The 85,350-nt window shown below is 70.1% G+C and carries 76 protein-coding genes, 2 tRNA genes and 1 riboswitch (1 of these 79 cut by a window edge); of the genes, 47 read left to right on the top strand and 31 right to left on the bottom strand.

The features are described 5' to 3' along the window. Positions 1–416 precede the first annotated feature (416 nt). From ACFSKW_RS14150 to ACFSKW_RS14120, 7 genes are all read right to left on the bottom strand, one after another. Complete coding sequence (locus ACFSKW_RS14150; RefSeq protein WP_379572677.1) at positions 417–2,981, bottom strand: valine--tRNA ligase; 2,565 nt, start codon at positions 2,979–2,981, stop codon at positions 417–419. A gap of 111 nt (positions 2,982–3,092) precedes the next feature. After that, positions 3,093–4,376, bottom strand: a complete 1,284-nt coding sequence (clpX, locus tag ACFSKW_RS14145) for an ATP-dependent Clp protease ATP-binding subunit ClpX (RefSeq protein WP_379572676.1) — start codon at positions 4,374–4,376, stop codon at positions 3,093–3,095. A 175-nt stretch (positions 4,377–4,551) separates the two neighbouring features. Further along, the gene (locus ACFSKW_RS14140) at positions 4,552–5,175 is read right to left on the bottom strand and encodes an ATP-dependent Clp protease proteolytic subunit (RefSeq protein WP_379572675.1); all 624 of its coding nucleotides are present in this window, start codon (positions 5,173–5,175) and stop codon (positions 4,552–4,554) included. Between the two features lie 13 nt (positions 5,176–5,188). Further along, positions 5,189–5,821: a ClpP family protease gene (locus ACFSKW_RS14135; RefSeq protein WP_379572681.1), complete on the bottom strand. Its 633-nt coding sequence runs from the start codon at positions 5,819–5,821 to the stop codon at positions 5,189–5,191. 112 nt (positions 5,822–5,933) lie between these two features. After that, entirely contained in the window at positions 5,934–7,472 is a 1,539-nt protein-coding gene (locus ACFSKW_RS14130; protein WP_379572674.1) for a Na+/H+ antiporter, read from the bottom strand. A 99-nt stretch (positions 7,473–7,571) separates the two neighbouring features. Beyond that, positions 7,572–8,936, bottom strand: coding sequence for a trigger factor (tig, locus tag ACFSKW_RS14125; protein WP_379572673.1), 1,365 nt, complete (start codon positions 8,934–8,936; stop codon positions 7,572–7,574). 167 nt (positions 8,937–9,103) lie between these two features. Next, positions 9,104–9,970, bottom strand: coding sequence for a helix-turn-helix domain-containing protein (locus tag ACFSKW_RS14120; protein WP_379572672.1), 867 nt, complete (start codon positions 9,968–9,970; stop codon positions 9,104–9,106). Between the two features lie 227 nt (positions 9,971–10,197). Here ACFSKW_RS14120 and ACFSKW_RS14115 point away from each other — a divergent pair, with 227 nt between their 5' ends. Next, a complete protein-coding gene (locus ACFSKW_RS14115; protein ID WP_379572671.1) occupies positions 10,198–10,665 on the top strand; it encodes an ATP-binding protein in 468 nt (155 codons plus the stop codon). 132 nt (positions 10,666–10,797) lie between these two features. Beyond that, a complete protein-coding gene (locus ACFSKW_RS14110) occupies positions 10,798–11,640 on the top strand; it encodes a M48 family metalloprotease (RefSeq protein WP_379572670.1) in 843 nt (280 codons plus the stop codon). 235 nt (positions 11,641–11,875) lie between these two features. On the opposite strand, the gene ACFSKW_RS14105 is transcribed toward ACFSKW_RS14110, so the two are convergent. Beyond that, positions 11,876–11,949, bottom strand: a tRNA-Pro gene (locus ACFSKW_RS14105). 89 nt (positions 11,950–12,038) lie between these two features. Between ACFSKW_RS14105 and ACFSKW_RS14100 the strand changes: the two genes are divergently transcribed. From ACFSKW_RS14100 to ACFSKW_RS14090, 3 genes are all read left to right on the top strand, one after another. Beyond that, positions 12,039–12,109: transfer RNA gene (locus ACFSKW_RS14100), tRNA-Gly, on the top strand. 226 nt (positions 12,110–12,335) lie between these two features. Then, complete coding sequence (locus tag ACFSKW_RS14095) at positions 12,336–12,944, top strand: NADPH-dependent F420 reductase (protein ID WP_379572669.1); 609 nt, start codon at positions 12,336–12,338, stop codon at positions 12,942–12,944. After that, entirely contained in the window at positions 12,945–13,580 is a 636-nt protein-coding gene (locus tag ACFSKW_RS14090; protein WP_379572668.1) for a nucleoside/nucleotide kinase family protein, read from the top strand. Here the strand turns inward: ACFSKW_RS14090 and ACFSKW_RS14085 are convergent. After that, positions 13,564–14,004 carry a MarR family winged helix-turn-helix transcriptional regulator gene (locus ACFSKW_RS14085; protein WP_379572667.1) on the bottom strand — a complete coding sequence of 147 codons (441 nt, stop codon included), beginning with the start codon at positions 14,002–14,004 and terminating at the stop codon, positions 13,564–13,566. The genes ACFSKW_RS14090 and ACFSKW_RS14085 overlap by 17 nt on opposite strands. A gap of 274 nt (positions 14,005–14,278) precedes the next feature. Here ACFSKW_RS14085 and ACFSKW_RS14080 point away from each other — a divergent pair, with 274 nt between their 5' ends. Both ACFSKW_RS14080 and ACFSKW_RS14075 read left to right on the top strand, forming a co-directional pair. Next, the gene (locus ACFSKW_RS14080; RefSeq protein ID WP_379572680.1) at positions 14,279–14,695 is read left to right on the top strand and encodes a RidA family protein; all 417 of its coding nucleotides are present in this window, start codon (positions 14,279–14,281) and stop codon (positions 14,693–14,695) included. Between the two features lie 42 nt (positions 14,696–14,737). Continuing rightward, the gene (locus tag ACFSKW_RS14075) at positions 14,738–14,890 is read left to right on the top strand and encodes a hypothetical protein (RefSeq protein ID WP_379572666.1); all 153 of its coding nucleotides are present in this window, start codon (positions 14,738–14,740) and stop codon (positions 14,888–14,890) included. Positions 14,891–14,910: 20 nt separating this feature from the next. Here ACFSKW_RS14075 and ACFSKW_RS14070 read toward each other — a convergent pair whose 3' ends face one another. Beyond that, positions 14,911–16,962 (bottom strand): WD40 repeat domain-containing serine/threonine protein kinase, encoded by a 2,052-nt coding sequence (locus tag ACFSKW_RS14070; protein WP_379572665.1) that lies wholly within the window; start codon positions 16,960–16,962, stop codon positions 14,911–14,913. An 11-nt stretch (positions 16,963–16,973) separates the two neighbouring features. Next, the gene (locus tag ACFSKW_RS14065) at positions 16,974–18,701 is read right to left on the bottom strand and encodes a trypsin-like serine peptidase (RefSeq protein WP_379572664.1); all 1,728 of its coding nucleotides are present in this window, start codon (positions 18,699–18,701) and stop codon (positions 16,974–16,976) included. Positions 18,702–18,758: 57 nt separating this feature from the next. Here ACFSKW_RS14065 and ACFSKW_RS14060 point away from each other — a divergent pair, with 57 nt between their 5' ends. From ACFSKW_RS14060 to ACFSKW_RS14050, 3 genes are all read left to right on the top strand, one after another. Beyond that, a complete protein-coding gene (locus ACFSKW_RS14060; RefSeq protein ID WP_379572663.1) occupies positions 18,759–20,768 on the top strand; it encodes a S9 family peptidase in 2,010 nt (669 codons plus the stop codon). A gap of 124 nt (positions 20,769–20,892) precedes the next feature. Continuing rightward, positions 20,893–22,221 (top strand): TrpB-like pyridoxal phosphate-dependent enzyme, encoded by a 1,329-nt coding sequence (locus ACFSKW_RS14055; protein WP_379572662.1) that lies wholly within the window; start codon positions 20,893–20,895, stop codon positions 22,219–22,221. 249 nt (positions 22,222–22,470) lie between these two features. Continuing rightward, positions 22,471–23,769, top strand: coding sequence for a dihydrolipoyl dehydrogenase family protein (locus ACFSKW_RS14050; protein WP_379572661.1), 1,299 nt, complete (start codon positions 22,471–22,473; stop codon positions 23,767–23,769). Here the strand turns inward: ACFSKW_RS14050 and ACFSKW_RS14045 are convergent. After that, positions 23,696–24,772, bottom strand: coding sequence for an AI-2E family transporter (locus ACFSKW_RS14045; protein ID WP_379572660.1), 1,077 nt, complete (start codon positions 24,770–24,772; stop codon positions 23,696–23,698). The genes ACFSKW_RS14050 and ACFSKW_RS14045 overlap by 74 nt on opposite strands. Positions 24,773–24,934: 162 nt before the next feature. Then, entirely contained in the window at positions 24,935–25,012 is a 78-nt protein-coding gene (locus tag ACFSKW_RS14040; protein ID WP_376773285.1) for a 50S ribosomal protein bL37, read from the bottom strand. 135 nt (positions 25,013–25,147) lie between these two features. Here ACFSKW_RS14040 and ACFSKW_RS14035 point away from each other — a divergent pair, with 135 nt between their 5' ends. The 5 genes from ACFSKW_RS14035 to ACFSKW_RS14015 all read left to right on the top strand — a co-directional run bounded on the left by ACFSKW_RS14035 (position 25,148) and on the right by ACFSKW_RS14015 (position 30,104). Continuing rightward, positions 25,148–25,927 carry a DeoR/GlpR family DNA-binding transcription regulator gene (locus tag ACFSKW_RS14035; protein WP_379572659.1) on the top strand — a complete coding sequence of 260 codons (780 nt, stop codon included), beginning with the start codon at positions 25,148–25,150 and terminating at the stop codon, positions 25,925–25,927. Next, positions 25,924–26,985: a galactose-1-phosphate uridylyltransferase gene (gene galT, locus ACFSKW_RS14030; protein ID WP_379572658.1), complete on the top strand. Its 1,062-nt coding sequence runs from the start codon at positions 25,924–25,926 to the stop codon at positions 26,983–26,985. The genes ACFSKW_RS14035 and galT overlap by 4 nt, the downstream gene beginning before the upstream one ends. A 67-nt stretch (positions 26,986–27,052) precedes the next feature. Further along, a riboswitch (cyclic di-AMP (ydaO/yuaA leader) is annotated at positions 27,053–27,193 on the top strand. A gap of 3 nt (positions 27,194–27,196) precedes the next feature. After that, positions 27,197–28,150: a coiled-coil domain-containing protein gene (locus ACFSKW_RS14025; RefSeq protein ID WP_379572657.1), complete on the top strand. Its 954-nt coding sequence runs from the start codon at positions 27,197–27,199 to the stop codon at positions 28,148–28,150. A 76-nt stretch (positions 28,151–28,226) separates the two neighbouring features. Beyond that, the gene (locus tag ACFSKW_RS14020) at positions 28,227–29,462 is read left to right on the top strand and encodes a cytochrome P450 family protein (protein ID WP_379572656.1); all 1,236 of its coding nucleotides are present in this window, start codon (positions 28,227–28,229) and stop codon (positions 29,460–29,462) included. A 135-nt stretch (positions 29,463–29,597) separates the two neighbouring features. After that, complete coding sequence (locus ACFSKW_RS14015) at positions 29,598–30,104, top strand: DinB family protein (protein WP_379572655.1); 507 nt, start codon at positions 29,598–29,600, stop codon at positions 30,102–30,104. Positions 30,105–30,106: 2 nt separating this feature from the next. Here ACFSKW_RS14015 and ACFSKW_RS14010 read toward each other — a convergent pair whose 3' ends face one another. Then, positions 30,107–31,405, bottom strand: a complete 1,299-nt coding sequence (locus ACFSKW_RS14010; RefSeq protein ID WP_379572654.1) for a M50 family metallopeptidase — start codon at positions 31,403–31,405, stop codon at positions 30,107–30,109. Between the two features lie 140 nt (positions 31,406–31,545). Here ACFSKW_RS14010 and ACFSKW_RS14005 point away from each other — a divergent pair, with 140 nt between their 5' ends. Continuing rightward, the gene (locus tag ACFSKW_RS14005) at positions 31,546–32,154 is read left to right on the top strand and encodes a response regulator transcription factor (protein ID WP_379572653.1); all 609 of its coding nucleotides are present in this window, start codon (positions 31,546–31,548) and stop codon (positions 32,152–32,154) included. Positions 32,155–32,545: 391 nt separating this feature from the next. Here ACFSKW_RS14005 and ACFSKW_RS14000 read toward each other — a convergent pair whose 3' ends face one another. After that, a complete protein-coding gene (locus tag ACFSKW_RS14000; protein WP_379572652.1) occupies positions 32,546–33,661 on the bottom strand; it encodes a PP2C family protein-serine/threonine phosphatase in 1,116 nt (371 codons plus the stop codon). Between the two features lie 118 nt (positions 33,662–33,779). Here ACFSKW_RS14000 and ACFSKW_RS13995 point away from each other — a divergent pair, with 118 nt between their 5' ends. Beyond that, on the top strand, positions 33,780–35,006 hold the full coding sequence (locus ACFSKW_RS13995; protein WP_379572651.1) for a GNAT family N-acetyltransferase: 1,227 nt from the start codon (positions 33,780–33,782) through the stop codon (positions 35,004–35,006). 50 nt (positions 35,007–35,056) lie between these two features. Next, complete coding sequence (locus tag ACFSKW_RS13990; protein ID WP_379572650.1) at positions 35,057–35,203, top strand: hypothetical protein; 147 nt, start codon at positions 35,057–35,059, stop codon at positions 35,201–35,203. A 26-nt stretch (positions 35,204–35,229) separates the two neighbouring features. On the opposite strand, the gene ACFSKW_RS13985 is transcribed toward ACFSKW_RS13990, so the two are convergent. After that, on the bottom strand, positions 35,230–35,697 hold the full coding sequence (locus tag ACFSKW_RS13985; protein ID WP_379572649.1) for a ribose-5-phosphate isomerase: 468 nt from the start codon (positions 35,695–35,697) through the stop codon (positions 35,230–35,232). A gap of 99 nt (positions 35,698–35,796) precedes the next feature. Between ACFSKW_RS13985 and def the strand changes: the two genes are divergently transcribed. Next, positions 35,797–36,285, top strand: a complete 489-nt coding sequence (gene def / locus ACFSKW_RS13980) for a peptide deformylase (protein WP_379572648.1) — start codon at positions 35,797–35,799, stop codon at positions 36,283–36,285. Positions 36,286–36,295: 10 nt separating this feature from the next. Here the strand turns inward: def and ACFSKW_RS13975 are convergent, their stop codons facing one another. Further along, complete coding sequence (locus tag ACFSKW_RS13975; RefSeq protein WP_379572647.1) at positions 36,296–37,699, bottom strand: aldehyde dehydrogenase family protein; 1,404 nt, start codon at positions 37,697–37,699, stop codon at positions 36,296–36,298. A gap of 105 nt (positions 37,700–37,804) precedes the next feature. Beyond that, entirely contained in the window at positions 37,805–38,425 is a 621-nt protein-coding gene (locus tag ACFSKW_RS13970; RefSeq protein ID WP_379572646.1) for a mycothiol-dependent nitroreductase Rv2466c family protein, read from the bottom strand. Positions 38,426–38,547: 122 nt separating this feature from the next. Between ACFSKW_RS13970 and pepN the strand changes: the two genes are divergently transcribed. From pepN to ACFSKW_RS13905, 13 genes are all read left to right on the top strand, one after another. After that, positions 38,548–41,109, top strand: a complete 2,562-nt coding sequence (pepN, locus tag ACFSKW_RS13965) for an aminopeptidase N (protein ID WP_379572645.1) — start codon at positions 38,548–38,550, stop codon at positions 41,107–41,109. 142 nt (positions 41,110–41,251) lie between these two features. Further along, a complete protein-coding gene (locus ACFSKW_RS13960; RefSeq protein ID WP_379572644.1) occupies positions 41,252–42,478 on the top strand; it encodes an ROK family protein in 1,227 nt (408 codons plus the stop codon). Then, entirely contained in the window at positions 42,475–43,407 is a 933-nt protein-coding gene (locus ACFSKW_RS13955) for a carbohydrate ABC transporter permease (RefSeq protein WP_379572643.1), read from the top strand. Before ACFSKW_RS13960 ends, ACFSKW_RS13955 begins: the two co-directional genes overlap by 4 nt. Further along, positions 43,400–44,206, top strand: coding sequence for a carbohydrate ABC transporter permease (locus tag ACFSKW_RS13950; RefSeq protein WP_379572642.1), 807 nt, complete (start codon positions 43,400–43,402; stop codon positions 44,204–44,206). The genes ACFSKW_RS13955 and ACFSKW_RS13950 overlap by 8 nt, the downstream gene beginning before the upstream one ends. 13 nt (positions 44,207–44,219) lie before the next feature. Then, on the top strand, positions 44,220–45,485 hold the full coding sequence (locus tag ACFSKW_RS13945) for an ABC transporter substrate-binding protein (RefSeq protein WP_379572641.1): 1,266 nt from the start codon (positions 44,220–44,222) through the stop codon (positions 45,483–45,485). A gap of 51 nt (positions 45,486–45,536) precedes the next feature. Beyond that, on the top strand, positions 45,537–46,649 hold the full coding sequence (locus ACFSKW_RS13940; RefSeq protein ID WP_379572640.1) for a glycoside hydrolase family 15 protein: 1,113 nt from the start codon (positions 45,537–45,539) through the stop codon (positions 46,647–46,649). Beyond that, positions 46,646–48,829 (top strand): glycoside hydrolase family 31 protein, encoded by a 2,184-nt coding sequence (locus ACFSKW_RS13935; RefSeq protein WP_379572639.1) that lies wholly within the window; start codon positions 46,646–46,648, stop codon positions 48,827–48,829. The genes ACFSKW_RS13940 and ACFSKW_RS13935 overlap by 4 nt, the downstream gene beginning before the upstream one ends. A gap of 11 nt (positions 48,830–48,840) precedes the next feature. Continuing rightward, entirely contained in the window at positions 48,841–52,122 is a 3,282-nt protein-coding gene (locus tag ACFSKW_RS13930) for a TIM-barrel domain-containing protein (protein WP_379572638.1), read from the top strand. Further along, a complete protein-coding gene (locus ACFSKW_RS13925; RefSeq protein WP_379572637.1) occupies positions 52,119–54,947 on the top strand; it encodes a TIM-barrel domain-containing protein in 2,829 nt (942 codons plus the stop codon). The genes ACFSKW_RS13930 and ACFSKW_RS13925 overlap by 4 nt, the downstream gene beginning before the upstream one ends. Before the next feature lie 419 nt (positions 54,948–55,366). Next, positions 55,367–56,809: a serine/threonine-protein kinase gene (locus ACFSKW_RS13920; protein ID WP_379572636.1), complete on the top strand. Its 1,443-nt coding sequence runs from the start codon at positions 55,367–55,369 to the stop codon at positions 56,807–56,809. A 672-nt stretch (positions 56,810–57,481) separates the two neighbouring features. Next, a complete protein-coding gene (locus ACFSKW_RS13915; RefSeq protein ID WP_379572635.1) occupies positions 57,482–58,444 on the top strand; it encodes a hypothetical protein in 963 nt (320 codons plus the stop codon). 9 nt (positions 58,445–58,453) lie between these two features. After that, entirely contained in the window at positions 58,454–59,275 is an 822-nt protein-coding gene (locus ACFSKW_RS13910; RefSeq protein ID WP_379572634.1) for a GNAT family N-acetyltransferase, read from the top strand. Between the two features lie 4 nt (positions 59,276–59,279). After that, positions 59,280–59,486 (top strand): FmdB family zinc ribbon protein, encoded by a 207-nt coding sequence (locus ACFSKW_RS13905; RefSeq protein WP_379572633.1) that lies wholly within the window; start codon positions 59,280–59,282, stop codon positions 59,484–59,486. Positions 59,487–59,562: 76 nt separating this feature from the next. Here ACFSKW_RS13905 and ACFSKW_RS13900 read toward each other — a convergent pair whose 3' ends face one another. Further along, positions 59,563–60,507 (bottom strand): serine hydrolase, encoded by a 945-nt coding sequence (locus ACFSKW_RS13900; protein WP_379572632.1) that lies wholly within the window; start codon positions 60,505–60,507, stop codon positions 59,563–59,565. Between the two features lie 454 nt (positions 60,508–60,961). Between ACFSKW_RS13900 and ACFSKW_RS13895 the strand changes: the two genes are divergently transcribed. Continuing rightward, entirely contained in the window at positions 60,962–61,414 is a 453-nt protein-coding gene (locus ACFSKW_RS13895) for a DUF418 domain-containing protein (protein WP_379572631.1), read from the top strand. Positions 61,415–61,433: 19 nt separating this feature from the next. Next, positions 61,434–61,850, top strand: a complete 417-nt coding sequence (locus ACFSKW_RS13890; protein WP_379572679.1) for a DUF418 domain-containing protein — start codon at positions 61,434–61,436, stop codon at positions 61,848–61,850. Here ACFSKW_RS13890 and ACFSKW_RS13885 read toward each other — a convergent pair. The 3 genes from ACFSKW_RS13885 to ACFSKW_RS13875 all read right to left on the bottom strand — a co-directional run bounded on the left by ACFSKW_RS13885 (position 61,765) and on the right by ACFSKW_RS13875 (position 65,287). Beyond that, positions 61,765–62,250, bottom strand: a complete 486-nt coding sequence (locus ACFSKW_RS13885) for a helix-turn-helix transcriptional regulator (protein WP_379572630.1) — start codon at positions 62,248–62,250, stop codon at positions 61,765–61,767. The genes ACFSKW_RS13890 and ACFSKW_RS13885 overlap by 86 nt on opposite strands. Positions 62,251–62,519: 269 nt before the next feature. Continuing rightward, positions 62,520–64,358, bottom strand: a complete 1,839-nt coding sequence (gene ilvD, locus ACFSKW_RS13880) for a dihydroxy-acid dehydratase (protein WP_379572629.1) — start codon at positions 64,356–64,358, stop codon at positions 62,520–62,522. Positions 64,359–64,510: 152 nt separating this feature from the next. Then, positions 64,511–65,287 carry a nuclease-related domain-containing protein gene (locus tag ACFSKW_RS13875; protein WP_379572628.1) on the bottom strand — a complete coding sequence of 259 codons (777 nt, stop codon included), beginning with the start codon at positions 65,285–65,287 and terminating at the stop codon, positions 64,511–64,513. Between the two features lie 194 nt (positions 65,288–65,481). On the opposite strand from ACFSKW_RS13875, the gene ACFSKW_RS13870 reads away from it, so the two are divergent. The 3 genes from ACFSKW_RS13870 to ACFSKW_RS13860 are packed head-to-tail and all read left to right on the top strand — an operon-like array spanning position 65,482 to position 67,579. Continuing rightward, positions 65,482–66,882, top strand: a complete 1,401-nt coding sequence (locus ACFSKW_RS13870) for an amidase (protein ID WP_379572627.1) — start codon at positions 65,482–65,484, stop codon at positions 66,880–66,882. Positions 66,883–66,923: 41 nt separating this feature from the next. Beyond that, positions 66,924–67,214: a hypothetical protein gene (locus tag ACFSKW_RS13865; RefSeq protein WP_379572626.1), complete on the top strand. Its 291-nt coding sequence runs from the start codon at positions 66,924–66,926 to the stop codon at positions 67,212–67,214. Between the two features lie 5 nt (positions 67,215–67,219). Then, positions 67,220–67,579, top strand: a complete 360-nt coding sequence (locus ACFSKW_RS13860) for a TPM domain-containing protein (protein WP_379572625.1) — start codon at positions 67,220–67,222, stop codon at positions 67,577–67,579. 9 nt (positions 67,580–67,588) lie between these two features. Here ACFSKW_RS13860 and ACFSKW_RS13855 read toward each other — a convergent pair whose 3' ends face one another. Continuing rightward, positions 67,589–68,098 carry an HNH endonuclease gene (locus ACFSKW_RS13855; RefSeq protein WP_358135577.1) on the bottom strand — a complete coding sequence of 170 codons (510 nt, stop codon included), beginning with the start codon at positions 68,096–68,098 and terminating at the stop codon, positions 67,589–67,591. A gap of 254 nt (positions 68,099–68,352) precedes the next feature. Between ACFSKW_RS13855 and ACFSKW_RS13850 the strand changes: the two genes are divergently transcribed. The 3 genes from ACFSKW_RS13850 (at position 68,353) to ACFSKW_RS13840 (ending at position 71,737) form a co-directional block, all read left to right on the top strand. Beyond that, positions 68,353–70,389 carry a prolyl oligopeptidase family serine peptidase gene (locus tag ACFSKW_RS13850; RefSeq protein WP_379572624.1) on the top strand — a complete coding sequence of 679 codons (2,037 nt, stop codon included), beginning with the start codon at positions 68,353–68,355 and terminating at the stop codon, positions 70,387–70,389. 191 nt (positions 70,390–70,580) lie between these two features. Next, a complete protein-coding gene (locus ACFSKW_RS13845) occupies positions 70,581–71,408 on the top strand; it encodes a helix-turn-helix domain-containing protein (RefSeq protein WP_379572623.1) in 828 nt (275 codons plus the stop codon). After that, positions 71,405–71,737: a VOC family protein gene (locus ACFSKW_RS13840; protein ID WP_379572622.1), complete on the top strand. Its 333-nt coding sequence runs from the start codon at positions 71,405–71,407 to the stop codon at positions 71,735–71,737. The genes ACFSKW_RS13845 and ACFSKW_RS13840 overlap by 4 nt, the downstream gene beginning before the upstream one ends. Positions 71,738–71,848: 111 nt before the next feature. On the opposite strand, the gene purU is transcribed toward ACFSKW_RS13840, so the two are convergent. From purU to ACFSKW_RS13820, 4 genes are read right to left on the bottom strand one after another with little or no spacing between them, the layout of a single operon-like run. Next, complete coding sequence (gene purU / locus ACFSKW_RS13835; RefSeq protein WP_379572621.1) at positions 71,849–72,697, bottom strand: formyltetrahydrofolate deformylase; 849 nt, start codon at positions 72,695–72,697, stop codon at positions 71,849–71,851. Then, positions 72,694–75,033 carry a GcvT family protein gene (locus ACFSKW_RS13830; RefSeq protein ID WP_379572620.1) on the bottom strand — a complete coding sequence of 780 codons (2,340 nt, stop codon included), beginning with the start codon at positions 75,031–75,033 and terminating at the stop codon, positions 72,694–72,696. The genes purU and ACFSKW_RS13830 overlap by 4 nt, the downstream gene beginning before the upstream one ends. Then, entirely contained in the window at positions 75,030–75,938 is a 909-nt protein-coding gene (locus ACFSKW_RS13825; protein ID WP_379572619.1) for a LysR family transcriptional regulator, read from the bottom strand. Before ACFSKW_RS13825 ends, ACFSKW_RS13830 begins: the two co-directional genes overlap by 4 nt. Before the next feature lie 6 nt (positions 75,939–75,944). Next, positions 75,945–77,033, bottom strand: coding sequence for a pyridoxal-phosphate-dependent aminotransferase family protein (locus tag ACFSKW_RS13820; RefSeq protein ID WP_379572618.1), 1,089 nt, complete (start codon positions 77,031–77,033; stop codon positions 75,945–75,947). Between the two features lie 608 nt (positions 77,034–77,641). Here ACFSKW_RS13820 and ACFSKW_RS13815 point away from each other — a divergent pair. Next, positions 77,642–78,565 carry an inorganic phosphate transporter gene (locus ACFSKW_RS13815; RefSeq protein WP_379572617.1) on the top strand — a complete coding sequence of 308 codons (924 nt, stop codon included), beginning with the start codon at positions 77,642–77,644 and terminating at the stop codon, positions 78,563–78,565. 205 nt (positions 78,566–78,770) lie between these two features. Beyond that, a complete protein-coding gene (locus ACFSKW_RS13810) occupies positions 78,771–79,403 on the top strand; it encodes a DUF47 domain-containing protein (RefSeq protein ID WP_379572616.1) in 633 nt (210 codons plus the stop codon). Positions 79,404–79,965: 562 nt separating this feature from the next. On the opposite strand, the gene ACFSKW_RS13805 is transcribed toward ACFSKW_RS13810, so the two are convergent. Further along, positions 79,966–80,853 (bottom strand): TIGR03620 family F420-dependent LLM class oxidoreductase, encoded by an 888-nt coding sequence (locus tag ACFSKW_RS13805; protein ID WP_379572615.1) that lies wholly within the window; start codon positions 80,851–80,853, stop codon positions 79,966–79,968. A gap of 100 nt (positions 80,854–80,953) precedes the next feature. Here ACFSKW_RS13805 and ACFSKW_RS13800 point away from each other — a divergent pair, with 100 nt between their 5' ends. From ACFSKW_RS13800 to ACFSKW_RS13790, 3 genes are all read left to right on the top strand, one after another. After that, on the top strand, positions 80,954–81,235 hold the full coding sequence (locus tag ACFSKW_RS13800; protein ID WP_379572614.1) for an ArsR/SmtB family transcription factor: 282 nt from the start codon (positions 80,954–80,956) through the stop codon (positions 81,233–81,235). A gap of 377 nt (positions 81,236–81,612) precedes the next feature. Further along, a complete protein-coding gene (locus tag ACFSKW_RS13795; RefSeq protein WP_379572613.1) occupies positions 81,613–81,801 on the top strand; it encodes a hypothetical protein in 189 nt (62 codons plus the stop codon). A 415-nt stretch (positions 81,802–82,216) separates the two neighbouring features. Further along, positions 82,217–82,657, top strand: coding sequence for an NUDIX hydrolase (locus ACFSKW_RS13790; RefSeq protein ID WP_379572612.1), 441 nt, complete (start codon positions 82,217–82,219; stop codon positions 82,655–82,657). Here ACFSKW_RS13790 and ACFSKW_RS13785 read toward each other — a convergent pair. Next, on the bottom strand, positions 82,641–82,907 hold the full coding sequence (locus ACFSKW_RS13785) for a hypothetical protein (RefSeq protein ID WP_379572611.1): 267 nt from the start codon (positions 82,905–82,907) through the stop codon (positions 82,641–82,643). The genes ACFSKW_RS13790 and ACFSKW_RS13785 overlap by 17 nt on opposite strands. 175 nt (positions 82,908–83,082) lie before the next feature. Between ACFSKW_RS13785 and ACFSKW_RS13780 the strand changes: the two genes are divergently transcribed. Both ACFSKW_RS13780 and ACFSKW_RS13775 read left to right on the top strand, forming a co-directional pair. Further along, positions 83,083–83,901 carry a helix-turn-helix domain-containing protein gene (locus ACFSKW_RS13780; protein WP_379572610.1) on the top strand — a complete coding sequence of 273 codons (819 nt, stop codon included), beginning with the start codon at positions 83,083–83,085 and terminating at the stop codon, positions 83,899–83,901. Next, complete coding sequence (locus ACFSKW_RS13775; RefSeq protein WP_379572609.1) at positions 83,898–84,134, top strand: DUF397 domain-containing protein; 237 nt, start codon at positions 83,898–83,900, stop codon at positions 84,132–84,134. Before ACFSKW_RS13780 ends, ACFSKW_RS13775 begins: the two co-directional genes overlap by 4 nt. 75 nt (positions 84,135–84,209) lie before the next feature. On the opposite strand, the gene ACFSKW_RS13770 is transcribed toward ACFSKW_RS13775, so the two are convergent. Both ACFSKW_RS13770 and ACFSKW_RS13765 read right to left on the bottom strand, forming a co-directional pair. Continuing rightward, positions 84,210–84,935 carry an MBL fold metallo-hydrolase gene (locus ACFSKW_RS13770; protein WP_379572608.1) on the bottom strand — a complete coding sequence of 242 codons (726 nt, stop codon included), beginning with the start codon at positions 84,933–84,935 and terminating at the stop codon, positions 84,210–84,212. A 256-nt stretch (positions 84,936–85,191) separates the two neighbouring features. Further along, positions 85,192–85,350, bottom strand: partial view of a hypothetical protein gene (locus ACFSKW_RS13765; protein WP_379572607.1) — the final stretch only. It continues 630 nt past the right edge of the window; the window shows 159 of its 789 coding nt (coding positions 631–789); its start codon lies off the right edge, out of view — the gene reads right to left on this strand; its stop codon occupies positions 85,192–85,194.

The following is an 85,350-nucleotide window of genomic DNA, read 5'->3' as shown; positions in this document are numbered from 1 at the left end:
AAGAAACGGACGCCTGACCGTCAACCACCCGGCCGCACTCGCTTCGTTATGTCTTAACTTTACCATTTCGTCCGATTTGATGTCAAACCGGTGAACCTGGCTACAATCTCGACCACCCCGTCTCCGGGGCAACCCTCTCAACTTACTCTAGCTTCCGGGCCTTGTCCAATCGCATGGACGCCGTCCGAAGATCAAGTGAGTTTTCAGAGAGGGTGGTGGGAGCCTAGCAGTCCCTGCGAGAGCTTCACATCCGAAGCGCCGCAGGCTACGTCGCCCCGCCTTGAAAAGAGTAGCAGCCACCCACGCGTGCGGCGTCCATCTTCGGTAACGAATAGGTCTTCCCCCGGTCCTTGTTGGCCAAACATGGCGAAGGGCCCGGAGTCGGAAACGACTCCGGGCCCTTCGCACACGGTCGGTCAGCCGGTCGGCAGCGCCGCCAGCTGGGCCTCCAGCCTGACGATGTCGGCCGCGGACGACTCCGCCCTCGCCCGCACCTTGGTCACCACGTCCTCCGGCGCCTTGGCCATGAACTGCTCGTTGCCCAGCTTCGCCGCCACCTGGGCGGCGTCCTTCCTGGCCACGGCCAGGTCCTTCTCCAGCCTCTTGCGCTCGGCCGCCACGTCGATGGCGCCGGCCGTGTCGATCTCCACGGTCACCCCGCCCACCACGAACGACGCCGTCGGCGAGAACGACTCTCCCGGCTCCTGCAGCTTGAGCAGCGATCTGATCGCCGTCTCGTGCGCGGCGACAGCCGTACCCGACAGGGAGAGCCTGGCCGCGACCTTCTGGCCCGGCTTGAGCCCCTGGTCGGAGCGGAAGCGGCGGACCTCGGTCACCAGCTCCTGCAGCGCGAGGATCTCGACCTCGGCGGACGGGTCGGCGTAGCGGGCATCTGCCACGGGCCACGAGGAGACCACCACGGACTCGCTCCCGGTGACCGCGCGCCAGAGTTCCTCCGTCACGAACGGCACCAGCGGGTGGAGCAGCCTGAGCAGCGCGTCGAGCACGTGCCCGAGCACGATCCGGGTCTGGTCGAGCCCCTGGGACAGCTGCACCTTGGCGAGCTCCAGGTACCAGTCGCACACCTCGTCCCACGCGAAGTGGTAGAGCAGGTCGGAGACCTTGGCGAACTCGAACTCCTCGAACGCCTCGTCGACCTGCTTGATCACGGTCTGCAGCCTGGACAGGATCCAGCGGTCGGCCGCCGTCAGCGAGGTGGGAAGCTCGCCGGTGGTCGCGCCGTTCATGAGCGCGAAGCGGGTGGCGTTCCAGATCTTGTTGCAGAAGTTGCGCGAGCCGGCCGCCCACTCCTCGCTGACGGCCACGTCGGAGCCGGGATTGGCGCCACGCAACAGCGTGAAGCGGGTGGCGTCGGCGCCGTAGCGGTCGATCCAGTCGAGCGGGTCGACCACGTTGCCGAACGACTTCGACATCTTCTTGCCGAACTGGTCGCGGACCATGCCGTGAAGGGCCACGGTCCTGAAGGGCGGCTGGCCGTCCATGGCGTACAGGCCCAGCATCATCATCCTGGCGACCCAGAAGAACAGGATGTCGTATCCCGTCACCAACACGGTCGTCGGGTAGAAGCGGGCCAGCTCGGGCGTCGGCGACGGCCAGCCCAGCGTCGAGAACGGCCACAGTCCCGAGGAGAACCACGTGTCGAGCACGTCGGGGTCCTGGAAGTAGCCGGCGGGCGGGTCCTCGTCGGGACCGACGCAGACGACCTCTCCGGCCGGGCCGTACCAGACGGGGATCCGGTGGCCCCACCACAGCTGCCGCGAGATGCACCAGTCGTGCATGTCGTCGACCCAGTCGAAGTAGCGCTTGGCCAGCTCCGGCGGGTGGATGCGGGTGCGCCCGTCGCGGACGGCGTCGCCCGCAGCCTTGGCCAGCGGCGAGACGTTGACGAACCACTGCAGCGACAGCCGCGGCTCGACCACGGTCTTGCACCGCGAACAGTGGCCGACGGCGTGCAGGTAGGGCCGCTTCTCGGCGACGATCAGGCCCTGCTGGCGCAGCGCCGCGACCACGGCGGGGCGGGCCTCGAACCTGTCGAGCCCGAGGAACGGGCCGTGCGCGGTGATCACGCCGCGCTCGTCCATGACGGTCAGCGACGGCAGGGAGTGCCGGCGGCCGATCTCGAAGTCGTTGGGGTCGTGGGCGGGCGTCACCTTGACGCAGCCGGTGCCGAAGGCCGGATCGACGTGCTCGTCGGCGACGACCGGGATCCTGCGCCCGGTCAGCGGCAGCTCCACCTCGGTACCGATGAGGTGGGCGTAGCGCTCGTCGGACGGGTGGACGGCCACGGCCGTGTCGCCGAGCATCGTCTCGGGCCGGGTGGTGGCGACCACGATCTCGTCGGAGTAGCGGATCGAGACGAGCTCGCCCTCGTCGTCGCTGTGCTCCACCTCGATGTCGGACAGCGCGGTCAGGCAGCGCGGGCACCAGTTGGTGATGCGCTCGGCGCGGTAGATCAGTCCGTCGTCGAAGAGGCGCTTGAAGATGGTCTGGACGGCCCGCGAGAGCCCCTCGTCCATGGTGAAGCGCTCGCGCGACCAGTCGACGCCGTCGCCGAGCCGCTTCATCTGGCCGAGGATCTTGCCGCCGGACTCTTCCTTCCACTGCCAGACGCGTTCGATGAACGCCTCGCGGCCCAGGTCGTGCCGGGACAGCCCCTCCTTGCCCAGCTCACGCTCGACGACGTTCTGCGTCGCGATGCCCGCGTGGTCCATGCCGGGCAGCCACAGCGTCTCCATGCCGCGCATGCGGGCGCGGCGGGTGAGCGCGTCCTGGATGGAGTGGTCGAGCGCGTGGCCGATGTGGAGCACACCCGTCACGTTGGGCGGCGGCAGCACGATCGAGTACGGCTCGCGCCCGCTGCCCGGGTCCGCGCCGAAGTAACCGCCTGCTACCCAGCGCTCGTAGCTCTGGGTCTCGACGTCGGCGGGCGTGTACTGGGTAGGCAGCTCTGGCGTTGTCACGCGGTCAAGTTTAGGGACCTCGGGCGACTTCCGGGGAATCGTCGCTCCCACCGGACACGGCGAGGCCCCCGGAGCGGACTCCGGGGGCCTCGCCGTGAGGGCCTTTTCGGGTCAGGCCGACTTCTCGCGCGGGGTGCGCTGCTGCTTGGCGGCCAGCTGGTCGCGCGGGACGAGCGTGGGGATCGCGTGCTCCAGCACGGACTCGCGGGTGATGACCACCCGGGCGACGTCCTGCCTGGACGGCACTTCGTACATGACCGACAGGAGCACCTCCTCCAGGATGGCGCGCAGGCCTCGGGCTCCCGTACCGCGCAGGATCGCCTGGTCGGCGATCGCCTCGAGCGCGTCGTCGGTGAACTCGAGCTCGACCCCGTCGATCTCGAACAGCTTGCGGTACTGCTTGACCAGGGCGTTGCGCGGCTCGGTGAGGATCTGGATGAGCGCCTCACGGTCGAGGTTGTGCACCGAGGTGATGACGGGCAGCCGGCCGACGAACTCGGGGATCATGCCGAACTTCAGCAGGTCCTCCGGCATCACGTCGCCGAAGATGTCGGCGGAGTCGATCTCTTCCTTCGACCGGATGATCGCGTTGAAGCCGATGCCCTTCTTGCCGACCCTCGACTCGATGATCTTCTCGAGCCCGGCGAACGCGCCGCCGCAGATGAACAGCACGTTGGTGGTGTCGATCTGGATGAACTCCTGGTGCGGGTGCTTGCGCCCGCCCTGCGGCGGCACCGAGGCCGTCGTGCCTTCCAGGATCTTCAGCAGCGCCTGCTGCACGCCCTCGCCCGAGACGTCGCGGGTGATCGAGGGGTTCTCGCTCTTGCGGGCTATCTTGTCGACCTCGTCGATGTAGATGATGCCCGTCTCGGCCTTCTTGACGTCGTAGTCGGCCGCCTGGATGAGCTTGAGCAGGATGTTCTCGACGTCCTCGCCGACGTAGCCGGCTTCGGTGAGCGCCGTGGCGTCCGCGATGGCGAACGGCACGTTGAGCATTTTGGCCAGCGTCTGCGCCAGCAGCGTCTTACCGGATCCCGTGGGACCGAGAAGCAGGATGTTGGACTTGGACAGCTCCAGGCCGTCGTCCCTGCCGCGGTCGCCCGACTGCACCCGCTTGTAGTGGTTGTACACCGCCACCGAGAGCGCCTTCTTGGCCTTGTCCTGGCCGATGACGTAGGCGTCGAGGAACTCGTAGATCTCTCTCGGCTTGGGAAGATTGTCCCACTTGAGCTCGGAGGACTCGGAGAGCTCCTCCTCGATGATCTCGTTGCAGAGATCGATGCACTCATCGCAGATGTAGACGCCGGGACCGGCGATGAGCTTCTTGACTTGCTTCTGGCTCTTCCCGCAGAAAGAGCACTTCAGCAGGTCTCCCCCGTCGCCGATGCGTGCCACCCCAGATACTCCTTTGCGTGGGACCGCCCTGCTCCCGCGATCCGTATCCTCCGGACCCGGTCCGAACCGCTCAGGTTTCGACGTTACCGTCTTCTGGGCCCTCAGTGAGCCCCCTGGCGGCGAGTCGCACCGGAACGTGCCCAATTGGGCACCGCTCCGGTGCGTCGCGTCTCGATCAGGAAGCGACGGCCTGAGCTCGCTTCTTCCTGGCCGGGATGATGTCGTCGATCAGACCATACGCCTTGGCCTCATCGGCGTTGAGAATTTTGTCGCGTTCGATGTCCTTACGAACTTCGGCCGCTGGCTTGCCCGAGTGCTTGGCAATGATCTCCTCAAGGAGGGATCGCATGCGCAGGATCTCCCGGGCCTGGATCTCGATGTCGCTTCCCTGGCCGCCGCCCTCGGTGGAGGGCTGGTGGATCAGGACCCTGGCGTTGGGCAGCGCGAACCGCTTGCCGGGCGTGCCGCCGGACAGCAGCACGGCCGCCGCGGAGGCGGCCTGGCCGAGGCAGACGGTCTGGATCTCCGGCCTGACGAACTGCATCGTGTCGTAGATCGCCGTCATGGCCGTGAAGGACCCGCCGGGCGAGTTGATGTAGATGCTGATGTCACGGTCGGGATCGAGCGACTCCAGCGTCAGCAACTGCGCCATGACGTCGTTGGCGGACGCGTCGTCGATCTGCACTCCGAGGAAGATGATGCGGTCCTCGAAGAGCTTGTTGTACGGGTTCATCTCCTTCACGCCGTAGGACGTGCGCTCGACGAAGGAGGGGAGAACGTAGCGGCTCTCGATGTTCACTTCTCAGCTCCCCCTAGGAAACGGTGCCCTGCGAGGACACCTGGCGCGCGCTGCGGACCACGTGGTCGATGAACCCGTAGTCCTTGGCCTCGTCGGCGGTGAACCAGCGGTCGCGGTCGGAGTCGGCCTCGATCTGGTCCAGCGGCTGGCCGGTGTGGAAGGCGATCCGCTCGGCCAGCGTCTTCTTCACGTAGAGCATCTGCTCGGCCTGGATGGCGATGTCGGCGGCGGTGCCGCCGATGCCGCCCGAAGGCTGGTGCATCATGATGCGGGCGTGCGGCAACGCGTAACGCTTGCCAGAGGCGCCGGCGCAGAGCAGGAACTGCCCCATGGAAGCCGCCAGGCCCATCGCAACCGTGGCCACGTCGTTCGGCACGTATTCCATCATGTCGTAAATCGCCATGCCTGCGGTCACGGACCCGCCAGGCGAGTTGATGTACAGGTAAATGTCGCGGTCGGGATCGTCGGCCGCGAGCAGCAGCAACTCGGCGCAGATGCGGTTGGCGATCTCGTCGTTGACGTCCGTGCCGAGCACGATGATGCGCTCGCGCAGCAGGCGCTGGTAGAGCTGGTCCTCAAGCCGGAAGGACGAGCCGTTCTCACGGCCTCGCGACTCGGGCTGATAGAAGGTCGGCGGGCTGGTCACAGCGTCACCTTCCGATGCGTCGTAATCGATGGGCTTTGCTTGTGACCTTAACGCGCACGGCCCACAGGTCATGCCCGGTCCACGGACTGTTCGCTGACGGCGCAGGTCGGCGTCAGTGGCCTCCGGAGGCGCGCCTGCGGTCCTCCAAGTCCAGTTCGTGCAGGAGTTTGCGCTGCGTGCGCGCGCCGATCCGGCCCTTGCGGTAGAGCTGGCCGAGTTTGTCCCTCTGCGCCTTGACCAGCTCCTTCCTGAGCTTGCCCATCTCGGGGCGCTCGTCCTCCTCGTCGAGGATCGAGCGGACCCTGTCCAGGCGCAGTTCGAACAGCTGGCGGTAGACGTCGGCCGTGCGGTCGTCGACACGGTCGTCGGCGGCCATCTCGTCGATGCGAGCCAGCGCGGCCTCCAGCATCGCGGCCCTGCCGGCCGCCTCCTCCTTGACCTCCGCCTCGCTCTCCCCGAGGCCCAGCCTGCGCAGCAGCGGCGCGAGCGTCGTGGCCTGTCCCACGAGCGTCGCCAGCACGACGCAGGTGGCCAGGAACAGCAGCAGGGGCCTGTTCTCCACACCGAGCGGGATGGACAGGGCGATCGCCAGCGTGATGGCGCCGCGCATGCCCGCCCAGCCCATCACGACGCGCTGCCGTACGTCGATGGTCTCGAAGCGCCTGAAGCGCAGCAGCGGCACGACCACGATGGTCCAGAGCATCCGCAGGAGCACTGTGACCGCGATGACCAGCAGGACGGTACCGGCCACATGCGGCCACGACTGCCCGCGCATGGCGGCGAACACGTCGGTGATCTCCAGGCCCAGCAGCACGAACAGCGTCGACTCCAGCAGGAAGACCAGAACCTCCCAGAAGACCTGTCCCGCCAGCCTGGAGGCGGGCTGCAGGACGCCCTGGCCCTTGATGCCCAGCCGGAAGCCGACCACGATCGTGGCGAGTACGCCGGAGAGGCCGAGCTGCACGGCGGGGATGTAGGCGACGAACGGCGTGACCAGGGACAGCACGATCTGCGCGCCCGGCTCCCTGACCAGCGGCCTGAGCCTGCCGATCACCCAGGCGACCGCCATGCCGTACAGGATGCCGCCGGCGACGACCTTGGCCAGTTCGACCGCCGTGTCGGCGGCGGTGACCTCGTGGGCCAGCGCCGCCAGCGCGAGCCCGAACATGGTCAGCGCGACGCCGTCGTTGACCAGGCTCTCGCCTTCCAGGATCGTGACCAGCCTGCGTGGCGCGCCGACCCGCTTCATGACGGTGGTCGCGGCGACGGGGTCGGTGGGCGCGACCGCCGCGCCGAGCGCCAGCGCCGCCGCCCACGTGAGATCGGGTACGGCCCAGCCCACCGCGAACGCGACGCCGAGCGCGGTCGCGCAGGTCAACGTGAAGGCCATGATGGCGATGGGACCCGCGTCCGCGCGTGTCTCGCGCGGCGCCGTGAGGAAGGCGGCGTGGTAGACCAGCGGCGGCAGGAACAGGTTGAGCACGATCTCCGGGTCGACGCGCACGTTCTCCACGCCCGGCAGCAGGCTCATCAACAGCCCGAGCGCGACCAGCAGGATCGGCTCGGGCACCGGGACCCTGCCGGCCATGACCCGGCCCACGACGAGGGCCACGGCGACCGCCAGCCCGAGGAAGAACAGCTCGCCACCCATGACCCTCCCGTCGACCGTCTCGCGAGTGCCTGCCCCGAAAACGGCGAAACCCCCGTCCCGCGCGAGCGGAAACGGGGGTTTCGTGAGACGAGAGAGAGCTTACTCCTCGTTCTCGGAAGCCTCTTCGGTGGCCTCTTCGCCGTTGATCTCGGTGTAGATGGCCTTGAGGTCGACCTCGTTGCCGGCCTCGTCGACGACCTTGGCGGCGTCGCCGACGACCGTCTTGGCCTTGTCCCGGACGATCTCGACCATGGCCAGCGTGAGCTGGTCGTTGTCGGCGAGGTGCTGGGCCAGCGTGTTCGGAGCGACGCCCATCTGCATGGCGCGGCGGACCACGAAGTTGGTCAGCTCCTGCTCGTTGACGCCCAGCTCCTCGGCCTTGACGATCTTGTCGAGGACGAAGCCGGTCTTGATGGCCTTGACGGAGCTGGTCTCGAACTCGGCGAGGCGCTCGTCTTCCGTCGTCTGGTAGAGGCGGAAGTAGGCGTCGCGGCTCAGGCCGCTCTCGGCGATCTGGTGGTCGAGGTTGTGCTTGCGGGCGTCGACCTCGGCCTTGAGGGCGCTGTCGGGGATCGGGATGTCGATCTGCTCCAGCAGGGCGTCGAGGGCCAGCTCGCGGGACTGGACGACCTGGTCGACCAGCTTGTTGCGGCGGGCCTGCTCGCGGACGCTGTCCTTGAGCTCCTCGAGCGTGTCGAACTCGCTGGCCAGCTGGGCGAACTCGTCGTCGAGCTCGGGAAGGACCTTCTCCTTGACCGACTTGACGTTGATGATCACGTCGGCCTCCTCGCCGGCGTTCTCACCACCGACGAGCTCGGTGCGGAAGGTCTTCTCCTCGCCGGCGGACATGCCCTCGAGGGCGTCGTCCAGGCCCTGCAGGACCGAGCCCGCGCCGACCTCGTAGGAGACCTCGTTGGCCTGCTGCTCCTCGAGGTTGACGCCGTCGATCTCGGCGCGCAGGTCCATGACGACGAAGTCGTTCTTGGCGGCCGGGCGCTCGACGCCGGTCAGCGTGGCGAAGCGCTGGCGCAGCGCGTCGAGCTGGGCGTTGACGTCCTCGTCGCTGACCTCGGCGGTCGGGACGGTCACCTCGATGCCGGCGTAGTCGGGCACCTCGAAGTTGGGCCTGACGTCGACCTCGGCGGTGAACTCGATCTGCTCACCGTCTTCGATCTTGGTGACCTCGATGTCGGGCTGGCTGACCGGGAACAGGTCGACCTCGTCGACGGCCTGGCCGTACAGCTTCGGCACCGCGTCGTTGAGGGTCTCCTCGAGCACCACCGCGCGGCCGAAGCGCTGCTCGATGATGCGGGCCGGAACCTTGCCGGGGCGGAAGCCGGGGACGCGCACCTGCTCCGCGACCTTCTTGTACGCCGCCTGCATGCTCGGGCCAAGCTCGTCGAACGGCACTTCGACGGTGAGCTTCACCCGAGTCGGGCTGAGCTCCTCGACAGCGGTCTTCACGGGGTGGTCTCCTTGATCAAGCTTTGAGTGTTCGCGGGCGCGTACAGATCTCTGCGGCTCACGCGCCGCGCCCACATGATCGGTGTTGGGCATGCTCGCACCGGCGAATGTCCAACGCCGCACGCCAGTCTAGGGCAGAAGCGCACCCAAGCACGACGAACAGACGGTCAGATCTCGTCCTTGATCTTGTTCAGGAGGTCCACGGTCTCGTCAGGAGTGGTGCTGACCGCGCACAGGCGCTCCATGACCTCGGTGTAGCGGTCGACGTCCTCGCGCTTGTCGAGATAGAGGGCGCTGGCGAGTTGCTCGACGTAGACGACGTCGGGCAGGTCGTGGTCGGGAAAGCGCAGGATGCTGAACGCGCCGCCCTCCGCGCTGTGTCCGCCGAAGTCGAACGGCATGACCTGGATGGTGATGGTGGGCTGGCGCATCAGGTCGATCAGGTGCTCCAGCTGGGCCTTCATCACCTCGGCGCCGCCGATGGGGCGGCGCAGCGCGGCCTCGTCGATCACCGCCCAGAGGATTGGGCCGCCGGGGCGCTCGAGCACGCGCTGGCGTTCGAGGCGCAGGTCGACCCTGCGAGCGATCTCGTCGCCGCTGACGCCCGCGGAACCGGCGGTGATGACCGCCTTGGCGTACTCCTTGGTCTGCAGCAGACCGGGGACGAACTGGACCTCGTAGGTCCTGATGCGGGCCGCGGCCTCCTCGAGGCCGACATAGGCCTGGAACCACGAGGGCAGCAGGTCGTTGAAGCGGTGCCACCAGCCCGGCTCGTTGGCCGTGGTCACCAGGTCGAGGACGGCCTTGCGGGCGCCTTCTTCCGCCACGCCGTACAAGGTGAGTAGATCCGCGACGTCGCGCTCCTTGAACCCGACGCGGCCCAGCTCCATACGGCTGATCTTGGATTCGGAGCCCCTGATGAGGTGTCCCGCCTCTTCCCGCGTCACGCCGCGCGACTCCCGCAGCCGGCGAAGCTGGGAGCCCAGGAGGATGCGCAGAGCCGTTGGCCCCGAGCCCGGCGGGTTCTGCGTCACAATGCCTCCTCTTCGGTCCGCACACAGTGTCACTAGTTACAGGCCCCATGACAAGGTCTCAGCCTTGTGTCCGCAATGCCAGTAACCACGCGGCGATTGCACATTGCAGCTGCACGTGCATTTGGGTCTTGCAGCGCCGCTTGTAGTGACCCATGATGGTCGAGTGCATATAGGTGGCAATCACCGACATATGCACTAATTTCAGGATTAGTGGAGGTATTGGCGGGATGGTGGAGGACCCTCTGGCCACTGCCACCTGCCTGCAGATCACCCGCGAGGTCGGCTTTGACCGCCTTCTGCGTGCCGAGCAGCCGGGCACCACCGCATGCCCCCTCCCCTTCAGGGCCGACTCGGTCCGCACGGCCAGGGACGTGACGCGCTCGACCCTCGACGACTGGGGCCTTTCCGAACTCGGCGACGACGCCGCGCTCGTGGTCTCCGAGCTGGTCACCAACGCCGTCAGGTACGCCAGAGGCAACCGCCACATCACGCTCCTGCTGATGCGCGCCGCCCCCCACGTGCTGCTGGCCGTCGCCGATCCCAGCGACGAGGTGCCCACGCCGAAAGAGCCCGACTTCATCTCCGAGAACGGGCGCGGCCTCTACATCGTCGAGACCTACAGCGAATGCTGGGGCTGGGACTGCCTCGACGGCGGCGGCAAAGCGGTGTGGGCGCTCTTCCACACCGGTTCCTGATTTCGTATCCTTTTCGCAACGAAGGGGAGTACCTCTCAACAGCCTGGTCGTCATCACGGCGATCCGCCCGGCCAGGCGGCCCTTGAGGCGAGGAAGACCTTCCGGTCCTGAATGGAGACTGGAGGTCGCCCCATGCGCATGCTCGTGCCGATGGCCCTGCTCGCCACCGTCTACGGCGCCGTTCTCGCGGGCCTCGTGCTCGCCGGCGTCCCCCTCTACGCCGTGGCCGGCATCGCGGGCGCCGTCCTGCTGGTGCAGTGGCTGTCGACCGAACGCGTGGCCAGGCGGATCACCGGGGCCCGGTTCGTCAGTGCCGAGCAGGAGCCCGAACTGCACGCCGTCCTCGATCGGCTGTGCGCGCTGACGGGGCAGGACAAGCCGCGGCTGGCGCTCAGCCCCTCACCCGCTCCCAACGCGTACACGGTCGGCAGGTCGCGGCGCGGCGCGACCATCATCGTCACCCGCGGGCTCCGCGAGCGGCTGACGCCCGACGAGCTCGCCGCCGTGCTCGCGCACGAGATGGCCCACATCCAGCACCGCGACGTGGCCGTCATGACGCTGGCGAGCTCGTTCGCCATCTTCATGGCGTGGATCGCCAAGACCACAGGACGGACGGCGCTGGAGGCCCCCGGGCTGTTCTTCGAGGAGTTCCCCTTCGGCCTGCTGATCGGGCTGAGCGTGCTGCTGGGCGCGGGCGCGTTGGGGCTGGCGAGCTTCGTGGCGCACCTGCCGCTGCGGGCGCTCAGCAGGGCGCGCGAGCTGGCCGCCGACCGAGCCGCCGCCGACCTGCTCGGACAGCCGGGGCTGCTGGCCTCGGCGCTGCTCAAGATCCACGAGGCGGACGGGATCCCGCTGACGGATCTGCGGCGAGGGGTGCCCGCGCTGGGGCTGGTCGCCTGCCGTACGCGCAAGGGCTCACTGATGGCGACCCACCCGCACGTGCACGTCAGGGTCGAGCGGCTGCTGGCCCGGTGACGCAGGGGCGCGCCGCAGCTCGAACACCCAGATCTACCCGACAGTGGAGCAGGTGACAGGGACACCGCCCCGCACCTTCCGCCAGTGGGCTCTCGCCCATCGCGCGGCTTTCGCCGGAGACGGCGGCACGGCCTGGTTCCGATCACTGAGTTGGATGACGGCTTCAGTCATGATGCGAAGACACCCAGAAGGCCACTCCCGATCGTGTGGAGTGGCCTTCTCGCAGGTACAGAAGTCGGGGCGACAGGATTTGAACCTGCGACTTCCTGCTCCCAAAGCAGGCGCGCTACCAAGCTGCGCCACGCCCCGCGACGTCGGTTACGCATGCGCTCCGGGACTCCGGTACGCTTACGCCCTGACGACCGGATGAAGTCTAGACCAGACTTCGACCGGCTCGCGCGGACGTAGCTCAATGGTAGAGCCCTAGTCTTCCAAACTAGCTACGCGGGTTCGATTCCCGTCGTCCGCTCAGAGAGGCGAAAGGCCAGGTCACCCGCATGGGAGACCTGGCCTTTCGCGATCTTCAGGAATTCTTTTCGATCTCCCGTGCCCGACGCGTCCCCGACGCGCTTTTCATTCCCTTTGCGAGTGCGAGGCGGACATCACCCTGGGGATCCGGTGTGGGCCGCGCTGCGTGCCGAGCGGGGAGGATCCAGGCCGGAATAGCGTGGCGGCGCGGGGGCGTTGCCGCGTCCATGGTTATCGGACTGATCGGCAGCGGTTTCATCGGCGGCACGCTGGCCAGGCTGGCTGTGGACGCGGGCCACGAGGTGGTCCTCAGCAACTCACGCGGCCCCGAGACCCTCGCCGGTCTCGTCGAGGAGCTGGGGCCGAGGGCGAGAGCGGGTACGGCGGAGGAGGCGGCGCGGGCGGGCGACGTGGTCGTGGTGACGATCCCGTTCGGGCGCTACCGCGAGGTGCCGCAGGTCGACTCGATCGTGATCGACACCAACAACTACTACGCCGCCAGAGACGGCCATGTCGCCGAGCTGGACTCCGGCGAGACGACGAGCAGCGAACTGCTGGCCGCGCATCTGAAGGGCGCCAGGGTGGTGAAGGCGTTCAACACCATCTACTACCGCGACCTGGCCACGCAGGGCCTGCCGAAGGGCGCGCAGGGCAGGCGGGCGCTGCCGATCGCGGGCGACGACGAGGAGGCCAAGCGGGTGGTGGCCGAGCTGACGGACGCGTTCGGGTTCGATGTGGTGGACGCGGGGCCGCTGGCCGAGGGCCGCAGGTTCGAGCCGGACACGGCGCCCTACAACAGGCGCCACACCGAGGCCGAGCTGCGGCGGGCCCTGTAGGTGCGGCCGATCTCGCCCGCGCTGCTCGTCGAGGAGCTGGCCGAGCTGGTCGCGGCGCGTCCGCGGGACGCGTGGGTGCGGGTGCTGGTCGACGGCGCGCCGGCCGCGCGGCCTGATCTGCTGGCCGACGAGCTGGTCGAGCCGCTGCGGGTGCGTGGCAGGGCGGCGCGCCGGGTGTCGGCCGGCGACTTCCTCAGGGCGGCTTCGCTGCGCCTGGAGTACGGCAGGACCGACCCTGACGCCTTCTACGACGACTGGCTGGACGAGGAGGGGCTGCGCAGGGAGGTGCTGGAGCCGCTGTCGCCGGGCGGTTCCGGCAGGTTCGTGCCTTCCCTGTGGAACAGCGAGACCGACAGGGCGACGCGCGCGCCGTACGAGACGCTCCCTGAGGGCGGGGTGCTGCTGCTGGACGGCACGTTGCTGCTGGGGCGCGGCCTGCCGGCCGAGCTGAGCGTTCACCTGTGGCTGTCGAAGGCGGCCCTGGTACGGCGCTGCGACCCGGCGCAGGCCTGGCGGCTGCCCGCCTACGAGCGCTACGAGCGCGAGGTGGCGCCCGCACGGTCGGCCGACGTGGTGGTCAAGGCCGACGACCCGCGCCACCCGGCGCTGGCCGGACCTCTCACCGGTCTCCGATGATCTCTTCGCGAGACAGCTCCGACAGCATCCGCACGGCGCGCAGGAAGGCATCGCGATCAGCCGAGGGCAACCCTGCCAGCAGGCGGTCTTCGTTGGAGTGGATGTCGGCCTGCACCGCCCGGCGGACTCTCCTGCCTTCCTCGGTGATCTCGAGCAGTCTCGCGCGACGATCGCCGGGGTCCGGCACGCGGGAGATCAGTCCCGCCTCCTGGAGCCGGTCCAGCGTGGTGATGATGCGCGTCTTGTCGGCCCCGATCGACTCCGCCAGGGCGGCCTGGGTGCGCACCGCGCTGCCGTCCAGCGCGCTGAGCACGGAGTAGCCCCACATGGAGATCCCGTGCTCGGCCAGCACGGGCAGTTCCGCGGCGATGAGCGAGCGCACCAAGGGCTGCAGCATCGCAGCGAGGTCGTGACGGTCTGACACGTGCTCCAAGATACCCATTGACAGACGATAAGCGTATGTAGATTATATGTCGACGCCTACGAACGACGAAGGCTCCGACCTCTTCGGCTATGTGGCGCGTTCCTGGGATGCGGCGAAGGCGGACGTGGCCTGGGCCCTGGACATCGGGGCCGGCCGGAGTGGCCTTCGTGCCGCGGGTCAGGTGATCGGGCGGATCGCGTCCGGACGAGATCGCCGCGATCCTCGGCCGCTCTCCGAGCCGGCCGGAACAGCATTTCTCTGTGAGAGGCATTCAATGACGGCAAGTGTTCGATTGATCCGTGTCGACCGGCTCGGGCCGACCGTCGACTACGCCTACGCCGCGGTGGTCGACGCACCTGTGCGGTCCGTCTGGGTCGCGGGGGCCTGTCCTCTTGATCTCGACGGTGAGACCGTCGCGATCGGGGACTACGCGGGCCAGACCCATCAGGTGATGCGCAATCTCGTGACCGCGCTGGAAGGGGCGGGCGCCTCGCTGACCGATGTCGTCAAGACGACGGTGTACGTGGCCTCGTCCCGGCAGGACGACCTGGTCCAGGCGTGGGAGGTGTACCGGGAGTACATGGGTGAGCACGACGTGCCCAGCACCCTGCTCGGGGTGAGCGTGCTCGGCTACAACCATCAGCTGGTCGAGGTCGAAGCCGTTGCCGTGATCGCCGGTGCGGCCGGCTGATGGCGGTCGCCCAGAGGATGCGGCATCGCGAAGATCTCGGGCATGGGGCCGTCCCCGCCATGCGCACCCGGATCCTGGCGCTGGCCGCCGGCCTCGCGCCGCGAGTTCTGGGGGCTGTTCGCCCTCCCCGACGCGGCCAGGACGCTCAAGGTCAAGATCGCCGACTTCCGCGATCTCCAGGTTCCCGTCCAGTAGCCGTCAGGTGGGCCCGCCGCTCAGGTGAGCCGCCACACGCGCAGGGTGTCGTCGCCTCCCGCGCTCACGACGACCGTCCTGCCGCCGAGCACGGCGGTCGCCAGGCCGAACACGTTGTGGTCGTGGTCCTTGAAAGGCCTGCCCACGTCCTTGCCCGTGGCCAGGTCGTGGACCCTGGCGGTGCCGTCGTTGCCGCCCGAGACCACGAGGGTCCTGCCCGCCACCTCGGCCACGGCGATCGAGTAGACCCAGCCCGAGTGCCCCAGGTACGGCAGGCGCCGCTCGCCGCCCGTCGGCTCGTCCACCCACACCTCCTGGTCTCCGCCGCCGGACAGCACGACGGTTCCGCCGTCGAGGGTGGCGGTCTCGACGACGGAGGCCTGCCCCGTGTGGGTCGTGACGCTCTCGCCTTCCCCGCTGTGGAGGCTCCAGCGCTTCACCTCGCCGTCGGCGCCCGCCGTGAAGAACTCGGCGCCTGCGGCGGCGACGGAGAAGACGGCGCCCGAGTGGCCCTTTCTCCTCTTGCCGATCTCCTTGCGCGTGGACAGGTCCCAGACGCGCACGGAGCCGTCGCGGCCTCCGGTGATCGCCACGGGTCGCCCGTCGTCCTGCGCGACCGCCAGGGAGAACACGGGTTCGCCCTGGTCGATGGGCCGGCCGAGAGGTTTGCGCCGTGCCAGGTCCCACAGCCTGACGGTGCCGTCGTCGCTCCCGGAGACGGCGATCCTGTCGCCGTCCAGGTCGGTGACGGCGACCTTGCGCACCCAGTTGGTGTGGCCCGACAGTCTGGCCAGGGGTCGGCGGGTGGCCAGATCCCACAGGCGGACCGTGCGGTCGCGGGAGCCGGATACCACGACCTGCCTGCCGCCCACGGAGGTCGTCGCGACGGTCTCGACGTCGTCGGTGTGGCCGCGCAGCGTGCCGAGCGCCTTGCCGACCGCGTCGGCGGAGAACCTCGGGGGTGAGGGGGCCGCGGTGGGGGTGGGCCCGGGTCCGGCGGTGGAGGTCGGCGCCGTGGTCACGCCTGCGGGCGAAGGGCTGACGGTCGTGGCCGAGGTGACGGTGGGGACGGGCGGGTCCGCGCTCAGCCACGACGGCACCGCGATCGCGGCTCCCGTCACGACGGCCGCGCAGGCGACGGCGGCCACGCCGTAGGCGACCTTCCTCCTGGCCCTGCTCGGGACCGTGTCGAGACCCTGGCCGAGCGGGTCGGTCCGGTGGGGAGAGTGGGCGGCCCCCGGGGGCGCGGAGCGGTGGGAGATGAGGGCCAGCATCGCCTGGGAGGCGGAGGGGCGCGCCGCGGGGTCCTTGGTCAGGCAGTGGGCCAGGAGCTGCCGCAGTTCGTCCGGGATGGCCGACAGGTCGGGCTCGGCCGTCAGGATGCGGTGCAGGACGGCGGGGATGCTGTCGTGGCCGAAGGGGGGCCGTCCCGTCGCGGCGAACACCATCGTTGCCGCCCAGCTGAAGACGTCGGAGGCGGCGCCGACCCGCTGCCCGCCGATCTGTTCGGGCGACATGTAGGTGGGTGTGCCGACGACGCCGCTGGTCGTGGTGCCCATGGTGTCGAGCGCCCGCGAGATGCCGAAGTCGATGACCCTGGGCCCGTCGGGTCCGAGCAGCACGTTGGCCGGTTTGAAGTCGCGGTGGACGATGCCCGCCTGGTGGATGGCGGCGAGCGCGGTGGCGGTGCCGACCGCGATCCTGTGCAGCGCCGCGCCCGAGCGCGGGCCTTCCCGCTCGACGCTCTTCTGCAGGGAGACACCGTCGATGTACTCGCTGACCACGTACGGCGCGCCGTCGCTCTCGCCCGCGTCGAGGACCCGCGCGGTGCAGAACTCCGCCACCTGCCTGGCCAGCTCGATCTCGCGCAGGAAGCGGGCGCGCACGTCGGGGCCGTCGGCGTGGCGCGCGTGCAGCAGCTTGACCGCGACGCGCTCGCCGTCGCCCGTCTCCGCGAGGTAGACCGCGCCCTGGCCGCCCTCACCCAGCCGGTCGAGCAGCCTGTACGGCCCGAGCCGTACCGGATCTCCTGGCTTGAGCATCGCGCCCCTGTCCGTCTGTTGTGCGGGCATTCGGGCGAACATCATCCCAAGGCGGCGGAGACGGTGCGCGCGATGGCCGGGTGAGAGAGGTATTCCTCCACGTCGTGGGCGCGCTGCAACGGGTTGTCCACCGCGCGCTCGTCCACCTGGCACTTCCAGTCGTCGCCGAGCGGGCAGCCGATGCACACGGGGTCGGAAGGGCACCAGGCGTTGAGCCACGCCCCGACCCCGGGTGGCCGGGAGGTGCCGCCCGCCAGCAGGTTGCGGTGCACGGCGTCGAGGCCGAGCGGGCTGCCCGCGGTGACGAGCAGCGGCACCCGCACCCGTGCGGGGAGCGAGGCCATGAGGTCCATGGCCACGACGCTGCCGAGACCGTGCGCCACGACCACGAGCGGGCCCGAGCGCGGCACCGTGCCGAGGACGGCGTCGAGGACGCGGCGCCGTACAGCGTGATCGTCGAGGTAGGTCGCGACGTCGCGGAAGACGCAGGCGATGAGCGCCTTGTCAAGGTTGGTGGCGGAGGCCAGCCAGGCCAGCGCCCCGTGCAGGCCGGTGAGCAGGCCTTCGCGCCGGGAGTCCTGCGGCATCCCCGCCATCATGGCCGCCTCGCCGACGAGCTGCTCGTACAGCAGCCGCGCGGTGGGCGAGGCGGGCGCCTCGGGGGCCGGCTCGGCGAGCCGGTCGGCGTAGGTGGGAAGCCACACGTCGCCCGGGTCGAGGGTGGGCAGGTCGGCGAGCGTGAGGCCCTTGTTCAGCCCGGCCGTCCACCGCCTGCGCGTCGCCGTGGGATCGAGGCGTTCCTGGCCCGTGCCGGGCAGGAACAGCAGATGCCTTCCGCCGCCGAAGGCGGTGGGCCGCGCCACGAGACCCGTGCAGGCAGGGGCGGGAACGGGCCGCCCGGCTACGGCGGGCGGGCCCAGCCCGGCGGCGGGCCCCATCTCGGCGAGCAGGACCCGCACCTCGGCGGCCACCTCGCGCCCCGCCAGGTGGGCCAGGATGGCGCTGACCCGCACACCCGTGTTCGACGCCCTGCCCTGCCCGCCCTGCGGATCGTCGAGCGCGGCGTGGTGCAGCGCGACGACCTCCCACTGGTCGTTGAAGACCGGCGAACCTGGGCTGCCAGGCTCGGCGCCGGTCGTGTACAGCAGGCGCAGCTCGGACTGCTCGCGCAGCTCGTTGTGCCTGATGGAGATCTCCTTCGGCCTGCCGGGCGGGTGGCCGACCACGTTCACGGACTCTCCTGCGACGATCTTGCCCTGCTGGGCGATGAGGGGGTTCCAGCCGAACAGCGCTCCCGCCTCCGTCCCGTCTGTCCCGGCCTTCACCAGGACGAGGGTGTAACCGAGGCGTTCGTCGGTGAGGAAGCAGCCGTCCGGGTCGAGCCGGAACCTGGCCGGCGGCTGCGGCCGGTCGCCGGCGCCCGGCCCTGCGCCGAACTCCGCGATCACGCCGAGCGCCGAGGACGGCGTGGGCAGCACGTGATGGGCGGTGAGCAGCAGCCTGGGCGAGACCATGAAGCCCGTGCCGGGGGTGCCGGCGGAGATCCGCGCGACAGAGGTGACGGCCCTGGCTCCTCTGGCGAGGAAGGTGGCGTCCCGGGAGCCGGCCGCCACCCCGATGATGCGCTCGTACAGCGGCGCGCCCCTGGCGACTCCCTCGCCGAGGAGCCGCTCGATGGCCGAGACGGGCACCTGCCCCTGAGCCACCAGGCGTTCCGCCCTGGCCGCGAGCTGCTCCACGTCGTCCACGATGCGCGCGATGGGGTTCATGCGCCCAACGTGCTCCGCGGCCGTGGCGATCGCATGAGTAGGGCCATACTCAGGATCATGACCTTTCCCCGCCAGTACGCCAGAACCGCCAGATTCCGCCATGGGACCCCCCGCGACTTCACCGTCTCCCCCGACGGGCGACGGGTGGTCTTCCTGCGCTCGCTCGGCGCCGAGGACCCGGTCAACCGGCTCTGGACGTTCGATGTGGATGCGGGCGAGGAGCGCCTCGTCGTCGACCCCGGCGCGCTGCCCGACGCCGAGCCGTCCGAGGCCGAGCGCGCCCACAGGGAGCGCACCCGCGAGTACTCGGGCGGCATCACCGCCTATGCCACCGACGCCGCCGTCACCAAGGCGGTCTACACGCTCAACGGCCGGCTGTACCTGGTGGAGCTGGACAGCGGGGCGGTCAAGGACCTCGGCTGCGAGGGCTCGGACCCGCGTCTGGACCCGACCGGCACGAGGGTCGCCTACGTCGCCGACGGCGCGTTGCGGGTGGTGGGGGGCGGCCTGTCGGTCGACCCCGACGGGCCCGAGGTGACCTGGGGCCTGCCGGAGCACGTCGCCGCCGAGTCGATGTACCGCCACCGGGGCCACTGGTGGTCGCCGGACGGCGCCGTGCTGCTGGCCGCCCGGGTCGACAACACGCCCGTCGAGCGCTGGCACGTCGCCGACCCCGCCAACCCGGCGAGCCCGCCGCGCGTCATGGCCTATCCGAGGGCGGGCACGCCGAACGCGGACGTCTCGCTCTGGCTGGTCTCCATGGACGGCGGCAGGATCGAGGTGCGGTGGGACCGCGCGGCCTTCGAGTACGTCGCCCGTGTCGCCTGGACCGCCCACGACCTGCTCGTGCAGGTGCAGAGTCGCGACCAGCGCACGACCAGGATCCTGTCCGTCGCGCCCACGGGCGAGACCACGGCGGTGCACGAGGACACCGACACGGCGTGGGTGGAGCTCGTGGCCGGCGTGCCCGCCCGTACCGCCGGCGGCGCGCTCGTCCGCACCGCCGACGTCGGCGACACCCGCCACCTGGTGGTCGGCGACGCGCCCGTCACCCCGCGCGGGCTGCAGGTCGTCGCGGTGCTGGGCGTGGACGGCGACACCGTCCTCTTCCAGGCGACGGACGAGCCGACCGAACGCCACCTGTACGCCTACGACGGCACCCTGACCAGGCTCACGACCGAGCCCGGCGTCCACACGGGCGTGCGCGCGGGCGGTACGACCGTCGTCGTCTCCCGCACGCTCGACCGGCACGGCGTGCGCGTCCGCGCCGGTGAGCACGAGATCGCCTCCGTGGCGGCCACACCCGCGCTGCGCCCGCGGGTCACGCTGCTGCGCCTCGGCGAGCGCGAGCTGCGCTCGGCCCTGCTGTTCCCGAAGGGCCATGTCGAGGGATCCGCTCGGCTGCCCGTCCTCCTCGACCCGTACGGCGGGCCGCACGGCAGCCGCGCGACCGCCGTGCTGGACGACTACCTGGTCTCGCAGTGGTTCGCCGACCAGGGCTACGCCGTCCTGGTGACCGACGGAAGGGGCACGCCCGCCAGGGGTCCCGTGTGGGAGCGGACGATCAAGGGCGACAAGCTCAGCCACGCGCTGGAGGACCAGATCGACGCCCTGCGCGCGGCCGCCGCGGCCCACCCCGACCTCGATCTCGGCAGGGTGGGCATCAGGGGCTGGTCGTTCGGCGGCTACCTGGCCGCGGCCGCCGTCCTGCGCCATCCCGAGGTCTTCCACGCCGCCGTCGCGGGCGCGCCGGTCACGGACGCCCGCCTGTACGACACCCACTGGCAGGAGCGCTATCTCGACCAGGACGCCGCAGCCTACGACCGCAGCACGCTCATCGGGGACGCGCCCAAGCTGAGCAGGCCCCTGCTGCTCGTCCACGGCCTCGCCGACGACAACGTGTTCGCCGCGCACACGCTCCGCCTGTCCAGCGCGCTGCTGGAGGCGGGCCGCCCGCACGCCGTGCTTCCGCTGTCGGGGGTGTCGCACATGACGCCGCAGGAGGCGGTCGCCGAGAACCTCCTGCTGTTCCAGCTGGACTTCCTCGACCGCAGTCTCAAGGACTGACCCTCGGTCGGCGGCGGCCGCGCGGTGACCGTCCTCACCTGCGCGGCCGACCCGTCGCGGTCGTGCCGCAAGCCGTGGCCGGATTCCGCTGGAACGCCGGGGTGGACGGGTTCAGTATGGGTTGATGACGCCCAGCCACTGGTACAACATCGTTCCCGACCTGCCCGCCCCGCCCCCGCCGCCGCTGCACCCTGGCACGATGCGGCCGGTGGGACCGGAGGATCTCGCGCCGCTGTTCCCGATGGACCTGATCGCCCAGGAAGTGAGCACCGACAGGTTCGTCGAGATCCCGCAGGAGGTGCTCGACGTCTACCGGCTGTGGCGGCCGACGCCGCTGATGCGGGCCCACCGCCTGGAGAGGGCCCTCGGCACGCCCGCCCGCATCTACTACAAGTACGAGGGCGTCTCGCCTGCGGGCTCGCACAAGCCCAACACCGCGGTGCCGCAGGCCTACTACAACGCCAAGCAGGGCGTCCGCCGCCTCACCACCGAGACGGGCGCGGGGCAGTGGGGCTCGTCGCTGGCCTTCGCCTGCGCCCAGTTCGGGCTCGAGTGCGAGGTGTGGATGGTGCGCGCCTCCTACGACCAGAAGCCCTACCGGCGCTCTCTCATGCAGGTGTACGGCGCGACCGTGCACGCCAGCCCCTCGCCCTTGACCGGAGCGGGAAGCAAGGTGCTGGCCGACGATCCGGACTCGCCGGGCAGCCTGGGCATCGCGATCAGCGAGGCGGTCGAGGTGGCCGGCGCGTCGGACGACACCCGCTACGCGCTCGGCTCGGTGCTCAACCACGTGCTGATGCACCAGACCGTCATCGGTGAGGAGGCGCTCCAGCAGCTGCCTGAGATGCCCGACGTCGTCATCGGCTGCACGGGCGGCGGCTCGAACTTCGCCGGCCTTGTCTTCCCGTTCCTGCGCGAGAAGCTGGCGGGCAGGATCGCGCCGGTGCTGCGGGCGGTCGAGCCCGAGGCCTGCCCCTCGTTCACCCGTGGGGTCTACGCCTACGACTTCGGCGACACGGCGGGGTTCACGCCGCTGCTGAAGATGCACACACTCGGGCACGACTTCGTCCCCGATCCGATCCACGCGGGCGGGCTGCGCTACCACGGGATGTCGCCGCTGCTGTCGCACATGTACGAGCTGGGGCTGTTCGAGGCGGTCGCCAAGTCCCAGACCGAATGCTTCGAGGCGGGGGTCCGTTTCGCCAGGACCGAGGGCATCGTGCCCGCCCCCGAACCGACGCACGCGCTGGCCGAGACGATCGCCGAGGCGCTGCGCTGCAAGGAGAGCGGGGAGGAGAAGGTCATCCTGACCGCGCTGTGCGGGCACGGTCACTTCGACCTGGCGGCCTACGACCGCTACCTGGCGGGCGGGATGGAGGACTTCGCCCTGCCCGAGGAGCGGATCTCGCAGTCGCTGTCGGCGCTGCCCGTCATCCGGACGCCTTCCGCCTGATCGAGGGGAAGCACGGGGCCGTGCGAAGGAAGGTCCTGATGCCGATCCTGGCCATCGCGTTCTCGCCGGCGAACTGCTCGGCGGCCCTGAGGGAGTCGCGGACGGCGCGAAGCCGTACTCGCGCATCCGGCTCTCGTAGCCGGCGATGGCCTCGATCGGCGGTCGTGCCGTCCTCCCAGGGGCGGCGCCGACGCTCGCGGAGACGCGGTGACCCTTGGGCGGTTCAGGGGGAAGGGCTAGCGTGGGTTGATGGATGTCGATGTGATCGTGCTGGGCATGGGTCCCGGTGGCGAGGACGCGGCGGGGCGACTGGCAGAGGCGGGGCTGAAGGTCGCGGGGGTCGAGGCGAACCTGGTCGGCGGTGAGTGCCCCTACTGGGGCTGCATCCCCTCCAAGATGATGGTCACCGCCGCGAACGAGGTGGCGGCAGGAGGTCTGGCGCCCGACTGGGCCCCCGTCGCGCGCAGGATCCGCGAGGAGGCGACCGACGACTGGAACGACAAGGTGGCCGCCGACCGGTTCACGGCCAAGGGCGGCATCCTGGTCAGAGGACACGGGCGCGTCACGGGGCCGGACGAGGTGACCGTGGGCGAGCAGGTCATCAGGGCGTCGCGGGGCATCGTGATCGCCGGCGGGTCACAGCCCGCCATACCGCCGATCAGGGGGCTGGACGGCACGCCGTACTGGACCAACCACGAGGCGATAGAGACCGAGACGGTCCCCGACTCGCTCGTCGTGCTCGGCGGCGGCGCGATCGGCGTCGAGCTGGCGCAGGTGTTCTCGCGGTTCGGCGCCGAGGTGACGGTGCTGGAGGGGGCCGACAGGCTGCTGTCCACGGAGGAGCCCGAGGCGAGCGCGCTGGTGGAGAAGGTGTTCACCGACGAGGGCATCGGGGTGCGCACGAGCGTGAAGGTCGACGAGGTTGGCTACGCGGACGGCCGTTTCACTCTCGCGGGGGTCGCGGCCGAGAGGCTGCTGGTGACCACGGGCCGCAGGGTCGACCTCGCGGCTCTGGGCGTCGGCGCGATCGGGCTGGACGAGAGCGCGAAGGCGGTCCCGGTGGACGAGAGGATGCGCGTCGCCGAAGGGGTCTGGGCGCTGGGTGACGCGGTCGGCAAGGGCGCGTTCACGCACATGTCGGTGTACCACGCCGACATCATCGTCAGGCAGATCCTCGGCGAGCCCGTCCACGAGGCGGAGTATCACGCGGTGCCGAGGGTGACGTTCACCGACCCGGAGGTGGGCGCGGTGGGGCTGACCGAGGCGCAGGCCAGGGAGCGGGGGCTCGACGTCAGGGTGTCCTTCACCGACCTGGCGGCCTCGACGCGCGGCTGGATCGCGCGGGCGGAGGGGTTCGTCAAGCTGGTCGCCGCCGACGGGGTCCTGGTCGGGGCCACGAGCGCGGGTCCGTGCGGCGGCGAGGTGCTCGCCATGCTGACGCTGGCCGTCCACGCGAGGATCCCGGTCGAACGGCTCAGCCAGATGATCTACGCTTACCCGACGTTCCACCGGGCCGTGTCGTCCGCTCTTCCCGGGCTTCTCCGCTGACCAGCGGGATCGCCCAGCGGGTGCCAGGGTCCGCGTCGACGAGCAGGGCCCTGGCCAGCGCGGAGAGCGGCACGGCGAGGATGGCGCCGAGCACGCCGAGCACGACCGACCACACCAGCAGCGACAGCATCGTCACGGTGGTCGACAGGCCCGCCGACTCCCCCGCGTACTTCGGCTGGATCACCGACTGGATGACGAAGTTGAGCACGCTGTAGACGACGATCACCCACACCATGGTGACCCAGCCCGAGTCCAGCAGGGCCAGCAGGGCGGGCGGGACGAGCCCGAGGATGAAGCCGATGTTGGGGATGTAGTTGGTGATGAAGGCCAGCAGCCCCCACAGCAGCGGCAGCGGCACGCCGAGCAGCCACAGCGCACCCGCGTCGAGCACGGCCACGACAAGGCCGAAGATGCTGGAGACCACGAGATAGCGGCAGGTGCTCCTGGTGAAGTCGGTCAGCGCGCGCACCAGGTCGGGCCTGGTTCCCTCCAGCTTGCGGACGGCCGTCTGGGTGGGCCCCGCGTCCAGGCTCATGCCGTACACCAGCAGGAGGATCAGCACGAAGGCGGACACGACGCCGAGCAGACTGGACAGGAAGCCCTGCACGAGCGGCACGAGCTTGCTGGGGTCCAGCGCCTTGACCGCGGCGCTGATCTGGTCAGGGGTGATGCCGAAGGTGCCGAGCCACCGCGTGACCCCCGCGGCCATCGCGTTGTACTCGTCGGTGTAGGTGGGCAGCAGGCCGGCCAGCTGTGCGATCGAGACGACAAGCGAGCTCACGAACGCCAGCAGGACCAGCAGGACGACCAGCAGCGGCACGGTCATCAGCACCCATGGGGGCGCGCCGCGCCGCTTCAGCCATGAACGCAGCGGGCTGACCGCGATCGTCAGCGTGAGGGCAAGGAAGGCGGGGCCCACGATCGCGCTGACGCTCCTGAGACCCGCGAGCACGATCATCGCGGCCGCGAGGCCGATGAGGATCCGCAGTCCACGCGACATCATGCGTCACACTATGGCGACCGCCGCCGGTGGAAGCCGGTAACCGCGCCGGTCACCGTGACGCGCAGGCCTCCGACGGCCTGTCACACCGTTTCGCGTCCGGGCCTTTCGCGGGGCCCGCAGGAGGGATGAACATCGGGTACGAGCAGTACCCGATGTCCTACCTCAGCGAGCGTTGGGGCGCTTGCCGTGGTTGGCCGCCTTCTTCTTGCGGGCCTTGGTCTTGCGTGCGCGCTTGGCCATGATTTACCTCCTCACGTGATGATCCCAACCTCTCGCGAACGCGTCTCTCGCGACAAGGGCTTTGCCGGATCCCACTCCCCATGTTTCAACATAGATGTGTCATAATTTGGTGGAATCTGTTGGAAGGAGGGGTACGTGCTCGCACCACAGCGACAGCAGGCGATCCTGGAGCGCGTCCGCCGCAGCGGCGGAGTCCGGGTGGCCGACCTCGTGCGCGAGCTCGGCGTCTCCGACATGACCATACGCAGGGATCTGGAGGCGCTCGCCGAGCGAGGCCTGCTGGAGAAGGTCCACGGCGGCGCCACGATCAACGGCCCAGGCTCCACCGAGGAGCCCGGCTTCGCCGCCAAGTCGATGCGCCAGCAGCCGGAGAAGGACGCGATCGCCCGCAGGGCCGCCACGCTCGTCCGTCCCGGCACGGCCGTCGCCCTGTCGGCGGGCACGACCACATGGACGCTGGCCCACCACCTGGTCGATGTGCCGGACCTGACCGTCATCACCAACTCCATCCCCGTGGCCGACGTCTTCCACCGCAGCCCGCGCGCCGACCGCACGGTCGTGCTGACCGGCGGCGTCCGCACGCCCTCCGACGCCCTCGTCGGGCCCGTCGCCGTCGCGGCGATCAGGCGGTTGCACGTGGACACGCTCTTCCTCGGCGTGCACGGCATGAGCACGAGAGCGGGGTTCACCACCCCGAACCTGCTGGAGTCGGAGACCGACAGGGAGCTGGTGGCCTCCGCCCACCGCCTGGTGGTCCCCGCAGACCACACCAAGTGGGGCACGGTCGGCATCAGCACGATCGCGGAACTGTCGGAGGCCGACGTCGTCATCAGCGACGCGAACCTGCCGGAGGAGGCCCGCGCGGAGCTGGCCGAGCGGGCGGGAGAACTGATCATCGCGGAGGAAACGAAGTGAAGCGCACCATCGCGCACATGGCCGACGGCCGGGAGCTGATCTACTTCGATCGGCGCGACGACGCCGACAGGAGCGCGATCGACGAGCGCGAGCTGCCGCCCAGGCCGGTCGCCTCCGAGCTGCGCTACGACCCGCTCACCGAGGAGTGGGTGGCGATGGCGGGCCACCGGCAGACCCGTACCTTCCTGCCTCCGGCCAACGAGTGCCCGCTGTGCCCGACCAGGCCCGGGATGCCGACCGAGATCCCCGCGCCGGACTACGACGTGGTCGTCTTCGAGAACAGGTTCCCCAGCTTCTCCACCAACCTGGGCTCCTACACCGATCCAGGCGGCCTGAGCGAGGTGCGCCCTGGCGTCGGGCGCTGCGAGGTGGTCTGCTTCACCTCCGACCACGACTCCTCCTTCTCCGCCCTCTCCGACGAGCAGGTGGAGCTGGTCATGGAGGCATGGGCCGACCGCACGGCCGAGCTGTCGGCGATCCCCGGTGTGGAGCAGGTGTTCTGCTTCGAGAACAGGGGCGCCGAGATCGGCATCACGCTGGCCCACCCCCACGGCCAGATCTACGCCTACCCGTACGTGACCCCGCGCACCCGCCGGCACCTGGCGGCCGCGGCGGGCCGGCCGAACCTGTTCGCCGACGTGCTCGCCGCGGAGCGCGCGGGCGAGCGTGTGGTCGCCGGCAACGAGCTGTGGACCGCGTTCGTGCCGGCCGCCGCCCGCTACCCGTTCGAGGTCCACCTCTACCCGCACCGCCAGGTGCCCGACCTGGCCGCCCTCACCCAGGAGGAGCGCGCCGCCTTCGGTCCCGTCTACACCCGTGTGCTGAGAGCGCTCGACGGCCTGTTCGGCGTGGTCATGCCGTACGTCGCCGCCTGGCATCAGGCCCCCGTGCGGCGGGGTCGTGACCTGGCCTATCTCCACATGGAGCTGTTCAGCATCCGCAGAGCCCCGGAGAAGCTGAAGTACCTCGCGGGCTCGGAGTCGGCGATGGGGGCGTTCGTCAACGACGTGCTGCCGGAGGAGGCCGCGCGGCTTCTGCGCGCTCAGGTAGATCACTGATTTGGTGTCCGATTTAGGTCGCATTACCGCTGGTTTACTACTAACATCCCTTTTCGTCGGCTTTCACAGCCGTTACATGCCTAATCCCGGGCGCGTCGCCCGGGAGCCGGGGACCCACCAAGAACCTGGGGTGAATCCACGTCTGTGGTAGGGCCGCATCTCCCGCCCGAACCCGTCAGCTAACCCGGCCGGCAGACGGAGAGGATCGTTCGTGGCGTCCCCCACGTCTCGTTTCGCATGCGGTGCTCTTGCCGCGCTGTCCCTCATCATCGGTTCCGCGACGGCGGCCTCGGCTGCCCCCAAGCCGTCCGAGCCCACGTTGCGCGCCGAGTTGAAGGAGCTCAATACCAAGGTCGACAAGCTCATCGAGCGCTACAACGCCAAGCGGGTCTCGCTCGCCGAGGCCCGGAAGGCCGCCAAGACGGCGAAGAAGCGGCTGGCGACGGCCGAGCAGACGCTGGCCAAGGCCGAAGCCGAGGCCTCCAAGATCACCGAGATGCGCTACCAGGCCAGCACCCCCGACCTGCCGATGCTGCTCTACACCCCCGACCTCAACACCGCCGCGCTGCTCGAGCAGATGAGCGCCGAGCAGGATGCCGTGGTCAAGAGCGTCGCCGCGGCCCGCGACACCAAGAAGCAGGCCGCCACCGACGCGATCGCGCTCGCCGACCGGATCAAGACGGAGGCCGACCAGGTCGCCGACGACCGGAAGGAGGCCGAGGGCATGATCAAGAACATCGAGAAGAAGCTGCAGGGCCTCGTGCCGACGGGGCCGGGGCGCAAGAGCGACGGAAGCTGGGCGCCCGAGCTGCCCACGGGCTCGGAGAACATCACGCCGCGGACCAGGCTCATGCGCGACACGATCAAGAAGTCGTTCGCGCTGCCGTTCGAGGTGGGCTGCTACCGGTCGGGCGGCAGCGGAGAGCATCCGCTCGGGCGCGCCTGCGACTTCATGATGAGCTCGGGCGGCGCCACTCCGACGGCCGCCAACAGGACGCTCGGCGACCAGGTCGCCGCGTGGGCGATGAAGAACCAGAGCCGCCTGGGCATCAAGTACGTGATCTGGCGGCAGCGCATCAACAGCGGCAGCGGCTGGCGGGCGATGTCCGACCGAGGCAGCATCACCGCCAACCACTACGACCACGTGCACATCTCGATGAACTGATCCTTGCAGGGGGTCGGCGGCGAGCGTACGTTTGACTCGATGACCAGATTCATCCTTCCGGTCACGAGAGGCGCTCATGAAGACCGTCAACCTGATGGACCCCGGCCTGCTGACCGATCCCTACAGGGGTTTCGCCCAGCTCAGGGAGGAGGCGCCCGTCCTCCGCGCCTCCTTCCCCGGGCAGGACACCCCGATCTGGCTGGTCACCCGGTACGACGACGTCAAGTCCGTGCTGAGCGACCACCGCTTCGTCAACGACCCCGGCAACGTGCCCGGCGCCGAGGTCACCGACATGCGGGAGAAGCTGACACAGGCCAGAGGCGTCCCGCCCGAATACGCCCGCTACCTCACCGACGGGATCCTCGATCTCGACGGCGACGACCACCTCAGGCTGCGCAGGCTGGTCTCGCGCGCCTTCACCGCCAGGCGGGTGACGGAACTGCGGCCCAGGGTGGAGGAGATCAGCGCCGAGCTCCTCGACGCGCTGCCGACCGACCGCGTGGTCGACCTCGTCGAGGAGTACGCCTACCCGCTTCCCATCACCGTCATCTGCGAGCTCGTCGGCATCCCTGAGGCCGACCGCGCCCAGTGGAGGGTCTGGGGCGCTCGCATGACGACGATGGAGCCCGGCGCCCTCGCCGAGCCGCTCGTCGGCGTCGTCGAGTACATCCGCGACCTCATCCCCCGTCGCCGCGCCGAGCCCGCCGACGACCTGCTCACCGGGCTGATCAGAGCCCACGACGAGGACGGCGACCGCTTCACCGACACCGAGCTGATCACCATGGTGCTCACGCTCGTCCTCGCGGGCCACGAGACCACCGCCCACCTGATCGGGAACGGCGCCGCCGCCCTGCTCACCCATCCCGACCAGCTCGCCAGACTCCGCGCGGAGCCGTCGCTGGTGCCGCGCGCCGTCCATGAGCTCATGCGCTGGTGCGGACCCGTCCACGGCACGCGCATGCGCTACGCCGCCGAGGACGTCGAGGTCGGCGGCACGGTGGTCAGGCGAGGCGAGCCCGTGATGGCGCTGATCGTCAGCGCGAACGGCGATCCGCGCAGGTTCGGCGACCCCGACAGGCTCGACATCGCCCGGGAGCCCGACAGCAGGCGCGAGGTCCACGTGGGCTTCGGACACGGCCTGCACTACTGCCTGGGAGCGGCCCTGGCCCGCCAGGAGGGCGAGGTGGCCTTCAGCGGGCTGCTGTCGCGCTTTCCACGCCTGCGTCTCGCCGTGGCTCCCGAGAAGCTGGAACGGCAGCCGCTCCCCATGTCGTGGCGCCTGGCGAGCCTCCCCGTGCTGCTGGACGGCTGACCGCGTTCCGCTTTCCGAGGAAGATCGCTACGACGGCCGGCGATCGAGCCGGTGGTGGAGCCGCGCGAGCATCCCATCCCCCACGCCGGCCGTCAGGGCGCGCCGTACTTGACGGCGGGTCCATAATCACACGTTATGACTGATACTCGGATGATCACCCCGTTCGTCGCGGGCGAGCGGGAGATGCTCGACGCCTGGCTCGACTGGCACCGTGAGACGCTCGCGATCAAATGCGCGGGCCTGACCGACGACCGACTGCGCGAGCGCTCGGCGGCGCCGTCCACGCTGTCGCTGCTCGGCCTGCTGCGCCACATGGCCGACGTGGAGCGCAGTTGGTTCCGCAGGCACCTGATGGGCGAGGACGTCCCGCGCCTGCACTCGACGCCCGACCGGCCCGACGACGCCTTCGACGACATCGCCACGATGACGGGTGAGCAGGCACTGGAGGCCTGGCGCGCCGAGATCGCCTACGCCAGGAAGGTGTCGGCGGGCCTCCCGCTCGACACGATCGGCAGGACGCTGCGCCACGGCAACGAGGTGTCACTGCGCTGGATCATGGTGCACATGATCGAGGAGTACGCCCGCCACAACGGTCACGCCGACCTGCTGCGCGAGCGGATCGACGGCGTGACGGGCGAGTGACCTCAGCCTGACAGCTTGATCGGGTTGACCAGGTCGGCGTAGACGAGCAGACCCGCCATGACGATCATCACCATGGCGAGCGCGTACGTCAGCGGCAGCACCTTGGCGATGTCGACGTAGCCGGGCTCGGGTCGCCGCATGACCCGGGCGTAGGCCCGCTTGAGCCCTTCCCACAGGCCGCCCGCGATGTGGCCGCCGTCGAGCGGCAGCAGCGGGATCAGGTTGAACATGCCGATCGCCAGGTTGAAGCCGGCCAGCAGGTTGACCAGCTCGAAGAGCTTGTCCTTGACCGGAAGGCCCGAGGCGGCGATCTCGCCGCCGATGCGCCCCGCGCCGACGACGCCGATGGGCCCGTTGGGGTCGCGCTCCTCGCCCGAGAAGGCGGCGTGCCACACGCCGACCATCCGCTGCGGCAGGTTGACCAGCGACTCGGCCACGTGGCCCGTCAGCGTGGCCATGTAGCCGATCACGGTGCCGAAGCTCTGCTGCTCGTAGATCCTGGTGGCCTGGACGCCGAGGAAGCCCTCGCCCTTGGTCTTGGCGGTGGGGTCGTCGATGGCCTCCCTGCCGATGAGCGTGACGTTGAGCGTCATCGGCCTGCCGTCGCGGATGATGCCGACCGTGACGGGGCCCGGGCCGTTCTTCCTGATCTTCTGGGTGGCCTCTTCCCAGTTGGCGACCTTGACGCCGTTGAAGGCGACGATCCTGTCGCCCGCCTTCATGCCCGCCTTGGCGGCGGGCGTCGGCTGGTCGCCTGCCGCGCAGACCGTGCGGGTCTGGCCGTGGGGGACGACGCAGGCGTTGGTGTCGGGCGAGACCACGGGCGACAGGCCCGGCAGTCCGATGCCGACGAGCAGGATCGTGAACAGCACGAAGGCCAGCACGAAGTTCATCAGCGGGCCGCCGAACATGATGATGACCTTCTGCCACCACTTCTTGCGGTAGAAGACACGGTCCTCGTCGCCGGGGCCGACCTCCTCCTGCGCGACGTCCCTCGCGGTGTCGATCAACCCCTGGAACGGCCCGGTCGAGGCTCTCCGCAGCTTGGTCGGATCGTCACCGGGACGGGGCGGCAGCATCCCGATCATCCGGATGTAGCCGCCGAACGGGATCCACTTGATCCCGTACTCGGTCTCGCCCCTCCGCCTCGACCACATGGTGCCGCCGAAGCCCACCATGTACTGCGTCACCCTGACGCCGAACAGCTTGGCGGGAACGAGGTGACCGATCTCGTGCAGCCCGATGGAGGCCATCAGGCCGAGCACGAAGATGACGATCCCCGCGATGTAGAGCCAGATCATCTACGCGCGCTCCATGGCTGAGGAGAAGGTCCGACAAGCCCAGAGTAGTCGAACAATCCGATGCTGAACGGCTTGCGCGTCCTTTGCGGAATCCGGAGACCGCGTTGACAGTACGCAGTCACACGATCACTCTAGGAGATGTGTCGCTTCGGATCCTGGTAGCCGAGCACCTCCCGCTGGTGCGAAGGGGCCTGGTCGCCTCGCTCGACGTGGAGGCCGATCTCGAGGTGGTCGCCGAGGTCGGCACGGGCGCGGGGATCGTTCCCGCGGCGCTCGAGCACGATCCCCACGCCGCCGTCGTCGACCTCGACCTGCCCGATCTCGGCGGCTTGGCCGCCGCCGCGCTGCTGCGCGAGCAGGCTCCCCGCTGCAGGGTGCTGATCCTTTCCGCCCAGCCCAACCCCGGTCAGGTACGGCGGGCCTTCGAGGCCCACGCGGCGGGCTTCATGAGCCTCGACGTGGCGCCCGAGGTGCTGGCCGAGGGCCTGCGTGCGGTGGGCGGGGGACGCAGGGCGGTCGACTCGGAGCTGGCGCTGGCCGCGCTGGAGTCGGTCGCCAACCCGCTGACCCCGCGCGAACGGGACGTGCTGAGGGTCGCGGCGGGCGGGGCCCGCTCCACGGAGATCGCCGACGAGTTGTTCCTGTCGGTCGGCACGGTCCGCAACCACCTGTCACGGATCATGTGCAAGACGGGCGCCCGCAACAGGATCGACGCGGTGCGCATCGCCAGCGACTCCGGCTGGCTGTAGCGGTCCGGCTGGCTGTAGCGGCTTGCCGCGCGGATGATGACCGGGTCCCGGCGGAACCGCGCCGCTCCTACCGGGACCCGGGCTCTGGGGGCGCTCAGTCCGCGCCGGCGCTCTCTTCGGCGCGGGGCCTGCAGGAAGGGAAGCGAGACCGGCTCCTCGTGCGGCGCCAGGCAGGCGAGGTCGCCCGCCCGGCCTGCGCGGTACGCGTCCATCCCCCTGGAGCGCGCCTGGTCGCATGGACGAACTCGGGCGCGCCGTCGATCACCGGTGAGTCGCAGAACAGGGGATCGACAAGGCAGTAGAGCTCATACCGGTTGTCCACGCCTTGAGAATCTCAAGGCCGCTCCACCGCCAGACAGTGACTCAGCTCACGATCTGACCGTGTGATTCGTCATGGGCGCCAGATGAGGACGAGCGCGCAGTCGTCGTTGTGTCCTGACGCCATCGAGTTGACCAGTGCCCTCGCTCCGTCGCGGAACCCCGAGGGCAGCAGCCGCTCGGCCTCGCCCAGCAGCCTGTCGAGGCCGGCGTCGATGTCGCGGCCAGGCTGTTCGATGAGCCCGTCGGTGTAGAGCAGGAGCGCGTCGCCCTTGCGCAGCACCCCGCTGTCGGGCTCGCAGTGCAGGTCGGGCACCACGCCGAGGACCACGCCTTTGGCCGAGGCGATCTCCCAGTTGCCCGTACCCGAGTCGAGCTTGACCACAGGCGGATGGCCGGCGGAGGTGATCGTGTACTCGCCGGTGCTCAGGTCGAGGCGCAGGTGGACGGCGGTGACGAAGCCCTCGTCGCCGCGCTGGCGGTGGAGGTAGCCGTTGCAGGCGGGCAGGAAGTCGTCGACCGAGCCGAGCAGCCCGCCGAACGTGCCGGACAGCAGCAGCGCCCTGGTGCCGGCGTCGACACCCTTTCCCGACACGTCGACCAGCGCGATCTCCACGTTGTCGCCGTCGCGCATGGAGACCAGGAAGTCGCCGCCGAAGGAGGAGCCGCCGGCCTGTTTGAGCACCACCTTGGCGCCCCAGTCCTTGGGCAGCGAGGGCAGCTCGCTCTGGCTCTTGAGCCTGTCGCGCAGCTCCAGCAGCATGGCGTCGCCGCGCAGGCCCTGCACGCCCAGCTTGCCCCTGGTGCGGGCCATGAGCACGGCCAGGACCGTGGTGAAGCCGATGCTCACCATGAGCCCGAGACCGATCCTGTTGACCCCCAGGACCGCTCCAATGTAGGCGAGGGATGCCAGGACGGAGACCAGCAGGACCGCCAGGCTGCGCAGCCGCAGTTGCAGCCCGCCGACCAGGGTGATGAGGATGAACAGGGAGGGCGAGAACCACTCGGTGGACACGCGGGCGGCGAGCCCGCCGACCATCAGGGTCAGCACCGACAGAGTGATCAGCAGGTTGCGGTCCCTGGCCAGCGGCCCTCTTCTGAGGAACCTGACCGCGGGCACCAGACCAGGCACTTTGACCAGCACCGCACGGAGCCGAGGCGGGATCTGCGGCACCGGACGTGAGTTCATGATGCGCTCGACTGTATCGGTCTCTCCCGGGTTTGGGCAGCCCACTTGACCAACGCCTTGATCATTAAGCACGGATATTGGGTGGCCGTCCGGCTTTGCCCGCTCCTACCGTGGACGGATGAGCTATCCGATCCGCCCCATCTCGGAAGAGCAGTGGCCCCAGTTCAGCGGCGTGCTCGCCGAGGCCTTCAACTGGACGCCGCACCCCACCCAGTCCGAACGCTGGAAGGCGAACACCGAGTTCGACCGGACCCTGGCCGCCTTCGACGGCGACCTCATCGCCGGCGTCACCGGCATCCACAGCTTCTCGATGGCCGTACCGGGCGGCGCCCTGCCCGTCGCCGGGGTGACCGCGGTCAGTGTGCTTCCCTCGCATCGCCGTCGCGGCATCCTCTCGCAGATCATGCGCCGCCAGCTCGCCGACGTGCGCGAGCGGGGCGAGGCCGTGGCCGCGCTGTACGCCTCCGAGGCGATCATCTACGGCCGGTACGGCTACGGCAGGGCGGCCGACAACCTGGCGGTCAGCATCCCCACGCACCGGTCGGCCTTCACCCCCGCCGCGCCCTCCGACCCCTCGCTCAGGGTCCGCGTGGTCAAGCCCGCCGAGGTCAGGTCCACCCTGGAGGAGCTGTTCGCCAGGGTCATGACCGAGCGGCCCGGCCGGTACGCACGCAACGAGCACTTCTGGAACATGAGCCTGGCCGACGAGGAGTTCGACCAGCAGGGCGCGGGCAGCCTGCGCGGCTTCCTCGTGGAGGACTCCTCAGGGGCGCGCGGCTACGCGCTGTTCAGGGTCAAGTCGGCGTGGGGCGAGAACGGCGGGCCTGACTGCGAGCTGCAGTTGCGTGAGCTGCACGCGACCGACCCCGCGGCGCACGCGCTGCTGTGGCGCGCGGTGCTCGACCGCGACCTGGTCACCAAGGTGACGGCCGACATCCCGGTCGACGACCCGATCACCCAGCTGCTGGCCGACGTCCGCCAGCTCCACTCGCGCTGGGGCGACGAGCTGTGGGTCAGGCTGGTCTCGGTGGACGCCGCGCTGGTCTCCCGCGCCTACTCCGCGCCCGTGGACCTGGTGATCGAGGTGGACGACGACGTCTGCCCGTGGAACGCGGGCCGCTGGCGGCTGACGGCCGACACCGGCTCGGCCTCGTGCAAGCCCACCGACGAGACCCCTGACGTGTCGCTGCCGGTGTCCGCGCTCGGCGGGGCCTATCTGGGCGCCGGCTCGCTGACCGCCCAGCAGGCGGCGGGTCTGCTCACCGAGCACTCGGCGGGAGCGGTCCGCGCCCTCGCCACCGCCATGTCGTGGTCGCCCGCGCCGTGGGCGGGCCTCGTCTTCTGACCGGGGCCGCCCGCCTTCGGGGACCGCGGCGGCGGGCTACAGTCACAGGTATGGCGCTGCAGAGTTTGCAGATCACGGCGATCACCGCGATGCGGGCGAGGGACGTCTCCAAGCCCTCGCAGGAACAGCAGGACGCCGCCGACCGGCGGCCGTTGCGCGACGAGGCACCACGGCGCGAGACCCGCCGCAAGTCGTAGCCCGCGGCGGGCTCGCATCCGCGCGGCTAGGGCAGCGGCGGGAGCTGGCCGATGGTCTCGTAGGAGACGAGCTGGGCGATGCGGCGGCTGTGGCGCTCGGCGCCGGAGAACGGCGTGTCGAGGAAGACCTCGACGAACCTGGTCGCCTCCTCCTCGGAGTGCATGCGCGCGCCGAGGCTGACGATGTTGGCGTTGTTGTGCTCGCGGGACAGGCGCGCCGTCTCCTCGCTCCAGGCCAGGGCCGCGCGGATGCCGCGCACCTTGTTGGCCGCGATCTGCTCGCCGTTGCCCGAGCCGCCGATCACGATGCCGAGGCTGCCGGGGTCGCCCGCGACGCCCTCGGCGGCGCGCAGCACGAACGCCGGGTAGTCGTCCTCGGCGTCATAGACGAAAGGACCGCAGTCGGTCACCTCGTGGCCCTGGTCCTTCAACCAGGTCACCAGGTGGTTCTTCAGCTCATAGCCGGCATGGTCGGCACCGATGTAGACACGCACGGGACCAGTTTCGCAGGTTCGCGGGGCGCGAGCCACGTCGGTCCCACGCTAGAGTAAGAGGCTCTTGCCCCATTCAGTCCTTACAGGAGTGCAGCGCCCATGCGTGAGATCCGGTACATCGGCGATCCCGTCCTGCGCACCCCGGCCGAACCCGTCGTCGACTTCGACAAGGAGCTGAGGAAGCTCATCGACGAGATGTTCGAGGCGATGTACGCGGCCGACGGCGTGGGCCTGGCCGGGCCGCAGATCGGCGTGTCGCGCAGGCTGTTCGTCTACGACTGCAGCGGGCGCAAGGGCCACCTGATCAACCCCACGCTGACGATCGACGACGCCGAGGAGGTGCTCGACGAGGAGGGCTGCCTGTCGGTCCCCGGGCGTGACACCGGCAAGCCGCTCTACGCGGCGACGCCCCGTGCGGCGGGCGTCAGCATCGAGGGCATGGACAGGCTCGGGCGGAAGGTGAAGCTGAGGGCGCGCGGGCTGCTGGCGCGCTGCTTCCAGCACGAGACCGACCACCTGGACGGCACGCTCTACGTCGACAGGCTGCCGAAGAGCGAGGCGCGCAAGATCCTCCAGCGCACGCACTGACGCCCGCGGCTCAGAGCTGGAGCGACTTGATCTCGAAGTACTCCTCGAGGCCGTGCTCGCCCAGCTCTCTGCCGATGCCCGAGTGCTTGTAGCCGCCGAAGGGCGCGTGCGGGTTGAACTGGCCGCCGTTGACCGAGACCTGCCCCGTGCGCAGCCGCCTGGCCACCGCCAGCGCCCGCTCCTGCGTGCCCGCCCACACCGCGCCCGAAAGGCCGTAGCGGGTGCCGTCGGCGATCTGCACGGCCTGCTCCTCGCTGGTGAAGGGGATGATCGACAGGACGGGACCGAAGATCTCCTCCTGCTCGATCGTCATCCCCGGCTCCACGCCGGCGAAGATGGTCGGCTCGACGTAGTAGCCGCGGTCCAGAGGACGCTCGGTGCCGCCGATGATGAGGCGCGCGCCCTCCTCCTGACCAGTGTTGATGTAGCGGACCACCCGGTCGCGCTGGGCGGCCGACACCAGCGGGCCGATCCTGGTGGCCTCGTCGAAGGGGTCGCCCACGAGGTACTTGCGGGCGGCTTCGACGGCCATCCTCACCGCCTGGTCGTACTGGTCGCGGTGGACGATCATGCGCGACCACGCCGAGCACGTCTGCCCCGCGTTGACGAAGGCGTTGGCGACACCGGCCTTGACCGCGACGGGCAGGTCGGCGTCGGGCAGGATCAGGTTGGCCGACTTGCCGCCGAGCTCCAGCGCCACCCGCTTGACGCCCTCGGCCGCCAGCGCGGCCACCCTGCGGCCTGCCCCGGTCGAGCCGGTGAAGGAGATCATGTCGACCTCGGGGTGGGCGGCCAGCGCCTCGCCGACGACCGGGCCCCTGCCGCTGACCAGGTTGAAGACACCACGGGGCAGGCCGACCTCGTGGAAGATCTCGGCCAGAGCGTAGGCGGCGAGCGGGGCCACCTCGCTGGGCTTGAGCACGACCGTGCACCCCGCCGCCAGCGCCGGCGCGACCTTGCAGACGATCTGGTGGAGGGGGTAGTTCCACGGGGTGATCGCGGCCACGACGCCCACGGGCTCCTTCACCACGACCGAGTTGCCGACCCTGCTCTCGCGGGGGTGGCTCTCGGCCATTTGCGCGTAGGAGGCCAGCACGCCGGCGGGCATGAGCGTCTGCACCTTCAGCGCGAAGCCATACGGCGAGCCCATGTCGGTGGAGATCGTCCTGGCGACGCTCTCGGCGCGCTGTCTCAGCAGGTCGGCCGCGGCGGCCAGCAGCTTGCCCCGCTCGGCGGGCGCGGTGTTCGCCCACGCGGGGAACGCGGCGCGGGCGAACAGGACCGCCGCCTCTGCGTCATCGGGAGCGCCTGCGGGAACGGTATCGATCGTCTCCTCGGTGGCCGGATTGACGACATCGATTCCTTCTCCCGAGACCGAGGCCGTCCAGGCCCCGTTGATATAGAGATGACGCATGTCCCCCATCCTCGCGCGCCGAAGGTCACAAAGCGAGAACCTTGACTCCCCGAGGGTACGGCGAACCGCCCAGGTTAGGGGGACATGTCCGAGATCTCGGATCCCTTAGTCGAAGACGGGGCGCCGGGTGCGGGTCCGCTTGAGTTCGAAGAAGTCCTCGAAGCCCGCGACGGTGCGCACGCCGTCCCAGAGCCTGCCCGCGTCCTCGCCGCGCAGGATCTTCGTCAGGACGGGCCCGAAGAAGGCGACGCCCTCGACCTGGATGACGGGGGTGCCGACCTCCTGCCCGACGAGGTCCATGCCACGGAAGTGCGACTCCCTGATCGCCTCGTCGTAGTCGGCGGAGTCCATCGCGTCGGCCACCTCCCTGTCGAGCCCCGCGGCTTCCAGGGCGTCGGCGAGCGTGTCCCTGATCGTGGGGCCCTCCTTGGGCCTGCCCTCGTTGTGGAAGCGCGTTCCGAGCTCGGTGTAGAGGGGGCCGACCACGTGCTCGCCGTACTTCTCCGCCGCGGCGGCGACGACGCGGACAGGGCCGATCGCCGCGGCGATCATCTCGCGGTACTCGGGAGAGATGTCCTTGTCCTCGTTGAGGACGTTCAGGCTCATGATGTGCCAGCGGGGTTCGATCTCGCGCACCTTCTCGACTTCCACCAGCCAGCGGGAAGTGATCCAGGCGAAGGGGCAGAACGGGTCGAACCAGAGGTCTACGGGGGTTCGCTCAGCCATGTTGGGGGTTCTCTCATTCAGGTGACCTTGCCGTCGGCCATAACCTGAGTGAGAGTCAGGACTATTCCTGGCATGGCAGGATTCAGACAAAACCCCAAAGATGTGGTGAAGAGGAGCGGATCTTGGCAGGCAACCTGACCCGTGACGAAGCTCGCGAGCGGGCCCGGCTGTTGAAGGTCGAGTCGTACGACGTCAAGCTCGACCTGACGGAGGGTGAGGAGCGGTTCGAGAGCGTCACGACCGTTCGCTTCTCCGCCGCGGAACCAGGCGCGACGACGTTCATCGACCTGCACGGCGCGCATGTGCGCACGGTGGAGCTCAACGGAGTCGCGCTCGACGTCTCCGCCTACGACGAGGACAAGGGCCGCTTCCCGCTGCCCGGCCTCGCCGCCGACAACGAGTTGACCATCGACGCCGACTGCGTCTACATGCGCACGGGCGAGGGCCTGCACAGGTTCGTCGACCCGGTCGACCAGAAGGTCTACCTGCACACGCAGTTCGAGACGGCCGACGCGCACCGCATGTACGCCTGCTTCGACCAGCCCGACCTCAAGGCGACGTTCGAGCTGACCGTGCTCGCCCCCGCCGACTGGGAGGTCGTCTCCAACGGCGCGGCCGACTCCGTCGAGCAGTTCGAGGAGCACGCGGGCCGTCACGGCACCACCCAGGCGGCCAGGCGGCATCACTTCACGCCGACCCCGCGCATCTCCACCTACATCACCGCGCTGGTGGCCGGCGGCTACCACAAGGTGACCTCCGAGCACGACGGCATCCCGCTGGGCATCTACTGCCGCGCCTCCCTGGCCGAGCACCTCGACGCCGACAACATCTTCGAGATCACCCGCCAGGGCTTCGACTTCTTCCACAAGGTCTTCGGCGTCCGCTACCCGTTCGGGAAGTACGACCAGCTGTTCGTCCCCGAGTTCAACGCGGGCGCCATGGAGAACGCGGGCTGTGTCACCTTCCTCGAGGACTACGTCTTCCGCTCCCGCGTCACCGACGCCATCATCGAGCGCCGCGCGGAGACGATCCTGCACGAGATGGCGCACATGTGGTTCGGCGACCTGGTCACCATGCGCTGGTGGGACGACCTGTGGCTGAACGAGTCGTTCGCCACCTACGCCTCCGTGCTGTGCCAGGCCGAGGCCACCCGCTGGGGCAAGGGCGCGTGGACGACGTTCGCGAACGTGGAGAAGGCGTGGGCCTACCGCCAGGACCAGCTTCCCTCCACCCATCCGATCGCCGCCGACATCCCCGACATGCAGGCGGTCGAGGTCAACTTCGACGGCATCACCTACGCCAAGGGCGCCTCGGTGCTCAAGCAGCTGGTGGCCTACGTCGGGCTCGACAACTTCCTCGCCGGCGTGCGCGACTACTTCAACGAGCACGCGTGGGGCAACACCGAGCTGAAGGACCTGCTCACCGCGCTGGAGCGGACCAGCGGCCGTGACCTGTCGTCGTGGTCGAAGGAGTGGCTGGAGACCTCGTGGGTCAACACGCTGCGTCCTTCGTTCGACGTGGACGCCGAGGGCCGCTTCACCCGCTTCGAGGTGCTGCAGGAGGCCCCGGCCGAGTACCCGACGCTGCGCTCCCACCGCGTCGCGATCGGCCTGTACTCCCAGGTCGACGGTGAGCTGGTCAGGACCCGGCGGGTCGAGCTCGACGTGGTCGGCGCGCGTACGGCCGTCGCCGAGCTGATGGGCGAGACGCAGCCCGACCTCGTTCTGATCAACGACGACGACCTGACCTACGCCAAGGTCAGGCTCGACGAGCGCTCCCTTGCCACGCTGGTCGACGGGGGCATCTCGCGGTTCACCGAGTCGCTGCCGCGCGCCCTGTCCTGGTCGGCGGCGTGGGACATGACCCGCGACGCCGAGATGGCCACCCGCGACTACGTCAAGCTGGTCATCTCCGGCATCTCGTCGGTCAAGGACATCACGGTCGTCCAGACCGTCCTGCGGCAGGCCCGCCAGGCCGTGCAGCAGTACGCAGACCCGGCCTGGCAGGCCGAGGGCCTGGCCCAGCTCGCCGCCGCGCTGAAGTCGTGGATCGGCACGGCCGAGCCGGGCTCCGACCACCAGCTCGCCTACGTCAACGCCTTCTGCGCGGTGGCCACCTCGACCGAGGACCTGGCCTTCGTCAAGGGCATCCTCGACGGCACGTCGGCGCCCGAGGGCCTGGCCGTCGACGCCGACCTGCGGTGGACGCTGACGCACGCGCTGGTCTCCGGCGGCGTGCTCGGCGCGGACGACATCGAGGCGGAGCTGAAGCGCGACGCCACCGCCTCGGGCGAGCGCTCGGCCGCCCTGTGCAAGGCGGCCATCCCGACCGCCGAGGCCAAGGCCGAGGCGTGGGCGGCGATCACCGGCGGCAAGCTGGCCAACGCGATCTTCAGGACGACGATCGCGGGGTTCCAGGACCCGCACCACGTGGACCTGCTCGTGCCGTACAAGGAGAAGTACTTCTCCGAGGTCGGGCGGATCTACGAGGAGTGGACGTTCGACATGGCGCAGAGCTTCGCCGTGGGCTGCTTCCCCTCGCTGCTGATCGAGCAGGAGACCGTCCAGGCGGCGGAGGACTACCTGGCCTCCTCCGGCGCGCCCCAGGCGCTGCGCAGGATGGTCATGGAGGGCGCCGACGGCGTGAGCCGCGCGCTGCGCGCCCGCGCGAAGGACGCTTCCTGACGCACGGCTGATCTGACGGGCGCCCCTCTGCCGAGGGGCGCCCGTTCGTGTTTCAACCCGGTTGCGAACTCTTGACAGTGGGACACCTGCGGACTCATATTTTCACCACTAACTTTATTTCCAAAGAAAGTCCGGTCCCTGTATGGCAGGCAGTGATCGCGGCGACCTGACCAGGACGGCGATCCTCGCCCTCCTCGGCACGGTCGGTCCGCTCAGCCGTACCGAAATCGCCCGGGAGCTCGACCTCAGCCCCGCGTCCGTCACCCAGCTCACGCGCGAGCTCATGGGGCACGGCATGCTGGAGGAGCTCGACCTCAAGCCGTCACGCGGCGGCCGTCCCGCGCAGCGGCTCGGTCTTGTGGGCACCGCGGGACGCGCGCTCGGCGTCAAGGTGACGGCAGACCACCTGGTGATCGTCGACGTCCGGCTCGACGGCGTGGTGCTCGGATCGTGGGAGCACCCCTTCGACCCCTCGGGGCCACACGCGCTCGACGACCTCGCGAGCACCGTCGAGGCCACGCTGGCGCGGATCGAGCAGGCTCCCGCGCTGCTGGGCGTCGGCGTGGGCGTTCCCGGGAGCGTCGACGACCAGGCCGTAGGGACGGTCAACGCGCCGACGCTCGGCTGGCAGGCGATGCCCGTCGGCGAGCGCCTGCGCCGCCGCCTCAGCCTTCCCGTGCTGGTGGAGAACGACGTCAACGCGCTGGCGGCCGCCGAGCGCCTGTACGGCAGAGGCCGCACGCACCGCGACTTCCTCGTCCTGACGATCGGGCGGGGCGTCGGGGCCGCCATCGTCACCGACGGGCGCGTCTACCGAGGCGCCAGAGGCGGCGCGGGCGAGTTCGGCCACGTGCCGGTCGACCCCTCGGGCCCGGTCTGCGGCTGTGGCACCGCCGGATGCCTGGAGGCGTTCGTCGGCTCGGCGGGCCTGGTGGCGTCCGCGAGGGAGAAGGGGCTGCTCGAAGACCACGCGGCGCAGGGCGACCCCGGCGCGCGGGACGCGGTCGACGAGCTCGGCAGGGCCGCCGCGGCCGGCGACAGGGCCGCCCAGGACGTCTTCGACCAGGCGGGCAGGATCCTCGGCAGATCCACCGCCGGGCTGATCAACGTGGTCGACCCCGAGGTCGTGGTCATCCTGGGCGAGGGCGTCGCGCACTGGCCGTACTGGCAGGTGGGCTTCGACAGGGCGGTCCGCGCCCAGCTCATGCCCGGACGGCGCGACATCGCGATCGAGGTGGAGAGCTGGGACGAGACGAGCTGGGCGCAGGGCGCCGCGGCGCTGGTGCTGGCCACGCCGTTCGACGCGGCAGGCGCCGCGGGCGAGCAGGGAAGGCTCGTGCGCGCAAGGCTGATCGGGGCGACCCCATGACGCTCACCGCCGACCCGCCGCGGACCCGCGCGGCGGCACACCGGGCGGGGCCGCCGCGCAGGAGGCTGCGCTACGCGGGCACCGTCGCGGTCTTCCTGCTGCCGAGCCTCGTCCCGCTCGTGCTGTTCACGCTGGTCCCGATGGCCGGATCGCTCTGGGTGAGTCTGCACGAGTGGAACCTGATCGAGCCGATGCGCTGGGTGGGTCTCGACAACTACGGCGAGGTCCTCGCCGACCCGAAGACGCGGGCCGCCTTCCTGCACACGCTGTACTTCATCGCCGGATACCTGCCGCTCGTCTACGCGGGAGGGCTCGGCCTGGCGATGCTGCTCAACAGGGCGATGGGCGGGCGCAACCTGTTCCGCGCGATCTACTTCCTGCCGGTCATCACCAGCTGGGTCGTCGTCGCGCTGATGTGGAAGTGGCTGCTCAACCCCGCCAGCGGCATCGTGAACTGGGCGCTGGGCCTGCTCGGCGTCGAAGGGCCCGGCTGGTGGACCGACCCGTCCTGGGCGATGCCGTCGATCATTCTAGCCTCGGCGTGGAAGGACCTCGGCTTCGTCATGATCATCCTGCTGGCGGGGCTGCAGGCGATCCCGCACGAGTACCACGAGGCGGCGCGGGTGGACGGCGCGTCGGCCTGGCAGCGCTTCCGCCGCATCACGCTGCCGCTGCTGTCGCCCTCGACGTTCTTCGTCGTCGTCATCTCGCTGATCAACGGCTTCCAGGTCTTCGACCAGGTGCACGTCATGACCGCGGGCGGTCCAGGCGGCGCCACCGAGGTCGTGGTCGAACAGGTCTACCGGCTCACCTTCCAGTACGGCAGGGCGGGCGCGGCCTCGGCGCTGTCGTGGCTGCTGTTCGCGGTCGTCCTGCTGGTGACGCTGATCCAGGTCCGCGTGCAGCGCCGGTGGGTGAACTATGGGTAAGGCTCTGAAGTACCTGCTGGTCGTCGCGGGCGCGCTGGTGATGCTGTTCCCCTTCGCGTGGGCGGTGATCACCTCGATCACGCCGAGCGGGAGCGTGCTGGCCACCCCGCCGGACTTCACTCCCGACGGGGCGAACCTGGGCGCGTACGGCAAGCTGCTCGAGGTCACGCCGTTCTGGCGGATCCTGCTCAACAGCGCGTGGATCGGGGCGGCCTCGACCATCCTGCAGCTGGTCACCAGCGCGATGGCCGCCTACGCCTTCGCCAGGCTGCCCTTCCCCGGCAGGGGCGCGCTGTTCGCGGTCTACCTGGCGACCCTGATGGTGCCGCTGCAGGTGCTGATCGTGCCGCTGTTCATCGAGATGCGGACCTTCAACCTCATCGACACCTACTTCGCGGTCCTTGCCCCGACCATCGCCTCGGCGTTCGGCGTCTTCCTGCTCAGGCAGGCCATCGCCCAGGTGCCGAAGGAGTTCGATGAGGCGGCGGTGCTGGACGGCGCCGGACATTTCCGGATTTTTGCGCTGATTGTGGTGCCACTGATCAGGCCCGCCCTGGCGACCTTCGCCATCTTCGGGTTCATGGCCAGCTGGAACGCCTACCTGTGGCCCCTGGTGATCATCAAGTCGCCCGAGTTCATGACGCTCCCCCTCGGCCTGGCCGAACTGCACGGCCGCTTCACCACCGAGTGGAACGTCGTCATGGCCGGGTCGGTGGTCAGCGTCGTGCCCATCCTCATCCTCTATCTCTTCGCCCAGAAGCACGTCATCGCCTCCGTCGCCCAATCAGGGCTCAAGTAAAGGATCACCCCCCATGACCAGGACAAGGCTCGCCTTCGCCGCGCTGGCCACCGCGGTCCTCGCCACCGCGTGCTCGCAGGGCTCGGCCACCAGGGACACCTCCGCCGCCGGTGAGGGCGGCAAGGTGACAGTGAGGTACTTCACCTTCTCCGCCGCGCCCGACCACGTGAAGGACCTCGACAAGATCGTCGCCGCCTTCGAGAAGGAGAACCCGAAGGTGAACGTGGTCGTGGAGACCGCGCCGTACGACCAGTACTTCACCAAGCTGCAGACGAGCATCGCGGGCGGCACCGCGCCCGACACCTTCGAGCTCAACTACGAGAACTTCGTCACCTACGCCGACGCCGGCTCGCTGCTCGACCTGGGCCAGGTCTCGGGGGACTCCGCGCCCACCGGGTACGCGCAGGAGTCGCTGGAGGCGTTCAAGCACGAGGGCAAGCAGTTCGCGCTGCCCGCCTCCTTCTCCACCGTCGTCCTCTTCTACAACAAGGACCTGTTCAAGAAGGCGGGGATCGACGAGCCGACCGCCTCGTGGACGTGGGCGGAGGAGCAGGCGGCCGCCGAGAAGCTGACCGACAAGAAGGCGGGCGTGTTCGGCGACTTCCAGCCCGTGCAGTTCTTCGAGTTCTACAAGACGCTCAAGCAGACGGGCGGCGAGTTCCTCTCCGCCGACGGCAAGAAGGCGGCCTTCAACAGCCCCCAGGGCGTCAAGGCGGCCACGTGGCTGGTGTCCAAGGTGGGCAAGACCATGCCGACCGAGGCGGAGATCGGCGGCACCGCCGACTACGACACCAACCTGTTCAAGTCGGGCAAGCTCGCGATGTGGCACAACGGCATCTGGCAGTTCGCGGGGCTGAAGGACGTGCCGTTCGAGTGGGACGTCGTCGTCGAGCCCGGTGACTCGGCCAAGGCCAGCGCCGTCTTCCACAACTCGGTCGCCGCCTCCACCACGACCAGGCACGGGAAGGAGGCCTACGCGTGGGCCAAGTTCCTCAGCTCGTCGGGCGTGGCGGCCTCGACCAGGATCGAGTCGTCGTGGGAGCTGCCTCCGGTCTCGGACCAGGGCGTGCTCGCCGGGTACCTCAAGGACCCCAAGCCGGCCAACCGCCAGGCGGTCTTCGACTCGCTGAAGTCGATCGCGCTGCCGCCGGTGATCAAGCGGCAGCAGGAGATGCAGGACGCGGTGACCCAGGAGTTGGCCAACGCGGCGGCGGGCCGGGCCTCCGTCGAGGAGGCGCTCAAGACGGCGGCCGCCAAGGTGGACGAGCTCCTCGGCTGACCCTGTCCCCGAGTCCTTCGGCACCATTCACTCACCAGGAGATCTGACCAAGTGATCGTAGGAAGCGACCTGGCGCGGGCGCAGCTCGTGTCGCGCAGCGTCGATGTGATCAGCACGCACCAGTCGCCCTCGGGGGCCTACCCGGCGTGTCCCACCTTCTCCGCCTACCGCGGCTACGCGTGGCTGCGCGACGGCGCGTTCATCGCCGAGGGCATGAGCCGGTCCGGCGTGCTCGAAGGGGTGACCGCCTTCCACGAGTGGTGCGCCGGCGTCGTCGGCGCCCGCCAGGCGCGCGTGGACGCACTGGTCGGGCGGGCCGCCGACGGCGAGAGCGTCTCCCCCGCCGAGATGCTGCCCACCAGGTTCACGCTCGACGGCGGCGAGGGCACCGACGAGTGGTGGGACCACCAGCTCGACGGCTACGGCACGTGGCTGTGGGCACTGGCCGAGCACGTCGGACGGCACGGCACCGAGGTGAAGGGCGCGCGCACGGCGGTCAGGGTCGCGGCGAAGTACCTGTCGTGGTTCTGGGACCAGCCCTGCTACGACTGGTGGGAGGAGCACGTCGACCAGCGCCACGTCTCGACGCTGGCCGCGATCCACGCCGGCCTGAGGGCGGCGATCGGCACCGGTTTCCTCGACGAGCAGGAGGAGAGGGCGGCGGCCGAGGCGGTCGAGGGCATCGCGGCGCTGGTCGCGGCCGAGGGGATCGCGCAGGGCGGGCACCTGCGCAAGTGGCTCGGCAGCGACGCGGTCGACGCGAGCCTGCTGGCGTGCGTGTATCCGTTCGGGCTCTACCCGGTGGACCACCCCGTCTCGGTGGCCACGGTGGCCGAGGTGGAGCGGCGGCTCGCCCACGAGGGCGGGGTGTACCGCTACCTGGCCGACACCTTCTACGGCGGCGGCCGCTGGGTGCTGCTGGCGGGCTTCCTCGGGCTCAACCACGCCGCGGCGGGCCGGCGCGAGGAGGCGCTGCGCTACCTCGACTGGATGGGCGCGCAGGCCACCGCGACGGGCGAGCTGCCCGAGCAGGTGTCGGACGTGCTGCTGGCGCCGGGCAGGTTCGACGAGTGGCTGGCCCGGTGGGGCTCGGTGGCGACCCCGCTGCTGTGGTCGCACGGGATGTACCTGATGCTCGCCGACGCGCTGGAGGTCCGCGCATGATCCGCCATCGTCCTCACGGGTCGGGGCACCCGTACGCCGAGTCGGAGGACCAGCGGGTGCCCGTCCTGCCGATGGCAGGCGAGAGCGTCGAGCTGCGGGTGCGGGCGTCGGCGAACGTCGACTCCGTGGTGTGCGACTGGGTCGACATCGGCTTGCCCGCGCTCGAACTGCCGCTCAGCCGTCCCGCGGCCGAGGAGGAGTCCGCCGCGGTCGACGGCGGGCATCTCGCGGCGGCGCAGGCCAAGGCGGCCAGGGCCGCCTCGGGGTCGTGGTCCGTCGTGACACCTCCGCTGGAGGCGGGCCGCCGCTACAGCTACCGGTTCCGCGGTGGCGGCACAGGTTCCTCACGTTCGTTCGCCACCACGTGGTTCCATGTGACGGCGGCGGAGTGGAGAGACGAGGGCGGGCGGCTGACGGTCGTGGGCCGCGACCGGGTGGTGCCGGGCAGCGTCCGGTGGCTGGCCGACGGCGACGAGGTACGGCGGGGCCGCTTCGAGCTGGCCCTGGAGCCCGGCGCGCACGTCGTCGGGTTCGGCGAGCGCTTCGACGCCGTCGACCAGCGGGGCAGGACGCTGGACGCGGTGGTGTTCGAGCAGTACAAGTCGCAGGGCGCCCACGGGCGCACCTACCTGCCGATGCCGTTCGCCATGGTCGTCAACGGCCCGCGCAGCTGGGGCCTCCACCTCGACACCTCCCGCAGGACCTGGTACGAGATCGGCGAGAGCATCGTCGTCGAGGCCGAGGGCGCCGACCTGACGTTGAGGATCCACGAGGGCTCGCCCGCCGAGGTGCTCGACGCCTTCCTCGGCACGGTGGGCAGGCCGGCCGAGCTGCCCGACTGGGTGTTCAGGCTGTGGGCCAGCGGCAACGAGTGGAACACGCAGGACCGTGTCATGGCCGAGATGGACCGGCACCGCGAGACCGACATTCCCGTGGGCGCGCTGGTCATCGAGGCGTGGAGCGACGAGACGACGTTCACGGCGTTCAGGGGCGCGGAGTACGAGCCCTCGGAGGAGCCGCACACCCTCGCCGACTACCGGTTCCCCGCCGACGGTCCGTGGCCCGACCCCAAGGGCATGGTGGACGAGCTGCACGCGCGCGACATCAAGGTGCTGCTGTGGCAGATCCCGCTGCAGAAGATGCGCCCGCACCCCAGGCACCAGGCGGCCGTGGACGCCAGGCAGATCCTCGACAGGTGCGTCAGGGAGGCGGACGGCAGGCCGTACAGGAACAGGGGCTGGTGGTTCCCGCTGGCGCTGATGCCGGACCTGAGCTCGCAGGAGGTGCGCGACTGGTGGACGGCCAAGCGCCGCTATCTCGTGGAGGAGGTCGGGATCGACGGGTTCAAGACCGACGGCGGCGAGCACGCGTGGGGCCATGACCTGCGCTACGCCGACGGGCGCAGGGGTGACGAGGGCAACGGGCTGTTCCCTGTGCACTACGCGCGCGCCTTCGGCGACCTGCTCAGGCAGGCGGGCAAGGCGCCCGTCACGTTCAGCAGGGCCGGTTTCGCGGGCTCGCAGCCGCACGGCGCCTTCTGGGCGGGTGACGAGGACTCCACGTGGGAGGCTTTCCGTTCCTCGATCAGGGCCGGGATCACCGCTTCGGCCTGCGGGATCGTCTACTGGGGCTGGGACCTGGCCGGGTTCTCCGGCGAGCTGCCGAGCGCGGAGCTCTACCTGCGCGCCGCGGGCACGTCGGCGTTCATGCCGATCATGCAGTACCACTCGGAGTTCAACCACCACCGCAGGCCGCTGCGTGACAGGACGCCGTGGAACATCGCGGAACAGACGGGCGACTCCCGGGTCGTCCCGGTGTTCCGGCGGTTCGCGCAGCTGCGGGAGCGACTGGTGGGCTACCTGGCCGACGAGGCGCGCAAGACCATCGCGGGCGGCGCGCCCCTGATGCGCGGCCTGTTCTTCGACCACCCAGGCGACCAGGACATCTGGCGCCACCCGTTGCAGTACAAGCTCGGCGACGCCCTGCTGGTCGTGCCCGTCACCGACCCCGGCGCCGACAAGGTGGAGGCCTACCTGCCCGCGGGCGAGTGGGTCGACGTCTGGACGGGCCTCGCCATCGACGGCGGGCAGACGCTCACGCTGCCCGCTCCCCTCGACCGGCCGCCGGTGCTCTGTACGGCAGAGCGCTGGCCCGACCTCTCTCCCGTCTTCACATCCTGAGAGGAGCACTCATGGCCGAGCTCGCCGAGGTCATCGAGAAACACAGCACCTGGTTACGGTCGGGCGTCATCGTCGCTGTGACCGTCCTGCTGGCCTCCCTCGTCGCCGCTCCCGCCTACGCGCTGGACGGCGTCTACCACCAACCGACCGGAATCGACGACCTCTACTCGGCCGAGCCGACCGAACGCTCCCCCCGCGACCCCATGGCGGGGGAGAACGTCCAGATCAACGCCACCACCTGGCCGATCGAGCCTGGTCAGACCGTCTGGGTCACGTGGACGAAGAACGGGGTGAACCAGACCCCCGTCGGCGCGGCGTGGGATCACAACAACGGCAACAACAGCTACTGGAAGATCAACCTGGGGTCCTTCGCCAGGGGCGACCAGATCAGCTACACCGTGAACGCGGACGTGAACGGGGGCGGGCAGAGGAGCACGGGCCCGTTCGCGTTCACGGTCACCTCGTGGAGCACGGTGACGAACGTGACGGGCTTCACGAACAACGGCACATCAGTGGATGTCACGACCGGTGATAGCTCGGGGTCGTTCACGCCGAAGATTCGGTTCGCCTTCCCCGCGCTCGACCGTTTCAGGACGCAGATCGCACCCGCGGGCTCCGGCCTCGCCATCTCGGGCGTGTCCGGCTACACGGTGTCGGACTCGGCGGGCACGCTGACGATCTCCACGAGCTCGCTCGTCCTGAAGATCCAGAAGTCACCGTACCGGCTGTCAATCTACAAGGGCGACGGCACGACCCTGATCACCAGGCAGGACAGCACGAACAACATCCGCTGGGCCAGTGACGGCGCCACCACCGTCACCAAGATCGAGGACAACTACGCCTCTCCCGCGGGAGAGCGGTTCGAGGGGTACGGCGAGCGCTACGACCGGCTCGACCAGCGCGGCACCAGCGTGCACAACTACGTCTACAACCAGTACAGGGACCAGGGCGCGACCCGCCGCACCTACCTGTCGGTCCCGTTCTTCACCAACTCGGCCGGCTACGGCATCTATCTGCCCAGCACCCGCTACGCCCTGTTCACCCCTGGCGACAGGGCCGGCTTCGCCGTGGACACCGGCGGCGCGCTCGCCTCCACCCTCGACTACCACTTCTTCGCCGGAACCCCCGCGAAGATCGTCGACGACTACACCGCGGTCACGGGACGCCCCCAGCTGCCGCCGAAGTGGGCCTTCGGCGTGTGGATGTCGGCCAACGAGTGGAACACCCAGGCGGAGGTCACCGCCGAGCTGGCCAACGCGAGCACGCACAAGATCCCGCACACGGCGATGGTGCTGGAGCAGTGGAGCGACGAGGCGACCTTCTACGTCTGGCACGGCGCGACCTACACGCCCACGTCCGGCAGCGGGAAGCTGGCGTACTCGAACCTGACCTTCCCCGCCGGCACGGCATGGCAGAACCCGAAGGCGATGGTCGCCGACGCGCACAGCAAGGGGATCAAGATGATCCTCTGGCAGATCCCCGTGCTGAAGGAGAACTTCGACGCCAACCCGCCGACGGCCCCCCAGCAGCACCTCAACGACAAGGCGTACGCCGAGGCCCAGGGCTACGTCGTGAAGAACCCCACCAACGGGCCCTACCGCATCCCCACGGGCCAGTGGTTCGGCGACAGCATGGTGCCCGACTTCACCAGCACGGCGGCCACCAACTGGTGGATGAGCAAGCGCGACTACCTCATGGACGAGGTCGGGGTCGACGGCTTCAAGACCGACGGCAGCGAGGCGATCTTCGGTAGGGGCGTGAAGTTCGCCGACGGCCGCAAGGGCGACGAGATGCACAACGCCTACCCCAACAGCTACACCAAGGCCTACAACACCTACGTCAAGGGCAAGAACGCGCAGAACACGATCTTCAGCAGGGCGGGGACCTCGGGCGCCCAGACGAGTTCGATCTTCTGGGCGGGCGACCAGAACTCGAGCTTCTCCGCCTTCCAGGAGGCCGTGCGGGCACAGCTGTCGGCGGGCCAGTCGGGCGTGCCGTACACGGCGTGGGACCTGGCGGGCTTCACCGGCGACTTCCCCAGCGCCGAGCTGTACCTGCGCTCGGCGGCCCAGGCGACCTTCTCGCCGATCATGCAGTACCACTCGGAGAAGTCCAACCCCTCCGCCTCGGAGGCGCGCACGCCCTGGAACGTCCAGGCGCGCACCGGCGACACCTCCGTGATACCGGCGTTCAGGAAGTTCGCCAACGTCCGGATGAACCTGATCCCCTACCTCTACACCGAGGCGAAGGCGAGCTCGGCGACGGGCGTGCCGATGATGAGGGCGATGAGCTTCGCCTTCCCCGGTGACGCGACGGCGGCGCCGCTCGACCAGCAGTACCTGTTCGGTTCGCAGCTGCTGGTGGCGCCGATCACCACGCAGGGGGCGACTTCCAAGAGCGTCTACCTGCCCGCGGGCGAGTGGTACGACCTGTGGAACGGCGGCAGGTTCACCGGGCCGGGCACGAAGACCTACAACGCGGGCCTGGACACGATCCCCGTCTACGCCAGACCCGGAGCGATCATCCCGCTCAACCTCAACGCCGACTACCAGCTCGGCGGCGAGATCGGCAACAGCGTCACCTCCTACACCAACCTCGTCTTCCGGATCTATCCGGCGGGCAACAGCTCCTACGCCTACTTCGAGGACTCCGCGGGCGCCAGCCGTACCGTCTCCTCGGCGGAGGACTGGGGCGCGCACCAGGTGGCGGTGACCGTACCGGCGCTGACCACGACGTCGACGCTGCAGGTGGCCTCCACCAAGCCCACCTCGGTGACCGGCGCCACGGCGCGGGCCACACTGGCCGATCTGAAGTCGGCGGCCGAGGGCTGGTGGTGGGATCCGGCGCAGCAGCTCACCCACGTGAAGCTCGCCGGCGGCGCCGCCAACAGGACCGTGACGCTCAACGGCGTCGACAAGGCGGGCTACGAGGCGGAGTTCGCCACCGGCACCGGCACCTCCACCAACACCGACCACCCCGGCTACACGGGGACCGGGTTCGTCGACCAGTTCTCGGCCTCGGGCGACGCCGTCACCTTCCAGGTGAAGGCTGACGCGGCCGGCGGGCACCAGCTCAAGCTCCGCTACGCCAACGGCGCGGCCACGGCCGCCTCGGTCACGGTCACCGTCGACGGCGTCTCGGCGGGCACGCTCTCGCTCCCGTCCACCGCCAACTGGGACACGTGGGGGACGGCGACGCTCACCACGTCACTGGCCGCGGGCGCGCGATCCATCAAGATCTCGTACGCCGGCGGCGGGGTCAACCTCGACAACCTGGTGGTGGCGCGGCCATGAGACGAGCACTCGTGATGGCGTTCGCGCTGATCGTTCCCCTGCTGGTCGCGCTGCCCGCGCAGGCGGCCGTGCAGCGGGTGCAGTTCACGAGCGGGTCGACCTATCTCGTCGTGGAGTTCCTCGACGACGACCTGGTCCACTTCGAGCTGGCAGACGGCACCGCTCCCGGCACGGGGGCGGCGCTGTTCACCACGCCCCAGGTGGCCAAGAAGGACTACACGGGGCCGACCAGCTTCAACCAGACGGGCAACACGCTGACCACCGCCTCGATGAAGGTCGAGGTGACGGCGGGCACGCTGTGCGTGAAGGTGTCCGACCCCACGCGGCTGCTGTACGAGGCGTGCCCGCGCAACCTCTCGCAGGCGTGGAAGGGCCTGACGATCACCAAGGGCTCGATCCAGAACGCCTACGGGCTCGGCGAGCAGTTCTTCATGGGCGGCAGCGCCGACGGCGACTGGGTGGGGCGCACCCGCACCCCCGGCGGCCAGTACGGCAACGCCATGGCCTACGACACCGACAACGGACCGGTCGGCAACGCCCAGATCCCCGTCCTGTTCGCGGTGGGGGCGGCCAACCTCAACTACGGCCTCTTCCTCGATCAGGTCTACAAGCAGGAGTGGAACCTCACCGGCGACCCGTGGACCGTCGACACGTGGGGCGACCAGCTCCGCTGGTACACGATGACCGGGCCCGACCTGCCCGACCTGCGCAAGGACTACATGGAGCTGACCGGAAGGCCGCCCGTGCCGCCGAAGAAGGCGTTCGGGATGTGGGTCTCGGAGTTCGGCTACGACAACTGGGCGGAGATCGACAACCGGCTGTCGGGCCTGCGCGCGGGCACGTTCCCCGTCGACGGGTTCGTGCTGGACCTGCCATGGTTCGGCGGGGTGACGGCGGGCTCCGACAACACCCGGATGGGGTCGCTGTCGTGGGACACCGCGGCCTTCCCCAACCCCTCGGCCACCATCGCGTCCCTGGCCTCGAACGAGGGTGTGGGGCTGATGACGATCGAGGAGTCGTACATCGGCAAGAACCGGCCCGAACACGCGGACATGGCCTCCCGCGGCTACCTCAACAGGGCGGGATGCTCCTCGTGCGCGCCCGTCTACCTGACCACCAACGACTGGTGGGGCCGCGGCGGCATGATCGACTGGACGCAGGACGCCGCCGGCGACTACTGGCACGCCACCAAGCGCCGGCCCCTCGCCGACCAGGGTGTCATGGGCCACTGGCTCGACCTCGGCGAGCCCGAGATGTACGACGGCTCCGACTGGACCTCGGGCGTGCTGCCCGGCAAGCACGCCCACGCCGACTACCACAACGTCTACAACCTCAAGTGGGCCGAGAGCATCGCCCGCGGCTACGCCTCCGGCACGAAAAGGCCGTTCATGCTGGCCCGTTCGGGCGCGGGCGGCATGCAGCGGTACGGCGTGGCGATGTGGTCGGCCGACATCGGCTCCAAGCTGACGGCGCTGGCCCAGCAGCAGAATGTCCAGATGCACCTGTCGATGTCCGGGATCGACTACTTCGGCTCCGACATCGGCGGTTTCAGGCGGGAGATGCTCAACTCCGACCTGAACGAGCTTTACACCCAGTGGTTCGCCAACGGCGCCTGGTTCGAGGTGCCGATCAGGCCGCACACGGAGAACCTGTGCAACTGCGCGCAGACCTCCCCCGACAAGATCGGCCACACCGCGAGCAACCTGGCCAACCTGCGGCAGCGGTACGAGCTGACGCCGTACTACTACTCGCTGGCGCACAGGGCCGCCGCGTTCGGCGAGCCGGTCGTGCCGCCCCTGGCCTACTACCACCAGAACGACCTGAACGTGCGCGAGATGGGGCACGAGAAGCTCATCGGCAAGGACCTGCTGGTGGGCGTGGTCGCGGCGGCCAACGAGCGCAAGCGCAACATGTACCTGCCCGCGGGCACCTGGTACGACTACGCCACCAACGAGAAGCTGACGAGCACCGGGCAGTGGTTCAACGACCGGCCGCTGTGGGTGAACGGCTCGTTCAGGCTGCCGGCCTTCGCCCGCGCGGGGGCGATCATCCCCAAGATGTTCGTGGACGACAAGACCATGAACGTGATGGGCAAGCGGACCGACTCGACGACGAGGAACGAGCTGGTCGCCCGCGTGTACGCGGCCCCGGCCTCCTCGTCCTTCACCCTCTACGAGGACGACGGGACCTCCACCGCCTACCAGGGCGGGGCCGTCCGGACGACCCTGCTCAGCCAGCAGCTCAGCGGATCGACGGCCACGGTCACCGTCGCCGCCTCCAGCGGCACCTACACCGGCGCGCCCGCGAGCCGGGCGAACGTCGTGGAACTCGTCGCGGACACGCAGGCGTCGGCGGTGACGCTCAACGGGACGGCGCTCACCCAGCACGCCACCAAGGCGGCCTTCGACGCCGCCGCCAGCGGCTGGTACAACGCGGGCGGCAACCTCATCGTGGCCAAGTCCGCCTCGCTCGGCGTGACCACGGCGAAGACGTTCGCGTTCACGCTCGGGCAGGCGCCGGTGTCCGTCACCTTCTCGTGCGCGAACGGCACGACCACCGCGGGCCAGTCGGTGTACGCCGTGGGAAGCGTGCCGCAGCTCGGCGGCTGGTCGGTGGCCAGCGCGGTGAAGCTGTCGCCGACGGCGTACCCGACGTGGACGGGCACGATCGGCTCGTTGCCGCCGAACACGGCGGTCGAGTGGAAGTGCGTCAAACGGAAGGAGGCGAACTTCCCCGACACCGCCGACGCGTGGCAGCCGGGCGCGAACAGCACGTTCACCACGCCCGCGTCGGGAACCGGCGGCACGACCACCGGCTCCTTCTGACCGGCCGCACGTTGTGGCGGGCGCTCCCACCGGGGGCGCCCGCCCCCTTCGTTCCCGCCTTCCCCGCACGCTTCGGCCGCCCGCCCCCGGACGCGGACCACTTTCGCCCGCCCGCCCCCGGACGCGGATCGGGTTCGTCCGCCCCAGGACGCGGACCACGTTCGCCCGCCCGCCCCTGAACGCGGATCGCGTTCGCCCGCTCGCATCCGGACGCGGACCGCCCGGAGGCTCCCCTTGCCGGTACCCCAGCCGCTTCGCCGCGAGACCTCCTTCGGCCGTCCGGCGCGCGCGTGAACGGAGTGCGGGCGGTGCGGTTCGAGGGGTTATGCGGAGAACCTCCCGACACACCGCCGACCTGGCCCCCTACCCCGTCGGCTGTTTCCCCGATGGCGCGGGACCTGCGGTGTTAGCCTCGACAGGTGCTCGACTCGGGGACCACGCTCAACGATCGCTACCGCCTCATCTCCAGGCTGGGTGGTGGCGGCATGGGCGAGGTCTGGCGTGCCGACGACGCGGTGCTCGGCCGTACCGTCGCGGTGAAGGTCCTGCTGCCCGCCCTCATGGAGGACCCGCGCTTCGCCCAGCGCTTCCAGAACGAGGCCAGGGCGATGGCCACACTCACCCATCCCGGCGTCGTCGACGTCTACGACTGCGGCGCCTGCGAGCTCGGCGACGGGCGCAGGGTCTCCTTCCTGGTGATGGAGTTCGTCGACGGGGAGTCGCTCGACCGGCTGCTGCGCCGTTCGGCGCTCACGGCCGAGGAGACGATGCGCCTGGTCGCCGAGGTGGCCGACGCGCTGGCCGCCGCCCACGAGCACGGCATCGTGCACCGCGACGTCAAGCCGGCCAACCTCATGATCAAGGCTGACGGCAGCGTCACCCTCACCGACTTCGGCATCGCGCACTCGGCGTCGGGCGGGCAGCTGACCGTGACGGGCACCGTCATGTGCTCGGCGGGCTACTGCGCCCCCGAGCAGGCCTCGGCGGGCGACATCACCCCCGCGGTCGACGTCTACGCGCTCGGGGTGGTCGCCTACCAGTGCCTGACCGGCAAGCTGCCCTTCGACGGCGAGACGCCCGTCCAGATCATCTTCAAGCACCTCAGGGCGGCCGTTCCGCCGCTTCCCTACGACGTTCCCCCGGGGCCGCGGTCCCTGGTCGCCTGGGCGCTGGAGAAGGATCCCGCCATGCGCTGGTCCTCGGCGGCCGACATGGCGGCCGCCGCCAGGCACGCCGCCGCCCACCCGATGGACGACCTCACCCCTGTGACCGACCGCGAGACGGCCGCTGAGCGGTCCGCCTCCTCCGCCGACAGCGTGGCGTCGCAGGAGGGCGAGCCCGGCGTGGAACGGGTCGCCGAGCCCGTCACCATGCCCGCCGACCGGCAGCGCCGCGGTCGCAGGCGGGCGCTGCTGATGGCTGGCGCCACCATGGCCGCCCTCGTGGCGACGCTGGCGGCCGTCGGGTGGCCGTGGTTCCAGCAGCCCGTCCCCGTCAGCGGCGTGCAGCAGGAGCTGCCCGTGCCGGCACCGGTCGAGGGACGCACGGTGCAGGCGCGCGTGCCGGGCAAACAGGAGCAGGGACACACCCCGGTGGTCGGCGGCAAGACCAGAGCCACGCCCAGCCCCGACCAGGCGGCCACCGTCCCCCCACCCACGACACCGCCGACCGTCCCCGTCACGCCCCCGGTCACCCCTCCCACCGAGCCGACCCATGAACCGAGCGCAGAGCCTTCACAGGAGCCGACGACACCGCCCGGGCCGCAGGAGCCGACCACCGAGCCGACCGTCGACCCGCCCACCCCCGACCCGCAGACGGGGCCTGGCGGCGACGTCCAGTGCATCAAGGCCCCCTGCCCGTAGCCGCCGACCCACATCTCGCGCTCCGACGCCACCGCCGACGACACCTGAGCGAACCCCTGGCACATCGGCCCGCACAACCCGAGCCCACACAACCCGAGCCCACACAACCCGAGCCCGCACAGTCCGAGCCCACACAACCCGAGCCAGCCCCACCCGAGGCCGCGCAGACCGAGCCCGCGCAACCCGAGCCAGCCCCACCCGAGGCCGCGCAGACCGAGCCGGCGCCACCCCGGACCGCATCACCCGAGGCCTCGCCACCCGCGCCCGCACAACCCCGGACCGCACGACCCGAGGTGGGGCGCCCCCGCGGCGGAGTGCCCTGAGGCGAGGCGATCCCGGGGCGGTAGAGCCCTTTCGAGGGGACACCCGGGTCGGAGCCGGGTCGCCGGGTGTTGTCCCCGGAGTTCGCAGCGGGCCCAGCGGGCCGGAACCGCGGAGCGTGGGGCCGGACGTCACGGTGCTCGGCAGGACCCGTCACCCCGGGGAGAACGGGCAACCGCGGATGCGGGCGGCGAGGCCTGCGGAGTCCAGAAGGCGCGTCCCGAAGGCCGGGAGACAGCGGTTTCCCGGGGGTTGGTGTGGAGGCCGGCGGCAGGTTGGTGTTGTGTGGGTGGCGTGGGTCCCAGCACCCTCCCCCACACCACACCGAACGACACATGAGAGAGTGATCACGTGGAAACGACTCGTGATCTGCTCGTCGCGCTGGCCAATCGATACGCGTTCGCCGATCTCGGCGCGTTGGCCCCGACCGAGGAGATCGCCGAGGTCTGCGAGTTCGGCCAGCGGTTGCTCTCGCTGGACGCCGAGGACTTCGCGGTGGGCGCGCCCGCCGTACCGAGCGATCTGCGGCGCAGAGCCCGTGACTGCCACATGCCGCAGACGCCGCGCGAGCAGCCGAGAGGCGCGCTGGAGTCGCTGCGGCCCGCCTATGGCCTGCTGCTGGAGGTCATCGCGATCAGGTGGTTCCGTCGCGAGCTGAGCCCGATGATCGCGGCCGTGCACATCGCCAGCGAGTACCTGCCGCTGCTGGCGTTCGAGCCGCACCTCGGCCACGCGGGCGATCCGGCGCGCTGGCCGGAGGGGCTGAGCGCGCCCGGCAGCAGGTTCGGCGTGATCGGCGACAGGGAGTGCGACCACACCAAGTCTGAGCAGTCGGCGACGAACAGGACGCTGCGGGTGGCCAGCGAGCCGCCAGAGGGCTGGCGGGCCTACTTCGACAGGCAGCACAGCCAGGTCGCCGGCGCTCTGGCGGTCTGCGTGGCGACCTGCCGCAATCCTTGCTCGGCGATGGACTGGATCGCTCCGGAGGCTCGCGAGGACCTGCACGTGCGGGCCCGCACCGCGCTGGCGTTCGCGGAGACCCCGCTGGTACGGCTGCGCCACGCGGCGCCCGTCGGCCACGGTTTCGGCGTTCCCTCGCCCGAGGAGGTGCTCGACGCGTGGGAGCGCAGCAGGCTGGCGCTGGACAAGAACGAGGTGGGCTCGAAGGCGCTGGTCGACGACGGTTTCCCGATCCCCGGCCTGCCTTCGCTGGTCTCGGCCGTGGCGGGGACGCACCTGGAACCCTCCACGCTCCTGCACGACGTCAGCGCGCATGTCGCGAGCCTGCTAGTCGCGCAGGGCGATCTGGCATGATTCCTGATCGTGTGGACCTTCTCCCCTGACGCGGCGGAGTTCGCCGCGCACGCTGAGGCCTTCCTGGGAACGGATCCGGCGGCCAACACCGTGCCGCTCACCGTGCTCGCCGGGTTGCGCGACGGCATGCCCGGCGACGACGCCTCCTTCGGCTGGTGGAGCGAGGACGGCGAGGTCAAGGGAGCGGTCTTCCGCACGCCTCCCCGGCCCTTCTATCTGGCTCCCATGCCGATCGCCGCGGTGCGACCGCTGGTCGACGAGCTGCGCGTGCGCGGCGTCGGAACGCCGGAGATCTCAGGACCCGTCGACGTGGTCGACGCGTTCATCGCCGCGGCGGGCGCGACCCCTTCGCGCCGCAGGCCTGAGCGCCTCTACCGGCTCGGCACGCTCGAGGCTCCCGCCGTGGCCGGCAAGGGCCGCCGCGCGACCATGGGCGACTTCCCGCTGGTGATGAACTGGTTCGACGCCTTCGCCACCGAAGTGGGCCTGCACGGCGACGGCGACACGGCCGAACTGGCCCAGCGCCGCATCGCGCGGGGCGACATCATTCTCTGGGTGGACGGCGACGTGCCCGTCGCGCTCGCGGGCATCTCGCCCGAGGCGGCGGGGATGTGCAGGATCGGGCCCGTCTACACGCCGCCGTCGAGCCGACGTCGCGGGTACGGCGCCGCCGTGACCGCCTACGCCAGTCGGCTCGCGCTCGCCGAGCGCTGCACGATGACGGTGCTGTTCACCGACCTGAACAATCCCACCAGCAACGCCATCTACCAGAGCATCGGCTACCAACCGGTGTCCGACTATGCCCACGTGGTGCTCGAACCCGTACCCTAGGTCCATGCCGCGTTACGACTTCCGCTGCCGCGCCTGCGGTTCCACGTTCGAGCTGACCCGTCCGATGTCGGCCTCCGGTGACCCCGCGGCCTGCCCTGAGGGCCACACCGACACGGTGAAGCTGCTGTCGACGGTCGCCGTGACGGGCAACGCCTCCGCGCCCTCGGGCGGCGGTGGCGGCGGATGCTGCGGCGGCGGCTGCTGCTCCTGATCCGCGAGGCGGGATGACGCGGCGGTCTCGCCGTTGATCAAGCCCCGCCCGTTGACGACGTTCGTGGGCGATGCAGCTAGCCCGCGAAGGCGCGGCCTGCCGTCAGGGTGCGCGCGGACGACGGGCCTGCGCCGGTGAACGCGCGGACGGCCAGCCTGGCCGCCCGCTCGACCGTCTCGATGCCCGCCCCCATGTCGGGGCTGCGCTCGGACAGCACCGACACGAACAGTTCGTGGCCGGGCAGCGCGAGCCTTCCGACGCTGTTGATCGTCCACAGGCCGTCGTGCGCCCGGACGGGCAGCCAGCCGTTCTTCAGCGCCACCTGACCCTGTCCTGCCGCCGCGCTGACGCCCCAGGCCTGCTCGGGCGTGACGGACGACATGAGCCCGAGCGCGTATCGCTGGTGGCGGGCCGTGAGCGGGCCCGCGGGGTCGGTCAGGCGCTCGAGCACCTTCACCTGGTCGGACGGCCTGCTGAGGGTCTCGCCCCAGCTGTATCCCGGCACGGTGTGGGTGATGCCGAGCTCGCGTAGGACGTCGCTCAGTCCCTCCGGCCCGCCGATGGCGGTGAAGAGCCGCTGGGCGCTGGCGTTGTCGCTGTTTTTGATCATCAGGGCGGCGTGCCGCCGCTCCTGCTCTGTCAGGCTTCGTGCCTCGCTCTGCGCGCGCAGCAGCAGCGCGAGCAGGATGTCCACCTTCGCCACACTGGCCAGCATGAATGGGTCCTGCTGGCGGAAGGTGTAGCGGACGTTCTCGGTCCTGTCGTGGACGGCCACCGCGAACCGCCCGGGACGGCCGGCGAGATAGGCCGCGAGCGCGCGGTCCAGCCGCCGCCGCGTCTCGGCGGGCAGACCCGCCGGCGGAGCCGATCGTCCCACGGCCACGAACGGGTCGCGTTCCCCTCCATCGGGCTCGGACCCCGCCGCCCGGTGCTCAGGCGCTGACGGTGCCGCGTCCGCGTGTGCGCACCCGACCGTGACGATCGCCAGTACCGCGACGAGCGCGATCCCCCGAAAACGCATGCAGCGGAGCCTGCCAGCCGTCCGGTAAGCACGGAGGCCGCCGAAGGTCAAGCGTCCATCAGTATTGCGCCTGGGGTACCGGGCCGGACTCCGGCCTGGTCCTCTCGGAGGAGCCGCGGATCGGGAGGCGAGGCGATCCGCGCCGGGCCCTGCGTACCTAGCGTCGATGCCATGGACTCGATCACCGCGCCGCCCGTGCGGCGCCTGGCGGCCCTGGACACGCTGCGGGGCTTCGCCCTGGGCGGCATCCTGATGGTCAACATGCTCGGCATGGCGTTCATGACCGGCCCGCCGGACTCGGCCGCCAAGAACCTCGTGCACCTGGTGTTCGAGGGCAAGTTCTACGTGCTGTTCTCGTTCCTGTTCGGCTACTCCTTCACGATGCAGTTACGCGCCGCGAGCAGGGGACGGCGCCGGCGCCGTCGCCAGGACGCTGCGCCGCTGCCTGGCGCTGATGGTGCTCGGCGCACTGCATCTGGTCTTCCTGTGGCTGGGCGACATCCTCCTGGCGTACGGCGTCGCCGGCCTCGTGCTGCTGCTCCTGCACCCGCTCAGGTCGAGGACGGCGTCGGTCGTCGGCGCGGTCATGCTCGGCCTGCTCAGCGCCCTCATCATGGTGACCGCGGGCGGCGACCAGGCGCCGCCGGTGGACGCGGCGGGGCTGGCCCGCCTCCTCGACGACTACCGAAGCTCCTTCCTCGAGGCCGCGCAGGCCAGGATCGAGGTGTACGGCCTGATCGGCGGCGTCACCTCGACCCTGCTCAGTGCGCTGATGGTGGTGCCGCCCTGTTCGGGCTGGCGGCGGGCAGGAGCGGGCTGCTGGAGGAGCCGGAGCGGTACGCCCACCTGCTGCCCCGCGTCCAGCTCTTCGGCTTCGGTCTCGGCGGCACGGCGACGGTCGCCGTGAACGTCGCGGGACGGGCACGCTGCCGGACGGTGTCGTCGACGGCGTCGCCCTACTCGCCTCCCCGCTGCTGGCCGCCGGCTACGCCGCCACCGTGCTGCGGCTGAGCCGCGCCGACGCGTGGTTCGGCCCCGCCGGCAGGATCGCCGCGTCCAACTACATCGGGCAGTCGCTGATCACGGCGATCCTGTTCACCGGGCTCGGCTTCGGCCTTGCCGAGAAGGTGCCGGTCTGGGGCACGCTGGTGATCGCTCTGGCCATCTACGTGACGCAGCTGGCCGTGAGCGCCTGGTGGACCAGACGGCACCGCTACGGCCCGGTCGAGTGGCTCCTGCGGACGGTCACCTACGGGGTCAGGCGGCCTTCCTCCGCTGGAACGGCAGGAACCGATCGGCCAGGTGGGGGCGGGCGGGAGTCAGCGTCGGCTCAACCGCGATGATGCGGTCGAACCTGAACGCCCTGATCGCGCGGCGCATCCTGCACACACCGACCAGGTACCAGAATTCGCGGTGGACCAGGCAGGTCACGGGGTCGACGTCGCGGATCGTGACGTGACCCCCCGCGTCGCGGTAGTGGATACGGATCACGAGCCTGCTGGTGATCGCCTCGGCGATCACCCTGGCCCTGGAGGCCACCTCCACGGGCAGCGGGTCGGTGAGCGTCGCCAGCGTGGTGGCGACGACGTCGTCGTCGAGCTCCAGGTGCTCGAACGCGTGGCGCAGGCCGCGTCGGGCGGTGACGGCCTGCGGGCCCGCTCCCAGGTGCGCCAGGGAGAGGGCGAGGGCGGCGATCTCGGCGGTCGTCAGTGGTCGCGTGGGGGACTTCACGACTGTCGTCATACCCATAGAGTACGGCCTCGCACCGACAATTTTCGAAAGAGTGTGCGCCTACCGACGTGGTTCCAGCACCTCGGCGAGCACATCCATCGCGGGTATCGCAGCCGTGAACGACTCCCTCTGCGCGGGGCCGAGATCAGGGCCGCGCCGCCCATCGGAAGCTCCTGGCCTTCGGGCGGAACCGAAGGAAGGAGCCGGCGGCCCCGGAGAAGACGCACGGCCCGCGTCCCTGGGGCGGGACGCGGGCCGTGCGGAATCAGCGAATCGGCGAATCAGCGGGACAGCTGGGACAGGTCGCGAGAGGCACCCGTGGAGGCGGAGGTCGTCATCGCCGCGTAGGCCTGCAACGCCACGCTCACCTGGCGCTGCCGATCGCGCGGCCGGTAGCCGCCCAGGTCGGCCAGCAGCCGCTCGCGCCGCTCGGCCAGCTCGGCCTCCGGCACGCGCAGCTCCAGCACCCTGTTCGGGATGTCGATCTCGATGAGGTCGCCGTCCTCGACGAGCGCGATCGTGCCGCCCTCGGCCGCCTCGGGCGAGGCGTGACCGATGGACAGACCCGAGGTGCCGCCGGAGAAGCGCCCGTCGGTCACCAGCGCGCAGGCCTTGCCGAGCCCCTTGCCCTTGAGGAAGGAGGTCGGGTAGAGCATCTCCTGCATGCCAGGGCCGCCCTTTGGGCCCTCGTAGCGGATGACGACGACGTCGCCCTCCTTGACCCTGCCGCCGAGGATGCCGTCGACGGCCTCCTCCTGCGACTCGAACACCACGGCGGGCCCGGTGAACTTCCAGATCGACTCGTCGACGCCCGCGGTCTTCACCACCGCGCCGTCGCGCGAGATGTTGCCGTAGAGGACGGCCAGGCCGCCGTCCTTGCTGTAGGCGTGCGCCAGGTCGCGGATGCAGCCCTCCGCCCTGTCGATGTCGAGGTCGTCCCAGCGGTTGTCCTGCGAGTACGGCTTGACCGTGCGGACGTTGCCCGGCGCGGCGTGCCACAGTTCCACGGCCTCGGGGAGCACCTTCTCCGAGGAGGGGTCCCACGCGGCGATGACCTCGCCGAGCGTGCCGCCGTTGACGGTGTGCACGTCACGGTGCAGCAGGCCCGCCCTGTCGAGCTGGCCCAGGATGCCCGGGATGCCGCCGGCGCGGTGGACGTCCTCGATGTGGTACTTGTTCGTGGCCGGCGCGACCTTGCACAGGCACGGCACCCGCAACGAGATCTCGTTGATCTCCTTGAGGCCGAAGTCGACCTGCGCCTCGCGGGCGGCGGCCAGGATGTGCAGGATCGTGTTGGTCGAGCCGCCCATCGCCACGTCGAGCGTCATCGCGTTCTCGAAGGAGTCCTTGGTGGCGATCGAGCGCGGCAGCACCGTCTCGTCGTCGTCCTCGTAGTAGCGCTTGGCGATCTCGACCACGCGCCGGCCCGCGTCCTCGAACAGCGTCTTGCGCGCCTTGTGCGTGGCCAGGATCGTGCCGTTGCCGGGCAGCGCCAGGCCGATGGCCTCGGCCAGGCAGTTCATGGAGTTGGCGGTGAACATGCCCGAGCACGAACCGCAGGTCGGGCAGGCGTTCTCCTCCATCTCCAGCAGTTCCTCGTCGGAGACGGAGGCGTCGGCCGCGGCGATCATCGGGTCGACCAGGTCGAGCTTGCGTCCCGGCGTCTTGCCGGCCTCCATCGGCCCGCCCGAGACGAAGATCGTCGGGATGTTCAGCCTGAAGGCGGCGAGCAGCATCCCCGGGGTGATCTTGTCGCAGTTGGAGACGCAGATCAGGGCGTCGGCGCAGTGCGCGTTCACCATGTACTCCACCGCGTCGGCGATCAGCTCGCGACTGGGCAGGGAGTACAGCATTCCGCCGTGGCCCATCGCGATGCCGTCGTCGACGGCGATCGTGTTGAACTCGCGCGGGATCGCTCCGGCCTCCCTGATCGCGCCGGCGACGAGATCGCCCACCTCGCGCAGGTGCACGTGCCCCGGCACGAACTGGGTGAAGCTGTTGGCGACCGCGATGATGGGCTTGCCGAAGTCACTGCCGGCTACGCCCGTCGCCCGGAGCAGGGCCCGGGCGCCGACCATGTTCCTGCCGTGCGTGACCGTACGAGACCTGAGGGCGGGCATGAGCGCATCTCCCATCATGAGCGAGTCTTCACATCGTACGACCCTCGCTCGGTGGCTGAGACATGTGTCCACGAGGCGGACGACGTCCCGGCGCATGCGAAAGCCGCCGCACCCGGGGCGCGGCGGCTTGTGCGGAACGGACGACGGTGCCGCTAACCCTCGCCGTAGCGGGGCGGGAGCACCTGGGCGGCGATCTCGTAGAGCCGCTCGATCTCGGCGTCGGTGAGCGCGCGCTCGCGTTTGGTGATCCACTTGCGCGCCCTGGCGCCCTCGTAGACGTCCACGTCGCGGATCGTCATGATCTTCCAGGGGACGGGCGGGCCGTAGATCGCCAGCGACGCCACGACGGTGACCTCGCGGCCGTAGGCCTTGCTGATCAGCTCGCTGGCCTGCGTCGCCTCCCACCTGGCCTCGGTGAGGCGCGGTTTCATGTCGAAGGGGCCGTGGAAGAGCTTCTTGCCCATCTGCACGCGCACCGGCAGGCGTTTGTCCCATTTCTCCGAGTCGACCGCGTAGACGCCCGTGGGGCCGATGACCAGGTGGTCGATCTGCGCCTCACTGCCCGGGATCGCCCTGGCGTGGAGCGTGCGGTAGCCGCTGCGCTCCAGCCGCTTCAGCTGCGCCTCGGTCTTCCGCTCGGCGACCGACGAGCGCCGCCACGCGGGGACCGTCGAGTGCGACTTGGCGCGGTAGATCGTGTCGGCGATCGCGGCGAGCACGGCCGCGGTGATCCCCACGCGCACGTCGGAGACGAGGAAGCCCACCACGACACCGACGGCGACGGCGATCAGGACGCGCGTGCGCAGGTGCCGGTACCTGGGCTGTTGGAGCAGGCTGAGCAGGGAAGCGCGTTCGACGGGAGCGTACGTTGACGTGGGTGCGGAGTGTTCGGGGGCGGCGCCCTCGTCCTCGGCAGGCCTGTCACTCACCCAGATCGGTGACGTAGTGTTACCGTCTTCTCGCTGCTTAGCGGAGTCCACGCTACAAACGGTAGCCGAGCCATAGGCCGGTGCCTACTGTTGGCGCGTCCATAGTTTTATGGCCCACGTCACCGCGTTTGTGACCCCAATTCGGGGTATCTACATCTTTTCTTCTCTAGACAACTCTGCCTACTCTGCGGTTCGTGGCGCACATACATGATCTCACCGCTCTTGAGCAGGCGGAAGCTGTCCGGCGCCGGGAAATCTCACCAGTTGAGATCACCGAGCACTACCTCGACCGCATCGAACGGATCGACCCGCAGGTCGGCGCCTACGTCACCGTGACGGCCGAGCGCGCGCTCGCGCAGGCGCGCGAGCTCACCGACCCGCACGGCCCCCTGTACGGCGTGCCGATCCCCGTCAAGGACCTCAACCTGGTCAAGGACGTGCCGATCCGGTTCGGCTCGGCGACGTACGAGGGCTTCGTCGCGCCCGTCGACGACACGGTGGTGGAGCGGCTGCGCGACGCCGGCACCGTCATGCTGGGCAAGACGGCGACGCCCGAGTTCGGCCTGCCGTGCTACACCGAGACGTCGGTGTCGCCGCCCAGCCGTACGCCGTGGGACCTCTCGCGCTCGGCGGGCGGGTCGAGCGGGGGCGCCGCGGCCGCGGTGGCGGCCGGTCTGGCGCCGGCGGCGCAGGGCAGCGACGGCGCGGGCTCCATCAGGATCCCCTCCTCGGTGTGCGGGCTGTTCGGCATCAAGCCGACCAGGGGCCGCATCAGCTTCGCGCCGATCATCCCCGATCTGGCGGGCCTGTCCACCAACGGGCCGATCGCCAGGACCGTCGCCGACGCCGCGGCGCTGCTGGACGTGATGGCGCACAACAACCCCGGCGACCTCTACCTCGCGCCTCCGCACGAGGGGACGTTCCTCGAGTGCGCTGCGCGGGAGCCTGGCCGCCTGCGGATCGCGCGCTACGCCACGCCCGTCGTGGACGGCGCGGAGGTCCATCCCGACGTGCTGGCGGCCTACGAGGAGGCGAGCAAGACGCTGGAGGAGCTCGGGCACGAGGTCGTCGACATCGCCTCGCCGTTCGGCCCCGACCTGGTGCCGCAGTTCGTCACGATGTGGTTCGCCTTCGCGTGCATGCATCCCGTCGCGCTCGACCGGCAGGACCGGCTGCGCCCGCTGACCGCGTGGCTGCGCGAGCGCGGCTTCGCCGTGCCGGCTCCGACGTTCCTGCAGGCGCAGTCGTCGCTGCAACTGGCCACGCGCATGGCGCTGATGGCGACCGACCCCTACGACGCGGTGCTCACGCCCACGGTCACGCGGCCGCCCGTGCCCGTCGGATGGTTCGAGGACGCCGGCGACCCCGAGGAGACCTTCGAACGCATGAAGCGCTTCGCGCCCTTCCCGCCGATCTACAACGTGAGCGGCCAGCCCGCCGTCAACCTCCCGCTGCACTGGAACGCCGACGGCCTGCCGATCGGCGTCATGCTGGCGGGGCGGGTGGGCGGCGAGGGCACGCTGATCTCGCTGTCGGCACAGGTCGAGGCGGCAAGGGGCGGATTCTGGGGCGACAGGAGACCGCCCGTGTGGTGAGGGGTCTGGCCGGGGCGTCCGCTCGGGTCTACGGTCATGGTGTGGACAGCGCGCTGGAGATCTTCGGCTTTCTCATCGGAACCTCGCTCGGGCTGTTTCTCCTCATCAGTCTGGTGGTTCTGCTCCCGGCCAGAACGGCGGAAAAGGACGACGCGCCAGGCGTCGTGTGGCTGGGCGGCCCCCAGCACAGCGAGCACGGGGTCAGCACCTCCGCGCTGGTGCTGGCCGACCACAGGGCACCGTGGGCACCCGCCCCTGAGGTCGACTGGCTGCGCGCGGCGCAGACCGCCGAGCCAGGCGGCCGGCTCGGCGGCGCCTCGGCGGGGTGGTGAAGGCCATGCGTGCTCTCACCGCGGCCCAGGCCGACGACGTCCGCGCGGCTCTCGTGTCCGCCGAACGGCGCAGCGGGCTGCGCTTCGGCGCCTTCCTCGGCACCCCTGTCGGCGGCAGGCGCCACTTCGCCGAACGGCTGCACGCCGCCTTGGGCGCGGAGTCGCCCGACGCGGTGCTCCTCTTCGTCGACGCCGTGGGCCGCGCCCTGGAGATCGTCACAGGCGAGAACGCCAGGCGCCGGCTGTCCGACGGGTCGTGCCGCCTGACGGCGATGTCGATGGCCACCGCCTTCAGCGCCGGCGACCTCGTCGGTGGCCTGCTCTACGGGATCAACTCCCTCGCCGAGCAGGCCACGCGACAATAGAACGGCGGGCTAGGCCGCCGTCTCCGACAGGTAGGGCGCCCACTGGGGATCGCCGACGAGCTGGGCGCCGATGAGCCGCCAATGGGCGCCCCTTGGCACCGCCGGGGCGACGCGCAGCGTCCACCCCAGCTCCTCCAGGTACTTGTCGGCCTTCCTGTGGTTGCACGGCATGCAGGAGGCGACGCAGTTCTCCCACGTGTGCGTGCCGCCCCGCGAGCGCGGGATGACGTGGTCGATGGTCTCGGCCCGCTGGCCGCAGTAGGCGCAGCGGAAGTCGTCGCGGCGCATGAGCGCCGCACGCGTCAGGGGGATGCGGGACCGGTAGGGAATGCGGACATATCTTCGGAGTCTGATCACCGATGGGACGTCGACCGTGCAGGTCGCGGAGCGCAGGACCGCTCCCCTGCCGTCACGGTGGACGACGTCGGCCTTCTCCCTGAGCACGAGCACGACGGCTCGGTGCAGCGAAAGCGTGGTCAGTGGCTCGTAGGTGGCGTTGAGCAGGAGTACTTGGCGCATCAGGGGGCCACCCCCCGACGCACGGGTATCAGAGGGGCCATGGCCCCTGTTGGCGGTCCCTCCTGGGACCCGGTCGCTTCCGTCACGTGGACCTCCGCCGGACGGTCCAACGGATGGTCACCACGGCACCGTCCTTCACCAAGTCTGGCGTTTACGGCATGTCCCCGCCACCCATTACTGATGACCATAGGGACACGCGATGTCATTTATGCCCGTTCGACCTCGGCTTTACGCGTCACAGGTAGGGTTCAGGCATGTATCCAGCCGCTCGCCGAGACGAGATCGTCGAGAACCTGCACGGCACGCCCGTGCCCGACCCCTACCGCTGGCTCGAGGACTCCGACGACCCGGAGGTGAAGGGCTGGCTGCTGGCGCAGGAGGAGCTCTTCCAGGCCCAGGCGGAGCCGCGAAGGTTCAAGGAGCGGATCGCCGAGCTGTTGCGGTCGGGCTCGGTGGGTGTGCCCGTCTGGCGCGGCGAGCGTCACTTCTTCTCCCGCCGCACCCCCGACCAGGAGCACGCCGTCTACTACGTCGTCGACGCCGACGGCACCGAGCGCGCGCTCATCGACCCGATGGCCATCGACTCCTCGGGGCTGACCACCCTCGACGCCGTGCAGCCCGACAAGGAGGGGCGCCTGCTGGCGTACCAGATCTCGGTCGGCGGCGACGAGGAGTCCTCGCTCTACATCATCGACGTGGCGACAGGGACCAGGGTCGAGGGCCCGATCGACCGGTGCCGCTACTCGCCCGTCGCCTGGCTGCCGGGTGGCGAGGCCTACTACTACGTGCGCCGCCTGCCGAGCACCGAGGTGCCCGAGGGCGAGTCGCAGTTCCACCGTCGCGTCTACCTGCACCGCGTCGGCACCTCCACGGAGGACGACGTGATGATCTTCGGCGACGGCATGAAGATGACCAACTACTACGGGGTGTCGGTCTCCCGCGACGGCCGCTGGCTGCAGATCTCCGCCTCCGAGGGCACCGCTCCGCGCAACGACCTGTGGATCGCGGACCTGTCCGCCTCCCCCGCCGAGCGCCCCGCGCTGACCGTGGTCCAGGAGGGCGTCGACGCGCAGACCGGGCTGGTCTTCGGGCGCGACGGGCGTATCTACGTCCACACCGACCGCGACGCGTCGCGCGCGCGGGTCTGCGTGGCCGACCCCGCCGACCCGTCGGCGTGGACCGACCTCATCCCCGAGGACCCCGAGGCGGTGCTCACCGACTTCGCCATCCTCGACGACCTCGAGCGGCCGGTCATGCTGGTCGGCTGGACCCGCCACGCGCTCAGCGAGATCAGCCTCCACTCCCTGGACAGCGGCGAGAGGATCGGCGAGGTGCCCACACCGGGCCTCGGCACGATCGGCGGGATCTCCGAGCGGCCCGAGGGCGGCCACGAGGCGTGGTTCGGCTACACCGACAACACCACGCCGCCGACCATCCAGCGCTACGACGCGCTCACGGGAGAGACCACGCTGTGGGCCGCCTCTCCTGGCGCTGTCGAGGTGCCCCCCGTCAAGACCTCGCAGGTGGTCTACCAGTCCAAGGACGGGACGCCCGTCCACATGCTGGTGATCGAGCCCGTCGACCGCGAGGGGCCGCGCCCGACGATCCTGAACGGCTACGGCGGCTTCGGCATCTCCATGACGCCCGGCTACTCCGCCTCCGTCCTGGCCTGGGTCGAGGCAGGCGGCGTCTACGCGATCGCGGGCCTGCGCGGCGGCGGCGAGGAGGGCGAGGACTGGCACCGCGCCGGCATGCTCGCCAACAAGCAGAACGTCTTCGACGACTTCCACTCCGCCGCCGAGCACCTGATCGCCACCGGCGTCACCACCTCCTCGCACCTGGCCATCTCGGGCGGCTCCAACGGCGGCCTGCTGGTCGGCGCCGCCCTCACCCAGCGGCCCGACCTCTACGCGGCCGTCGCCTGCTCCGCTCCGCTGCTCGACATGATCCGCTACGAGCTGTTCGGCCTCGGCGCGACGTGGAACGTCGAGTACGGTTCGGCGGAGGAGCCCACGCAGTTCCCGTGGCTGTGGGCGTACTCGCCGTACCACCACGTGCGCGAGGACGTGTCGTATCCCGCGACGCTGTTCACGGTCTTCCAGTCCGACACGCGGGTGCACCCGCTGCACGCGTGGAAGATGTGCGCGGCACTGCAGCACGCGCAGGCGGGCGACGCCCCGATCGTGCTGCGCAACGAGACCGAGGTCGGGCACGGGGCCCGCTCGGTGAGCCGCACGGTCGACCTGGCCGCCGACCAGCTCACCTTCCTGGCCAGGCACACCGGCCTCTGACGGTCCTCTCTCCGGTGGACGGGATCTCCGGTGGTCCCGTCCACTGGTCCCGTCCACCGTGGCCCCGTCCACTGTGCCCCCGTCCTCGTCCGAGGGCTTCTCGGCTTCGGTCCCGCCCGTCGGGGCGGTCTCTGGCGGGCCGTCCGGGGTTCCTTCCTGCCGCGTCCGCGGGTGGCGGGTATCGTCAGGGGATGGGGTCGACGGCGGCCGACCGGCCCGCACACGCGCCGGGACTCAGCATGACCCGGCGCACGCCGGGACCCGCCCTGCGCCCCTACGTCACCAGCCTGTGCGCCTACAGGGAGCACTACGACCGCCCCGTCATCCGCACCGAGGTGGCGCTGCCGGGTGCGGTGCTCATCCTCGCCTTCGGCGCACCCATGGAGGTCGGCGGCACGCGGCTCACCTCGTTCACCGGCGGCCTCGGCGACCGCTACACGGTGACCCGCATGTCGGCCCCTACCGAGGGCGTGGAGGTCCTGCTCACCCCGTTCGGCGCCCGCCGGCTGTTCGGCGTCCCGATGAACGAGCTGGCGAACCTGGTGGCTCCGGTCGACGACCTGCTGCCCGGCTGGGGTTCCGTGGCGGTCGCCAGGCTCGGCGAGCTCACCTCGTGGCAGGACCGGCTGACGGCCGCGGAGTCGCTGCTCGCCGCCCGCATCCTGCCCGCACCCCCGCCCGACCCGCGCGTGGTGTGGGCGTGGGACCGGCTGGTCGAGTCGTCGGGGTCGGTCAGCGTGGCGTGGCTGGCGGGTTCGCTCGGCTGGAGCCACCGCCACCTCGTCTCCCGCTTCCACGACCACGTGGGACTGACCCCGAAGGCCTCGGCCAGGGTGATCCGCTTCGACCGGGCCATGAGCCTGCTCCGCTCGGGCGCGGACCTGGCGGACGTGGCGACGGCGTGCGGCTTCTACGACCAGCCGCACATGAACCGCGAGTTCCGCGCGATGGCGGGCACCACGCCAGGTCAGATTCGTCCAAGACCGCAGGCGGTCCACGGCGCAGACTCGGACTCATGAAACGAACCGTTTTCGCGCTGGCCCGCTACCAGGACGTCCTGGCCGCGGCCGAGTTCCTGAGCACCGCCTTCGGGTTCGTCCCGCACGAGGTGGCGAAGAACCACGTCGAGATGCTCGTCGGCGACGACATGATCATGCTCGGCGAGGGCAAGGCGGGCGGGCCCGGCATCTACGTCGCCGTCGACGACCCCGACACGCACCACGACAAGGCGGTGGCGGCCGGAGCCGTCGTCACCATGGGGCTGGTGGACCAGCCCTACGGATCGAGGGAGTACGCGTGCAAGGACCCCGAGGGCAACCTCTGGTTCTTCGGCACGTACCGGCCCTGATCCCCGCCGCGTCCGCGCGGCCGGCCGGAGTCCGCTGGAGGACGCGTGGAGGACGGGCGGTCAGCGGTGAGGGACAGTGGCCTTGGGCCCGCCTGCCGTACGGGCCGGGGGTCAGCGGGGGAAGACGATGGTCTTGTGTCCGTCGAGCAGCACCCGCTGCTCGGCGTGCCACCTGACGGCGCGCGCCAGCGCGACGCACTCCACGTCGCGGCCGATGGCGACCAGGTCCTCGGGCGAGTGGCTGTGGGAGACGCGCGCCACCTCCTGCTCGATGATCGGCCCCTCGTCCAGGTCGGAGGTGACGTAGTGCGCGGTCGCGCCGATCAGCTTCACCCCCCGGTCATGGGCTTGGTGGTACGGCTTGGCGCCCTTGAACGACGGCAGGAACGAGTGGTGGATGTTGATCGCCCTGCCCTCCAGCTTCTCGCACAGCTCGCTCGACAGGACCTGCATGTAGCGGGCCAGCACCACCAGGTCCACCTGGTAGTGCTCGATCAGCGCGAGGATCTCCGCCTCCTGCCTGGGCTTGGTGCCGGGCGTGACAGGCAGGTGGTGGTAGTCGATCCCGTACGACTGCGTGAGCGGCCGCAGGTCCGGGTGGTTGGAGGCGACGGCGACGATCTCGATGTCGAGCAGCCCCGAGCGCACGCGGTAGAGCAGGTCGTTCAGGCAGTGACCGAACTTGCTCACCAGGATGAGCACCCGCGGCTTGACCGACAGGTCGCGCAGCTTGATCTCCATGCCGAACTCGGGGGCGAGCGCGGCGAAGGCGGCGGCGAGCTCGTCGTGCGGCAGTGCGGCCCTGAACTGCACCCGCATGAAGAACCGCTCGGCATCCTGGTCGCCGAACTGCTGGCTCTCGGTGATGTTGCATCCGCTGCGCGCGAGCAGACCGGAGACGGCGGCGACCACGCCGGGGCGGTCGGGGCAGGACAACGTCAGGACGTACTCGGCGTTCATACCTTGACTCTCGCGGAGGTGGGATCGTAGGGCGCCTTGCGGCTGATCTGGGCAGAGTACCTCTCTCCCGCGCTGTTCACCTCGGCCTTCACCAGTGTGCCGTCCTTCACGAAACCGAGCGCCACCGTCCTGCCGATCGTGGGGCTGTAGGCGGCGGAGGTGACGTGGCCGACGGGTTCGCCGTCCGCGAGCAGGGATTCACCTCCCCACAGGTGGGCGTCGGTGGTGATCGAGACGATCGTCCTGCGGGAGTCGTGGATCCGGTCCATGCCGCGGAAGGGCGCGGTCTTCTTGCAGGTGAACAGCAGCCCGGCTTCCGCGGGCGTGACCTCGGGGCCGAGCTCGCGACCCCACGCCCGGTAGCCCTTCTCCAGCCGCATGGCCTCGATGGCGTAGTAGCCGGCCTGCGTGACGCCCGTGGCCAGCAGCGTCTCGTAGACGGTGACCGCGAACTCGGCGGGGACGTAGAGCTCCCAGCCGAGCTCGCCGACATAGGTGACGCGGCTGGCCCTGACGGTGGCGTGACCGAGGTCGATGAGCTGGGAGGTGCCGAACTCCCCCAGCTCCGCCTTCGACACCTTTTGCAGGATATTTCGGGATTCGGGGCCCATGAGGCCGAGGACGGCGTAGGCGCTGGTGACGTCCACGAGCACCGCCCTGTGCTCGCCGATCCCCTTGGAGATGTGGTCGAAGTCGCGCGTCGCCTGCGCCGAGCCGGTGACGATGAGGTACTCGTCCTCCGCCACCCTGGTCACCGTCAGGTCGGTCTCGTATCCGCCCCTGTCGTTGAGCATGCCCGTGTAGACGACCCGCCCGATCTCCACGTCGACGTCCGCCGTGCACAACCACTGCAGCGCCGTACACGCTTCATGGCCCTTCAACGTGAACTTGGCGAACGACGTCTGGTCGAACAGCGCCGCTCCGCTCCTGCAGGCGTCGATCTCCGCATCTACCGTCTCCTGCCACTCCGGCCGGTCGAAGGTGTACGGCACGGCGGGGCCGAAGTAGTTGACCCGCTCCCAGCCCGCCTTGGACCCGAAACAGGCGCCCGCCGCGGCCAGCAGGTGATGAACCGGCGAGCGACGAAGCGGGCGGGCGGTCTCCGGTTCCCTGTTGGGCCATGCCATGGCGTAGTGCAGGCCGAGCGTCTCGGTGACCCTGTCGCGCAGCCACGTGTCGTTGCCCGCCCACGGCGCGAACCTTCGCAGGTCGGCGGGCCACAGGTCGCCGGTCGGCTGGCCGTTCACGATCCACTCGGCCAGCGCCCTGCCCGCGCCGCCGGCCGACGCGATGCCCGCCGAGTTGAACCCCGCGGCGACGAAGTAGCCGCGCACCTCGGGCGCCTCGCCGAGCAGGAACATGTTGTCGGGAGTGAAGCTCTCGGGGCCGTTGTAGAACATGCGGATGCCGGCGCTCTCCAGGGCGGGCACCCGCTGGACGGCGTTCTCCATGATGATCGAGAACTGGTCCCAGTCCTCGTCCAGGAGCTGGAACTCGAAGGGGTGCGGGATGCCGTCCATGCCCCACGGCTTGGCGTCGGGCTCGAACCCGCCGACGACCAGGCCGCCCACCTCCTCCTTGAAGTAGGCGTAGCCGTCCGGGTCCCGCAGCACGGGCAGGTCGGGCCGCACGCCCGCGATCTGCTCGGTGACCACGTAGAAGTGCTCGGCCGAGTGCAGCGGCACGGTCACGCCCGCCTGCCTGGCCAGCTCCTTGGCCCACTGTCCCGCGCAGTTGACCAGGACCTCGCATTCGATGAAGCCCTCCGAGGTCCGCACGCCCCGCACCCGACCGCCCTTGACGACGGTTCCGGTGGCCCTGACGCGCTCGGCGACCTCCACGCCGCGACGCTGGGCGCCACGGGCCAGAGCCTGGGTGAGGTCGGAGGGGTTCGCCTTACCGTCGCCCGGCAGCCACACGCCGCCGACCAGGTCGTCGGTGCGCATCGCCGGCCACAGCTCGCCCGCCTCCCCTGCGGTGATGACCTCGGCGGTGATCCCGTACGCACGGGCCTGCGCGGCCGTCCTCCTGAGCTGGACCATCCGCTCGGGGGTGCGGGCCACGCTGACGCTGCCGCACTGCTTCCAGCCGGTGCCGAAGCCCGTCTCCTTCTCCAGCCGCCCGTACAGGTCGGTGCTGTACTGGATCAGCCTCGTCATGCTCTCGGTACTGCGCAGCTGCCCGACCAGGCCGGCCGCGTGCCAGGTGGTGCCGCACGAGAGCTGCCCCTGCTCCAGGACGACGACGTCGCTCCAGCCCAGCTCGGCCAGGTGATAGGCCACGCTGCAGCCGACGATGCCGCCGCCGATGACGACGACCTGCGCCCGGCTCCTCAAGACACGCTCCTCAACCTGGGCCATGTGCGCACCGTACGCAGCATGGTGATGAACGCCTGCTCCGCGGGGCCCAGCAGCCGGTCGCGGCGATGGGCCAGCACGATCGGGCGGGGTCTGGGCGCGGGAGTGACCTCCACCGCGGCCAGCCGCCCGTCGGCGAGCTCCTGCTCCACACAGTGTTCCGACACCAGCGAGACCCCCAGTCCCGCCGCGACCGCCTGCTTGATCGTCTCGGGGCCCCAGATCTCGGTCCTCTTGTCGAGACCCCACGTCTCCATCGCCTGCTCCTGCAGCTCCCGGGTGGAGGAGCCGGGCTCGCGGATGAGGAAGAGCTCCCCCTCCAGCGCGGACGGCTCCGCCGTACCGCTGCGGGACAGGACGTGGCCCGGCTCGGTGATCACGACGAGCCTGTCCTCCAGGATCGGCTCGCTGACCAGCTGCGGGGCCGACGGCTGCCCCGCGAGTACGGCGACGCCGATCTCGCCGTCCACCAGCCCCCGCTCGACCTGCTGGCCGTTGCCCACCTGGATGCCGATCTCGATGCCGGGATGGCGGTCGCGGAAGGCCGCCAGCAGCGGCGGCAGCAGGTAGGTGCCGACCGTGGTGGTGCCGCCCGCGACCAGCTTGCCCGTCTGCAGGCCCGAGACCTGCCTGATGGCGGCCACGGCCTCGTCGGCCAGCAGGAACACGCGCTTGGCGTACTCCAGCATGACCTCGCCCTCCGGGGTGAGCCTGATCCGCGCGCCGCTGCGGTCGATCAGCGTCGCCCGCAGGGCCTGCTCAAGCTGCCTGACCTGGTGCGACACCGACGGCTGGCTGAGGTAGAGCTTCTGCGCCGCGGCCGAGAACCCGCCGCACTCCACCACCGTCATGAAGATCCACAGTCGGTGCAGGTTGAGCTGCATACCCCGTTAACCCCTTGCTGCCTCGATCGACTCGCCGAGCGCCCGTTCGAGCTGCTCAAGCCGGTGCCAGGGGATCTCCCCCATCGTGCAGATGCGGAAGAAGTCGTTCGACAGTTGGCCCTGACCGGCGTAGACAACGTAGCCACGCTTCTTGAGCTCATCGTGAAGCGACTGGTACGTCACACCGTCCGGCAGATGAAGCATCGTCACGGTATTGGACCTGAAACGTTCATCAACGAGGATCTTCAGGCCCAGCCGCTCGAACTGCCCGCGCACCAGCGCGGCCCGCTCGCGGTACAGCTTCGTCCGTGCCGCGAACCCGCCCTGCGCCTCGAACTCCTCGATCGCCTCGTCCAGGGCATAGCAGACCTGGACGGCAGGCGTGAAAGGCACGTCGCTCTTCAGGTAGCTCGCCGCGTTGAGGTAGAGGCTGCGTTCGGGAACCTCCTGAACCCGGGCGATCGACGCGGGGCTGCACAGGATGAACGCCATGCCCGGCAGGCCGTGCAGGCCCTTGTTCGCGGTGCCGCAGACCACGTCCACCCGAACCTCCGCGAGGTCCTGGTCCTCGATCGCGGTGCCGGAGATCGCGTCGATCACGAACAGTGCGCCGGAGCCAGCGACGACCTCGCCGATCTCCTTGATCGGGTTGATCAGGCCAGTCGTGGTCTCGTGATGGACGCAGACGACCGCGTCGACGTCGTCGTGCTCGGCGAGGGCACGGCGCACCGCCTCGGGGTCGGCGGGCACGGTCCAGTCGCTCCTGACCTCGTGAACGGTGATGCCGTGCGACCTGGCGATCTTGATCATGCGGTCGCCGTACACGCCGTTGTTCACGACCAGCACCCCGCGGCCCTCCCGCACGGAGCTGATCACCGCCATCTCCATCGCGGCGGTTCCCGACCCCGTCACCAGGATCGCCTCGTGGGTGCCGCCGAGGTTCAGGCAGCGGGGCAGCGCCTCGCGGATCCTGAACAGCAGATCCGTGAACTCCGGCTCGCGGTGGCAGAGATCTCCGCGCAGCAGGGCGTCCTTGACCCGCTGGGAGGTACAGGCTGGTCCGGGATTCAGCAGAATGAGCTCTTCGTCCATCATCCACTCGATCTTCTGGAGATATCGGGCGTTATGGACGCTAGTGGGGGGCCCACGGCACGACCAGGCCGGATTTCACTATGGGCGCCATAGGTGGGCGTCTCTGGACGAGCTCCCAGGCCCCATCCGCCGGTCACCGGCACCCCAACCACGGCAAGGGCCGTCGCCCACCCATCCCTGCGCTCCCCGCCGCCCCGAGCGCGCCCCTCTTCGCACGTGCCACGACGCCCGTACACCCCCACGGATACGGATGAGACCACCCACCACCAGGACCAACCAGAAAGCGGAAGCCATCGACCGACGGAAGGTATGGCAGCGAAGCCATCGGGTGACACGAAGCAGATCAGGGAAGCCATCGGGTGGCGGAGGGCAGGACAGCGAAGCCATCGACCGACACGAGACAAATCAGGGAAGCCATCGGATGACAGAGGGCAGGACAGCGAAGCCATCGACCGACACGAGACAAATCAGGGAAGCCATCGGGTGACGCGAGGCAGGACAGAGGGAGGGATCGACCGACGGAAAGCCAGCCGAGACCGTTACTCCTGCTATATCCGGCATCACGGATTGGCGGGTTGTGATCCCTCGACAGGTCGGATTGGGTGGAGCGCATGCCCCTTGAGGTGCTGGTCGCCTGCCTGTTCGCCGTCGTGTCGGGAGTGAACGACGGCGGTGCCCTGCTGGCCACCGGCCTCAAGCTCTCCACGATCAAGCCCGTCGTCGGCGTCCTCACCCTGGTCCTGCTGACCGGACTGGTGCCGCTGGTGTCACAACAGGTCGCGCTGACGTTCGCGACCCGCCTCGCCGCCTTCGAAGGCCCGAACGCCACTCGTGCGATGATCACCGCCGTCCTGTCCGCGATCGCGGTCGTCCTGGTCCTCAGCCACCACGGACGCCCCACGAGCCTCACCCTCGCGATCGTCGGCGGCCTGACCGGCGCGGGTCTCGGCACCGGACTCCAGGTGTCGGCGGGTTCGGTCGTGCTGGTGCTCGCCGTCGGCCTGGTCGCCCCGTTCCTGGGAGCGTTCGCCTCCTGGGCCGCCACCCGGCTGCTCGTCGCCGTGACCACCAGCGAGGGGCTGCGACGCTGGCACTGGGCGGGCTTCATCCTCCAATGCATCGCCTACGCCTCCAACGACGGGCAGAAGATGCTGGCCATCTTTCTGATCGCCCTGGGCTCCACGGGTCCGTCCGTCTCGTTCGCGGCGGCGCTGCTGTTCGGTCTCGGCACCCTGTACGGCATGCCCAAGGCGGGCCGTACCCTCAGCCGCGAGATCATCGTCTCCCGCCCATTGCACGGCGTGGCCGCGGAACTCGGATCAGGCGTCACGGTGATCGGGTGCTCGGCGGCGGGGATGCCGGTGAGCATGACCCAGGCGATCGCCGGCGGGCTCATCGGAGCAGGCGTCGCGCAGGGCGGCGGCAGAGTGCGCTGGTACGCGGCCGTCAAGATCGTCGTCGCCTGGCTCCTCACCCTGCCGGTCACCGGACTTCTGGCCGGATTCATGGCCTTCGCCCTGCGAGAGATCGGATGAGATTCATGGCCTTCGCCCTACGAGAGATCGGATGAGGAGGAAACGGTCCCCCGTCCCAAACAGAACATGAACGCGGTGGGCATGAGAAGCACATCGGCGAGGGGCGTGCACGGGCAGGGGCGAGCAGCGAAAGCGGGAGGTCCAGGTGCCGGAACGCACCAGTGCGCGGCCTGGTGAGAGTGTGGTGGGAGCGGGCGGAGGTGGCATGAAGCGGCTGAGTCGGATTCGCGATCTGCTGGCTGGGAGGATGGACGGCGCGCTGGCGCACGCGCTCGCCGGACAGTTGGCGGCGACCAAGCAGGGCGCCTGGCTCGCCATGGCGATGATCGGCGGCGAGGTGGGCAGAACCGGAGCACACGAGCAGATGCGCTCCATCGAGCACCTCGGCGACACCGAACGCGCCCGTCTCGTCGAGGAGCTCAAGAACGCGCTGGTCACACCCATCGACAGGGAAGACCTGTTCCGGCTGTCCCGCTCGATCGACGACGTCCTGGACTCGTTGCGCGACTTCGTCCGAGAGTCGCACCTGTATCGGGTGCCGAACCAGATCAGGTTCGCTCCGCTGCTCGACCAGGTGATCGTCGGCATCGAGGCATTGGAGAACGCGGTGCGCGACCTCGCCTCCCGGCCCTCTGCGGTGGTCCAGGACGCGCTGGAGGCGAAGAAGGCCGGAAGTGCTGTCCGGCGGATGTACCAGTACGAGATCGCGCGGATCTTCTCGGGCGAGGTGACGGCTGAGGCGATGAAGGAACGCGAGCTGGTCCGGCGGCTGGAGATCGTCGGCATGGCCATCGGCGACGCGGCCAACGCCATCGCCGACGGCGCCATGAAGCGCTGACCCCGACACCCCCGACACCCCCGACACCCCCGACACCCCCGACACCCCCGACACCCCCGACACCCCCGACACCCCCGACGACATGGTCAGGTGGGACTCTCCATCCGACAAGTGCCCGATGTACACGAGCCAGGGTCTGGTGGGCCGAGGATGCCCTCCTACTCGTATCCGCACGGCTCGGCTCAACTGCGCGGGCGGGCCGACCGAAGACGCAGAGCCGGCTGGAAGACGCGGCGCGGGCTGGAAGACGCGGCGCGGGCTGGAAGGTGCGGCGCGCACGTCAAAGCGAAGCGCAGGCCGCGAGACGCAGCGCAGACTGCGAGACCCGGCGCGAGCTGGAAAACGCGGCGCGCACGGGAAAGCGAAGCGCGGACCGCGAGCTGGAAGACGCGGCACGCGCGGGAAAGCGAAGCGCAGGCCGCGAGACGCAGCGCGCACCGGAAGACGCGCAGACCGCAAGACACAGCGCAGACCGCGAGAGGCAGCGCGCGCCGGAAGACGCAACGCGGACCGCGAGACGCAGCGCGGACCGAAAAGCGGGGAGGTCGGAGCCCGGAAAGGGTCAGAGGTCCAGGGTGTCGGAGAGGCGGCTGAGCTGTGCCATGCCGTCCGCCATGTCGTGGCCGCCCGCCGTCAGGGGTTGCAGAGCGACATGGTCCGCGCCGGCGTCGAGGTGGGCTCGGACGCGTTTGGCCACCGCCTGCTCGTCGCCCCACGCCACGATCGCGTCCGCCAGGCGGTCGCTGCCGCCGTCGGCGAAGTCGGAGTCGGTGTAACCGAGGTCGCGCAGGTTGTTCACGTAGTTGGGCAGGCCGAGGTAGTACGCCATGTGTTCACGTGCGACCTGACGAGCCTTCGCGGGGTCGGGTTCGAGGACGACGGCGAGCTCGGGCACGAGCAGCCGATCCTTGCCGAGGCTCTCGCGGGCGAGCGCGGTGTGCTCGGGCGGGACGAAGTACGTGTGGGCGCCCTCGGCCCTGTCACGCGCCAGCTCCAGCATCCTGGGCCGGAGCGCCGCCAGCAGCGTGGGGGCCTCGCCGCCGGCGACCATGGCCGTGGCCGCCTGGTCCATGCCGTCGAGGTAGGCGCGCATCGCCGTGAGCGGCTTGCCGTAGTCGTGGCCGCGCCCCGCGACGAGGCCGCCGTGGCTGACGCCGATGCCCAGCAGGAACCTGCCCGGGTAGGCCTCACCGAGCGTGGCGCGCCCCGCCGCCATCGCGGTGGCGTCGCGGGCCCAGATGTTGGCGACGCCTGTGCCTACCGCGATCTGTCGGGTGGCCGCGAGCAGAAGGGCGGCACCCGCGAACGGCTCTCTGCTGGTGGAGGTCTCGTTCACCCAGAGCGTGGAGTAGCCGAGCTCCTCGAGCTCGGCGGCCGCCTCGCGAACGACCGCCGCCGGCGCCCTGCCGAACAGGGGATACCAGACGCCGATCCGACCGTTGTCCATCATTGTCGTGGCCTCCCGGGTAGACTGTTCGATCGAGATGGAACATTACACGAGTGTTCGACCGGCGTCGAACAGAGCGCGCGCCCTGACCCACGGCTCCCCGATGGAGGCGTCCCTCCAGGCGGCGCTCGACGCGCTGTCCGACCCGATCAGGCGGTGCATCGTGCGCGAGCTGGCGGTGGCTCCCGACTGGGCGCTGCCGTGCGGCACGTTCAAGGAGTTGCCGGTCGCCAAGTCGACGCTCAGCCACCACTTCACCGTGCTGCGCAACGTCGGTCTGCTGGAGCAGCGCGACGAGGGCGCCAGGCGGCTCAACAGGCTGCGGCGAGAGGAGTTCGACGCCCGCTTCCCCGGCCTGCTCGCGCTGGTGCTGTCGGAGCCCTGACCCCTGGCGCTGTCGGACCCCGGACCCCTGGCGCTGCCGGACCCCCGACTCCCTTGGTCCCCAGTACGGGGGCCCGGTACGGCGGGCGGGGTGGTCCTGGCACGTGGGGCGGGGTGGTCCTGGCACGTGAGTCGAGTGGTCCCGGTACGGCGGGCGGGTCCCGGCACGTGAGTCGAGTGGTCCCGGTACGGCGGGCAGACGGGCCCGCGGCGATCCCGACCGCGCCTTCATCACCTACGGCATGTGGCGCACGGCCCGACGGGCGGCAATCGGCGAGCGACCCTTGCGTCGCGCAGCGAACTCGAAGCGGCCGTCCGAATGGCACGGGCAGGCGACGAGACGACGAAACGAGGTCCGCGAGCAACCGGGCGAGGGGCGTGAACGACCACATCGGCTGCACGAGCAACCAGACCAAGCGCGTGAACGGCCACACCGGCTGCACGAGCAACCAGACCAAGCGCGTGAACGGCCACACCGGCTGCACGAGCAACCAGACCAAGCGCGTGAACGGCCAGGCGAGGTGCGCGGGCCGCCGGACGAGGCCACTGGGCGACGCGTCCGATTGAGGCGTCCGTTTGGGGCGTCCAGGCACGGGGCGAGGGAGGCGGGCCACCTGGGCAACCGGCGAGAGGGGCCAGACGAGCCTGCGAGCGGCCGGAGAGCCGGCTGGACGCCCGGGCGAAACCACTGGGCGACGCGGCTGAGTGATGCGTCCCAGGCAAGGTGCGAGCTGACCGGACAACATGTCCTGGCGAGGTGTCCGGGCGGCAGGAGAGGTGAGCGGGCGGCTCGGAGAGGAAGCCCGGCGGGGTCGGGCGCCTGGGGTGTCAGGGGGCATGTCGGCGGGGGACGCGGAGTCCTGCTGGAGTAGCGTGATCGACGGGTGGTCACCGGGTGACCACGGTGGCCCCTGTGGGGCTTGCCGTACACAAGCCGGCAGGGACCGTAAGGAGCCGCGGCCGGGCGGGAAGGGGAACGCCAGTGAGCAGTGACCGGCCGGCAACGAGAGTGGTGTGCCTCGATCGGGACGGCAGGGTCCTGCTGATGAACTGGTACGACAGGGTCAGCGACGAGGCCATATGGGAGCCTCCTGGAGGGGGGCTCGATCCTGGCGAGACGCCGCTCGAGGCGGCCAGGCGTGAGCTGACCGAGGAGACGGGCCTGCCGGGCGCGGCCGTCGAGGACAGGTGGGTCGCGGTGGACCGGGACTTCACGTGGCTGGGGGTGCGCTACGTGAAGGTCGAGCCGTTCTTCGTGGCCCGTTTCGACGAGGCGAGTCCGAGGGTGAGCCCGGACGAGCTCACGGAGGAGGAGAGCGAGGCCCTCCTCGGTTATGGCTGGTTCGGCACCGAGGAGCTGGGCTCGCTGCCGGGCCGTCTCGACCCGCCGGAGCTGCCCGAGGTGATCAGGAGACTGAGCTAGCGACGTACGCGGCGACTTCGTCGGCGCCGAGGAAGTCGGCGGTGCGCCCGTCGGTGTGTTCGATGTGGTATCCGCCGTCGACGCTGATCTTCATCGATCCTGCGATGAGCACGGGGCCGCCGTGCTCGGGCGGATCGTACCTGTTCTGGAGTAGCGTCAGCCGCAGGTGTCTGACCAGGAGGGCGCGTCTGCCTGATTCGGCGAGCCGGTCCTGTACCCATCCCAGCTGCTGGATCTGTTCTTCTTCCACCCTTTGTGTGTAAACGGCACCCATAAGTACCACACGTCCTTCGATCGGTGAGATTCCCCTGTCGTGACCCCAGCCTGCATTCAAGTGACTACTCTAGGTACGGATCCGGGTGGCACACCTGGAGTGCGCGAACCCGGAGAGCTTTTGTAGAACCTCTGTAGAACCGGAGCCCCCGATGCCTGCTGCACGCGAGCTCGATCCGAGCTCCAGCCCGCTGGCGTTCTTCGGCTCGGAGCTGAGAGAGTTCCGCACCCGAGCGGGCCTTTCTCAGGAGCAGCTGGCCGAGCGGTTGAGCTATTCGCTGTCCCTGGTCTGCGCGATCGAGCTGGCCAGGCGCACGCCGTCCCGTGACTTCGCCGAGCGCGCCGACGTCGTGCTCGACACCGGCGGGTCGCTGCTGAGGCTGTGGCCTCTGGTACGGCAGGCGGCCTACCCCGCCTGGTTCCGTCCGTGGCTGGAGATCGAGCAGACGGCGCGCACGCTGCAGACGTGGCAGCCGCTGCTGATCCCCGGGCTGCTGCAGACCGAGGACTACGCGCGGGAGGTCTTCCGCAGGGAGCCCGCCGCGACGGCGGAGCAGGCGGAGGAGGCGGTGTCGGCGCGCATGACCAGGCAGGCGGTCCTGCGCCGGCCCGATCCGCTGAGGTACTGGGTGGTGCTGGACGAGTGGGTGGTCCGCAGGCCCATCGGTTCGGCGGCGACGATGCGCGGGCAGGTGCGCGCGTTGCTGGAGTCGGCCGAGCTGCCGAACGTCACCGTGCAGGTCGTCCCGGTGGACGCGCAGGCGGTGCCGGGGTTGACGGGTGCGTTCGTCATCGCGAAGGTTCCCGGCGAGCCCGATCTCGTCTATCTCGAGTCCGCGGGCGCGGGGTACGTCACGGATCGTCCGGCGGATGTCGAATCCATCGCTCACAGATATGACGTGATCAGGTCACTCGCCTTACCGGTTCACGCAAGTCTAAATTTGCTGTCGAAAGTGGAGGAGAGCATATGAATGACCTCACATGGCGCAAGGCCCGTCGTAGCGGAGGCAACGGCGGGGATTGCGTCGAAGTCGCCGTCCTCGACACGCCCGGGGACGCCGCCGCGCACAAGCCGGAGCAGGACAGACTCTTCGTCCTGCGCGACTCCAAGGACCCCGACGGGCCCAGGCTGTTCTTCACCGAAGCCGAGTGGGAAGCCTTCAGGCTCGGCATGAAGGACGGCGAATTCGACGACCTGTCCTGATCGAACACCGAACCCCGACCACACGACAACGGTGACCGCACAGCCGGGCCCGCGGAGGCGTGCCGCCCGCCCGGCTCAGATCACTCCTGGCACGGCCACGGTGATCTGACCCGTGAATCCCCTGCTCGCCGCCTCGAGCGCCGGCTCGGCGGGCGTGCCGGGCCACAGGTGCGTGAGCACCAGGTGGCCGACGCCCGCCTTTGCCGCGTTGGCGCCCGCCTGCTCGGCCGTCGACAGGTACGGCGCGTCCTCGTCGGGCACCACCTCGGGATAGGTGGCCTCGGCGAGGAGGACGTCGGCGTCCCTGGCCAGCTCGACGAGGTCGGGGGTGGGTCCTGTGTCGCCGGTGTAGGCGAGCACCCTGCCTCCCGCTTCGAGCCGCAGCCCCGCGTTGGGCACGTGGTGCGGCAGCGACCAGGCCTCGACCGTGAAGGGTCCCAGCTCGTACGGCCTGCGCGGGGTGAGCTCGTGCGTGACGTACTCCAGCATGCCCGGCCGGTCGAGGGCGAGGACGGCGTCGAGCGCCCCCGGCGGCGCGTGCACGGGCAGCGGCGGCGGTGACTGGTCGCCGAGCGAGCGCGCCCGCAGCAGCGGGTTCAGGTCGGCGCAGTGGTCAGGATGCCCGTGGCTGACGAGGACCGCGTCGATCTCCTCGGCCCCGGTCGTGGCGAGCAGCAGGGGCAGCGTGGCGTAGCCGGGGTCGATCAGCACCCTGAACCCCTCATGCTCGACGAGGTAGCCGCTGCACGCCTGGCCGGCGGCGGGCCACGCGCCACACCCGCCGAGCACGGTCACCCTCATCGCGTGAGGCCCCTCAGGGGCAGGGCGCGGGCGGGCAGGGCGCGGGGCGCCGGCGCGGGCAGCGGGCTGTCGCGGGGCGGCAGGGACCGGGCGGGCAGCGCACGCGCCGGCAGGGAGCGGGCCGGAAGCGGTCGCGGCGGCAGGCCACACCGCTCGGAGCCGGCCGGAAGCCGGAGTGGCGGCAGGTCGGACCGCTCGGAGCCGGCCGGAAGCGGGAGCGGTGGCAGGTCGCGCCGCTCGGAACCGTGTGCGGGAGTCAAGCGATCACCTCGTTGTGTGCGGTTGACATCAGACTGCGGAGCAGCGGCCCGCAGGCGCGCTCGTGCTCCGCCTCCACCGGCAGCCCGTCGGCCACCCTGGTCTGGTAGATCTCGCGTTCGAGCTCGTCGGTGTAGAGCTGCGCGGTCAGCCCGAC

The sequence above is a fragment of the Nonomuraea mangrovi genome (assembly GCF_042681425.1).
GTDB lineage: Bacteria > Actinomycetota > Actinomycetes > Streptosporangiales > Streptosporangiaceae > Nonomuraea > Nonomuraea mangrovi.
Note: the sequence above shows the minus strand (reverse complement) of the source record. Positions and strands in the feature narration are given on the sequence as shown.

What these genes read in the sequence shown, in the direction of transcription:
- ACFSKW_RS13845 (WP_379572623.1), top strand. Translation starts at nt 70,581, where the DNA reads ATGGGGTCGACGGCGGCCGACCGGCCCGCACACGCGCCGGGACTCAGC.
- ACFSKW_RS13860 (WP_379572625.1), top strand. Translation starts at nt 67,220, where the DNA reads ATGCGTGCTCTCACCGCGGCCCAGGCCGACGACGTCCGCGCGGCTCTC.
- ACFSKW_RS13805 (WP_379572615.1), bottom strand. Translation starts at nt 80,853, where the DNA reads ATGATGGACAACGGTCGGATCGGCGTCTGGTATCCCCTGTTCGGCAGG.
- ACFSKW_RS13970 (WP_379572646.1), bottom strand. Translation starts at nt 38,425, where the DNA reads ATGGCTGAGCGAACCCCCGTAGACCTCTGGTTCGACCCGTTCTGCCCC.
- ACFSKW_RS14080 (WP_379572680.1), top strand. Translation starts at nt 14,279, where the DNA reads ATGACGGCAAGTGTTCGATTGATCCGTGTCGACCGGCTCGGGCCGACC.
- ACFSKW_RS14050 (WP_379572661.1), top strand. Translation starts at nt 22,471, where the DNA reads ATGGATGTCGATGTGATCGTGCTGGGCATGGGTCCCGGTGGCGAGGAC.
- ACFSKW_RS14000 (WP_379572652.1), bottom strand. Translation starts at nt 33,661, where the DNA reads ATGAACTCACGTCCGGTGCCGCAGATCCCGCCTCGGCTCCGTGCGGTG.
- ACFSKW_RS13905 (WP_379572633.1), top strand. Translation starts at nt 59,280, where the DNA reads ATGCCGCGTTACGACTTCCGCTGCCGCGCCTGCGGTTCCACGTTCGAG.
- ACFSKW_RS13975 (WP_379572647.1), bottom strand. Translation starts at nt 37,699, where the DNA reads ATGCGTCATCTCTATATCAACGGGGCCTGGACGGCCTCGGTCTCGGGA.
- ACFSKW_RS14055 (WP_379572662.1), top strand. Translation starts at nt 20,893, where the DNA reads ATGACGCCCAGCCACTGGTACAACATCGTTCCCGACCTGCCCGCCCCG.
- ilvD (WP_379572629.1), bottom strand. Translation starts at nt 64,358, where the DNA reads ATGCCCGCCCTCAGGTCTCGTACGGTCACGCACGGCAGGAACATGGTC.
- ACFSKW_RS13950 (WP_379572642.1), top strand. Translation starts at nt 43,400, where the DNA reads ATGGGTAAGGCTCTGAAGTACCTGCTGGTCGTCGCGGGCGCGCTGGTG.
- ACFSKW_RS14115 (WP_379572671.1), top strand. Translation starts at nt 10,198, where the DNA reads ATGGTGGAGGACCCTCTGGCCACTGCCACCTGCCTGCAGATCACCCGC.
- ACFSKW_RS13945 (WP_379572641.1), top strand. Translation starts at nt 44,220, where the DNA reads ATGACCAGGACAAGGCTCGCCTTCGCCGCGCTGGCCACCGCGGTCCTC.
- ACFSKW_RS14040 (WP_376773285.1), bottom strand. Translation starts at nt 25,012, where the DNA reads ATGGCCAAGCGCGCACGCAAGACCAAGGCCCGCAAGAAGAAGGCGGCC.
- ACFSKW_RS13770 (WP_379572608.1), bottom strand. Translation starts at nt 84,935, where the DNA reads ATGAGGGTGACCGTGCTCGGCGGGTGTGGCGCGTGGCCCGCCGCCGGC.
- ACFSKW_RS13840 (WP_379572622.1), top strand. Translation starts at nt 71,405, where the DNA reads ATGAAACGAACCGTTTTCGCGCTGGCCCGCTACCAGGACGTCCTGGCC.
- ACFSKW_RS14065 (WP_379572664.1), bottom strand. Translation starts at nt 18,701, where the DNA reads ATGAACCCCATCGCGCGCATCGTGGACGACGTGGAGCAGCTCGCGGCC.
- ACFSKW_RS14095 (WP_379572669.1), top strand. Translation starts at nt 12,336, where the DNA reads ATGGTTATCGGACTGATCGGCAGCGGTTTCATCGGCGGCACGCTGGCC.
- ACFSKW_RS14060 (WP_379572663.1), top strand. Translation starts at nt 18,759, where the DNA reads ATGACCTTTCCCCGCCAGTACGCCAGAACCGCCAGATTCCGCCATGGG.
- ACFSKW_RS14075 (WP_379572666.1), top strand. Translation starts at nt 14,738, where the DNA reads ATGGGGCCGTCCCCGCCATGCGCACCCGGATCCTGGCGCTGGCCGCCG.
- ACFSKW_RS13825 (WP_379572619.1), bottom strand. Translation starts at nt 75,938, where the DNA reads ATGCAGCTCAACCTGCACCGACTGTGGATCTTCATGACGGTGGTGGAG.
- ACFSKW_RS13775 (WP_379572609.1), top strand. Translation starts at nt 83,898, where the DNA reads ATGAATGACCTCACATGGCGCAAGGCCCGTCGTAGCGGAGGCAACGGC.
- ACFSKW_RS14015 (WP_379572655.1), top strand. Translation starts at nt 29,598, where the DNA reads ATGACTGATACTCGGATGATCACCCCGTTCGTCGCGGGCGAGCGGGAG.
- ACFSKW_RS14045 (WP_379572660.1), bottom strand. Translation starts at nt 24,772, where the DNA reads ATGATGTCGCGTGGACTGCGGATCCTCATCGGCCTCGCGGCCGCGATG.
- ACFSKW_RS13810 (WP_379572616.1), top strand. Translation starts at nt 78,771, where the DNA reads ATGAAGCGGCTGAGTCGGATTCGCGATCTGCTGGCTGGGAGGATGGAC.
- ACFSKW_RS13930 (WP_379572638.1), top strand. Translation starts at nt 48,841, where the DNA reads ATGGCCGAGCTCGCCGAGGTCATCGAGAAACACAGCACCTGGTTACGG.
- ACFSKW_RS14010 (WP_379572654.1), bottom strand. Translation starts at nt 31,405, where the DNA reads ATGATCTGGCTCTACATCGCGGGGATCGTCATCTTCGTGCTCGGCCTG.
- ACFSKW_RS13850 (WP_379572624.1), top strand. Translation starts at nt 68,353, where the DNA reads ATGTATCCAGCCGCTCGCCGAGACGAGATCGTCGAGAACCTGCACGGC.
- ACFSKW_RS13960 (WP_379572644.1), top strand. Translation starts at nt 41,252, where the DNA reads ATGGCAGGCAGTGATCGCGGCGACCTGACCAGGACGGCGATCCTCGCC.
- ACFSKW_RS14110 (WP_379572670.1), top strand. Translation starts at nt 10,798, where the DNA reads ATGCGCATGCTCGTGCCGATGGCCCTGCTCGCCACCGTCTACGGCGCC.
- ACFSKW_RS13855 (WP_358135577.1), bottom strand. Translation starts at nt 68,098, where the DNA reads ATGCGCCAAGTACTCCTGCTCAACGCCACCTACGAGCCACTGACCACG.
- purU (WP_379572621.1), bottom strand. Translation starts at nt 72,697, where the DNA reads ATGAACGCCGAGTACGTCCTGACGTTGTCCTGCCCCGACCGCCCCGGC.
- ACFSKW_RS13800 (WP_379572614.1), top strand. Translation starts at nt 80,954, where the DNA reads ATGGAGGCGTCCCTCCAGGCGGCGCTCGACGCGCTGTCCGACCCGATC.
- ACFSKW_RS13900 (WP_379572632.1), bottom strand. Translation starts at nt 60,507, where the DNA reads ATGCGTTTTCGGGGGATCGCGCTCGTCGCGGTACTGGCGATCGTCACG.
- ACFSKW_RS14070 (WP_379572665.1), bottom strand. Translation starts at nt 16,962, where the DNA reads ATGCCCGCACAACAGACGGACAGGGGCGCGATGCTCAAGCCAGGAGAT.
- ACFSKW_RS13990 (WP_379572650.1), top strand. Translation starts at nt 35,057, where the DNA reads ATGGCGCTGCAGAGTTTGCAGATCACGGCGATCACCGCGATGCGGGCG.
- ACFSKW_RS13780 (WP_379572610.1), top strand. Translation starts at nt 83,083, where the DNA reads ATGCCTGCTGCACGCGAGCTCGATCCGAGCTCCAGCCCGCTGGCGTTC.
- ACFSKW_RS13820 (WP_379572618.1), bottom strand. Translation starts at nt 77,033, where the DNA reads ATGATGGACGAAGAGCTCATTCTGCTGAATCCCGGACCAGCCTGTACC.
- ACFSKW_RS14020 (WP_379572656.1), top strand. Translation starts at nt 28,227, where the DNA reads ATGAAGACCGTCAACCTGATGGACCCCGGCCTGCTGACCGATCCCTAC.
- def (WP_379572648.1), top strand. Translation starts at nt 35,797, where the DNA reads ATGCGTGAGATCCGGTACATCGGCGATCCCGTCCTGCGCACCCCGGCC.
- ACFSKW_RS13815 (WP_379572617.1), top strand. Translation starts at nt 77,642, where the DNA reads ATGCCCCTTGAGGTGCTGGTCGCCTGCCTGTTCGCCGTCGTGTCGGGA.
- ACFSKW_RS13955 (WP_379572643.1), top strand. Translation starts at nt 42,475, where the DNA reads ATGACGCTCACCGCCGACCCGCCGCGGACCCGCGCGGCGGCACACCGG.
- ACFSKW_RS13895 (WP_379572631.1), top strand. Translation starts at nt 60,962, where the DNA reads ATGGTGCTCGGCGCACTGCATCTGGTCTTCCTGTGGCTGGGCGACATC.
- ACFSKW_RS13995 (WP_379572651.1), top strand. Translation starts at nt 33,780, where the DNA reads ATGAGCTATCCGATCCGCCCCATCTCGGAAGAGCAGTGGCCCCAGTTC.
- ACFSKW_RS13885 (WP_379572630.1), bottom strand. Translation starts at nt 62,250, where the DNA reads ATGACGACAGTCGTGAAGTCCCCCACGCGACCACTGACGACCGCCGAG.
- ACFSKW_RS13935 (WP_379572639.1), top strand. Translation starts at nt 46,646, where the DNA reads ATGATCCGCCATCGTCCTCACGGGTCGGGGCACCCGTACGCCGAGTCG.
- ACFSKW_RS14130 (WP_379572674.1), bottom strand. Translation starts at nt 7,472, where the DNA reads ATGGGTGGCGAGCTGTTCTTCCTCGGGCTGGCGGTCGCCGTGGCCCTC.
- ACFSKW_RS13925 (WP_379572637.1), top strand. Translation starts at nt 52,119, where the DNA reads ATGAGACGAGCACTCGTGATGGCGTTCGCGCTGATCGTTCCCCTGCTG.